Source organism: Pseudomonas sp. TE21435 (genome assembly GCF_056279265.1).
The window spans coordinates 959,806-1,072,007 of record NZ_JBWBQZ010000001.1 but is presented as its reverse complement, the minus strand read 5'-3'; the positions used below and the strand labels follow the sequence as shown (position 1 = coordinate 1,072,007).

The window sequence follows — 112,202 nt, the reverse complement described above, 5'->3', positions numbered from 1 at the left end:
ATACTTTTCCACTTTCAGTGATGAATGGATAGTCAGCCCAATCAGGTTGATCGGTGGGAAACGGCAACTGTCGACAGCCCGAACGCTGGCCTTCGGCCCACCACCTGCTAGCGTTGTCCTGGCCCCTTCCCTCATGGACCTCGTCATCATGAAGCACCTGCCTCGCACCACCCTGCTGTGCGCTGCTCTGCTGGCCCTGGTTGCCTGCTCCAGCAACCGTGTCGACCCCAAGGACTATTCCGGGTTTCTCAAGGACTACAGCCGCCTGAAGCCGGCCGAAAGCGTCTCCGGCGCGCCAGTGATGCGCTGGATCGACCCGGACGTGAAGGCCAGCCAGTACACCAAGGTGTTCATCGAACCGAGCCAGTTCTACCCCAAGCCGCAACCGACCAACGTGATCTCGGCGCAGACCCTGCAAGAGATCACCCGCTACTTCAACGAAGCGATGCGCCGCGAACTCGGCAGTGTGCTCACCCTGGTCAAGGAGCCCGGGCCGAATACCATCGTGGTGCGCCCGGCGATCACCGCGGTCTCCACCAGCACCGAAGGCCTCAAACCCTATGAAGTGATCCCCATCGCCCTGGTCGCCGCGGCGGTCAACACCGCCGCCGGTGGCCGCGACCAGGCCGTGGACATCGCCGTGGAGGCGGCCTTCCTCGATGGCGCCAGCCAGAACGTGCTGGCCCAGGTGGTGCGCAAGGGCAGTGGCAAGGACCTGGAGAACGACACCACGCAGCTGACCCTGAACGACGTCAAGCCGGTGCTCGACGGCTGGGCCAGCGACATGCGCCGCAGCTTCGTGGCCCTGCAGCAGAAAGCGAAGTAAGTGACCATTCGGTCAATGCGCGACCACTCGTCGGACGTACTGTAAAAAGGCCATCACTGCCTGGCCGGCCTGCTTAACTCAAGCGGGCTGCCAGGCAGGCGGCACCGCGTACCAGGGATGGCTGCACAAGCCGGCTGCCAACAGCCGCTCGCACCGGGCAAGCCTGTTCTCCCCGCCCGGTCTCCCACCTCCTCCGCCTCTTCGCCCGCCTGCGCCAGTCGTGGTTATCGGTATGTCATTCATCGAATGCAATGGAGGCAATCATGTCTGAATCGCTGCTCGCACCGTCGGAAGGTCTTTTCCCGGTGTCCTACCTCATTGGTACCAACGCGCCAGGTGCCCCGCGCCTGCAAGTCGACCTGCTGGTCTACACGCCAGACCGCAGCGTCAACGGCCACGCGCTGATCACCCAGACCACCAACCCACCGCTGGAGCTGGCGCTGGATGTCTGGGGCACCTACAGCTACCTCACCGTGCAGCCGCCAAGTGAAGGCAAGATCCTGCTGACGGTACGTGGCAACCATGGCGGACCACACGCCAACTCGCCGGAGCAGTTCGAACTGCGTGCGCTGCTCGACCAGGACTGGCAGAAAGGTACGGCCAGCTACCGCTACTACAACGGCCAGCGCTGGATCGAGGTGGACAACGTACCCGTCGTGCTGGAGCTCAAGCGCATCCAGACACTGGCGAACGTCGACCTGACGACCGAACTGCACAACGCCACCCTGGAGGCAGTGATCGCCACCGGTGATGTCGCGCAACTCAAGCATCTGGCCAGCGGTGCCGTGGGCAAAGCCCTGGACCAAGCTCTTGCCTCGACCAAAAGCCCGGCCGCCAAGGCCGCCAAGAAAGCCTGAGCAGACAAGGAGAATCAGCATGTCCTTCGGACTTTTTCATACCCGCCTGAACGTCAGCAACGGGCTGCTCGGCGCACCGATCCTGACCCTCGACCTGCTGGTGAATACCGTGCAGAAGAAGGTCACCGGCAGGGCTTCCATCATCCAGACCACGCATCCGGTTCAGGTGTTCCACGCCAAGGTGTGGGGCGGCTACAGCGAGCTGCCGTTCGCGCCCGCGGGTAGCCCGTCGATCGTCCTGCATCTGGATGGCAGCCCTAGCGGCCCGCTCAGTCAGATTGCCCAGACCTTCCACCTGCAGGGTCTGCTCGACCAGGGCTGGAATGTCGGCACTGCCAGCTACCGCTACTTCATCAACGGCCATTGGGTCGACCAGCATGGCCGCGTGCGCAAGGCGCCGGACATCACCCACCAGGATCAACCGCGACCAGCGGAGCGCCTGAAGGCCGCGATCAGGCACCTGGAAAGCGTCTGACCTGAGCGGTCCGCGGGGCAAGTCCTCCCCCCACGCATTCACGTGGGAGCGGGCTTGCCCCGCGTTCATTGGTCAGGCCATGAAGCTGTAGGCGATCGCCGACAGCGTGATCAAGCCGATCAGCACCACGAACACATTCGACAGCTTGCCCGAGTACTGGCGCAACGCCGGCACCTTCTGTACCGCGTACATCGGCATCAGGAACAACAGGCAGGCGATCACCGGCCCACCAAGGCTCTCGATCAGCCCGAGGATGCTTGGGTTGAGGGTGGCCACCGCCCAGCAGGTCACCAGCATGAACAACGCGGTGGCGCGCTCCAGGCGCTTGGCCGGCCATGTCTTGCCGCGCCCGCGCAGGCTCTTGACGATCATGCCCTGGAAGCCTTCGCTGGCTCCGATGTAGTGGCCGAGGAAAGACTTGGTGATAGCCACCAGCGCGATCAGTGGCGCGACGAAGGCGATCACCGGGGTCTGGAAGTGGTTGGCCAGGTACGACAGGATCGAGATGTTCTGCGCCTTGGCCGCGGCCAGGTCCGCCGGGCTCAGGGCCAGCACGCAGCTGAAGCAGAAGAACATCACCGTCAGCACCATCATCACATGGGCCGTGGCCAGGGTCCGGCCACTCTTGCGGTCGGCATCATTGCCATAGCGGTGCTTCTGGTCGACGGCGAAGGCCGAGATGATCGGCGAATGGTTGAACGAGAACACCATCACCGGGATCGCCAGCCACAAGGTCAGCAACAGCTTCGAGGCGCTGATGCCCTCGTTGGCCTGGGCGAAGAAGGCGCCGTTCCAGTTGGGGATCAGGCTCAGCGCCAGCAGCAGCAACGAGGCGACGAAGGGATACACCAGCACGCTCATGGCCTTGACGATGATCTGCTGGCCGCAGCGCACCACGATCATCAACCCGCAGATCAGCAGCAACGCCAACAGCGCTCGGGGCGGCGCACCGATGTGCAGTTGGTGCTCGAAGAAGCTGGTCAGGGTATTGGTCAATGCCACGCTGTAGACCAGCAGGATCGGGAAGATAGCGAAGAAGTACAGCAAGGTGATGAGCTTGCCGGCGCCCACGCCGAAATGCTCCTCCACCACTTCGGTGATGTCCTCGTTGCCGCCTTTGCGCCCGGACAGCACGAAGCGCGTCAGGGCGCGGTGGGCAAAGAAGGTCATGGGGAAGGCCAGCAATGCCAGGATCAGCAACGGCCAGAAGCCCCCGACCCCGGCGTTGATCGGCAGGAACAGGGTGCCGGCGCCGATCGCCGTGCCATACAGGCCCAGGGCCCAGGTGGTGTCGTGGCGGTTCCAGGTGGTCGAGCCACTGGCCGAAGCCGGGGCAGCCGAATCCGCACGAACGCTCGTGGTGCTTTGTACATCAGTCATGGGTATCGCCTTGTAGTTGTTTTTGTCGCAGGTACAGCGGGTGTTGCAGGTTCAATCAGGTTTGCGGGGCACTTCGCGGGAGCCTGTTTCTCAGCACTCGACGAACGCGACGGCCAGGCCGCCGCGGGAGGTTTCCTTGTAGTTGGCGTGCATGTCCGCGCCGGTATCGCGCATGGTGCGGATCACCCGGTCGAGGGAGATGAAATGCTCGCCGTCGCCACGCAAGGCCATCTGCACGGCGTTGATGGCCTTCACCGCGGCAATCGCATTGCGCTCGATGCACGGGATCTGCACCAGGCCACCCACGGGGTCGCAGGTCAGCCCGAGGTTGTGCTCCAGCGCGATCTCGGCGGCGTTTTCCAGCTGCGGTGGGGTCGCGCCAAGCACCTCGGCGAGCCCTGCGGCAGCCATCGAGCAGGCCGAGCCCACCTCACCCTGGCAACCGACTTCGGCGCCGGAAATCGAAGCGTTCTTCTTGCACAGAATGCCCACTGCGGCCGCCGCCAGGAGAAACGCCACCACATCGTCGTCACAGGCGCCGGGGTTGAACTTCATGTAGTAGTGCAGCACCGCCGGGATGATGCCGGCGGCGCCGTTGGTGGGCGCGGTGACCATGCGCCCGCCGGCGGCGTTCTCTTCGTTCACCGCCAAGGCGAACAGGTTGACCCACTCCATGGCGCTGAGGGTCGAGCCGATCACGTTCGGCTTGCCGACCTCCTGCAGGCTGCGGTGCAGGCGCGCCGCCCGGCGCTTGACCTTGAGCCCACCCGGCAGGATGCCTTCGTTGCGCAGGCCGTTGTCGACGCATTCGCCCATCGCCGCCCAGATCTTCAACAGGCCTTCGCGGACCTCGCTTTCCGGACGCCAGGCGCACTCGTTGGCCAGCATCAGCTGGCTGACGCTGAGATTGTGGGCCTTGCACAGGGCCAGCAGTTCGGCACCGCTGGAAAATTCGTAAGGCAGCTCGACCAGGCCTTCGTCGCTCGAAGGCGCATCGATTTCAGCTTGTTCGACGATGAAGCCTCCGCCCACCGAATAGTAGGTCTGGCTGAACTGGCTGCCCTGCCCGTCGAAGCTTTCCAGGGTCATTGCATTAGGGTGGTAGGCCAGGCTCTCGTCCAGCAGGCGCATGTCGCGGCTGTACTGGAAGTCGATTGGATGACTGCCGTCGAGCATCAGGCAGTGCTCCTGCATCAGCTGGTCGATGCGTGGCTCGATGCTGTGCGGGTCGATCCGGTCCGGCCACTGGCCCATCAGCCCCAACAGGCAGGCACGGTCGGTGGCGTGCCCGACCCCCGTGGCCGACAGCGAGCCATAAAGGCGTACCTCGACCCGGCGAACCTGGGCCAGCAAGCCGCGCTCGCGCAGGGCCTGGGCAAAGGTCGCCGCGGCGCGCATGGGGCCGACGGTGTGGGAACTGGACGGGCCGATGCCAATCTTGAAAAGGTCGAAAACACTGATAGCCATGCTAATGCCTGACCGTGACGGCGATCTGCGACACGCCACGGCTCTCCGGAAAATTTGAGCGGTATTGCCAAGTTGCGCGATACTGCCGCGCTCAGGCCAGCTTGACCAACGAAACTTCCTACACAAGCCTTTAGCAGGACTAAACAATGAAAGGTCCACTCAATGGCCAGGTGTTCGTCTGGCTGCACGTGTTTTCCTGTGCGGCGCGACACCTGTCGTTCACCCGCTGCGCCGAAGAGCTGCACATCACTCCCGGAGCGGTCAGCCAGCAGATGCGCCAGCTCGAGGAACGCCTGGGCTTTCGCCTGTTCCTGCGCCGTGCTCGCGGCGTCGAGTTGTCCGCCGAAGGCCAGCGCCTGGCGCAGACCGTGGCCGAAGCCTACGGCAGCATCGAGGCCGAGCTGCTGCGCCTGGACGCCGGCGAGATCCGCGGTACCTTGCGCCTGCGCTCGATCCCCTCGTTCCTGGCCAAGTGGCTGACCCCGCGCCTGCCGCGTTTCCAGCAACGCTATCCGGACATTGAGCTGCGCCTGGTGGCCGAGGACAGTAACCAGGCGCTGCATCCGGAAGACTTCGACCTGGCCATCGATCTCAACGATGGCAGCTATCCGGGCATGCTCTCCACGCCTCTGCTCGACGAGCAGATCTTCCCAGTGTGCTCGCCTGCCCTGCTGCGCGGCCGGCCGCCCCTGCACGGCCCGGCCGGGCTGGCCCACTACCCGCTGCTGCATGACATCACCGCCTGGCGCGGCAGCTCGGAATACGCCGAGTGGGAGTTCTACCTCGACGGCATCGGTGCCGGCGGGCTGGACGTACGCCGCGGACATACCTTCAACCGCAACCACCTGACCATCGAGGCCGCCATCGCCGGGGTCGGCGTGGCCATCGCCCGGCGCACCCTGCTCAACGACGAACTGGAACGCGGCGCGCTGATCGTGCCGTTCGGGGTGCCGATTGCCAACCACAAGCGTTATGTGCTGCTGTATCCACCGGGCGGATTGAGCCAACCTGGGGCGCGGGCGGTACATGACTGGTTGGTGGAGGAGGCGCAGAGCTTTCGCACGCTGCATCCACTCCAGCTTTCAGTCGAATAACAGCTCGCGACGGACCCCCTCCATCCGCACTATCGGCGACTCGGACTTTTCCGGAGTTTCGAGCAGCAGCGGCCCTACGAATGGAGAGAAGACAGCATCGTCTTCAACCCAACGCTTGTAATAGAAGCTGCCCAGACCATAGGCCGTTACCGCCAGAGCGATGCCAGAGCTAAAATCTGCCAACCCTCGCCCCACATCGACAGTAACATGGGGCATTTGCAGTAATTCCCCGGCGATCATCCCCCACTTGGCGGCACGCTTGATCATTTTTGCTGGACCTTTGCCGGTCAGGGCATCCTTGCCAGTCGATGCGATCAGGAAAACCATCTTGGCGGCTTTCTTGAGACTGGCCTCACCACTTGGGTCCAGGCGGTTGACCGGATCACCCAAGCAATAGGCATAAGTATTGATCCCCCCCTTGCCAAAAGGGCTCTGCTGATCCGGACTGGTGAAGCGCATGAGGTTCGGATCGTAGGCTCGCCGACCATTCCCCAGCAAGTAGAAGTCTGTACTGCGGTCCCATAGTTGCCCGGTGAACGCCAACAACGGCCCATCGATCCACTGGCTGGCCCCAAACGGAGTAAACGCCCTGGTTTGCTCGACGCCAGACGTCGAGTTGTTCGAATCACACTTCACCAGTTCGTTGGTCATCTCTCGACTTCCCGGATAATCGTCGCAAGCGCCTTGGCCAAGTCGATAGCGGGCTCCTCGGAGGCGAGCCGAATTTTCTAGAGGCTAGCTACATCTCGATGCACATGCACCTAACAGTCTTAACAGTGACAAATTTTATTGAATATCATTTGCATTGAGGTTTTTCCCTTCTGATTCGGAATCCTAGTGAATGCCTTCACTCACTTGCGAATCGAAAGGACTCCAGCATGTCGCAACAACGTGTCAGCCCGGCGCAGCAGTCGGCTGTGCCTCACTTCGACTTCAATCGCACTTTCGTCGCTGTGCATATGACCTTGCTACTCGGCTTGGGCGGTACCGCCATGGGCGTAACTGCGGCGCAGACTGAGGAAGTGGAAAAGCCCCGCCACGGCCAGCCCACCGGCAGCCTGGAGCTGTCCGAAACCATGGTCGAAGGCAGCCGCGACGCCCCCAGTGCATCGCCGCCAGTCTACGCCGGTGGCCAGGTGGCCTCGGGTGGCCGGGTCGGGCTGCTGGGCAACAAGGACTTCATGGAGACGCCGTTCAGCACCATCAGCTACACCGAGAAATACATCGAGGACACCCAGGCCCAAACCATCACCGATGTGATCGCCGCCACCGACCCGTCGGTGTTCAGCAACGGGCTCAAGGGCACCTACAGCGAGAACTATTCCATCCGCGGCCTCAACTCCAACATCAGCGACGTGAGCATTGGCGGCCTGTATGGCATGGCGCCCTACTACCGGATCTCGCCGGAGATGTACGAGCGCGTCGAGGTGCTCAAGGGCCCGTCCGCCCTGCTCAACGGCATGCCGCCAGGCGGTTCGGTGGCCGGCAGCATCAACCTGGTGCCCAAACGCGCGGGCGCCGAACCGCTGACGCGGATCACCGGCACCTACATGTCGGACGCGCAGTTCGGCGGGCACCTCGACGTCGGCCGTCGCTTCGGCGAGGAACAACAGTTCGGCGTGCGCTTCAACAGCGTCTACCGCGACGGCGACACCGCCACCGACCACCAGCGCATGAAGGCCGAGCTCAATGCCCTGGGCCTGGACTGGCGTGGCGAGCGCGCGCGGCTGTCGGCCGACCTGTACGAAAGCGAGGACCGGGTCAGGGGCCAGAACCGCGGCATCGGCCTGGCCGCAGGTGTGCCGGTGCCCAGGCCGCCGAAGTCCGAGACCTTGCTCAACCCGGACTGGGGTTTCGTACAGACCCGCGACAAGGGCGTGATCGTGCGCGGCGAATATGACCTCAACGACAACCTCATGGCCTATGCCTCAGCCGGCACCAGCAAGACCGACTACAAGTACAGCGGCACCATGCTCGCAGAAGTGCTCAACACCGCTGGCGACTTCGAGACGCGCATGGGCCAGTTGAAGATCGACCTGGAGAAGACCTCGGGCGAAGCCGGCCTGCGTGGCCATTTCGACACCTTCGGCGTCGGCCACCAGTGGTCGCTCAATGCCACGCACTACTCGGACAAGCAGCGCGACTATGGCCGGCGCAACGTTCCGGGTGCCGAGTGGATCACCAACATCTACCACCCGGTCTGGGGCCCTGAGGCCGCCAGGAGCTACCCCGCCATCGCCCACACTGAATCACGCCTGAGCAGCTACGGCCTGGCCGACACCCTGTCGTTCTTCGACGAGCGTGTGCAGCTCACCCTAGGCGTGCGCCGCCAGCAGGTGCTGACCGACAGCTTCAACGTCGACACCGGCGCGCAAACCAGTCGCTACAACGAAAGCGCCACCACCCCGGCCGCAGCGGTGCTGATCAAGGTAACCGACGAAGTGTCGCTGTACGCCAACTACATCGAAGGCCTGAGCAAAGGCGCCGTCGCCCCGCTTACCGCACCCAACGCCGGCCAGGTGTTCGCCCCGTACAAGTCCAAGCAGAAGGAGGTCGGTATCAAGCTCGACCTCGGCGACTTCGCCCACACCCTCAGCCTGTACCAGATAGAGCGCCCCAGCAGCTTCACCAACCCGGTAACCAAAGTGTTCTCCTTCGGTGGCGAGCAACGTAACCGCGGGCTCGAGTGGAGCTTCTTCGGCACACCGGTGGCCGATGTGCGCCTGATGGGCGGCGTGGCCCGTCTCGATCCCAAGGTGACCAAGGCCGAGAACCCCGCCGAGCAAGGCAAGACCGCCACCGGTCAGCCAAAACTGCAGGGCAAGCTGGGCGTGGAATGGGATACCCCGGTGCTCGAAGGCCTGACCCTGACCGCCAACGCCACGGCCGTCTCGAAGCAGTACATCAGCGACGACAACAGCCAGTCGATTCCCGGCTACACCCTCTACGACGTCGGTGCCCGCTACCGGCTGCAGGTGGCCGACCACCCGGTGACCTTGCGCGGCACGGTGGAGAACGTGACCAACAAGGCCTACTGGGGCATGCCGCTGCTTACCAGCCTGGGGCTGGGCGCGCCGCGTACCGTGCAGCTTTCCGCCAGCATCGACTTCTGACGTCAGTCCGCCTTGCCTACCGGCATCGGTTGCCCCGCCAGGACACTGGCGGGGGTGACCACCTGGCCCAGGTCGATGTGACGGAAATCCGGCTTGGCCCCCAGCCGCGCATTGAAACGCACGTTGAAGGTGAACGGGTCGTCGGTCGGCATGTCCAGCGACTGCCCGTAGAGCGCGCTGACCGCCTTGTCGTCGTAGCCCATCAGCTTGAGCATTGTGGGGAACAGGTTGTAGTGGCTGGAGGCGTTACGGTTCACCGCCAGGTTGCCTTCCCAATCCAGTGTTCTGAGGCCCTGCCCCTGGATCACTACCAGCGGCACCAGGCCCTCCTCCGGCACCGGGTCGCTGTCGCAATGGGTGTTCAGCCCCGGGTTGCCACGCTCATGCAGGTCCTGGCCATGGTCGGAGGTGTACAACACCACGGCCTGGCTGAGGTCGGCCTCGACGAACAGGCGGCGGAAGAACTCGCCGACGCTCCACAGCACGGTGTTCTGGTAGGCATTGCGGTACAGCACCCAGTCCTGCGGGCGGCCATCGAAACCGTCGCGGGTGCCAGTGTCGGCAATATCGACGTAGTGGCCCCGGGGCAACGCGGGCTGGTATTTGAGGAAGTCGTCTGGGTATTTGTCGTGCACCGGGAAGTGGGCGCCGACCTTGTTCACCACGATCAGGTGCGGCTTGCCATCCTTGAGCAGCGCCACCAGCCGCTCCAGCGCCGCCATGTCGCGCTGCACCACGGGGGTGTCGTCGAACTGGATGAACTGGTCGATATCGCGCTTCTCGGTTTCGGTCATCAGGTTCTGCAAATTGCCGCCAGTGCGCTGCCCGTCGATGTAGACCGTCTCCAGGCCCGCGCGCTTGGCGTACTGCCAGATCGACGGCTGGGTCGAGTTGATGCGCAGGTAGTCGGCACGGGTGCCGCCATAGCGCAGGGTGACATTGGTGTCGGCGCTGCAGTTGGCAATCGACGCGGCGTAACCGAAATTGACGATCTGCACGCCGGGTTGGGCCTGGGCCAGATGGCTGGTGACCCCGGCCGGGGTGTTCAGGTCCAGGTAGTTGCCCGAGATGCTCTCGTCGATCAGCAGCACGATGTCCCGCACCATCGCCGGGCCTGATTGGGCAAGGGTTACGGGCTGACGTGGTCCGACATGGTCGTGCAGGGTCTCGTAGGTGAACAGGCTCAAGTAGGCCAGCGGCGTGTACATCACCGGCAGCCCGCGGGCGCCCTCGCCGGCCCGCACGAACAGGATGGCGACCAGCGCCAGCAACCCCAGCAGCGGTGCCAACGGTGGCAACAGGCGCGGCAACTTCGGCATCGGCCCCGGACGCAGGCCAATGCCCAGCAGCAACAGCAGCGCCCGTGCCGCAGCGAGGGTTATGGCGTAGTGATATTGCTGCAGCGCCTCCTGGACGAAACCGCCGGCGTAGACCATGGACACGAAGGCGCTATAGGTCAGGTACGAATCGGTGATGCGGTTATAAGCGTCGAGAAAGATCGCGCTGACGGTGAACATCAGGGCCAGCGCCCAGCGCAGCCACCCCGCACGCGTGAACGCCGCCAGCACAAGCGCCACCGCCAAAACCGCAAACATACCCAGGTAAAGGACCAGCGGCACGCCAATACCCAAGGCTTCTATGCGCTCACGGTAATAGCCATGAAAGCTGGCCAGGTAAACCAGCAGCAGCAAAAGCTTGACCCATCCACGCATGTTTCGGCCACTCCGGTCATGGAATTCTTCTCAAACCGTAGCACCTGTGAAACAAACCACAACGCAAAAAAGTCAAATTTCCGACGACATACCGACACCGGAATCTGGCACAGGCCGCAAGCTGTTGTTGATTATCTCTATCGTCCGCAGCCCGCTTATTTCGGTGCATTGCACCGTTCATCGGCTCGCCGAACGGCCAATTGCCACTAGCTATGTTCGCTAACACACGGATTGGAAACGGGTTGGTGGCAGAAGGCCCGTTGCGTTGGACTCTGTAAATGCGACGAAACATGCCATTGCTTTGACGCAATTCCACCGGGCTGAGCTATACCCAATTCACATCACTGTTTCATCTCCCTTACTCATCCATTCGAGGCACCGCGCATGGACGTGAGCGTTTTTGGCACCGGTTATGTCGGACTGGTACAGGCAGCAGCACTGGCGGACGTAGGTCACCGGGTACTGTGCGTGGATGTCGATACCCACAAGATCAACCAGTTACGCCAGGGTGTGCCGCCGATCAGCGAGCCGGGCCTGTCGGACTTGCTCGAGGACAACATCAAGGAAGGTCGCCTGCTGTTCAGCACCCAGGCCAGCGACGCCGTCAGCCACGCCGAGCTGATCTTCATCGCCGTGGGCACCCCGCCCGACGAGGACGGTTCGGCCGACCTGACCCATGTGCTCAACGTCACCCGGCAGATCGCCGGGCTGATGGAGACCGACCATACCCTGATCATCAAGTCCACCGTGCCGGTGGGCACCGCCGACCAGGTCATGGCGCTTGCCCGCGACGAGTTGCAGCGCCTGGGCAAGGGCCAGTTGCACGTCCGCGTGGTGTCCAACCCCGAGTTTCTCAAGGAAGGCAGCGCCCTGGCCGACTGCATGCGCCCGGACCGCATCATCGTCGGCACCCTCGACGAGGTCGCCCATGACCAGCTGGCCGAACTGTACGCGCCGTTCTGCCGCAACCACGAAAAACTGATGTTCATGGACAACCGCAGCGCCGAACTGACCAAGTACGCCGCCAACGCCATGCTCGCCACCCGCATCAGCTTCATGAACGAGCTGGCCAACCTCAGCGAACACCTGGGCGCCGATATCGAGGCGGTACGCCGCGGCATCGGTTCCGACCCGCGCATCGGCTACCACTTCATCTACCCCGGTTGCGGCTTCGGCGGCTCATGCTTCCCCAAGGACATCAAGGCCCTGCTGCACACCGCCGCGCACAGTGGCATGCCGCTGCGCCTGCTGCAAAGTGTCAGCGAGGTCAACGACCAACAGCGGCGCATCCTCTTCGCCAAGCTCAAGCAACGCCTCGGCGGCCTGGCGGGCAAATCCATCGCCCTGTGGGGCCTGGCCTTCAAGCCCAACACCGACGACATGCGCGAGGCGCCCAGCCGCTACCTGATGGAAGCGCTGTGGGCCGAGGGCGCCACGGTGCGCGCCTATGACCCCGAAGCCATGGACGAATGCCGGCGCCTGTACGGTTACCGCGACGACCTGCAGCTGTGCGCCACCCGCGACGACACCCTGCAGGACGCCGACGCCCTGGTGATCTGCACCGAGTGGAAGAATTTCCGCGTGGTGGACTTCTCGATGCTGGCCAGCAAGCTGCGCGCGCGGGTGATCGTCGATGGCCGCAACCTGTACAACCCTGAACAGGTGGCGGCCCACGGCCTGCACTACAGCGGCATCGGCCTGCGCCAGGTCAGCCCGCAGGCGGATGCGCCATGAAAGTGCTGGTCACCGGCGCGGCCGGTTTCATCGGCGCCCATACCTGCCGCCAGCTGTTGCTCGAGGGGCATCAGGTGGTGGGGCTGGACAACTTCAACGACTACTACGAGCCGTCGCTCAAGCATGCGCGCGTGCACTGGGTACGCCAGACAGCGGGGGATTTCCCGCTGCACTGCCTGGACCTGGGCGACCGCGACGGCATGGCCCGGCTGTTCGCCAGCGAACGCCCGGACGTGGTCGTGCACCTGGCCGCCCAGGCCGGTGTGCGCTACTCGCTGCAGAACCCGCAGGCTTACCTGGACAGCAACCTGGCCGGTTTCCTCAACGTGCTCGAAGGCTGCCGCCGGCACCCGGTCCAGCACCTGCTGTACGCCTCGTCCAGTTCGGTGTACGGCGCCAATCAGCAAACGCCGTATCGGGTCGAAGACGCCGTGGACCACCCGCTGTCGCTGTATGCCGCCACCAAGAAGGCCAACGAGGCCATGGCCCACAGCTACAGCCACTTGTACGGCATTCCCTGCAGCGGCCTGCGCTTCTTTACCGTGTACGGCCCCTGGGGCCGCCCGGACATGTCGCCGATGCAGTTCGCCCGGGCGATCAGCGAAGGCAGGCCGATCCAGCTGTTCAACCATGGCCGCCACCAGCGCGATTTCACCTATATCGACGACATCGTCGAGAGCCTGGTGCGGCTGATCCCCCTGCCCCCGGTCGCCGACCCGCAGTGGAATGCGCTAACCCCGGATCCGGCCAGCAGCCACGCGCCGTGGCGGCTGTACAACATCGGCGGGCAGCGTCCGGTGGAGCTGCTCGACTACCTGGCGCTCCTGGAGAAACACCTGCAGCGCAACGCGGTGATCGAACTGCTGCCGCTGCAACCAGGCGATGTCCTGGCCACCTGCGCCGATGCCAGCGCCCTGGCCAGGGTCACCGGATTCACCCCACAGATAGGCCTCGATGAGGGGCTCAGGCGCTTCGTCGCCTGGTTCAAGAGCTACTACTCGCTCGCCGCCAGCGAAGCGGCGCCCACGGGTGAGCAGCCAGATCAACGGAGGGCGGTATGACAGGACAACCCAAGAGCGCGCAACTGCAGGCGCTGTACCAGGACAAACGCATGGACCCGGCGCACCGACAGCGCATTGATGCCGCCATCCACATGCAGGGCCGCGGCTGGATCACCGGCCGCGTCGGTGGTCGCCCCTGGACCCTTTCGCGCACCAACCGCGTGCTGTCGTGCCTGGCCGCGCTGACCCTGCTGCTGCTGCTGTCGCCGCTGTTCCTGGTGCTGGCGCTGCTGATCAAGCAGTCCAGTCCAGGCCCGGTGTTCTTCGTGCAGAAGCGCACCGGCTACCGCGGCCGAGCCTTCGGCATGTTCAAGTTCCGCACGATGGTGGCGAACGCCGAGGCGTTGAAGGATTCGGTGCGCCACCTGAACAAGCATGGCGCCGATGCCATCGACTTCAAGATCGACAAGGATCCGCGCATCACCTCGGTCGGCGGCTGGTTGCGCAGAAGCAGCCTGGACGAGCTGCCCAACCTGATCAACGTGGTCACCGGCGATATGCGCCTGGTCGGCCCGCGCCCCACTTCATTCAACGCCTACCGCTACCACGACAACCACCTGGCGCGGCTGTCGATCTACCCGGGCATGACCGGCCTGTGGCAGATCTCCGGGCGCAGCAACATCGACTTCGACCAACGGGTGGAGCTGGACCTGAGTTACATCAACGAACAGAGCCTGATGCTGGACCTGAAGATCCTGCTCAAGACCCCGTTCAAAGTCTTCACTGGCCACGGAGCAAGCTGAGATGGACGGTTCATCCTCAAGAAGCCTGACGATCGCTACCCCAAGCGAGACCAACCTGACCGCCACCGTGCTCGACCTCGACCAGCGCACCCTGCTGCTGACCGCGGCCAACACCGGCAGCGGCACCAGCACCAGCGCCCTGGCCTTCGCCAGCCAGCTGGCCCTCATGAGTGCCGGCAACGTGCTGCTGATCGATGCCAGCCTCAGCCCCGGCGGCCTCAGCCAACAGCTCGGCCTGGCCAAGCTGCGCGGCTACAGCGACCTGCTGTTCAACCAGGACACCCCGCCGCTGGCCCAGGACTGCATCGTGCGCCTGTCCGACCAGCCGTTCGACGTGCTCCCGGTGGGCACCTGGAAGCGCGGCCGCGACCGCCTCGACCACGAGCAATTGCGCGCACTGTTGAACCAGTTGAGCAACCAGTACCGCTTCGTGGTGATCGACGGCGAAGCCATCTACGCCAGCGCCGACAGCCTGGTGATCGGTACCTTGGTCGACGGCGTGATCCTGGTCGTGTGCGCCGAGGAAACCCGCTGGGAAGTCGCCCAGGCCGCCAGCCAGCGCCTGACCCAGGCCGGCGCGCGATTGATCGGCAGCGTGTTCAACAAGCGCAAGTACTACATGCCCAAGTGGCTGTACGAAAATCTCTGAGAGGCCGCACAGGATGAACGCCATGAGATATCCCTCGATTGCCCTGTGCGTACTGGCCCTGGCCGGCTGCGCCAGCCAGGAAAACCGCGAGATGCCGGTGCAGATCCTCACCGCGCCTCCCGCCGAAAGCCAGGCCACTGAAGTCGCCCGCCGCGAACAGGTACTACGCCCGCAGGACGTGCTGGAAGTGATTTTCCATGTCAGCAACCGCTCGGCCGGGGCCTACCGGATCCAGTCCGGCGACACCCTGGACCTGAACTTCATGGCCGCCAGCGGCCTGAACGGCAACCAGCTGGTGCAGCCCGACGGCACCATCACCCTGCCCAGCACCAACGCCGCGGTGCGCGTCGAGGGCATGACCCCCGGCGAAGCCGAGAGCGCCATCCGCCAGGCCTACCAGGACAAGCGGGTGTTCAAGCCCAACCGTGACCAGGTCACCGTGCGGGTGGTGAGCCCGATGACCGACGAGGTCAACCTGAAGAACGCCCTCAGCCACCCCGGCACCGGCATGAGCCGCGACATCACCGTGGGCAACGACGGCCGCGCCACCTTCCCGGAAATCGGCTCGGTACCGCTGCAGGGCATGACCGTCAACCAGCTGCGCGACTACCTCAACGAGCGCTACGCCACGTTGCCAGGGCGCATGAGCGTGGATGTGCTGCTCAAGTCCACCGCCGCCAACGAGATCTACGTGCTCGGCGAAGTCGGCCAGCCCGGCGCCTTCCAGATCCGCCGTCCGATCTCCGTGCTCGAGGCGCTGACCCTGGCCCGCGGCCCGACCCTCAAGGCCAAGCTCGGTTCGGTGGTGATCATGCGTCGCGAGGGCAACACCGTGCATGCGGTCAACTACGACGTCGACCAGGCGCTCTCCGGCGGCAGCCAGAAACTCGCCTACCTGCAGCCCGAAGACATGCTCTACGTGCCCAAGACCAAGCTGGCCAGCGCCGCCGAGCTGTCCCGGCAGCTGGCCGACGTGGTGCTGTTCCAGGGCTTCGGCTTCAGCTTCAGCTACCGCGTCGACAATAAAGAAAGCGACGACTGACCGGGGGACGGACCATGACCACGCAACCGAAAGAAAACTACGTACATGAGTTCTTCCGCATCTTCTTCGCCAACCGCCAGTTGGTGAAACGGGTGTTCCTGGTGTTCGCGGTGATCGCCGTGCTGTTGCCGCTGGTGCTCAAGCAGAGCTACGACATCACCGCCGAAGTCATCGTGCAGTCCAAGAAACTCTCGCAGAGCGACACCACCTCGGCGCTCAGCCAGCAGGCCGACCAGTTCATCCCGCCGTCGCTGGCCGACATGGAGACCGAGAGCAACATCCTGCGCTCGCCAACCCTGATCCGCCAGACCATCGGCGAGCTGCGCAAGGAAGGCCACTATCCGGACGAGCCCGGCCTGCTGCGGCGCACCGTGCTGGACACGCTGCGTCACGCGGTGATCGAGCCCCTGCACCGGCTGTTCGGCAATGCCGTGGCGGACGATCGCGACACCCAGCTCGACACCCTCACCGACCAGGCCGTCAAGGACCTCAAGGTCGAGACCCTGCCCGGCTCCAACGTGATTTCCATCACCTACAGCGCCAATGACGCGAAGCTGGGCACGCTGTTCGTCAGCCGCCTGCTGGAGAACTTCCTGGCCAACCGCCAGGACCTGCAGTCCAATGAACTGCCCGAAGCCTTCTACGAGCAGAAGAAGCTGCACTACCAGGCCCGCCTGGGCGACCTGGAAAGCCAGCGCCTGGGCCTGCTGACCGCCATCGGCTCGTCGGATCCGAAGGAGGAGATCACCTTCCGCCTCAACGCCATCAACACCGAAGAGCAGGCGCTCAACCTGCAACGTGACCGCCAGCTGCAGAACCAGAAGTGGCTGGACTACCTGCAAAGCAGCCTGGCCGCGGCCAACAAGGCGAAGATGGCCGACTACGCTTTCCCCTACACCTTCACCACCACGGTCGACAACGTCGCCTTCGAAGACCGCGAGATCAAGCAGCTCGGCGAGCAGCTGACCACCCAGCTGGCCCGCTACAACGGTGACGCCACGGTGTTCCAGCCAGGCTCCGACCAGATGGTCATGGCCCGCCAGCAGATTGCCCAGTTGCGCGCGCAGTTCCTCAAGATCGTCGAGAACCGCATCCGTGAACGCCAGCAGGACCTGGCCGTGACCCAGCAGGTGATCGAGCAGAAGACCCAGCGCATCGCCGACTACAGCAAGCGCATCCTCCAGTTGCGCGAGACCCAGAGCAAGACCCGGCAGCTGGACACCGAGATCGATGCCCTGCACAAGGCCTTTTCCACCTACGCCCAGCGCTACGAGGAAAGCCGTGGCCAGGGCCTGCTCGATGGTAGCCAGTCCAACGCGCGCATTCTCAGCGCCCCGTACGAACCCACCGCGGCGAGCTTCCCGAAACCTGGCCTGATCATTCCGTTCGGCCTGGTCACCGGCCTGCTGCTGGCAATTGCCGTGGTCTACGTCAGGGAGTTCTTCGACCACCGCTTCAAGCATCCGGCGCAGATCAGCCACGAGCTGGGCCTGCCGGTACTGCTGGTGATCAACGACCAGTCCCCGGCGCTGCCCAACCCGCACAAGAGTTGGTCGCTGCCACGCCTGTGGCACTGGGTGCGCAATTGAACGCCGCGCTGCACGCCGGCCGGCCGATCCTGCACCTGCTGAGCAGCGGCGGGTTCTACGGCGCCGAGCGCATGCTCCTGGACCACTGCCAGGCCACCCCCGGCCAGCATCGGGTGCTGTTCCTCGATGCCCCGGCGGACCTGGTGACGCGCTTTCGCGAGGCGGGTGTCGAGTGCGACACCTGCCACGGCCTGGGAGCGGTGCTCAAGGTGCTCGGCGCGCAGCGCGGCGAACGTCCGCTGGTCAACAGTCATAACTTCAAGGGCCAGCTGTTCGGCTGGATCGGCGCCACGCTGTGGCGCCTGCCAATGGTCAGCACCCAGCATGGCTTTACCCCGCGCAGCCGCAAACAGCGTTTCTACACCTGGCTGAGCCTGCAGTTGTGCCGCACGCCGACAGTGGACACGGTGGTGTGCGTGGCCGAGAGCATTGCCCGTATCCATCGCGATGCCAGGGTGCCAGCGGCCAAGTTGCAGGTGATTCCAAATGGGCTGCCCGAGATTTGTGAAACGCAGGCAAAGGATGGCCCGGGGGCGGCACAGCCAGGCGGCGCCCCCTGGCTAGCCGCCTACGTTGGCCGGCTGTCCAGCGAAAAAGGCCCCGACCTGTTCCTCGACACGTTGATCCCGGTGTGTCAACGCCAACCGCGGGTCCACGCCGTGATGCTTGGCGAAGGCCCTGAACGCGATGCCTTGCAACAGCGCATCGACGCTGCCGGTCTGGGCGAGCGCATCACCCTGCCGGGCTTCCAGCGCGACATGCGCGGCTGGATGAAACGGCTGGATGCCCTGGTCATCAGCTCGCGCACCGAAGGCACGCCGATGATCCTGCTGGAAGCCATGCAGGATGGCGTGCCGGTGGTGGCCTTCGGTGTGGGCGGCATCCCCGACGTCATCGAGCACGGCCACAACGGCCTGCTCGCCCGTCCCTTGGCCACGACCGAACTGGGCGAGCATCTCGAAGCGCTGCTGCAAGACCCCGAGCAGGCCGACGAACTGGTTGCCCGGGCTCGCCAGACTCAACGTCAACGCTACCACCTGCCAACCCTGGCACAACGTTGGGCCCAGGTGTATCGAGGCACGGCCGAGGAGGTTGTCGCATGATCATTCCCCTGTCGCTGGTGGCCCTGGTGGCCTTGCTGAGCCTGGGTCTCTTGGCCAGCCCCTACCCGTTCCTGGCGCCCGGCGGCGTGATCGGCCTGGCCGGCGTGCTGGTGCTGTACCGCAAACCGGCCTGGGGCCTGCTGGCGATCGCCACCCTGGTGCCGCTGGAGGGGCTGCTCAAGGACGGCCTGGTGTCCGGCGCCAAGCTGGTGGGCATCGGCCTGGTGCTGATCCTCAGCCTGCAACTGGCAGTGCGCCAACTTCCCGGCGAGCGCCTGCGCAGCAATCAATGGCGCCTGTTGCTGCCGTTCATGGCCCTGTACCTGCTGAGCCTGTGGGCCAGCGACGACGTGGCCCTGTCGGGCGGGCACCTGCGTGAGCTGCTGGTGGGCCTGGTGATGTTCGTCATTACCTTGCTGGTCGGTCGCGACCTCAATCTGCCGCTGTTGGCGCGGCTGATCACCGTCAGCGTATGCGTTACCTGTCTGTTCGCGATCTTCTCCACCAAATACCAAGAGCAGGGCCGCGCCTCGGCCATGCTCGACCCCAACGCCTTCGCCTTGCTGATCACCATCGCCATGCCCCTGGGGCTGTGGCTGGCGATCAAGGCGCGGCAGATCCCGGTCAAACTGTTCTGGGCCGGCTGCTGCCTGTTGCTGCTGGTGGGCATGACCAAGACCGAGTCGCGCTCGGGGCTGGTGGTGCTGCTGATCAGCCTGGGCATCGTGCTGCACAACTACCGCGAACAGCTGACGCGCATCCGCCCGCGCCACCTGGGCTTCGCCATGCTCGGCCTGGCCATCGTCCTGCCCCTGGGCATCGCCTTGATGCCCGCCGGCTACGCCGACCGCATTCAGTCGCTGATGCTGCTCAAGTCCGGGGTCAACGCGCACCAGGACGAGTCGCTGGGGCGGCGCGCTTCCTACCTGGTGGTGGGCAAGGAGATGATCAGTCACAGCCCGCTGCTCGGCACCGGGCCTGGCACCTTCCCCCTGCACTACGCCGACACCGGCTTCTCCAAGGCTTTCGCCCCGGTCAACAGCAAGACCACCGACCTCTACCGCCGCGCCCACAACACCTACCTGGAGCTGTTCAGCGAAGTCGGCCTGCCGGCGGGGCTGCTGTTCGTCGGCATGATCGTGCTGGCCCTGAGCAATTTCTGGCAGGCCCGCGCCGCCTTCCGCGCAGCCGGCGACCCGGACCGCGCCGACCTGATGACCCACCTGACCATGAGCATGCTCGCCATCGGCCTGTTCCTGATGTTCCTCAGCGCCCCGAGCCACAAGTACCTGTGGCTGATGCTGGCGCTGTCCAGCGTGCTGCTTGGCCAGGCGCGTGAGCAGCAGCCCGTGGAGGTGGCCCGATGAGCCGGGTGAGTATCGTCATCCCGATGTTCAACGAAGCCCGCCATATCGGCCGCACCCTCGATGCCGCCCGGCGCTCGGCCAGCGCAGCCGGGCTGGCCTGCGAGCTGATCGTGGTGGACAACGGCTCCAGTGACGACGGCCCGGCGATCGCCCGCGCCCACGGTGCCCAGGTGCTGAGCCTGCCGGGCGTGGCCATCGGCGCCCTGCGCAATGCCGGCGTGAACGCCAGTCAAGGCGACTGGCTGGCCTTCCTCGATGCCGACATCGAGGTCCCGGAACACTGGCTGGACCTGCTGCTGGACCTGCAACGCCGAGGCGAAGGCGATGTCTTCGCCCTGGACTGCGACACCCCGCGCCACGCGCCCTGGTTCGCCCAGGCCTGGCAACGGCGCACCCTGCGCACCGGGCAGACAGTGCAGGACTGTACCTGGCTGCCCACCCCCAACTTGTTGATGCGGCGCCACTGGTTCGAGCAGGTCGGCGGTTTCGATGAGCGCCTGCGCACCGGCGAGGACAAGGACTTCACCCTGCGCCTGCATGAAGCCGGCGCGCGCCTTCGCGTGCTGCGCGAACCTGCGGTGCTGCACTGGGGTTATGAAGCCAACTGGCGCGAGTGGCTGGGCAAGGAGATGTGGCGCCAGGGCAGCCACCTGCAATTGCTGCGCAGCCATGGCGTGAGCCTGCGCCTGCTGCGTTTTCCGATGCTCTCGGTGGGCGCCTGGGTGCTGGATGCCGTTGCCCTGTCGGCGCTGCTCGACGGCTTCCCTCATGTCGCGCTGTTCTTCCTGCTGGTCAGCGCCCTGCCCGCACTGTTCCTCAGCCTGCGCCAGAGCCGCAGGCACCGCGACCCGCTGCTCACGCTGCAACTCTGGGGCCTGCACTGGCTGCGCCTGCACCTGGCCGGCGCGGCCTTCATCCTCAGCCTGCTCAACCGCACCGCAAGGAGGCCCGCCCGTGGCTGAGTTCATTTTCTGGCTATGCCTGCTGCTGCCGTTGTACGCCTGGGTCGGCTACCCGCTGCTGCTGACCCTGGCTGCGCCGTTCTTCGCCCGTCGCACCGCCATGCCGTTGCCCGCGCAACGGGTCAGTGTGGTGATCGCCGCGCACAACGAAGAGCGGCATATCGAAGCCAAGCTTGCCAGCGTGCTCGGCCAGGACTACGCAGCCGCCGAGCTGCAGGTGGTGGTGGCCAGCGACGGCTCCAGCGACCGCACCGTGGCCTTGGCCCGTGGCCTGGGCGACCTCCGGGTGCAGGTGCTGGACCTGCCACGCCTGGGCAAGGCCGGTGCGTTGAACAGTGCCGTGCAGGTGTGCACGGGCGACCTGCTGGTGTTCACCGACGCCGATAACCAGTGGTCGACCGACACCCTCGGCCTGCTGCTCGCCCCCTTCGCCGACGCGCAGGTCGGCGGCACTGCAGGGCATATGATCATTCCCGACCCGGGCAAGGGCCTGAGCATCGGCGACAGCCTGTACCGCCACTACGAAGCCTGGGTGCGCAAGGTGGAGAACCGCACCGGCTGCATGGTCTCGGCCGACGGCGCCCTGCTGGCCCTGCGCCGGGGGCTGTACCAGCCAATCCCGAAACAGGTCAACGACGACTTCTTCATCAGCACCTGCGCACCGGCCGCAGGCCTGCGCATCGTCTATGTGCCCGAGGCGGTGGTGCTCGATCAGGGCGTCGACGAGGCCGACAAGCAGTTCCGCCGCCGCCAGCGCGTCACCGTCGGTGGCCTGCTGAGCCTGGCCGCCCGCCGCGAGCTGCTCAATCCGGCGCGCCACGGCCTGTACGCCATCGCCCTGATCAGCCACAAGCTGATCCGCCGCCTGGCCCCGGTACTGCTGCTGCCGCTGTTGCTGGCCAACCTGTGGCTGGCCGCCGAGCCCGGTTTCTACCGCCTGACCCTGGCCCTGCAACTGCTCGGCTACGCCGCCGCCATCGCCGGCCTGCTCGACGCCCGCCGGCGCTTGCCCCGCCCGTTCCGCCTGGCCGCCTTCGTGCTGGTCACCCTCGCCGGCATGAGCGTGGGCCTGTGGCAGTTCCTGCGCGGGCACAGCTACAGCCAATGGAACCCCGACCAGAATCGATGAGCGACGGACATGCCGATCAAGACCCACATCAAGCAGGCCAGCGGCTGGTTCTATTTCAACTCGCCACGCGGACGCGCCGAGCTGCGTGGCGCCGGGGTGATCCTCATGCTGCACCGGGTGCTGGCCGATGACGCCAGCGCCGCGCTGCCCCACCGCAACGAGCTGTGCGTCGGCCCGCGGGCCTTCGAGGGCTTGCTGCGCTGGCTGCCCCGGCATTTCGACTGCGTCAGCCTCATGGACCTGCTGCAGAGCCACGAGGAACCCCGCGCCGACTGCCGCCCCAAGGTAGCCCTGACCTTCGACGACGGCTGGCGCGACAACGCCGTCAACGCCTTCCCGCTGCTGCAGCGTCACCAGGTGCCGGCAAGCATCTTCCTGTCCACCGACTACATCGGCAGCCGCCAGCGTTTCTGGTGGGAAAGCGTCGGCGAGACACTGTGGGGCAGCCATGGCGAAGAGGCCCGGCGGCAACTGATCGAACGCCTGCGCAAACTCGGCCGACCGTTGCCGGCGGCCTACTTCATGCACGACCACAGCAAGGCCCGCAGCCTGGTGCTGGCGCGCTACCTGCAGACCCTCAAGAGCCTGAGCCCCCAGGCCCTGCACGTGCTGACCGACGCCTGCCCGACAGAGTCGCTGCCCCAGGCCATGGACTGGCAGCAGGTGCGCGCCCTGGAGGACTCAGGCCTGGTGCGTTTCGGCCCGCATGGCGCCAGCCATGCCCTGCTGCCCTACCTGGACGACCATCGCCTCAACGAAGAACTGACCCGCAGCCATGCGGCACTCAACCAAGGCTGCCGCGCACCGCTGCCAGTGTACTGCTACCCCAACGGCGACCACGACGAGCGCGTGCGGGCCCAGGTCGCCGCGCATCGCTACCCCTACGCCCTGAGCACTCGCCCGGGCATCTGCCAGGGTCATGACGATCCGCTGGCCCTGCCGCGCATCGGCGTCAGCCAGCGCAATGCCAGCCGGCCCTCGCTGCTGGCCTGGCGCATCAGTCGTGGAGAACGCTGATGAACCGCAACAGCTACCTGCGCCACCTGGCGCTGAGCATGGGCACCAAGCTTGCGATGATCGCCCTGCGCCTGCTGCGCAACGTGCTGTTGGCGCGCATCCTCGGGCCCAGCGAGCGCGGCCTGTTCGCCCTGCTCAGTACCCTGCCCGACCTGATCAGCGCCGCCACCAGCGGCGGCCTGAACAGCGCGGTCGGCTACCAGGCGGCCAAGCAGCGCGACATGGGCCTGCTGCTGACCCAGGTGCTGGTCTACGGTTGCCTGCTGGCCGGCGTGCTGACCCTGGCCTGCGTATTCCTGGTGCGCGAGTTCGGCGCCGACCTGGAAGTCACCGTGCAACTGGGCCTGCTGGCCTGGCTGTTGCTGCTGGCGGTGCCGATGACCGTGCTCAAGAGCGGCCTGCTGACCCTGCACAACGCCAGCGGCGGCGTCGGCGCCTTCAACGCCCTGCGCCTGACCGAGTCGCTGGCGCCGCTGCTGCTGTTCCTCGGGCTGTTCTGGATGTGGCGAGACGAGGCGCTGGAAGCGGCGCTGATCAGCTGGCTGTGCGGCATCGCCCTGGTCCTGGCGCTGGGCCTGTGGTGGCTGCGCCGCCAGTACCCGCTGGCGCTGCGCTGGGACCGCAGTGGCCAGCGTGAGTTGCTCAGCTACAGCGCCAAGAGCCACCCCGACCTGTTGTTCCAGCAGTTGATCCTGCGCTCGGACTACCTGTTCATCGGCGCGCTGCTCGGCAGCACCGCCCTGGGCCACTACGCCATGGCCAGCGCCGCCGCCGAACTGCTGCTGATCGTCCCCGAGGCGGTGACCACACCGCTGATGAAGCGCCTGCTGCAGCAGGATGCCGGCATGGAGCGCATCACTCCCCTGGCCCTGCGCCTGACCGCCACGGTGATGCTCGGCGCCTGCCTGGGCATGGCGCTGATCGGCCACTGGCTGATCGTCACCTTGTTCGGCGCCGACTACGGCCCGGCCTACCCGGCCCTGCTGGCGTTGCTGCCGGGCCTGCTGGGACTGTGCTATGCCAGCATCCTGCGCCTGGACCTGCTAGGCAAGAACCGTCCCGGCACGGTGTCGTTGATGATGGGCGCTGGTGCCGCGCTGAACCTGGTGCTCAACATCGTCCTCATTCCGGTCTGGGGTATCGTCGGCGCGGCCGCGGCTTCGTCCATCGCCTACCTGGCGGTCACCGTGGCGATGCTGGTGCTGTACTGCCGCCTCAGCGGCGTGCCGCTGGGCCAGACCCTGATCATCCTGCCCGCCGACCTGGCGCCGCTGCGCCAGATGCTGCAGCGGAGGGCGGCATGAAGGCCGCCTTGCTGTGTGGCGCGCTCTTGGCGCAGGGCGTGTTCGCCGCGCCGGTGCAGTGGGCGGACATCCGCGACGGCAGCCTGTACCTGCTCCCCGACCGCGCCGACGAACTGCGTATCCAGTGGCAGCCCGCCTGGCAGGCCGATGCCAACGCCGAGCGTCTGTACCTGCTGGACGGCCAGGGCCGCCTGGCCGGCAACCGGCGGATCGAAGCCGCGCAGGTGCGCGGCGAGCAACGCTGGCCGTTGGCGGCGGGCGGCGGCGCTTATCGCCTGGAGGTGCCCGGCTACAGCTTCCGTGACTATCGCATCCAGCATGACAACAGCACCCGCGCGCTGTTCGCCCCGGCAAAGGTGCACTTCAGCGCTGAAGTCGGACCAGGCGTTACCCTGTATTTCCGGGTCAAGGCCGGCGAGCAGGCGGTATTGGCCGGCAAGCACCACGGCGGCGTGCATGGCCTGTTCGCCGAACGCCTGAGCGATGGCCGGCGCATCCAGCTACCACTCAAGCCCTACCGTGCCTACTGGCGCTTCGATCAACAGGCGCTGCCCGCCAGCGGCCGTGACGAGATCTGGCGACTGGGCCTGCAGGGCAGCGGCAAGGCGGCGTTCTGGCTCGACGGCAGCGCCAACCTGTTCGCCCAGCGCGCCGCCGACCTGGGCGAGCTGCCACAACTGCCGGGCCAGGTAACCCTTGCCTTGGGTGACAAGGTCCTCGGCCCCACCCCACGGCTGGGCGTCGCCCTGCCCTACGTGCTGCCACCAGCCTCGAGCTTCGCCGCGCTGGATGCCCTGCGCCCCCAGGCCGCCGGCTTCTACAGTTTCGTCGACGTACTGCAACGCCAGCCGGACTTCGAAAACGCCTGGCGCAAGCTCTATCAGCAGCGCTTCGGCATTCTCCAGGACATCACCCTGCTGGCCGGCAGCGCCCGGGTCGCCGACCTGCGCAGCGACCGTACCAGCACGGACGGGCTGGACGCATGGCTCGAGGCGACCAAAGCCCTGGGCGGCAAGGGCACTCACTACCTGGCCTTCGCCGACGAGCCGAATCTCAACTACCGCGACTACGCCAGCTACCGCGATTTCTTCCAGGCCCTGGCCAAACGCGTGCGCGAGTATCCCGGTGCCCACGAGGCCGGCGTGCGCATCGCCATGCCGGCCTCCTCGCGCCTGCTCGGCGGGCCTTTCACCGACGACGGCAAGCAGCGCCGCGGCATCGACTGGGCGCGGCGCCTGCTGGCCGAGCAAGGCGCGCAGATCGACGCCCTGGCCTGGCACGAATGGATGGTCCGCGACCTGCTCGCCACCCGCAGCTACCGCGACAGCGTGCGCCAGGCTGCCGCGCTGGTGGGCCTGGATGGCCAAGGGCGGCCGCGCAAGGCGCTGCTGCTGGACCAGACCAACCTGTCCAGCGGCTCGAGCCTGAGCCCCTACGAGCAGAACACCCACTACGCCGGCTTGTGGTGGGCCTCGGTGGTGATCAACGCCGCCAGTGACGGCCTGCTCGACATGCTCAACTGGTTCCATGTCGCCGACGAGCCCGAATGGCCCAAGGGCATGCTGCGCGATGCCGGCGGCCAGCGCTACGAACTCAAGCCGGTAGGCCTGGCCCAGCAGTTCATCCAGCGCCACTGGCTGGACCAGGTGCTGGCCCTGGACAACGACGCCTTCGAGGTCGATGCCCTGGCCATGGCCCGCCAGCACCAGCGCAGCCTGCTGGGGGTGAACAAGGCCGAGCGCCTGCAGCAGGTGACGCTGACCCTCGGCGGCTGCCCCAGCGGCCAGCTCGAACTGTTCGGCCCCGACAACCAGAGCCGCCGCGCCAGCTTCAGCTGCACCGATGGCCAGATCCATTTTCAACTGCCAGGGCAGACCGTATTCGCCCTGACCTGGAGCGCGTCATGAGACGCACCTCGATCAGCCATGCCCAGGAGGCACGATGACCGCATTCACCAAGATCCAGGACCGCATCAAGCGCAAGGGACTGCGAGCCACCTGCCGTAGCGCCTTCCGGCATTACGTCTTCTATCATTGGGAACTGTTGTGGATGGAGCGCGACCTGGTCAGCCCGGTGCCGCCGCACCGGCTCAAGCCCTACGGCACCTTGCGGGTCGAGCACATCACCGTGCATAACGTGCGCGCCTTCGCCCGCCACTTCGGCGACCGCGTCGAGACCATGCGCGAGCTGGCCGCCGAAGGCCATACCGGGTTGATGTTCCTCGACGACGACAACGACGCCGTGGCATTCATCTGGGGCAGCAGCCGCCATTACCACGACCGTCACTACTACGGTTGCTGGTTCCCGGTCGGGCCGGGGGAGTTCTTCGAGTTCGGCGGCGAGCTGATCCGCAAATACTGGGGTACCGAGCTGTCGGTGGACCTGCAGCTGGAACTGTGGAAGGCCATGGCCGCCCAGGGCTGCACCAAGGTGGTGGACGTGTGCGAGCAGCACAATATTCCGGCGCTCAAGCTGCACCTGCGCATGGGTTATCAGGAACAAGGACGGATCATGAACGTGTACTGCCTGTTTGGCCGCTGGAAGTTCTTCCGCGAAAGCCGCTACACCGCCTCGCGACTCGAGCCGTTGCGCAAGCCGGAGGCTCCGGCCTCCTCGGCCACGGCGGGCTGACCCCCATGGGCCTGCAACTGAAATGGTGCGCCTCGCTGCGCGCCGGCGACTTTCCCGCCGCCGACTACGAGGCGCTGCGCAGGCGCCTGCCCGACAGCACGCCGTTCAACCACCTCGGCTGGCTGCGCGCCGCCGAGTCAGCCCTGCTGCCGGGCCAGCGGCTGCAGGTCCTGCTCGGCTACCAGGACGAACGCCTGTGCCTGTGCCTGCCGCTGATCCGTGCCCGCGAACCGTTCGGCCCGCTGTTCGCCCCGGTGGTGCGCCACCTGGGATACCCGCTGAGCGACCGCATCGCCCTGCTCATCGACCTGCCGGCGCTGTATGCCGACCAGGTCCTGCAGGCCATACGCAAGCGGCTACCGCATGCCTTGCTGCAGTTGAGTGAAGTACCGGACAGCGCCGAGCACGATGGCTGGCTGCGCCAGTGGGCCGGCGCCAGCTCCACCTGGCAGCAGCGCCTGACCTGCCGGGTGCCGGTGCACCGCATCAACGAACAGGACCGCCAGGAAGTCAGCGGCGACCCACGCTACAAGCTGCGCCGCGCGCGCAAACGCATCAAGGCCTGCGGTGCCAGCGTGCGCCGGGTCGTGGCCACTCCCGAGAACATGGGTGAACTGCTCGACGCCATCAGCGCCGTCGAAGCGACCAGCTGGAAAGGCGACGACGAGGTCGGCATCTTCTCCGGCCCCCAGCGTCGCCCATGGATGTACCAGGCCTTCACCGCCCTGGCCGGCGAAGGCCTGGTGTGCCTGGTGCTGCTGGAACTGGACGGGCGCTGCATCAGTTACCGCCTGGGCCTGCTGGAGCGCGGCCGGGTGTACGACTACAACCTGGCCTTCGTTCCTGAGTACCGCGACCTGGGCAGTGGCCGCGTGCTGCTGGAGGAATGGATTCACTGGGGCCTGGACGAAGACTGGAAGTGGGTCGACGCTTCGCGGGTCAGCCTGGACAACTCCAGCCACCAGTTGCACGAGCGCATGACCGGCCAGGTCGAACAGTGGCGCCTGAGCAGCTACAGCTGGCGCCCCGACGGCGTGCTGCTGGGTCTGGCGCTACGCTGCTGGCACTGGTTCAAGCCACGCCTGCGCAGACGCTCGCCGCGCCAGGAAGCCGATGTTGTCGCCCCCACCCCGCCACAGGAGCGCCCGGATGCCATCCCAGGTCATAGTCAACGCTGACGATTTCGGCCTCAGCGCCCACACCAACGCAGTCATCCTGCATGCCTTCCAGGCCGGGCTGATCAGCTCGGCCACGGCCATGGCCAACATGCCGGCCTTCGCCACCGCCTGCATGCTGGCCCAGCAGCCGGCGCTCAAGGGACGGGTGGGGTTGCACTTCAACCTCACCTACGGCCGCCCGCTGAGCCAGGCGATCCTCGCCGAGCCGCGCTTCTGCACGCCCCATGGCGAGTTCGACCTGCGCCTGAAGCAACGCACCCTGCACCTGTCGCGCCGCGAGCGGGCCGCCGTGGAAGCGGAACTGGAGGCCCAGTGGAAACACTGCCTGGATCATGGCCTGATGCCAAGCCACCTGGACTCGCACCAGCACGTGCACAACATCTGGCCAGTGGGCGTCATCGTCGCCCGCTTCGCCCGCGTCCAAGGGGTGCCGATCCGCCTGGCACGCAATGTGGGGCACAACATCGGGCCGGCCAAGCGCATGTTCAAGAGCCTGCTCAACCGGCGCCTGCGCCAGCTCGCCGGAAGCACCGCCGACTTCGTCTGCACCCCGGCCGACCTCAAGGCCGGGTTGGCCCCCGCACACGGCGTGCTGGAGGTAGTCGCCCATCCCAGCGCGCTGGGCGGGCACGATTTCGGCGATGCCTACCTGGCCAGCGGCGAATCGCTGCTGGCGTTGGTCGAGCAGCGCCTGGGGCAGGTGCCACGGGTGGGGTATGCGAGCCTGGGCATCCAGGAGATGGGTTGAAAGCCCACCCGCTAGCGCCCCGGCGGCCGATGCCGGCGCTCGTGGTTGTCGGCCAGCCAGCCGCGCAGTGCCTCGGCCGGCATCGGCCGCCCGAGCAAAAAGCCCTGCCCCTGGTCGCAACCGGCGTGGCGCAGGAAATCGTACTGCTCCTGAGTCTCGATGCCTTCGGCGGTGATGCGAAACCCCAGGGCATGCCCGAGATCGATGATCGCCCTGGCGATGGCCACCGCGTCGTCGTCTGCGGGCAGGTCCTTGATGAAGGCCCGGTCAATCTTCAGGTGGTCGATCGGCAGCGCGCGCAGATAGGCCAGTGACGAATAACCGGTACCGAAGTCGTCCACCGCCGTGGCCACGCCCATGGCCTGCAATTGCGCCAGCACCGCGCAGGCTTGCTGCTGGCTTTCCATCAGCAGGCTCTCGGTGATCTCCACCTCCAGCAGGTTGGCCGGCAGGCCGTGGCGCTCCAGCGCCGAGGCGAGGCTGGTCACATAGTCGCTGCGCTCAATCTGCAGGGCCGCTACGTTGATCGCCAGCGGCCCGGGCAGGCCATCACTGGCGCGCCATTCGGCCAACTGGGCGCAGGCAAGTTCCAGCACCCGCTCGCCGAGCGGGATGATCAACCCGGTGCGCTCGGCCAGGGGGATGAACTCACCGGGCGAGATCAGGCCATGCTCCGGGTCGCGCCAGCGCAACAGCGCCTCGACGCCCTCCAGCTGCCCGCTGAACAGGTCAACCTTGGGCTGGTACCACAGCTCGAACTCGTTGTGCTCCAGCGCCCGGCGCAGATTGCGCTCCAGCTCCAGGCGCTGCTGCAGGCGCTCGGTCATGTCCGGGTGATAAGGCCGCCAGGCATCGCGGCCGGCCTCCTTGGCGGCGTACATGGCGGTGTCGGCATGGCGCAACAGGCTGTCGGCGTCCTCGCCATGCTGCGGGCACCAGGCCAGGCCAATGCTGCCAGTAACCAGGGCGGCGTTGCCATTAAGGTCGAATGGCCGCTGCAGGCAACGCAGCAAGGCGCGGACCTGCTGGCTCACCTGCCCCTGGGCGCCTTGCAGCATGAACACGAACTCGTCGCCGCCCAGGCGGCAGAGCCGGTCCTGACTGTCGAGCTCCTGCAGGAAGCGTGCGGTCGCCTGCTGCAGCAGCAGATCGCCCATCGGGTGCCCCAGGCTGTCATTGACCTGCTTGAAACCGTCGATGTCGAGCATCAGCACCGCCAGGCCATGGCCCTGTAAAATGGCAGTGCTCAGTTGCTGCTGGAACAGGATGCGGTTGGGCAACCCGGTGATGGTGTCGTAGTGGGCCAGGCGTTCGAGCTGGGCCTGGTAGCGCTGCAGCTCGCGATTGCGTTGCTCGAGCAGACGCTGCTTGCGATTGAGCTGCGCGACAAACAGGCTGAACACACCCGTGCAGCTCAAGGCGAACAGGAACAGCGGCGAGCCGAACAAGTCCAGCCCCGACCAGCCACCCCGTGGCGCGGCGACCAATTGCCAGAGGCCGCCCGGCACCTCCACGGTCATCTTCACCTGCGGCTCGTCGAACAGCCGTGGGTCGCCCCAGATCAGCGCGCCTTCGGCGCCCTTGCCATCGCCCCCGCGCACGGCCAGCTCGAACTCGGTGTCCGGGCGCAGCCCCGCCGTGTGCAGCAATCGGTCGATATCGGCAACGATCGAGACATTGCCCCAGTAAAAACGCACGCCGCGGTTGCCAGTGACGAACACCGGCCGCCGGTAGATCAACGCCCGCCCGCCCTGATACAGCTGCAGCGGGCCGGCCAGCACCGGCTGGGCATGCTCGCGGGCCGAGCGCAGCAAGGGAAACTGCTCCGGCAACTGGCGGTAATCCAGCCCGATCAGCCGCTCGTTGCCGGACAACGGGTAGACATCGCTGATCACATCATCCGGCGCCAGCGCGATATGGCGCATGTACGGCACCGACTGCAAGGCATCGCGGGCCATGCCATGGAAATGCGCGGGGCTGATGCCGCCGTCGGCACTGATCAGCTGGGCGATGCCTTCGGCCTCGCCGAACGCCGCGCCCAGCTGCGCCTCCAGCGCACCCCGCATCCCCGCCAGGTGGGCTGCCAGGTTGCCCAGTTGCTCACTGCGCTCGCGCTGCGCGTCGAGGTGACCCAGGGCGACCGAAAGGCCGATGCCCACCAGGGCAAGACCGACCGGCAACAGGCGGTTGAGCGTGTGCCGCACGGTGCCGGATGGCAGATGCGTAGGTTCAGGAGAATGCTGGGGAATGGTCATAGGCAGGCGATGGCAGTCGATTTAGCAGTTATCGGCGTTGCGCGGCCAATATTGAGGCCTGTTTTCCCAACCCGCGGGCCGGGATGCATCTGCACCACCGTCGGTGCCATCACGACTGCTCTGATGCGAGCTTTGCGAGGAACCAAACAGGACATCGGATACCTCCAACCCGCACCAATCTATTCTTGAGCGATGCCTGCCGGCCTGGGCGCGGGAAGCCACGCCCGAACACTGGCAGCGGCTGCCCAACCCCGCGCCGGGTCGCTGGCGACCTTGGCCCGGCGCCAGAGGTGTCGATGTACTGCGCCAACGAATGCAGCGGATCTGCCAGACTACGATCAAACCCGGCTGTGGCAATGGCGGCGCACCTGTGCAGATCCGCGAGCCATGGATTATGGCCTGGCGATCGGCGCAATGAGGCTGCTGGAGGCCAAGGCGCTCCCGCCGCCATTCGAGGAGTGATCGGCAACGACGGCGCCGGACTGGTAATTTTCCGGAGGTCGGCGCATGCTCGCAAGCTGAAGCGTTTCATCATCCGGATTTGAGAGGTGCAGTACCCATGGACCGTCTGCTCGACTCGCTGTTTCCCGCCCTCGAGGACATCCCCGAAGCCTGGCGCCTCGCCGCCCCCCTGGAGCAACGCGACTATCTGGTCAACGGTGAACTGCGGCACTGGGCCGGCCCCCTGGCTACCGTGCGCAGCCCGGTCTGGCTCAAGGAAGGCGACAGTGAGCGCCAGGTCATCCTCGGCAGTGCCCCCCTGCTCGACGCCGACACGGCGCTCACCGCGCTCGACGCGGCCGTGGCCGCCTACGACAAGGGCCGCGGCGCCTGGCCGAACATGCGCGTGGCCGAGCGTATCGGGCATGTCGAAACTTTCCTGGCGCGCATGCGCGAGCAGCGCACGGCGGTGGTCAAGCTGCTGATGTGGGAGATCGGCAAGAACCTCAAGGATTCGGAGAAGGAGTTCGACCGCACCTGCGACTACATCGTCGACACCATCGAGGCGCTCAAGGACCTCGACCGTCGCTCCAGCCGCTTCGAGCTCGAGCAGGGCACCCTTGGCCAGATCCGCCGCGCACCGCTGGGCGTTGCGCTGTGCATGGGCCCGTACAACTACCCGCTCAACGAAACCTTCACCACGCTGATCCCGGCGCTGATCATGGGCAACACCGTGGTGTTCAAGCCCGCCAAATTCGGCGTGCTGCTGATCCGCCCATTGCTCGAAGCCTTCCGCGACAGCTTCCCGCCTGGGGTGATCAACGTCATCTACGGGCGCGGCCGCGAGACCGTCAGCGCACTGATGGCCAGCGGCAAGGTCGACGTGTTCGCCTTCATCGGCACCCACAAGGCCGCCAGCGACCTGAAGAAGCTCCACCCACGCCCGCACCGCCTGCGCGCGGCGCTGGGCCTGGACGCCAAGAACCCCGGCATCGTCCTGCCCCAGGTCGACCTCGACAACGCCGTCGAAGAGGCCGTCACCGGCGCCCTGTCGTTCAACGGCCAGCGTTGCACCGCGTTGAAGATCCTGTTCGTGCACGAGGACGTGGTCGAGGCATTCCTCGACAAATTCCAGCGCAAGCTCGCCGCGCTCAAGCCCGGGATGCCCTGGGAGCCCGGCGTGGCGCTGACGCCGCTGCCGGAACCCGGCAAGCTCGACTACCTCGACGCACTGGTGGCCGACGCCACCGCCAAGGGCGCCCGGGTGCTCAACGAAGGTGGTGGGCAAAGCCGCGGCTCGTTCTTCTACCCTGCGCTGCTCTACCCGGTCAGCCAGGACATGCGCGTCTATCACGAGGAACAGTTCGGCCCGCTGGTGCCCGTGGTGCCCTACCGCGACCTGCAGAGCGTGATCGACTACGTGCTCGATTCCGACTACGGCCAGCAGCTGAGCCTGTTCGGCAACGACCCGCAGACCATTGGCGCGCTGGTCGATACCTTCGCCAACCAGGTCGGCCGGATCAACCTCAACGCCCAATGCCAGCGCGGCCCGGATACCTATCCGTTCAACGGCCGCAAGAACAGTGCCGAAGGGACCTTGTCGGTGCATGACGCATTGCGCGTGTTCTCCATCCGCACCTTGGTGGCGACCAAGTTCCAGGAAGCCAACAAAGAACTGATCAGCGAGATCATCCGCAACCGGCAGTCGAGTTTCCTGACCACCGACTACATATTCTGACGCTGCCGAGCAAATCGGGCCGCATCGCGGCCCATTCGCTTTTTTAGAGACAAACGATATAAGGCGACAGTCGATTTTCCTCCCGCGTAGACGACTCTAATCACCAAGGCGTTGCAACCCACCCCACGTGAAAGGAGATTACGCAAATGGCAGCCAAGCCCATCCCCGAAGGCCAGCACAGCCTGACCCCATACCTCGGCATCAAGGACGCCGCCAAGGCCATCGAATTCTACAAGAGCGCCTTCGGCGCCATGGAAATGTTCCGCCTCGAAGGCCCTGACGGCAGCATCGGCCATGCCGAACTGAAAATCGGCGACTCCTCGCTGATGCTCGGCTCGCCCTGCGACATGGAGGGCGGCCTCAAGCCCAGCGAGACCATCGAGACGCCGGCGGTCGGCCTGCACCTGTATGTCGAGGATTGCGACAAAGTCTATGCCCAGGCCCTGCGCGCCGGCGCTACAGCAGTACGCGAGGTGCAGGACCAGTTCTACGGCGACCGCAGCGGCACCCTGAAGGATCCGTTCAACAACCTGTGGTTCGTCTCCACCCACAAGGAAGACCTCAGCCCCGAGGAAATCCGCGCCCGCGCCGCCAAAATGTTCGGCGGCCAGTGAGCGGCGGGCCCCAGGCTGCAAGCTTCGAGTTGAAAGCCGCCGCGCTTTGCCTGAAGCTTGGGGCTTGTAGCTTGGAGCTGCCCCTCAATGCGAATCATCGAAAAATCCGGCGCCCTGGTGCGCAGCCTGACCCCGGCAGAGGACGAATTGCTGGTGGGCTTCGCCTACGGCACCCTCACCGGCCCCCGCCTGCTGCAGGCCAACCAATGGCTGATGAAAATACGCAGCGCCAACCAATGGCTGGCCTGCGACTGCCGCAAGGATGCCCTGCCGGTGCTCAACGTCTCGTTGAACGGCAGCACCGGCACCCTGTTCCTGCGCAACAACCCCGAAACTCCCGAGCACACCCCAGGCTGCCCGTTCAGCAAGGATGAGCGTGAGGCCGGCGAACGTGCCGAGGAAAGCGCCGCGCCAGCGGCCTGGCTGGCGCCGGATGCGCCACTGCGCCTGCTCTGCGACTATCGCCGCGCCAGTGACGGCGAAACACCCGCAACGTCCCGCGAGCCCGGCGAGCGCCGCGAGCAGCAGCGCCTGCTGTCGCTGCTGCTGACCTGGATCGAGGCCAGTGGCCTGAACGTCTACGCCAGCCACCTGAAAAAGGACCTCACCGCGCAGTTCGCCGACCTGCGCACTGTCGCCAGCCGCTACCCGCTGCTGGAGCGGGTACCTGCCAGCAACTACCTGGAAACCCGCCTGGACATGAAGCACATGATGATGCTCAAGGCACGCCTGCGCGAGGCCACGGTGTTCGGCAACCACCGCCGGCATGGCCTGCTGCTCGACTGCGTGGACCAGGTCAAGGGGCGCAAGCTGTTCAACAACCGCAGCGAGGACGGATTCGACTTCCAGGGCCACCACCAGTACTGGGGCGGCAACCGCGCCAGCGGCCCACTGCTAGCCCTGGCGCTGTACTCGCCGGCCACCGCCGGCAGCCATTTCTACGAACTGATCCACGTCGCCAGCGTGCCGGTGCTGTCGCGCGGGCACCTGTTCCCGGTGTACCGCGACGAAGAACGCGAACCGCTCAAGGCGCTGGTGTCGCTGATCGACTGGATGGCCGGCAAGGGCGTCAAGGTGCTGATGCGCCGTCCGGTGATTGGCGGCCAAGTGATGGATGAACTGGTGCTGACCTCGGACCAGGACCGGGTGCTGTCGGTATCGCTGCTGGAGCAACCGATCGGGCCGGAGCCGGATACCGAGAACTTCAAGCGCTACGCCGACTTCAAGAGCCTGGACACCTTCCGCAAATATGTGGCCGGGTTCTTCATGCGCGAACGCTGATTTATAGATTCTCAGGAGCTTTGCGGTGTTCAGCTGTAGGTATGGGGTGTCTGTTAGACCGAGCGCCGCCCGCGCGGCGCATCGCGGATGAATCCGCTCCTACATCTGTTGCAACGTGGCCATGCCTGATAGGCCATGGTTGTAAGCCTCGTCCGCTCGACGCGATGTTTCGGTGGGCATTGCCGCCGCCCCCACCTATCTCAAGCCCTGCGCCAAGGCTGGCAACCATGGCCTGACAGGTTCGGCACGTTGCAGCAAATGTAGGAGCGGATTCATCCGCGATGCGCCGCGCGGGCGGCGCTCGGTTCCACAGACGCACATCCCTTATCGGTGATCACCTAAAGGCTAGAACGCCGCCTTGAAGATCGCCTCGATCTCCACCTGGCTGGCCACCCGTGGATTGGTCAACCCGCAGGCATCCTTCAACGCATTGACCGCCAGCACCGGCACATCCTCGACCTTGGCCCCCAGTTCCGCCAGCCCGGCCGGGATGCCAATGGCCGCCGCCAGGTGCTCGATGGCCGAAATCGCAGCGCCGGCCCCCTGCTCGGCGTCCAGCGCGCAGACCTTCACCCCCATGGCCTTGGCCACATCACGCAGGCGCGCGGCGCTGACCTTGGCATTGAAGCGCTGCACATGGGGCAGCAGCACCGCGTTGCACACACCATGGGGCAAGTCGTAGAAGCCACCCAACTGGTGAGCCATGGCATGCACATAGCCCAGCGAGGCATTGTTGAACGCCATGCCCGCGAGGAATTGGGCGTAGGCCATGTTCTCCCGCGCTACCAGGTCACCGCCGTCGGCGACCGCCTGGCGCAGGTTGGCACTGACCAGACTGATGGCCTTGAGCGCGCAGGCATCGGTGATCGGTGTGGCCGCGGTGGACACATAGGCCTCGATGGCATGAGTCAACGCATCCATGCCCGTGGCCGCGGTGAGCCCCTTGGGCATGCCGACCATCAGCGCCGGATCGTTGACCGACAGGATCGGCGTGACGTTGCGGTCGACGATGGCCATTTTCACGTGGCGCGCCTCGTCGGTGATGATGCAGAAGCGGGTCATTTCGCTGGCGGTGCCCGCCGTGGTGTTGATCGCGATCAGCGGCAGCTGCGGCTTGCTCGAGCGGTCGACGCCCTCGTAGTCGCTGATATGCCCGCCGTTGGTGGCGCACAGCGCGATGCCCTTGGCGCAGTCGTGGGGCGAGCCACCGCCCAGGGAGATCACGCAGTCACAGCCCTCGCGGCGCAGCATCGCCAGGCCCGCTTCGACGTTGGCGATGCTCGGGTTGGGCTTGGCGCCGTCGAACACCCGCGAATCGATGTCGCGCATGGCCAGCATGCCGGCGATGCGCTCGGCCACACCGGCCTTGGCCAGTCCGACGTCGGTGACGATCAGCGCCTTGCGCAGGCCATAGCCGGCAATCGCCGCCATCGCCTCTTCAAGGCAGTCGATACCCATGATGTTTACGGCGGGGATGAAGAACGTGCTGCTCATGGCCGGGGTCCTCTCAAGCTGACGGTAGGTTTTCAGCATCCGCCGGAATGGGCAGGTGGGCATTGATCCAGCGCAACCCGGCCTACCCCATGAACAACCGATAGGCCGGATTCTCCGTCTCGTCCCAGTACTGGTAGCCCATCTCGTCCAGTGCCCGTGGCAACCCGGCCAACTCGTCCTCGGGCACCTCCAGCCCGGCGAACACCCGTGCCTGTGCCGCGCCATGGTTGCGGTAGTGGAACAGGCTGATGTTCCAGCGCTTGCCCAGGCGCTCGAGGAAGCCCAGCAATGCCCCCGGGCGCTCGGGGAATTCGAAGCGCAGCACGCGCTCACCGGCGCCGGGTGCCGCGTGACCGCCGACGGTATGGCGCACGTGCAGCTTGGCCAGTTCGTTGTCGGTCAGGTCGAGCACCTGGTAGCCCTGTTCGCCCAGGCTGGCCAGCAACTGTTGCCGCGGGTCCTGCTGCGGGTGAGTCTGCACGCCAACGAACAGGCGTGCCTCCTTGCCTGGGTAGTAGCGGTAGTTGAACTCGGTGATCTGGCGCTTGCCCAGGGCCAGGCAGAACGCGCGGAAACTGCCGGGGCGCTCGGGGATGGTCACGGCGATGATCGCCTCGCGCTGCTCGCCCAACTCGGCGCGCTCGGCCACGTGGCGCAGGCGGTCGAAGTTGACGTTGGCGCCGGAGTCGATGGCGACCATGGTCTGCCCTTGCAGCCCTTCACGGGCCACGTAGCGCTTGATGCCGGCCACCGCCAGGGCGCCGGAAGGCTCGGTGATCGAGCGGGTGTCATCGTAGATGTCCTTGATCGCGGCGCACAGTTCGTCGCTGCCGACCGTCACCACCTCGTCGACGAAGTGGCGGCACAGCTCGAAGCAGTGCGCCCCCACCTGCGCCACCGCCACACCGTCGGCGAAGGTACCGACCTGCGGCAGGATCACCCGCTCACCTGCGGCCAGGGCGGCCTGCAGGCAGTTGGAGTCCTGCGGTTCGACGCCGATCACCTTGACCTCCGGGCGCAGGTACTTGACATAGGCGGCGATCCCTGCGATCAGGCCACCGCCGCCGACGGGGACGAAGATCGCATGCAACGGGCCCGGGTGCTGGCGCAGGATCTCCATGGCCACGGTCCCCTGCCCGGCGATGACATCGGGGTCGTCGAACGGCGGTACGAAGGTGGCGCCGTCGCGATCGGCCAGTTGCAGGGCGTGGGCCAATGCGTGCGGAAAGCTCTCGCCGTGCAGCACCACATGGCCGCCCCGTGAGCGCACGCCTTCGACCTTGAGCGAGGGTGTGGTGGTCGGCATGACGATGGTGGCCTTGATGCCCAGGTGCGACGCGGCCAGGGCCACACCCTGGGCATGGTTGCCGGCCGAAGCGGTGATCACGCCGCGGGCGCGCTGTGCGGGTGTCAGGCGTGACAGACGGGTGTAGGCGCCGCGGATCTTGAAGGAGAACGTCGGTTGCAGGTCTTCGCGCTTGAGCAGGACCTGGTTGCCCAGGCTGGCCGACAGGGCCGGCGCCGCTTGCAAGGGGGTTTCGATGGCCAGGTCGTACACCGGCGCCGAGAGAATCCGACGCACTTGCTCGGACAGCAGTTGTTGGGGGGTTGCCGGGGTACGAGGGGTGGCGCTGAGGCTGGTCATCGATGACTCCTGGTTTTTTTGTCGTGCCCAGGAGTCAGAGAGAAGAAACCCGCCTCCAGGGCGGGTTCAGTGCATGTGTGCGCTAGCCCGCCAATCTGATAATGGCGGTAATAATGCTGAGGGCGCTGTACTGCGGGAATAGGTTCATGGGCTGGGAAACTAGCGTGTGGCGCAAGAAAAAGTCAAGGCTTGGCGCTACCGCCCTGGTCGACGCCCACGAAGTCCCCTGCCCTGTCGCAGATGAAACCCAACCGCAGATACGACGAAAAACTGCACAATTGATAGTCATTCGCCATTAACTCGTTCTCGGAACCCCCCGCCCGGGGGTAGAATGCCGCAAAACCGGGAGCCGCGATGAATCAGGACCGCCACATTCCAAGCGAAGACGATGCAATCACCGATGCCGCCGCGCATTGGTGCATGCGCCTGCACGCCGACGATTGCACGGCGGCCGAGCGTGAGGCGTTCGGCCAATGGTTGGCTGCCGACCCGCGGCATGCCGAGGAATACCAGGCGATGCTGGAAATCTGGGACACCGCCGATCTGCTGCCGCGCACCGCCCAGGTGATCCCGCTGCCCGTGCCGCGCCCGGCGGCGACGCGCCACTGGCGCCCGTTCGCCTCCGCCGCGGCCATCGCCCTGCTCGCCCTGCCGCTGGCAGGCTGGCTCGGCTGGGAACAGGGCTGGCTGCCCAATGGCTACCAGCATTTCGAAGCCAGCGACCACCTGCGGCAGGTACGCCTGGGCGACGGCAGCAGCGTCGAGCTGAACCTCAACAGCGAGCTGCGCTTCCTGAACTTCAAGGATGAGCGCCGGGTCACCCTGATCAAGGGCGAGGCATTCTTCAAGGTCACCCACGACAGCAGCCACCCGTTCATCGTCCACGCTGCCGACGGCCAGACCCGGGTCACCGGCACCCAGTTCAACGTGTGGAAGTACCAGGACCAGGTCAAGGTGACGCTGGTGGAAGGTTCGGTGCTGGTCAGCAGCGGCGGCGGCTCCGGCGGCTATCGCCTTGGCCCGGGCATGCAGGCCAGCTACCACAAGGGCGATTTCGAACCCGAACTGAACCAGAGCGACGACTACGCCAACAGTCTGGCCTGGCGCAGCGGCAGGCTGGTGCTGGACAACCTCAGCCTCGGCCAGGCGCTGCCGGTGATCAACCGTTACCTGGACAAACCGCTCATCCTGGCCGACGACAGCACCGCCAACATTCGCATCAGTGGCATCTACAGCACCCGCGAGGTGGAACGCCTGGTCGACACGCTGCCCAAGGTGCTGCCGGTATACCTGACCCGCAGCAAGGACGGCAGCACCGTCCTCAACCGTATCGTGCCGGCGCCGACCCGCGGCTGATCAGAGGCGGCCTGTGCTCTCCTGGGGCGCGTGGGAGCGATGCGTCATATGGCACCGGCTGCGCCGGTGATCGCGGGGCTAGCCCGCTCCCACGCTGGCCCCTCGGAATCAGAGCGTCATCGCCGCCAACCAGCCAAACGCCAGCAGCGGCAGGTTGTAGTGGAGGAACGTCGGCACCACGGTGTCCCAGATATGGTGGTGCTGGCCATCCACGTTCAGCCCGGAGGTCGGCCCCAGGGTCGAGTCCGAAGCCGGCGAACCGGCATCGCCTAGTGCACCGGCAGTACCGACGATGCACACGGTGGCCAGCGGATCGAAGCCCAACTGCACGCAAAGCGGCACGAAGATCGCCGCCAGGATCGGCACGGTGGAAAACGACGAACCGATGCCCATGGTCACCAGCAGCCCCACCAGCAGCATCAGCAACGCACCAATGCCCTTGCTGTGGTCGATCCATTGCGCCGAGGTCTCCACCAGGCTCTTCACCTCGCCGGTGGCCTTCATCACTTCGGCGAAGCCGGAGGCAGCAATCATTATGAAGCCGATCATCGCCATCATCTTCATGCCTTCGGTGAACAGGTCGTCGGTGTCCTTCCAGCGCACGATCCCCGACAGCGAGAAGATCAGGAAGCCGACCATCGCGCCGATGATCATCGAGTCCAGCCACAGCTGGATGATGAACGCCGCGGCGATCGCCACCCCGGCCACCAGCAGGGTCACCGGGTTGTACTGCACGCTGACCTGCTCGACCTGCTCGATCCGCGCCAGGTCGTAATCACGTTTCTTGCGGTAGCTGAAGCACACCGCCAGCAACAGGCCGGCGAGCATGCCCGCGGCGGGAATGGCCATGGCGTGGGTGACATTGACCCCGCTCACGTCGACGCCGGCGCGGGCGACGTTGGCCAGCAGGATCTCGTTTAGAAAGATGTTGCCGAAACCGACCGGCAGGAACATGTACGGGGTGATCAGGCCGAAGGTGATCACGCAGGCAATCAGCCGGCGGTCGATGCGCAGGCGGGTCAGCACGTACAGCAGCGGCGGCACCAGCAACGGGATGAAGGCGATGTGGATCGGCAGGATGTTCTGCGACGACACCGCCACCACCAGCATCAAGCCGATCAGCAGCCACTTGATCTTGCCACCGTCGGCATGGCCCTGGCGATCGATCATCGCCAGGGCCCGATCGGCCAGGGCATGGGCCAGGCCGGACTTGGCAATGGCCACCGCGAAGGCGCCGAGCAGCGCGTACGACAACGCCACCGTGGCACCGCCACCCAGGCCACCATTGAAGGCCTTGAGGGTGCCCTCGATACCCAGCCCACCGACCAGGCCTCCGGCCAGGGCGCCGATGATCAGGGCGATGACCACATGCACACGGGACAGGCTCAGGATCAGCATGAGCCCGACCGCGGCAATCACTGCATTCATGGTGTGCAAACCTCGTTACGACAGACAAAAAGCGGGCATTCCGGCGACAGACTGCGCGCAGGCAGTGGCCGGACCAGGGGATGTTGTTATGAAGGGCGCACACTCTGAAGCACAGACCGGCAGAAGTCAAAAGCGTCTGCGCCGCGGCCCTTTGTAGGGAATAGACGAAAGTCGCAGGGTTTAATTGAACGTTTGAATAAAGAAAAATCCGAGCAAGCCGACACAGTCGGCAGCATCAAACCTATTACAAGGGATTTTCCCCATGCCTTTGCTGCGACAACTCTCCATCCAATGGAAGATCACCCTGCTGGCGGGCCTGTGCCTGGCGGCAATCGTCACCCTGCTCGTCGGCCTTTCGCTGTACCGCATGGACCACAGTTCGGACCTGGTGAAAGCCAGCAGCATGCGCATGCTCTCCGACTCGGCCCAGTCGCGCATCGAGTCCCAGGGCGAGGTCCAGGCCCTGAACATCCGTCGTCAGTTCATGGACGCCTACCAGTACGGCGCCGGTTTCGCCCGCCAGGTGCTGTTCCTGCGTGAGCAGGCGGAAAAGCGCTTCCTCGACGCCTACGATCTGCGCCAGGACATGACTGCCCAGGTGCGTGCCGCGCTGCAGGCCAACCCCGACCTGCTCGGCCTGTCGCTGGTGTTCGAACCGGGCGCGCTGGATGGCAAGGACAAGCTGTTCGCCGGCCAGGGCGAGTTGGGCAGCAACGAGACCGGGCGCTTCGCCCTGTACTGGTCGCAGCCGCGGGTCGGCCAGCTGACCTCGATGGCGCTGCCCGAGCACGACATGGCCAACACCGAGATCGGCCCCAGCGGCCAGCCGGCCAACACCTGGTGGGTGTGCCCGCGCAGCACCGGCACAGTGTGCGTGGTCGAGCCGTACTTCTATGACATCGACGGCCAGCGGGTGCTGATGACCAGCATCGTCTTCCCGCTCAAGGCTGGCGACAAGGTCATCGCCACCCTGTCCATCGACATCAACCTCAACAGTTTGCAGGCTTTGAGCCAGACCGCCAGCCGCAGCCTTTACGAGGGCCAGACCACCGTCGGCATCCTCAGCCCCGTGGGCCTGCTGGCCGGTTACAGCGCCGATGCCGGCAAGCTGGCCCAGCGCTTCGACCAGGTCGACCGGACCCAGGGCGCGGAACTGGTGCGCAAGCTCGCCGAAGGCAAGCTGCAGATCCTCCATGACCAGCAGCGCCTGAAAGTACTGGCCGCCTTCGAGCCGATCCCCGGCGGCAAGCCCTGGGGCGTGCTGCTGGACGTACCGGAAAGCGCCCTGACCGGGCCGGCCGAGGCGCTCAAGGTAGAACTCGACGCCCTCAACACCAGCGGCACCCTGCTCGAACTGGGCCTGGGCCTGGCCGCCGCCATCGCCGGCCTGCTGCTGGTGTGGCTGATGGCCCGCGGCGTGACCCGGCCGATCCTTGGCGTGGCCGCCATGCTCAAGGACATCGCCAGCGGCGAAGGCGACCTGACCCGCCGCCTGCAATACGACAAGCAGGACGAACTGGGCGAACTGGCCGGTTGGTTCAATCGCTTCCTCGACAAGCTGCAGCCGACCATCGCCGAGGTCAAGCGCTCGGTCCAGGCCGCCCGCGGCACCGCCGACCAGTCCGCGGCCATCGCCGCCGAGACCAGCGCCGGCATGGAACAGCAGTACCGCCAGGTCGACCAGGTGGCCACCGCCTCCCACGAAATGAGCGCCACTGCCCAGGATGTCGCCCGCAGCGCGGCCCAGGCCGCCCAGGCCGCGCGTGAAGCCGACCAGGCCACCCGCGAAGGCCTGGCGGTGATCGACCGCACCACCACCAGCATCGATACCCTGGCCGCCGACATGAGCGGCGCCATGGCCCAGGTCGAGGGCCTGGCGCGCAACAGCGAGAAGATCGGTTCGGTGCTCGAGGTCATTCGCTCGATCGCCGAGCAGACCAACCTGCTGGCGCTCAACGCCGCGATTGAGGCGGCCCGTGCCGGCGAGGCTGGCCGCGGCTTCGCCGTGGTCGCCGACGAAGTGCGCAACCTGGCGCGCCGTACCCAGGAGTCGGTGGAGGAAACCCGCCAGGTGATCGAGGCCCTGCAGGCCGGCACCCAGGAAGTGGTCGGCGCCATGGACAGCAGCCATCGCCAGGCCCAGGGTGGCGTGGAACAGGTCGGCCAGGCCGTTACCGCGCTGCAGCGCATCGGCCAGGCGGTGACCGTGATCACCGACATGAACCTGCAGATCGCCAGCGCCGCCGAGGAACAGAGCGCGGTGGCCGAGGAGATCAACAGCAACGTCGCCACCATCCGTGACGTGACCGAGTCGCTGAGCGGCCAGGCCAACGAATCGGCACGGGTCAGCCAGTCGCTCAACAGCCTGGCCAACCAGCAGCAGGGGTTGATGGATCAGTTCCGCGTTTAACTGCCAAACGCCGGGGCCGCTCGCAGGTGGTCTCGGCTGCAAAGCCTCGTCGTCTACACTTTTGCCGGAACCCACGGACCGGCACCGACGAGGCCCCGATGAAGAAAGTTCCTACCCTGCTGGCCAGCCTGCTCCTTGCCTTCGGCCTGGCCAGCACCGACTCCGCCGCTGCGGCCGAGCAACCCATCCACTTCGGCGCCATCGGCTGGGAAAGCGGCGCACTGACCACCGAGATCCTGCGCCTGATCGTCGAACGTGGCTACGACTACCCCACCGACACCCTGCCCGGCAGCACCGTGAGCATGGAAGTGGCCCTGGCGCGCAACGACCTGCAAGTGATCGCCGAGGAATGGGCCGGGCGCAGCCCCGCCTGGGTCAAGGCCGAGCAGGCCGGCCAGGTGTTCGCCCTGGGCGACACGGTGAAGAACGCGGAGGAAGGCTGGTGGGTACCGGCCTACATCATAAAGGGCGACCCGGCACGCAACCTCGAACCCCTTGCGCCGGACCTGCGCAGCGTCGACGACCTCAAACGCTACCCCCAGGTATTCGACGACCCCGAGGCGCCCGGCAAGGGCCGCTTCCTCAACAGCCCCAGCGGCTGGACTTCCGAGACCGTCAACAGCCAGAAGCTCAAGGCCTATGGCCTGGACGGGCTGTACAACAACTTCCGCAGCGGCACCGGCGCGGCCCTCGACGCCGAGATCACCGCCAAGATCAAGCTCGGCAAGCCCGTGCTGTTCTACTACTGGAGCCCTACTCCGCTGATGGGCCGCTACGACCTGGTACGCCTCGAAGAGCCCCCGTTCGATGCAGCCGCCTGGGCCACCCTCACAGATCCCGCCAATCCCGCTCCCAAAGGCAGCCGTTCGCTGCCGGCCAAGCTCTCGATCGGGGTGTCGAAGGCGTTTCGTGACGCCCACCCGGAACTGGTCGCCGTATTCGAGAAAGTCGACCTGCCCATCGACACCCTGAACAAGGCCCTGGCGCGCATGAGCGAAACCCGGCAGAAACCCCGCGACGCGGCGATCGCCTTCCTGCGTGCAAACCCCGCGGTGTGGAAGGCCTGGCTGCCCGCCGAAAACGCCGCCAAGGTCGAGGCCGGCCTGTGAGCGGTGGTTTTCCCGAAGCCCTGCAATTTTCTTTCGCCGCTTGGGTCAACCGCCTTGTCGACTGGCTGGTCCTGCACTATGGCGACCATCTGCGCACCGTCTCCGACCAGTTGCTGCAACTGCTGCTAGGCCTGGAAAACCTGCTCCGCCTGCTGCCCTGGTGGCTGCTGCTGGTGCTGGTCGGCCTGCTGGCCTGGCATGCCAGCCGCAGCCTGGTCCGGGCGTTGATGCTGCCACTACTGCTGGCACTGATTGGCATGCTCGGGCTGTGGGACAAGCTGCTGCAGACCCTCGCCCTGGTGCTGGTCAGCACCGGCCTGTGCGTGCTGATCGGGGTGCCGCTGGGCATCCTGCTGGCCACCCGGCCCCTGGCCCGGCGCCTGATCCTGCCGGTGCTCGACGTGATGCAGACCCTGCCGGCCTTCGTCTACCTGATCCCGGTGCTGATGCTGTTCGGCCTGGGCAAGGTGCCGGCAGTGTTCGCCACGCTGATCTACGCCCTGCCGCCACTGGTGCGCCTGACCGAGCTGGGCCTTTCGCAGATCGACCCGTCGCTGCTGCAGGCCGCCCACGGCCTGGGTGCCAGCCGCTGGCAACGGCTGCGACGCATCGCCTTGCCGCTGGCCCTGCCAAGCATCATGGCCGGGCTCAACCAGTCGGTGATGATGGCCCTGTCGATGGTGGTGGTAGCCTCGATGATCGGCGCCCGCGGGCTGGGCGAGGACGTGCTGGCCGGTATCCAGACCCTCAACGTCGGCCAAGGCGTCGAGGCGGGCCTGGCGATCGTCGCGCTGGCGATGGTGATCGACCGCATCAGCCAGGCATACGGACGCCCCGGGCGTTGAGGCTCGCATTCGCGTATCGTACCTATTGCCCTCGACAGGGTGAGCCCGCCACGTCACGAACCGGAGCCCCGCGTGTCCCTCAAAGCCCTGCGCACCCTGGTCACCATCGCCCGCCATGGCACCTTCGCCCGCGCCGCCGACCTGCTGAGCCTGACCCCTTCGGCGGTGAGCCTGCACATCAAGACCCTGGAAGACGAGCTGCAGGTTGCCCTGTTCGACCGCAGCCGCCGCCAGGTGATGCTGACCGAGGCCGGCCAACTGGCGGTGGCCCGCGCCGAAGGCATCCTGGCTGCCTACGACGAACTGGCCGACACCCTGGCCAGTGGCACCAGCCTGCGCGGTCGCCTGCGCATCGGCGCGATCCACACCGTGCTCGCCCGGCGCCTGCCCAGGGCACTGGTGTGGATCAAGGCGCACCACCCCGAGCTGCATGTCAGCGTGGTGTCGGGCATGTCTGCGGAACTCGCCCGACGGGTGGAAGATGGCGAGCTGGACGCGGCGATCACTACCGAACCGGTCAGCCCCTACCCGCAAAGCCTGCAGTACACGCCGCTGTTCGAGGACCGCTTCTGGGCCATCGCCAGCCCGGATCTGTCGGGCCAGAGCTTGTCTGCGCTGCTCGCCAGCCAGCCGTTCCTGCGCTTCGACAAACGCGCATGGGCCGGCCGCCAGATCGAACAGGAACTGCGCCGCCAGCGCCTGCAAGTCAACGAACAGATGGAGCTGGACAGCCAGGAGGCCCTGGCGCGCATGGCGGCCATGGGGCTCGGGGTGGCGGTCATCCCCATGAGCGACGACGACCTCGACCGGCTGCCCGCCGCCACCGTGCTGCCCTTCGGTGAACCGCAGCTGATCCGGCGCATGGTGCTGCTGGAACATGAAAAGAGCCAGCGGCGGCACCTGAGCGCGGTGTTGAAGACCGCGCTCGAGGCTTGAATACTGGCGAAAGCGCTACGCAGCGGTGTAGACAGTGCATTTTTTCTCAACGGTCACTCAAGAAAACACCGTTTTTTCTGCTCACTCAACTCCGCTAGTCTGTGCCTGTACCCGGCCACGGACCACCCGCCATGCTCCACCTGCTGCTCACTACTCTCGTCCCGATCATCCTGCTCATCGCCCTGGGCACCTGGCTGCGGGTCCGTGGCTTTCTCGCCGAAACCTTCTGGCCCGGCGCCGAACGCCTGAGCTATTACGTGCTGCTGCCGTCGTTGTTCCTGCACGGCCTGGCCACCGCCAACCTTGAAGGCGTGCCGGTACTGGGCATGGTCGGCGTGCTGATGCTCTCGACCCTGCTCGGCGCCCTGCTGCTGGTGCTCTACCAGGGCGTCGCCAGCCATGACGGCGGCGACTTCACCTCGGTGTTCCAGGGTGGCGTGCGCTTCAACAACTACATTGGCGCCACCCTGGCCGCCGGCCTCTACGGCACTGCCGGCATCGCCCTGGCGGCGGTGGCCAACGCCGCCATCGTGCCGCTGGTCAACCTGCTCTGTGTGCTGGTATTCGCCCGCTTCAGCGCACGCCACAGCTCACCGACCACAGTGCTCAAGGCGATCTTCGCCAACCCGTTGATCATCGGCTGCGCGGCTGGCCTGTTGCTACGGGTAACCGGCCTCGGCCTGCCGGCCGGCCTGGAGCCCACGGTCAAGGCCCTGGGCCAGGCGGCGCTGCCGCTTGGCTTGCTGTGCGTCGGCGCGGCGCTCGGCGGGGCGCGACTGGGCCAGCAGGTCAGGCCGGTGCTGGCGGCGTCGCTATTCAAGTTCCTGGTCATGCCGGTGACTACCTGGGGCCTGTGCCGGTTGCTCGGGCTGGGTGGCCAGGCAGCGGTGGTGGCGGTGCTGTTCCAGGCACTGCCCACCGCTTCCTCGTCCTATGTGATGGCCCGGCAGATGGGCGGCAATGCACCGTTGATGGCCACCATCATCGCCCTGCAGACCATCACCGCCGCCGCGACCCTGCCCCTGGTGCTGAGCCTGACACTGAATTGAAGCCGAACGGCTAGACTGTGAGCAGCCCTCTCGCGGAGTCTCGATCATGCGCCTTGCGTGGATGCTGTTCGGTGTGTCCCTGACCCTGCTCGCAGGCCCCCTCCCCGCCGCTGACAGCCAGCAGGCCGCCGTTGCCGAAGACAAGGCGCAGGTGCTCGAGGAGAAGGTGGTCGAGGACGCCCCGCCGCCGAAAAAACAGGAAACCCTGACTCCCGGCGAAGTCCAGGCCGTCGACCCGGCGGGCCAGGCGCCGATGGACGACAGCATCACCTGCCTGGCCCGCACCATCTACTGGGAAGCCAAGGGCGCCGACGCCGAGGACATGAGCGCGGTGGCCAGCGTGGTGCTCAATCGCCTCGGCCACGAAGGCTTCCCCGACAGTATCTGCGCGGTGGTCAAGCAGGGAGTCGAGAGCAAGAGCTGCCAGTTCTCCTGGTGGTGCGACGGGCGCCCCGATCAGGTGGAAGAAGCGCAGCGCTACGCCGTGGCCAAGGAAATCGCCCGCAAGGCACTCAACCAGCAGCTCAAGGACCCCACCGGCGGCGCCCTGTATTTCCATGACCGTAGCGTCCGCCCCGACTGGGCCAAGGCCTATCGCAAGACGGCCCAGACGACGCACTTCCTGTTCTACAAGCCGAACCAGGCCTTGGCCCGCTAGGCATCAGAAACCGACCGTTGCCGATACCCGCCAGGTCAGGCCAGTAGGCGATGTCGAGCACATTTTGCACGCTGGCGCACAGGCGTGGGCAAGGGGCGAATCAGAGAGTTCAGGGACATCCGCAATGCACCTGTTGGAGGGTGATGCGCTGAGTGCGCGCGTTCACAGCGCCACCAACAGGCAATGCTCGCACGCCCTGACCATGTAGCGCTTGACCGTGCGCTCACTGACCCGCAGGCGGGCGGTGATATTGGCGTAGTCCAGGCGTCGCTGGAGCCAGTCGCGATGTGCTTGATAGAGAGCGCTTAGCGGAGGGACGGTTGCCGCGGTGGACTCGGTCATCAAGAGCACGCTGATGCGGGTGTAGATGAGACGGTTCTTTTTGACTTCAATGCATTGGCCAATCGCTGCGGCCCTGAGGGGAATGCAGTTATGTTCGCCATTTCCCTGAGCTGCCCACCCCGAGTTATATCAGTCGAACTCAATAGGAGGCTGACAGTCGCCGGCTGAACTTCGAGCCGTCCCGGCCGGGCATACGCTTGATCCAACGTCACCGATGAACGTGGCGGCAACCTGCAGCGTCTTCTGCGCAATGCTGCTTTGGAAAAACGGTGAAGCGCCCTTGGGAGAGCTCGCCGGCTCATTGCCATAGGCTATCTGGGTCAAGCTTGCAGATACCAGCAACGCGGCCGATACAACCTTTTTCATACAGTGTCCTTTCAGTAATTTCTGGTTTCATTAGCGCAGACGAAGCATTTTCTCCTGCAGCCCGACAGACTCTATCTGTCATTCATCCCAGGCAGCGTTAGGAAAAGACCACTTCGCCGCTTTAAAGCACTCCGCTAGCTTGTGGGAAATAGTACTGGAGGACATGTCGGCGCCAAGGTACCGGGCCAGCCGCCGTGAGGCCGCGCGGGCTGCGCTCGGCCTCACGGCTGCTGCCCTCTACCGCCCAACCCCCAGCATCCCGCGCTCGACGATGAAATCGATCACTGCCTGCAGCCCCTCGCCCTTCTTCAGGTTGCTGAACGTCCACGGCCGCTCCGGGCGCATGCGTCGGGTGTCGCGCTCCATCACCTCCAGCGACGCCCCCACATAGGGCGCCAGGTCGGTCTTGTTGATCACCAGGAAGTCCGACTTGGTGATGCCCGGCCCGCCCTTGCGCGGGATCTTCTCGCCCTCGGCGACATCGATCACATAGATGGTCAGGTCGGCCAGTTCCGGGCTGAAGGTGGCGCTGAGGTTGTCCCCGCCACTCTCGACGAAGATCACCTCGAGGTTGCCGAACTGGCGCGCCAGCGCCTCGACGGCGGCCAGGTTCATCGAGGCGTCCTCGCGGATCGCCGTGTGCGGGCAGCCGCCGGTCTCGACGCCAACGATACGCTCAGGCTCCAAGGCCCCGGCTTCGGTGAGGATGCGCTGGTCTTCCTTGGTGTAGATGTCATTGGTCACCACGGCGATCTGGTAGTGATCACGCATGGCCTTGCACAGGGCTTCGAGCAGCGCGGTCTTGCCGGAGCCGACCGGGCCGCCGACGCCGACACGCAGGGGTTGCTGGTAGTTTTGCATCGTGGCAGTCCTCAGGAACGGAACAAACGGGTGTATTGGGTTTCATGGCGCGACGAAGCGATGGCCAGCAGTGGCAGGCCACCGCCTAGCTGTTCGTCGTCCAGGGTCAGGGCATGATCGAGCACGGCAGGCAGTTCCTCGCCCAAGTCGCGCAGCAGGGTCTGGGCGGCCTGCTGGCCGAACGGCACCAGCTTCACCCCCGCCATCACCGCGCCTTCGAGCCAAGCGAAGCCATGGCCCAGGGCGAGCTGGCGCAGCGGGATCGACCAGTACGCCCCGAGCCAGGCCATGCCGCCCAGCTGGCTGAGCTCAAGGCTGGCGCGCCAGGCAGGCTCCTGCCCCAGTTGCCAGCCATCGAGCAGACGCGCCAGGGCGCTGCCGCGCTGCCGTTCCTCAAGGCGCAGTTCGGCGGTCTCGCGGTTGGCCAAAAGAAACTGGCTCCAGTGCGCGAAGGCGTCGGCATCGTCCGCCTGGCAGGCCTTGTACAGGCGCGCCAGCAACGGCCAGTCGAGGTAGCCGAGGGTGTCGTGCAACTGCTCGCGCTGCCAGGCGGCGAAGCCTTTGGCGTCCTTCACCCAACCGGCTTCCACGGCCCATTCCAGGCCTTGCGAGTAGGTGAAGCCGCCCACCGGCAAGCCGGGGCTGGCCAACTGCAGCAAGCGCAGCAGCGCCAGGTCGCTGTGCATCAGCCGGCCAGCACCAGCGCAGCGCCCGCCAACAGACCGCCGCCGAAGGCCTTCTGCAGGCCGGCATGGCGCCGCAGCAGGCAACCGACGCCAAAGCCCGCCGCCAGCAGCAGGCCGCTGACCGTGACGAAACCGGCACTGAACTGCCAGAACGCGCTGGGGGTGGCTTCCACGCCATGGGCCCAACCGTGGAACAGGGCGAATACCGGCATGATCAGCGACAGCAGCAGCTGACGGCTCGGCAACAGCATGGCGGCGGCGGCCACCAGCAGCGAGCCGAGGATCATCTGCTCCATGCCGACCACATCGCCGAACAGATGGCCACACACCGCGCCGCCGAACATCGCGGCCAGGGTCGCCAATGGCAAGGTCAGGTTGCGTCGAGTGAGGGCGGCGAGTACGCCGGTGCCAAGCAGCATCAGCAAGTGATCGAGGCCGGTCAGCGGGTGCAGCAGGCCATCCTGCAACGGGTTGCTGTCGTGGCCAGGATGGGCGAAGGCCGGCAAGGCCACCATCAGCAGTACCAGGGCGAACGTCTTTTTCATTGTGGGCTCCAGGGTGAGGTCAGGAATGGGCTGGCAGGCGCACGAACGGGTGGTCATGGCCGTGGGAATGGCTGTGAGGTGCGCTCTGGTAGGCGCCGGCCTCGGGCTCGAACGGTGCCTGTTCGGCCACCACCTCCAGCCCCAGGCCACGCAGCATGTCGTCGAGCACATGGTCGTGCTGGAAGCGCAACAGGCCCGGCTCGATCTGCAGCGGTACGTGGCGGTTGCCCAGGTGGTAGGCGGCGCGGGCCAGCAGGAGCGGATCGGCGCAGCGCACAGTCGAGACCGTCTCGGGAGCAGCGAGCACGCGAATGACCTGCTGGCCTTCAGCATCGGCCAGCAGTTCACCGCCTCGCAGCAGATGGCCGCGCTCGAGCATCAGCCCAGCCTCGCGACCATCGTCCAGGGTGACGCGCAGGCGGCTCTTGATGCGGCTGTCGACATCCAGGGTGACGGTGCCGGTGATGGCTTCGGACTCAGTGATCCGACGGGTGAGGACAATCATGTTCGCTCCTTCAGAACAGGAAATAACGCTGCGCCAGCGGCAACTCGTGCGCCGGCTCGCACACCAGCAGCTCGCCATCGGCGCGAACCTGGTAGGTCTGCGCGTCGACTTCGATCAGCGGTTGCAGGGTGTTGTGGACCATGTCGGCCTTGCGTACCCGCCGGCAACCGTGGGCCACACCGATCAGGCTCTGCAGCTTCAGTTGCTCGGGCAGGCCACGATCCAGTGCGGCCTGGGGCAGGAAGGTCATGCGCGTGGCATGCCGGGCCGCGCCCAGGGCGCCGAACATCGGCCGGTAGTGCACCGGTTGCGGGGTCGGGATCGAGCCGTTGATATCGCCCATCGGCGCCGTGGCAATCATCCCGCCCTTGAGCACCAGCGCTGGCTTGACCGCGAAGAACGCCGGCGCCCACAGCACCAGGTCGGCCAGCTTGCCCACCTCCACCGAGCCGACCTCGTGGGCGATGCCGTGGGTCAGCGCCGGGTTGAGGGTGTACTTGGCGATGTAGCGCTTGACCCGGAAGTTGTCGCTGTAGCTGCTGTCCGGGGCCAACGGGCCGCGGCGCAGCTTCATCTGGTGCGCTACCTGCCAGGTGCGCAGCACCACCTCGCCGACCCGCCCCATGGCCTGGGAGTCGGACGAGGTCATGGCGAAGGCGCCCAAGTCGTGGAGGATGTCCTCGGCGGCGATGGTCTCGCGGCGGATGCGCGATTCGGCGAAGGCGACGTCCTCGGCGATGCTCGGGTCCAGGTGGTGGCAGACCATGAGCATGTCCAGGTGCTCGTCCACCGTGTTCACGGTGTAGGGCAGTGTCGGATTGGTCGAGGAAGGCAGCACGTTGGCCTGGCCCGCTGCGCGGATGATGTCCGGCGCGTGGCCGCCGCCCGCCCCTTCGGTGTGGAAGGTATGGATGGTGCGATCGCCGATGGCGGCGAGGGTGTCCTCGATGCAGCCCGACTCGTTGAGGGTGTCGGTATGGATCGCCACCTGGATGTCCATTTCCTCGGCCACGCCCAGGCAACAGTCGATGGCGGCAGGCGTCGAGCCCCAATCCTCGTGCAGCTTGAGGCCCACGGCGCCAGCGGCGATCTGCTCGCGCAGGGCTTCGGGCCGCGAGGCATTACCCTTGCCCAGCAGGCCGATGTTGATCGGCAGGCAGTCGGCGGCCTGGAGCATGCGCGCCAGGTACCAGGGCCCCGGGGTGCAGGTGGTGGCGTTGGTGCCGGTGGCCGGCCCGGTGCCGCCGCCGATGAAAGTGGTCACGCCGCTGGTCAGCGCCTCCTCCACCTGCTGCGGGCAGATGAAGTGGATATGCGAGTCGATGCCGCCGGCGGTGACGATCTTGCCTTCGGCGGCAATCACCTCGGTGCCCGGCCCTACCGGTACCGTGACGCCGGGCTGAACATCAGGATTGCCGGCCTTGCCGATGGCGGCGATACGGCCATGCTTGACGCCGATATCAGCCTTGACGATGCCCCAGTGGTCGATGATCAGCGCATTGGTCAGCACCAGGTCCATGGCCTCGGCCGCGAGCATCTGGCCCTGGCCCATGCCGTCGCGGATCACCTTGCCGCCGCCGAACTTGACCTCCTCGCCGTAGATCGTGAAGTCCTTCTCCACCTCCACCCACAACGCGGTGTCGGCCAGGCGCACGCGGTCACCGACGGTAGGCCCGAACATGTCGGCGTAGGCCTGGCGGGAAATGCGGCTCATGCCCTGCCCTCCAACACGCCCATCACCTTGCCCTGAAAGCCATACACCTCGCGCTTGCCGGCGTAGGCCACCAGTTGCACGGTGCGCGCCTGCCCCGGTTCGAAGCGCACCGCGGTGCCGGCCGGGATGTCCAGGCGAAAGCCCCGGGTCGGCTCGCGCTCGAACACCAGGGCGTCGTTGACTTCGTAGAAGTGGTAGTGCGAGCCCACCTGCACCGGGCGGTCGCCATGGTTGGCCACGCTGACGCTGACGCTCTGGCGGCCGACATTGAGCTCGATGTCGCCTGCGGCGACCTGGACTTCTCCGGGAATCATGCCGGCCTCCTCAAACGATGGGTTCATGCACGGTCACCAGCTTGGTGCCGTCGGGGAAGGTCGCTTCGACCTGGACGTCGTGCAGCATTTCCGGCACGCCGGCCATCACCTGCTCGCGCACCAGCACCTCGCGGCCCAGGCTCATCAGATCGGCGACCGTGCGGCCATCGCGGGCGCCTTCGAGCACCGCGGCGCTGATCAACGCCACCGCCTCCGGGTAGTTCAGTTTCAGGCCACGGGCCAAGCGCCGCTCGGCCAGCAAGGCGGCGGTGAACAGCAGCAGTTTGTCTTTCTCTCGCGGGGTCAGCTCCATGGCGGCTCTCTCAGGTGGCCCAGATGCGCGGCGGGCACGGCGCCAGGCCAAGCACGGCCGGGCGCAGCAGGTGCCAGAGGCGCTGCAGGTTGCGTTGCAGGTGTTGGTTGTCGTGGTCGAGCAGGCGGATCACCAGCAGTGAGCCGAGCAGCGTCGCGCCAGCTGGGGTGTCGAGTTCGTCGAGAACCTGACGCACCCGCTCCAGCATCGCTGAGTCGGCGGGCGCTGCGCAGAAGGTGGCGAGCAACGGGTGCCCGGCCACCTTGCCCAGCTGCCCGCCCTCGATGCGCAGGCGCTCGTGCAGGCCGGGGTCGCCGGGCAGTTCGATGCGCAGGCGGCTGTCCAGCGCGCCCTCTTCGAAGCGCTCGTTCATCACCGGGCGACCCAGGCACAGCGTCTCCCAGGCCAGCAGGCGCGCACCGGGCTCTAGGCTGAAACAGTTGTCGAGGCAGGCGCGGGCGCCATTGAAAAAGATACTGTCCTGCGGCAGCCATTCCAGAGTGCTGCCGGCGGCGAGGTGAAAGCGCTGGGCGAGCCGTGCGGTGGGGCCGATGCTGCGGTAGAACTTGCTCGCGCCGGGCATCGTCAGCAAGGCATGGCTGCCGGGCTCGAGGTGGACATCAAGTTCGAGGCGGTCGCCGGCGACGATGCCCCCTGGCGGGTGCAGCACATAGACATGGCATGGCGCACCCTCCGGATAGAACGGCCGCTGCACCAAAAGAGGTCCGACATGACGCCGCGCACCAAGGCGGGTCACGTCATCGCGCTGGATGAAGCGCAACTGCAGGTGGGCGCTCCAGCCCGGGTCTGCCTGCGGTGGATCGATCTGCTGCGCCAACGACATCCTCAAACCCCTGAAATCCATGGCCTGACGGCCGGATGAGGGCCCTGCTCGGGGCGCTTGCGGGCGCGCCGGGCTGACCACTCGATCAATATTCGCTGGAGGGATATAGCAGGGAGCGGGCCAACTGCGCAGATGAACGATGATGAAACTTTCGAACCGTCAGTCATGCCGCAAGGCTGCGGGCCAGAGCGGCTGCGCCCGGACGCGCAATTCAAGTGCCTGCCGGCGTGGCGAAGTAGGCTAAAGTGACCACCCTGCCCTTTTTCGAGCCAAGGATGCCCCCATGCAATTCGCCCCCGCCATTCCGATTCTGCGGATCTTCTCGGTCGACAAGGCCCGGGAGTTCTACCTTGATTTCCTGGGTTTCCAGCTCGATTGGGAACACCGCTTCGCCCCGGACCTGCCGCTGTACATGCAGATCCACCGCGACGGGTTGATCCTGCACCTGTCCGAGCACCACGGCGACGCCACGCCCGGCTCGGCGGTGTTTGCCCGGGTCGAGGACCTCAAGGCGCTGGAGCGCGAACTGCTGGCCAAGCGCTACGGCTACGCCCGCCCGCAGGCCGAGGCGGTCGACTGGGGCCTGGAAATGCAGGTTGCCGACCCGTTCGGCAACCGCCTGCGCTTCTGCCAGCAGATCGACAACGTCTGATGGCCAGCGGCAAGCGTGCCCTGGCGCGCCTGGAGCGGGAGATGGTCGCCTGCCTGACCGAAGCCTGCGCCACTGCTCAGGGCGAGATCGTCGGTTTCGCCTGGCTCACCCACCAGGTGGACCTCAACGACTTCCCCGCCAGCCTGCGCATCACCTGGGTATTCACCGACGACACCGACAAGGCTCGCGCGCTGGCCGGCACGGACAAGGCACGGATGATCGCGCTGACTGGCCAGGCGCTGAGCGACGCGGGGATCGCGCTGGACCATGTGGCCTGGCATGTGCGTTTCGACAGCGAAGAAGCCTGCTGGCGCGATCATGGCGGGGACTGGAACCGGCGCTTGCGCTGAACCATGTGGCCCGCCCCTACAGATCTCCTACAGTTCCCGATCCGCGCCGGATGTATTAAGGTGGCGGGGTGCGCATATAAAAGCAGCCCGCCGTGTTCGGGCAAGAGCAATGAGGGTGTCATGAGTAACGAAAGCATTAACTGGGACAAGCTGGGTTTCGACTACATCAAGACTGACAAACGTTACCTGTCCGTATGGCGTAACGGCGAGTGGGACAAGGGCACCCTGACCGAAGACAATGTGCTGCACATCAGTGAAGGCTCCACCGCCCTGCACTATGGCCAGCAGTGCTTCGAAGGCCTGAAGGCCTACCGTTGCAAGGACGGCTCGATCAACCTGTTCCGCCCTGACCAGAATGCCGCGCGCATGCAGCGCAGCTGCGACCGCCTGCTGATGCCACGCGTCTCGACCGAACAGTTCATCGAAGCCTGCAAGCAGGTGGTCAAGGCCAACGAAAAATTCGTTCCACCGCACGGCAAAGGCGCCCTGTACCTGCGTCCGTTCGTGATCGGCACCGGTGACAACATCGGCGTGCGCACCGCCCCCGAGTTCATCTTCTCGGTCTTCGCCATCCCGGTCGGTTCGTACTTCAAGGGCGGCATGACCCCGCACAAATTCCTCATCTCCGACTTCGACCGTGCCGCCCCGCAAGGCACCGGCGCGGCCAAGGTCGGCGGCAACTATGCGGCCAGCCTGCAGCCAGGCTATGAAGCCAAGAAAGCCGGCTTCGCCGACTGTATCTACCTCGACCCGCTGACCCACAAGAAAATCGAGGAAGTCGGTTCGGCCAACTTCTTCGGCATCACCGCCAACAACGAATTCGTCACGCCGAAGTCGGTCTCGGTGCTGCCGGGCATCACCCGCCTGTCGCTGATGGAACTGGCCGAATCGCGCCTGGGCCTTAAGGTCATCGAGGGCGACGTGGAAATCGACAAGCTCGACCGTTTCGTCGAAGCCGGTGCCTGCGGTACCGCCGCGGTGATCACGCCGATCGGTGGCATCCAGTACAACGGCAAGCTCCACGTATTCCACAGCGAAACCGAAGTCGGCCCTGTGACGCAGAAGCTGTACGCCGAGCTGACCGGTATCCAGAGCGGTGACGTCGAGGCGCCAGCGGGCTGGATCGTCAAGGTCGTTTAAGCCTGTGCCGTCATGAGAAAGGGGCGTGCCAGCAATGGCACGCCCCTTTTCCTTTACTGCTGCGCCATCGCCCGGTCAGCCACGGCAGTATTGCGTAGATGAATTTTTCTTAAATCGCCGGTTGTCTATTCTTTGGCACAATCAGGTCTCCACTCGCCGCCCAGGAACCAGCATGCCACGCGTACTGACCATCGAAGACGACGCTGTCACCGCCCAGGAAATCGTCGCCGAACTGTCCAGCCACGGTCTGGAAGTCGACTGGGCCGACAATGGCCGTGAAGGCCTGGCCAAGGCCATCGCCGGCGGCTACGACCTGATCACCCTGGACCGCATGCTGCCCGAGGTCGACGGCCTGACCATCGTCACCACCCTGCGCAACCTGAAGATCGCCACGCCGATCCTGATGATCAGCGCACTGTCGGACGTCGACGAGCGTGTGCGCGGCCTGCGCGCCGGCGGTGACGACTACCTGACCAAACCGTTCGCCTCCGACGAGATGGCCGCCCGGGTCGAGGTGCTGCTGCGCCGCAATAGCGTGCCGATGACCCAGACCCGCCTGCAGGTCGCCGACCTCGAGCTGGACCTGATCAGCCACGAAGCCCGCCGCGGCGAACAGGCGCTGAACCTGCTGCCCACCGAATACAAGCTGCTCGAGTACCTGATGCGCCACTCCGGCCAGGTGATCACCCGGATGATGATCTTCGAGGAAGTCTGGGGCTATCACTTCGACCCTGGCACCAACCTGATCGACGTGCACATCGGCCGCCTGCGCAAGAAGATCGACTCGCCCGGCCAGAACCCGCTGATTCGCACCGTGCGGGGCTCCGGCTATGCCATTGCCGAACCCGTCTAAGGGCTGGAGCTCCTCCACCAGCCGCCTGCTGGCGCTGTACAGTTTCCTGTTCGTGGCCTGGAGCAGCATCCTCATGGGGGTGCTGTACTTCGAGGTCAGCAGCTACCTGAACAAGCTCACCCGCCACTCGATGCTGCAACGCCAGCACCTGTTCGCCCACATGAGCGGCAAACAGCTGGATGACGCGCTGGTGGCAAGCCAGGCCTTCGAGGAACGCAGCTTCGACGCCTATGGTTTGTTCGACGCTCAGCTCAACCCGATCGGCGGGCGCATCCGCACCCTACCCCCGGAGCTGGGCCTGGACGGCAAGGTCCATGAACTCAAGCGTTGCCTGGACGCCGACGACCCCCACCTGCCCCGCGACAGCTGCGACGCCGTGGCGATCAAGGTGCAGGACGGTCGCTGGCTGGTGCTGGTGCGCGACAACGGCTCGCTGTTCGTAGTGACGAGGATCATCCTCGACGCCCTGCTCTGGGGTATCTCGCTGACCTTGATTCCGGGCTTCGCCGGCTGGTACCTGCTGCGGCGCAGGCCGCTCAAACGCATCCGCGCAATCCAGGCCCAGGCCGAGCTGATCGTCGCCGGCGACCTCACCCACCGCCTGCCCCTGTCGGCCCGGCGCGACGAATTGGACATGCTTGCCGCCATCGTCAACGCCATGCTCGACCGCATCGAGCGGCTGATGCACGAGGTCAAGGGCGTCTGTGACAACATCGCCCACGACCTGCGCACGCCACTGACACGCCTGCGCGCCCAGCTCTACCGCATCCGCCAGCAAAGCAGCAGCGACTCCGCTGAAGGCGCGGCGCTGGATCAGGCGATTGGCGAGACCGACACGCTGATGGCACGCTTTCGCGGCCTGCTGCGCATCAGCGAACTGGAAGACCGCCAGCGCCGCGCCGGCTTCGTCCGGCTCGACCCGCAGGGGCTGCTGGTGGAGCTTCATGACTTCTACCTGCCGCTGGCCGAGGATGGCGGTATTCGCCTGCACCTGGAGCAGCCTGCGCAGTTGGCGGCGCTGCATGGCGACCGGGAGTTGTTGTTCGAAGCCCTGGCCAACCTGGTGGGCAATGCCATCAAGTTCACCCCCGAAGGCGGACAGGTGCGTATCGTCGCCAGCGAGGACGAGGCCGGCGTGCATATTGCAGTCGAGGACAGTGGGCCGGGGATCCCGGCGGATGAGCGCGAGGCGGTGTTGAAGCGCTTCTACCGCAGCGAGGAAGGCCATCGCCACGCGGGGTTCGGGCTGGGGCTGTCGATCGTCGCGGCGATTGTCGACTTGCATGGGTTCGGGCTGGAGGTGGCCAGCAGTGCACTGGGTGGGGCAAAACTGGTGCTGCATTGCCCGTTGGCGGGGCCGGCAAAGTAGCAGCCTGAAAAGCATCGCGGGGCAAGCCCGCTTCCACATTGACACCCAATTGCAGGTGCGTCGACGTGGGAGCGGGTTTGCCCCGCGACTGGGCCGCACAGCGGCCCCGGTTGCAGTATCAGTCCGCCAGGCGCCAGGTAGTGGTGCCCTTGCTGTCTTCCAGCACCACGCCCATGGCGGCCAGGTGGTCGCGGATGCGGTCGGATTCGGCCCAGTTCTTGTCGGTGCGCGCCTGCAGACGCGCCTGGATCAGCGCCTCCACTTCGGCGGCATCGACCTTGCCCTCTGCACCGGCGCGCAGGAAGTCATCGGCTTCCAGTTGCAATACACCCAGCACATCCCCCAGCTCGCGCAGACGACCGGCCAGGCCGGCGGCGGCCTCGGGGTCGCTGTCACGCAGGCGGTTGATCTCGCGCACCAGGTCGAACAGCACCGCGCAGGCCTCAGGCGTGCCGAAGTCGTCGTTCATCGCCACGGTGAAACGCTCGACGAACGCCTCGCCACCCTGGGCAGCCACGCGCGGCAGGCCACGCAGCGCATGGTAGAAACGCTCGAGCGCGCCCTTGGCGTCGCGCAGGCTGTCCTCGGAGTAGTTGATCGCGCTGCGATAGTGGCTGGCCACCAGCAGGTAACGCACCACTTCCGGGTGGTACTTGTCGAGCACGTCGCGGATGGTGAAGAAGTTGTTCAAGGACTTGGACATCTTCTCGCCATTGATGCGGATCATGCCGCAGTGCATCCAGGCGTTGGCGTATTGCTTGCCGGTGGCCGCCTCGCTCTGGGCGATCTCGTTCTCGTGGTGCGGGAACTCCAGGTCGCTGCCGCCACCGTGGATGTCGAAGCTCTCGCCCAGGCAGCAGGTGGACATCACCGAGCACTCGATGTGCCAGCCCGGACGGCCCGGGCCCCACGGTGAATCCCAGTACGGCTCGCCGGGCTTGACGCCCTTCCACAGCACGAAGTCCAGCGGGTCCTGCTTGGCCTCGTCGACTTCGATGCGCGCGCCGATGCGCAGGTCTTCGATCTTCTTGCGTGACAGTTTGCCGTAGCCGACGAACTTGCCGACCCGGTAGTACACGTCGCCATTGCCCGGCGCGTAGGCGTAACCCTTGTCGATCAGGGTCTGGATCATCGCGTGCATGCCGGGGATATGGTCGGTGGCACGCGGCTCCAGGTCCGGCTTGAGGATGCTCAGGCGGCGCTCGTCCTCGTGCATCGCGTCGATCATTCGGGCGGTCAGCGCGTCGAACGACTCGCCGTTCTCGTTGGCCCGGTTGATGATCTTGTCGTCGATGTCGGTGATGTTGCGCACATAGGTCAGTTCATAGCCGCTCTTGCGCAGCCAGCGGGTGACCAGGTCGAAGGCCACCATGCTGCGGCCGTGGCCCAGGTGGCAATAGTCGTACACGGTCATGCCGCACACGTACATGCGCACCTTGTTGCCGTCCAGCGGCTTGAAAACTTCCTTGGTCTTGCTCAGCGTGTTGTAGATGGTAAGCACGAAGGTTCCTCAGCTGCCCCACGAGTCGCGCAGGGTCACGGTGCGGTTGAACACCGGGCGACCCGGCTGGGAGTCTTTCAGGTCGGCGCAGAAGTAGCCTTCGCGCTCGAACTGGAAGCGGTCTTCCGGTTGGGCCTGGCCCAGGGAAGGTTCCGCGCGACAACCGCTGAGCACCTGCAGCGAATCGGGATTGATGTTGTCGAGGAACGTGCCGCCGTCTTCGGTCTTCTCTGGGTTGGCCGAGCGGAACAGACGGTCGTACAGACGTACTTCGCACTCGATGCTGCCTTCAGCCGGCACCCAGTGGATCACGCCCTTGACCTTGCGGCCTTCGGGGTTCTTGCCCAGGGTGTCCGGGTCGTACGAGCAGCGCAGCTCGACGATGTTGCCTTCGGCGTCCTTGATCGCCTCGTCGGCGCGGATCACGTAGCTGCCGCGCAGGCGCACTTCACCGGCCGGCTCCAGGCGCTTGTAGCCCTTGGGCGGCTCTTCCATGAAGTCGTCGCGGTCGATGTACAGCTCGCGGGCGAACGGCAGCACGCGCACGCCCATGTCTTCCTTCGGATGGCGCGGCAGTTCGAGCTGCTCGACCTGTCCCTCGGGGTAGTTGGTGATGACCACCTTCAGCGGGCGCAGCACGCACATGGCGCGCGGCGCGGTGCGGTCGAGGTCGTCACGGATGCTGAACTCGAGCATCGCCATGTCGACCACGCCGTCGGAACGGTTGGTGCCGATCATCTCGCAGAAGTTGCGGATCGAGGCCGGGGTGTAGCCGCGGCGGCGGTAACCCGACAGGGTCGACATGCGCGGATCGTCCCAGGCCTCGACGTGGCCTTCGTCCACCAGTTGCTTGAGCTTGCGCTTGGAGGTGATGGTGTAGTTCAGGTTCAGGCGGCTGAACTCGTACTGGCGGGGGTGCGCCGGCACCGGCAGCTTGTCGAGGAACCAGTCGTACAGTGGACGGTGGCTTTCGAACTCCAGGGTGCAGATCGAGTGGGTGATGCCTTCGATGGCGTCCGACTGACCATGGGTGAAGTCGTAGTTGGGGTAGATGCACCACTTGTCACCGGTTTGGTGGTGGTGGGCATGGCGGATACGGTACAGGATCGGGTCGCGCAGGTTCATGTTCGGCGAGGCCATGTCGATCTTGGCGCGCAGCACGCGCTCGCCGTCCTTGAACTCGCCGGCCTTCATGCGGGCGAACAGGTCCAGGTTGTCCTCGACGCTGCGCTCGCGGAACGGGCTGTTCTTGCCTGGCTCGGTCAGGCTGCCGCGGTATTCCTTGGCCTGCTCGGGGGTCAGGTCGCAGACGTAGGCGTTGCCCGACTTGATCAGCTCCACGGCCCAGGCGTGCAACTGGTCAAAGTAGTCGGATGCATAGCGCACCGGGCCTGCCCATTCGAAGCCCAGCCACTTGACGTCACGCTGGATGGAGTCGATGTACTCCTGGTCTTCCTTGGCCGGGTTGGTGTCGTCGAAACGCAGGTGGCAGGCGCCGCCGAATTCCTTGGCCAGGCCGAAGTTGACGCAGATCGACTTGGCGTGGCCGATGTGCAGGTAGCCGTTGGGCTCCGGCGGGAAACGGGTGACGATGCTCTGGTGCTTGCCCGCGTCCAGGTCGGCCTGGACGATCGGCCGCAGGAAGTTCACAGGGACGGCGGGGGCGCCTTTGGCAGCGGCGTTTGGCGCGTTGTCGGCAGTGGGCTTGCTCATAGTGTCCTTGAATGCAGGTAGCCGGCCGGGTAGGCCGATTGAATCAAAGGGCCTATCATAGCCGAAGCAGTCAAGCTGCTGACAGCCGGAGCACCGACAAAGTGGCGCGTTTTGTCGCCGCAGCGGTCTACAATCCGGCACAATGGCGCCCCAGTGGCGTGTGCCGCGGCTGCCTGATCCTGCGTCAGGTTATCCGAGCGCAGCGCGCACCCTATTTCCCGAATGCCTTGAAAGAGCGAATTTTCAGCATGTCCAAAGTCAAACTGAGCACCAACCACGGCGATATCGTCCTGCAACTGAACGCCGAGAAAGCCCCGCTGACCACCGAGAACTTCGTTCAGTACGTCAAGGACGGCCACTACGATGGCACCGTGTTCCACCGCGTGATCAAGGGCTTCATGATCCAGGGCGGCGGTTTCGAGGCTGGCATGAGCCAGAAGAAAACCCGCGCCAGCATCCAGAACGAAGCCGACAACGGCCTGAAGAACACCAAGTACAGCATCGCCATGGCCCGTACCATGGAGCCGCACTCGGCCTCCGCGCAGTTCTTCATCAACGCCTCCGACAACGACTTCCTCAACCACAGCGGCAAGAACGTCCAGGGCTGGGGCTACGCGGTGTTCGGTGAAGTGATCGAAGGCAAGGAAATCGTCGACGCCATCGAAAAGGTCGCCACTGGTTCCAAGGCCGGCCACCAGGACGTGCCGAAGGACGACGTGATCATCGAGAAAGCCGAGATCATTGAGTGATACTGCTGATCTCCGATCTGCACCTGCAAGAAGAACGCCCGGACATTACCCGGGCGTTTCTTGATCTGCTCGACGGCCGCGCCCGCCACGCCAAGGCGCTGTACATCCTCGGCGATTTCTTCGAGGCGTGGATCGGCGACGATGCGATGACGCCCTTCCAGCAGTCGATCTGCCAGGCCCTGCGCCGGCTGAGCGACAGCGGCACGGCGATCTACCTGATGCACGGCAACCGCGACTTCCTTATCGGCCAGGCGTTCTGCGACGCCGCCGGCTGCACCCTGCTGGCCGACCCCAGCGTGGTCGAGCTCGGTGGCGAGGCGGTGCTGCTGATGCATGGCGACACCCTGTGCACCCGTGACGTGGCCTACATGAAGCTGCGCCGCTACCTGCGCAACCCGCTGACCCTGTGGATCCTGCGGCACCTGCCGCTGGGCACGCGGCACAAGCTGGCGCGCAAGCTGCGCAGCGAAAGCAGCGCGCAGACACGCATGAAGAGCACCGAGATCGTCGATGTCACCCCCGAGGAAGTGCCCAAGGTGATGGCCGCCCACGGCGTGCGCACCCTGGTCCACGGCCACACCCATCGACCGGCGCTGCACAAGCTGGTGGTCGATGGCCAGCCGGCACGGCGTATCGTGCTGGGCGACTGGGACCGGCGTGGCTGGGCGTTGCAGGTGGATGAACAGGGTTTCCAGCTGGCCCCGTTCGACTTCTCCTGAAACATCGCGGGTCTCCCCCGCGATGTCGTCACCGGCACTATTGGGCGCTGACCACCCGCCCCTTGTCCCGCTCGCTGATCACATATTGCCGATACTGCGGATCAGCCTTGATCTGCGCTTCGCTGAACGGAATCGGCGCCAGTTGCTTGGCCGCGAAGGCTCGTGTCTGGTCGGCGGCATGCGCCGACGCCCGCTCGCTCGACAGCGAGAACGCCAGCAACCCTTGGGCCTGCGGCCCCTGCTCGGTGAAGCTGACCACTTGCAGATAGCTCGAACCACTGACCACCAGGCGCTTGCCCGGCCCTACCGGCACACTGACCATCGCGTTGTAGACGCCCAACGCCTGCGGCCCGCCGGGCACCGGCGTGCCATCGGCGGCCTGCTGGATCTGCCCCCAACGCTGGTCGGCGGCGATACCGGCCTCCTTCACCTGCGCCAGCGAGTCCAGCGCCGCTTCGTGCAGCAGCTTGCGCACCGCGGCCTGCTCCACCGCCAGGCCACGAGGCGTGTGCAACGGGTCGGCCGGGTCGAACGGCACGCGCCAGCTTTGCGGATGCTCGGTCAACGCGCCGGCGATATTGATGAAATGAACCAGGCCGATACCGCTGTCCTGGTCGGCCTTGCCGGTCCACGCCTGCAGGCTGGCGCACACCGACTGAATGTCCGCCTCCACGCCCTTGCACCATTGCAACAAGTCCGGCATCAGCAGGCTGGCCTGGTACACCTCGTCATCGAACACCATGTGCTGCAGCTCGGCGCTGCCCAGCTTGCCCTTGCCTTGCAGGCGCTGCAGGGCAAAGCGGCTACGCAGGCCCAGGGGCTGGTCGGCACGGCTGACCAAGGGCGAGAAGCCGGTCAACGGCTGGGCCGGGTTGGCCATCCACGCCGAATCGTTGGCGTGCTGTACATAATCGCGCCGCTCCAGGCTCGGCAGCAGGTTGGCCGGGAAGATCCCTGGCTGGGCCGCCTGCGCATCCACCTTCCATTGACAGGCACTGCGCGAGCCGTCGAGCACCACCAGCGGGCCCGACGCGCCCGGGTTGCTGCACTGCTCCAGCATCCCCTGGTCGACATAGGGCACCACCGACTGATTGAGGTACAAGGCCTGGCCAGCAGCGTCCACTGCCAAGGTGTTGACCCAGGGGATGCCCTGCAGCTCGCCCACCGACGCCTTCAGCGCCTGCAGGCTGTCGGCACGGTTGATCCGGTACCACTGCTGCAATACCCGGGTGTTGTCGAGGTTGGCGTCACGCAGGCTGTAGGCGGCGTGATTGTCCCAATCCAGACGGCCGGGCCATTGCACCACAGGGCCAAACTTCGACAGGTGAATCGTGCGTTCGACCTGGCTGAGCGTACCGTCCTCACCCTTCACCGTGACCGTTAGCAGCTTGCGCTCCAGCGGCAGCGACTGGCCGTCATACAGGTAGCGGGTGGCGTCCTTGGGGTCCAGTTGCAGGCGGTAGAGGGTGAAGTGCTTGGAGGTGTCGACCGTGTGGGTCCAGGCCAGGTGCCGGTTGAAACCGATATTGACCACCGGCAGGCCCGGCAAGGCCGCGCCCAGCACATCCAGTTGCCCGGGGATGGTCAACTGCATCTGGTAGAAACGCAGCCCACCGACCCACGGGAAGTGCGGGTTGGCCAGCAGCAACCCACGGCCATTGGCCGAACGTTCGGCGCCCACGGCCACGGCATTGCTGCCACGCTCGGCGGCGAACTGCGCCTGTCGCGCCAAGGCCACGCTGTAGTCGACCGCCGGGCGCTGCGCCGCCAGCTTGGGTGGCGTCGCGGCGACCACGGCCTCGACGAATTGCCCCACGCCGCCCTCGGCCAGCAAGCGCCGGGTCAGCTTGACCAGATCGCGACTGGTGATCGGTCGTAGCCACTCCCCTGCCCCGCACTCGGCCGGCAGCCCCTCGGCCCGTCGTTCACCCAAGGCACGGTTGTAGCCGTTGGCATAACCATCAAGCAGGTCGCGCACCGCCACCGGCTGCGCCTTGAGGAAACTGTCTACCGCCGCAGGCTCGTTGAGCCAGGTAAAGAACAGGTCGCTGGAGAGATTGTCACGCTGCTCGACCGTCTTGCCGTCGGCACCGAAATAGCGGGAGCGCTCGCCATTGACGGTCAGTACTTCGCCACCCAGCAGGCACAGGTTGTCCTGGGCATAGGCGTAGCCGATGCCGTAGCCCAGGCCGCGCTCGTCCTTGGCCAGGATGTGCGGCACGCCGAAACTGGTGCGCCGGATCTGCGCGGAGGCCTCGCCATCGACCTCGCGCGCCTGCAGGGTCAGGCTGGAAGCGACCAGGGCGGCGGCAAGGCCCAGGCGAAACAGGGGAAGAGGGATCACAGGCACTCCTCGTGCTTATCGGGGTCATCCCGAACAGACGAATGGCCAGATGAAAATTTTACGTTCGACGCGGTGCTGCAACGTTCTCAACAGAACGTGTCAGATTTTTTTCACCGAGGGTTGCAGTTTTGTCGAGCTCAAACGTCTTTAGATGTGAGGCACCCATGATTTCGGGACAGTCCACGAAAAGGAGCATTCACATGTACAACCCGCAACAATCGCTAGCGGCGCAGCCTGCACCCAGCCAGGCCGCCGCCTCCCAGGAGGAACGCGTGGGCAACGAACAGATCCGCGAGCTGCTGCGCGCCTACGGCCTGCGCACCAGCCTGATCCGCCTGAAGGTCATCGACGCCCTGCACACCGCCGGCCGCAATGGCCGCAGCATTGGTGTGCGTGGCGTGCATGCGCAACTCGAGCAGCTGGATATCCCGCTGTCGTTCCTGAGCGTGCGCGAGGTGCTCAAGCGCCTGTGCAGCGAAGGCGTGATCAACCTGGGCAGCGACAAATGCTACAGCCTGAACCCTCAGGCCCGGGCCGTGCTGGAGCAACCCGCCTCGCGCTGAGCGCATGGCCGGCAAGGATATGCCGGCCCGCCTGCTTCAGGGTTTCACCTTGCGCCGCAGGATCCCGTTGATCACCACCACGACCACCGCAATGGCGATGGCGACGTACTGGAATGTCTGCTCGCTGATAGTGCCCTGCTTCTGCAGGTAACTTAGGCCAAGCATGATCCCCAGGACCACCAGGATGATCAGGATCGAATATTTCAGGCGCTGCACGTGTGTCATCGGAGGTTCCTTGCGACATCGGGGACATGAGGCTCCAGCGGAGCCAACGCCATGATACCTCGGCCGCTTTCCCCTCGCTGCAGTTCCTGCCGGCTCCCAACGCAGCCATCCCCTCTTTCCTGCCCCTGCCCCACGGTAGCGTCGAGATGCGCCCGTAAGTGCATGTCTAGGTAAGCTACCCACTAAGCCATCATGGAACCCTTTCTCTAGATGGTTTGGGGCCTGTAGCGCAAGGGTGAAGGCATTTCCTACTTCAAGGAGCCCAGTTGCCCGCAAACAACAGACAAGGACGACTACAAACCCCGGTCCGCTTCGCGCCTAGCGACCCTTTCCGTCGCTGTTCGAAAATCTGGCCACGCCACGCGGACCTCCCCGTGGCAACCCACGCCGCAGCCCATCGGGACCTCGGCGCCGGCCAAACCCAATGACGGAAGGAACCATTTCGTGGAAATGCCAGACCTGAGCAACATCGACCTCACCCAACTGCCTCAGTCGCTGCAGGCACTGATCGAATGCATCGGTTTGGACAACGCCTACCGGCTGACCCATGCCTTTGGCGGACGCCCCAAGTACATCCCCAAGCATCGCCAACGCACCAAACTGGCCGATGTGCTGCCGTCCGAGGCGCTCGATGCGCTGATCCAGCGCTTCGCCGGCCTTGCCCTGGAGATCCCCAAGTCCGACCACTTCCAGCGCCAGCTGCGCAACCAGCAGATCCAGCGGGAGAGCGCCAGCGGGCTGTCACGCAGCCTGCTCGCCGACAAGTATGGGTTGAGCCTGCGACAGATCGGCAACATCCGTAGACAGGCGTAGCCACGGCAACCTCAAACTACTTTTCGCCGTCCTCGAGCGGTGTGCTCCACAGCACCAGCTCGAGCGCCGCGGCAATCTGGATACGGTGGTCGGCAAAGGGAATGGGCAGCATGTCCTGGGCGCGCTCCAGGCGCCGGAGCAAGGTATTGCGATGCGTACCCAATACTTCGGCGGTCTGGATCAGAAATCGCGCTTGTAGAAGATATCCAGCGAGCTGGCCAGGCCGCTGGCGGCTTCCAGGTAGACCTTCTTGCTGAGCTTGTAGCGCAAGGCAATGGTATTGGCCGGCTCGAACACGCCCACGCCATAGCGCAGGCTCAGGCGCTCGGTGAGGTTGCCGCTGGCCACCACGCTGGTCTTGTTGCCCGTGCCCTGGGTGTCGAGCTGGAAGTCGTCGATGCCCAGGTTCGAGGCCAGGCCGCCAGTCAGACCGGCGCTGCCCATCAACCCCAGCCCCAGCGCCGCCTCGGCGAGCATGTTGCTGTCTTCGCCGGAGCTGTTCAGCGGGCGACCCAATACCAGGTAGGACAACGCCTGCTCCTGGCTCATCGCCGGCTCCGAGAACACCTTGGTGGTCGGCTGCTCGGCGCTGCCGCTCAGGCGAATGCCGGCGATCACGTCGTCGACCTTTCGGATCGCCTCGATGTCCAGGTATGGCTGGTCGATGGGCCCGGCGAACAGCAGCCGCGCGCGGCGAATGGTCAGGCTCTGCCCATACTGCCGATAGCGTCCGTCGGCCAGGCTCAGCTCGCCACGGGTGTCGAGGTTGTCGCCGATATGCACGTGGCCCAGCAGGTTGGCGGTCAGGCCAAAGCCCTTGAACGACAGTTTTTCGCTGCCGACATCGACATCGATGTCCATCGCCACCGCCATCGGCGGCTTGCCCTGTTCGGTCTGGTGGCCCACGATCACCGTGTCGTCCGAGACCTTGACCGTCGACGGCGGCAGCTCGCGCACGGTGATCTTGCCCTTGGGCACCTGCACCTTGCCGGTCACCGCCAGTTTGTCGTCCACCAGGCGAACGTTCAGGTCGGGCGCCACTTCCAGCGCCGCGTAGGGCTCGACGCTGACCGGCAGTTGCTGGCCTTGCAGGCGCAGGTCCATGCCCAGCGCCTGGCCCCAGGTCATATGCCCGGTCAGTTGCCCACGCCCTGCCGCGCCACTGCGCCAGTTGCCGTTCAGTTGCACCTGTTCACCGGCGATCAGCGCCTGCAGCGACAGGTCCTCCAGGCTCACCGGCAACTCCGCGCCGCTGACCTCGCCACCACTCAAGGCCAGGCTGCCATTGACCTGGGGCGCAATCAGGCTGCCGGACAGACGCCCGCTGCCGTTGAGCTGGCCGGCCAGGCGCTCGACCATCGGCAGGAACGGCCGGATGACCGACAGCTCAAGCCCGGCCAGGCGGAAATCACCGGACAACGGCTTGTTGCGGCCCAGCGGATCAAGGCGGGTGTTCACATTCAGCTCACCCAGGCGCTCGCCCCGGAAGTCCAGGCGGGTGTCGACCCGGCGTGGCGCCAGGGTGCTGTCCAGGCGCAGCACCTGATAGGGGAAGTCGACCCAGCGGTCCTTGTCACGTACCCGCAAGGTACCGCCACCGGCATCGACGCGGATGCTGCCCTTGGGGCCGCTGGCCGGGATGTCGAGGTTGATGTCGGCGTTGAGCAGGCCCTGCCAGGCGAAGTCCTTGGGCAGCCACTGCGCCAGGCTGTCCAGCGGGAACTGCTTGAGGTGGTAGCGCAGGCGCGGCTCCGGCGCCAGGCGCTGGTCCTCGCCGCACAGGCTGGCTTGGCCGGAACGCCAGCAATGGGCGCCGAAATCGAGCTGACCGCTGGCCAGGCGCTGCAGGCGCGCCGGGGCCTGCAACTGCCAGTCTTGGCCGCCGGCCTGGATCCGCCCGCTGGCCAGGCGACCGCGCCAGTCACCCTTGGCCAAGGCGCCATCCAGCGCCAGGTCGAGCTTGAGTTGCGGGCCGTCGAGGGCCAGGGTGGCAGCCTGCTGGCGAAGATCGCCCTTGCCTTGCACATCAAGACTGCCCAGGGCGGTATCACCCACCCGGATACCGCCGGCCTTGAGCGTCACCTGGCCACGCTGGGCATTGTCCAGCCGGGCATCCAGGTCCAGTCGCTGCACACGGTTGTCGGCCTGGCCCAGCTGTTGCCCCTGCAGGGTCAGGGTGCCTTGCGGCGCGGCCAGAGTGCCGGCCAGGTCCAGGCGCCCCTTGGCCTGCCCTTGCAGCTGCGGCCAAAGCTGGCCCAGGCGCGGCAGGTCGAGGTCGACACGCCCGGCCAGGCGCTGCTGCACGCTGGCGCTGCCATTGATGCGGTTGTCGCCCAGCTGCACCGCCAGGCTGCCCAGGGTCCAACGCTCGCCTGCGCCTTCGGCGTCGACCTTGACCAGCGCCGGCTGGCCGCGCAGGCGCCCTTTGAGGTCCAACTGAGCCTTGAGCGTCAGTTGCTCGTGCTTCAATTCGCCCTGGCTGCGCAGCGGGCCGGCCAGGGTGCCGGGCAGCTCCGCCAGCCAGTAGGCCGGGTCCAGGGCCGACAGTTGCAGGTCGACATCCCAGGCCAGGGTGTCGGCGAAACGCACGCCGACACTGCCGGCGGCCTTGCCCTGCCCGGCGTTGAGCACCAGCTGTGGCAGGCGTACCTGGCCCAGGTCGCCGTCGAACGGGCTGGCCAGGCTGAAGGCGCCGGCCGGGCCATCCAGGTCGCCGTTGAACACCCCCTTGTAGCTGCCGTCGCGGTACTGCACCTGGGCGTTGAAGCGCTTGAGCGTGACCTGGGGCGCCGTCTCCAGCGGGTACAGGCGCAACCAGGGGAAGTCCAGCCAGTCGAGGCTGACATCGGCGCTCAGGCCCTGCTGCCAGTCGGCGCTGGCCTGCAGCTTGAGGCGCTGCTGGTCACTGGCGTTCAGGTCCAAGGCGTCGAGCCGGGCACCCTTGGCATCGACCTTGCCGGCCAGCACCAGGCCGATCGGCCCTTGCTCGGCGGGCAGCGTGGCCGAGCCGGACAGCTGATAACCCTTGAGCAAGTCACCCTGGGCATCGAGCCGCAGCTGGTCGAGTTGCAGGGTGTCGGGCAGCTCGGCGGCGGGTTTGAAGCTGTCCGCGCGAATGCTCAGGTGGGCCGGCAGGTGCTCGGCCAGGGCCTGGAGCTCACCGCTCAGCCGTGCGTCCAGGTAGCCACTGCTGGTGGCATCGACGGCAAGGGACTTCTGCAACTCGCCCTTGGCGCTCAACGCCAGTTGCCAAGGCTTGCCATCGACCGCGGGCAGTTGCAGCGTACCTTGCAACTGCAGCGGCCAGTCGCCTTGGGGCGTAAGGTCGCCCTGCACGTCCAGGCGCAGGTCGTCGCGGCGCAGTTGCAGGCTGTCCACGCGCAGGCCGCTCGCAGTCCAGTGCGCGGCCAGGCTGAGGTCACCCAGCAGATCGCTGCCATCCAGGCGCAGCTGGCCTACCTTGACCTCGCCCAGCTCGATGGCCAACGGCAGATTCAGCATCGGCAGTTGCAGCGGGCCGCTATCGGGCTTGTCCTCGCCCGGGGCGAAGGCCATGTCGATAAGCTCGGCCTGCAGACGCTCGACGCACAAGGTGGCGCGCAGCAGGCAGGCTGGCGACCAGTCCAGTTGCGGGGCCTGCACCTCGACTCGGTCTTCGCCCGCCGTCCAGCGCAGTTGGCTGGCCTGCCAACTGCCGCCGAGGCGTCCGGAAAAATCGCTGACTTGCAGCCCCGGCACCAGGCCCAGCACCCAGCGGCTGCCGCCCTGGGTACCCAGCACCAGGCCCAGCGCCAGGACGATCAGCAACAACAGGCCCAGCAGTGCCAGCAGGATGGGTTTGACTACACGCGTCACAGCTCAGGTCCCATGGAGAAGTGCAAACGAAAACCACCGTCGTCATCCAGGGCGCGGGCCAGGTCCAGGCGCAGCGGCCCCACCGGCGACACCCAGCGCACGCCGATGCCGACGCCGGTCTTGAGGCTGGGCAGTTCCAGCGAATTGAACGAATTGCCCTGATCGATGAAGGTCGCCAGGCGCCATTTCTCGGCAATCGAGTACTGGTACTCGGCGCTGCCGGCCACCAGGTAGCGCCCACCGATGCGGTCGCCCTGGTTGTTCTTCGGCGACAGCGACTGGTAGTCGTAACCGCGCACGCTCTGGTCGCCACCGGCGAAGAAGCGCAGGGACGGCGGGATGTTCTGCTGGTAGCCATTGGTGGCACTGCCGCCGAACTGCACGCGACCAAGGAAGCGATGGTTCTGGCCCAGGGTGGTCAGGCCCTTGAGCAGCACGTTGCCGTGGATCAGGTTGGTGTCCGAACCCAGGCCCTCCTTGGCCGCCTGCAGGTCGAACTGCAGGCGGTAGCCATTGTGCGGATCGATGCGGTTGTCGCTGCGCAGGTAGGAGAAGCTGACACCCGGCATCAGCAGGTTGCTCAGCCCCGAGTCATCGCCCAGGCGATACTCCTCGCGCTGGTACTTGAGCGAAATCACCCGCTGCCAGCCGCTGGGCAGCTTGCTGTGCCACTCCGGGCCGACGGTGAGCAGCTTGCTCAAGGTATCGGTGCCGGAAATCTCCTCGTTCTGGTAGCCGCCGGCGAAGCGCAGCTTGTCGGTGAGCGGCGGGTCCAGCGGAACGTCGTACCACAAGCCGACGTTCTGCCGGGGCGCCGACAGCTCGGTTTCCCAGCCGTAGCTGTGCCCTTGCGGGTTGACCCAGTGGCGGGTCCAGTTGGCCTTGCCGCGCGGGCCGACGTCGGTTGAGAAACCCAGGCCCAGGCCTAGGGTGCGTGGCTTGCGGGTGTCGAGGTGGACGTCCACCGGGATGTCCTCGCCGACTGCGGCGGTGGGCGCGGCGTCCACGCGCACGCTGTCGAAGTAGCCGCTGGACTGCAGGTCGTTGTTGAGTTCGGCGATCAGTTCCGAGTCGTACGGGGTGCCGGGCTTGAACCCCACCATGCGCTGCAGCAGGTCGTTGTCCAGCGGCGCATCGCCACCGAAGCTCACCGCGCCAAGGCGGTAGCGCGGGCCGCTCTGGTAGACCAGTTCGATGTCGGCCACACCGGCCTGCGGATCGACCGCCAGGCGCTGGCGCTCGAAGCGCCCGGCGAAGAAGCCGTAGCGCGAGGCCTGGTTCTGGATCAGCCGCTTGGCGTCCTCGTAGGTGCCATGGTTGAGCTGCTCGCCCGGACGCAGCGCCTTGCTGTCGGGAATGCGGAACACCCTGAGCTCGCTGGCCGGCCCTTCGATACGCACGGTCACGTTGCGCAGGCGAATCGGTTCGCCGGGCTCGACCTGGATGATCAGTTGCGGTGGCTTGTCTTTTTCGGCCGGCGCCTTGACCTCGGTCTCGACCCGCGCCTGGTAATAGCCCAAGGCCTGGGCCGCCTTGCGCGCCTGCTCCTCGGCGCCCCGGCTGAAGCGCAGCAAGGCCTCTTCGTCGCGGTCACCCAGGCTGCCGATATACCCTTCGATATTGGACTTGAGCGCCTTGTTGGCGGGTTTGACCCGCACCAGCAATTCGCTCTGCGCCCATGCCATGGAGCTGGCGGCCAGCAACAGCAGGCCCCAGCCAAGTCTTCCTGAATACGTCATGCGCGGCATGCTACCAGAGCGCAACGGCCAAGGGGCTTTCAGAAAACGCCTGTCACAGGTTCGCTACCCTCGACGAGCGCGGGTTGGGGTGGAAGAACACCCGCTCACGGATCGGCCCCACGGCGATCTCGCCGATCTCTTCATAACCCTGGCGCTGGTAGAACGCCAGGTAGTGCGCATTGCCGGTGTCCAGCACCACGCCCTCGGTACCGGCGTCCTCGGCGCACCAGTCATGCACGGCCTGCAGCAGTTGCTCGCCGTAGTGCTGGCCCTGGAACTGCGGGTGCACGCCCAACAGCGGCAGCACATGCACCTTGTCCCCCGGCAGGCACCCGGCCAGCGCGGCCTGGTAATCCAGGTAGCGGCGGGTGCAGCGCAGGCCGGTGCCGAGGATCATGCGCAGGCGCCAGGCCCAACTGTCGGCCACGCCGAGCCGGCGTTGCGGCGGCACGATCAGCGCCAGACCGATCAGGCGATCCTCCAGCAACAGGCCGATCGCCGGCAATTGCAGATAAAAGTGCTGGCGCACCCACTCGCGCACCATCACCCGCAGGCGGCGCTCGTACCCGGGGCGCTGGGCCTCGAACAGCCAGGCGAAGGTCGGTTCGTGGCGGTAGGCATGGTAGAGCAGCGAACGCGCCTCGCGGGCGTAGCCGGCGTCGAGCAGGCAGATCCGGGCCGGGGCGGCGATGTCGTCGGGCATTGCGGGCAGTCCTCCTGGAATGGGCGTACAGGGCCTTGGAGCCAGATTCCGGCGCTGGGTTCACCTCCTCCAGCACGTTAGCAGCGCCCGCAGCGCGGCGCCATGCTGGCCGTGGCCGGCGATGTCGGCTAGCATCCGTGGCTTTTACCAGGATCGTCTTTCCATGAAGATCGTCTCGTTCAACATCAACGGCCTGCGCGCCCGCCCGCACCAGCTGGCGGCGCTGATCGACAAACACCAGCCGGACGTGATCGGCCTGCAGGAAACCAAGGTCAGCGACGATCAGTTCCCGTTGGCCGACGTCGAGGCACTCGGCTACCACGTGCACTACCACGGCCAGAAGGGCCACTATGGCGTCGCCCTGCTCTCGCGGGAAAAACCGCTGTCACTGTCCAAGGGCTTCGCCAGTGACGAGGAGGACGCCCAGCGCCGCTTCATCTGGGGCACCTTCGCCGATGCCGACGGCACGCCGATCACCATCATGAACGGCTACTTCCCCCAAGGTGAAAGCCGCGACCACCCCACCAAGTTCCCGGCCAAGCAGCGCTTCTACAGCGACCTGCAGGCCCTGCTCGAAGGGCAGTTCAAGAATGACCAGCCTGTGGTGGTGATGGGCGACCTGAACATTTCGCCCCAGGACTGCGATATCGGCATCGGCCCGGACAACGCCAAGCGCTGGCTTAAGACCGGCAAGTGCAGCTTCCTGCCCGAAGAGCGCGAGTGGATGGAGCGTCTCAAGGGCTGGGGCCTGGTCGACAGCTTCCGCCACCTGTACCCGGACGTGGCCGACCGCTTCAGCTGGTTCGACTACCGCAGCCGCGGTTTCGAGGACGAGCCCAAGCGCGGCCTGCGCATCGACCTGATCATGGCCTCCCATGGGCTGCTGCCGCGAGTCAGGGCCGCCGGGGTCGACTATGAGCTGCGGGGGATGGAAAAGCCTTCGGACCATGCGCCGATCTGGCTTGAGTTGGGCTGATTGCGTACGGGCTGCGCGCTCACAGGCGCAGCCCTACCACACCTGGATACAAATCCCCCTTAAACATCGCCTCGTTCAGTTCGTCCAACAGCACGAACTCCCGCTGTCTGCCCAGCAACCCTGAACAAGGCTTCCCCATGACCGCACCCCTGAACCGCCTCACCCTGGCCGCCCTGCTGGTCGCCTGCAGCCTGCCGGCCCTGGCCGCGGCGCCCGCGCACAAACCCGGCAGCGTGTTCCGCGACTGCGCCAAGACCTGCCCGGAAATGGTGGTGCTGCCCGCCGGCAGCTTCATGATGGGTACCCCGGATGACGAAAAAGGCCGCCAGGACGACGAAGGCCCGCTGCACGAGGTAACGTTCAAGAAGGCCTTTGCTGTCAGCCAGTACCAGATCACCAACGGGGAGTGGAAGGCCTACCTCAAGGCCACCGGCTACAAGGTCCCCAACGGCGATACCCGCCCGGGCCGCGAGTGCATTGCCGGCGTGCCGCGCTACCAGCAAGGCGACCGCCAGCCCGCCGTGTGCCTGAACTTCCACGAAGCCGAGGCCTATGCCAGCTGGCTGTCGAAAAAGACCGGCAAGGTCTACAAGGTGCTCAGCGAATCCCAGCGCGAGTACGCCGTGCGCGGCGGCAGCACCGGGCCGTTCCCCTTCCCGCTCGATGACAACGACGAGCAGAAGTACCAGATCTCCAAGCACGCCAATACCTACGGCCCTACCGACGGTTTCTCCTTCACCTCGCCGGTCGGCAGCTTCCCGCCCAACGCCTTCGGCGTCTACGACGGCCACGGCAACGTCTACGAATGGACCCGCGACTGCTACGTCGACAGCTACGCCAGCGCCCCCACCGACGGCAGCCCGCAGACCAACAGCAGCGAATGCGAGGATCGCCGGGTGATTCGCGGCAACGATTACACCGAGGCGCCGATCTTCTCGCGCTCGGGCAACCGCAACGAGCGCAGCTCGACCTTGCGCGGCGACTGGATCGGTTTCCGCGTCGCCCGCGAGCTGTAAGCCCTGCCCCGCCCTCGGCGCCGGGCGACTAAATCCGCGCAAAACCCTCTCGTCTACCAAGATCAGGACCTGCTCCTGCCCGGCGCCAACGAATACTCACGAGATGCCCCCATGACGCTCAAGACACCCAGCCTCGCCCAGGAAACCCTGCGCATACTCAAGCCGTTCTGGATGCTGGTCGCGCTTTCGGCGGCCCTTGGCGTGGTCAGCGGCCTGAGCGTCACCGCCCTGCTGGCCACCATCAACAGCGCGATGAATGCCGCCGGCGGGCCGGACACCCATACCGCCCTGCTGTTCGGCGGCCTGTGCGTGCTGACCCTGGCCTGCTCCACCGGCTCGAACCTGCTGACCAACTACGTGGGCCAGAAGGTGGTGGCGCGGCTGCGCCGCGAATTGTCCGCCAAGGTGCTGGTGGCGCCGATTGCGCAACTGGAGCGCTACCGTGCCCACCGCCTGATCCCGGTGCTGCTCAACGATGTCAGCACCATCAGCGCCTTCGCCCTGTCCGTGGCACCCATGGTCATCGCCTTTACCGTCACCTTGGGCTGCCTCGCCTACCTGGCGCTGCTGTCCTGGCAGATCCTGCTGATCACCGCCCTGACCGTGGTGATCGGCACTGGCGCGCAGTTCCTCGCCCACCGCTTCGGCATGAAGAACATCCTCACCGCCCGCAACGGCGAGGACGAGCTGCAGAAGCACTACCAGGCCCTCTCCGGCGGCGCCAAGGAACTGCGTATCCAGCGCAAGCGCCGTCAGCACATGCATGACCAGCTGATCCACGGCGCCACCGAGCGCATCTGCAAGGCCAACATCCGCGCGGCGAACATCTTCGTCAGCGCCGAGACCTTCGGTTCGATGCTGTTCTTCGCCGTCATCGGCGTCGCCATCGCCTTCCAGGCGCTGTGGCCGAGCACCGATCGCACCGTGCTCGGCGGCTTCGTACTGGTGATGCTGTACATGAAGGGGCCGCTGGAGCAATTGATCACCAACCTGCCGAGCATCAGCCGCGCGCAGATCGCCCTGCGCCGCATCGCCGAGCTGTCGGCGCGCTTCTCGTCGCCGGAGCCGCACCTGCTGGTGAGCGACCGCGCCCCGGCCGTGTCCAGCGTCGAGTCGATCGAGCTGCGCCAACTGCGCTACGACTACCCGCAGGTCGAGGGCAGCCAGCCGTTCCACCTGGGGCCGGTGAACCTGAGCATCCGCCAGGGCGACATCGTCTTCATCGTCGGCGAGAACGGCTGCGGCAAGACCACCCTGATCAAGCTGCTGCTGGGCCTGTACAGCCCGCAACAGGGCGAAGTGCGCCTCAATGGCGAAACGGTCACCCCGCAGCGCCTGGACGACTACCGCCAGCTGTTCACCACTATCTTCGCCGACTACTACCTGTTCGACGAGCCGCTGCCCGGCCAGGCCGAGCTGCCGCCCGAGGCCGGCAGGTACCTCGAGCGCCTGGATATCGCCCACAAGGTGAGCATCCGCGACGGCAGCTTCACCACCACCGACCTGTCCACCGGCCAGCGCAAGCGCCTGGCGCTGATCAATGCCTGGCTCGACCAGCGCCCGGTGCTGGTGTTCGATGAATGGGCCGCCGACCAGGACCCGGCCTTCCGCCGCGTGTTCTACACCGAGCTGTTGCCGGAACTGAAACAGCAGGGCAAGACCATCATCGTCATCTCCCACGACGACCGCTACTTCCCGGTGGCCGACCAACTGGTGCGCATGCACGGCGGCCAGATCGTCGTCGAGCGCAACCAGGAACCCGCCCTGCCCGCCTGACCCCGCCTTACGGGCGGTGGTCCTCGCCACCGCCCGCACGTTGTAAATTCCCCGCCGCTCCGCTCGTTCCCCTATAGCCGCACGCTGAATCACCCCTGCCTACAGGGAAGTCGCAGGTCAGGCCCCTGCCAACCGAAAATATTTTTCCGGTTTTGGCATGCGCATGCGTCCTACTCGCAACGGAATAATTTTCATTTACTTTGCGTACCTTGAGCCAGAGCATAAAAATGCCACTACCAGCCAACACACTGACCCCCTTGAGCAAGGCGCTGATGCTGCGCCGGATGCTGCGTTCCTCGCCGGCCATGGCCACCCTCGGCCTCGCCCTGTCCCTGCCGCTCGCCGCCCAGGTGCAAGCCCAGGAGCAGGACTTCGACATCCCTGCACAATCGCTGAGCAGCGCGCTGCAAGAGCTGGGCCGCCAGGGCAATCTGCAGGTGCTGTTCAGCCCGGAGACCGTGCAGGGCCTGCGCAGCAGCCCGGTCAAGGGTCGTTTCTCGCCAACCCAGGCAGTTGGGGAGCTGCTGAAGAACAGCGGGATTCGCTACAGCGTGCAGGACAACACCCTGATCATCAGCGGCGCGGCTGAATCCGGTTCGGCCATGACCCTGGACGCCACCACCATCAATGGCCAGGTGCTGGGTGCCACCACCGAGGGCAGCAACTCTTACACCACCGGCGCGGTGACCATCGGCAAGACCGCGCAATCGCTGCGTGAGACCCCACAGTCGGTCACCGTTGTCACGCGCAAGCTGATGGACGACAAGAACCTGGTCTCGCTGGACCAGGTGATGGCCCAGACCACCGGTATCACCCGCGCCAACCGCGGCTATGGCAACCATCACTTCAGCTCCCGTGGCTTCGACCTCACCGACGAAAGCTACATGGTCGACGGCGTGCCCGGCCAGGCCTACGCCTACACCGGCTGGATGACCCCGGACATGGCGATCTTCGACCGCGTTGAAGTGCTGCGCGGCGCCTCCGGCCTGCTGGTGGGCGCGGGCAACCCGGGCGGCGCGGTGAACCTGGTGCGCAAGCGCCCGACCGCCGACCCGCGTTTCTCCGTCATCACCCGCGCCGGCTCCTGGGACAACTACCGCCTGGACCTGGATGCCAGCGGCCGCCTCAACCCCCAGGGCACCCTGCGCGGACGCATGGTTGCCTCCTATGAAGACCGTGGCTACTTCACCGATGTCACCAAGTCCAAGCGGCCGCTGCTGTACGGCATCGTCGAGGCCGACCTCAACGATGCCACCACCGTTGCTGTCGGCCTGCGCCGCCAGACCTCGCGCATCGACGGCTACAGCGTGCTGGGTATCCCCAACAACCCCGACGGCAGCAACCCGCACCTGAAGCGCTCGACCTACCTCGGACAGGACTGGACCAAGCTGCAGACCAACATGGACGAGGTGTTCGCCGACCTCACCCACCGATTCAACGACAACTGGACCGGCAAGCTGGCGCTGTCTCACTCCGAAGGCGGTTACAACCGCAGCGCCATCGAGTGGGGCGTGAATGACACGCTGGAGTACGGCGCCCCAGGTGGTCCAGTGGTCAAGGACGTCAGCTATCACAAGTTCGATGTCACCTCCAACGCCGTCGACGGCCACTTGGATGGCACCTTCGAAGCGTTTGGCCTGACTCACCAGCTCACCCTGGGTGCCAACTGGTCCAAGCGCAAGATGAACGACAAGGACGCTACGGAGTTCTTGCCCACCCCTATTCCTCTCGATGTGTTTGATCCCAGCCACAGCAATATTCCTGAGCTGGCGCGCCAGGGATGGGACTCCAAGAACGACACCATCGACACCCGCTACGGCACCTACCTGAGCGCCCGCCTGCACGCCACCGAAGACCTGAGCTTCGTCCTCGGTGGTCGCCTGAGCTGGTACAAGAACGAAGCCTGGAACGGCCCGAAGGTAACCACCAGCCGGCAGGACGAGGAATTCACACCCTTCGTCGGTGCGATCTACGACCTGAACGACCAGTGGTCCTGGTACGCCAGCTACGCTGACATCTTCCTGCCGCAGTCCAACTACCGCACCGTCAGCGGCAGCGTGCTCGACCCGTCGATCGGTTCGAACTACGAGACCGGGATCAAGGGCGAGCTGTTCGACAAACGCCTGAACGTGTCCTTCGCAGTCTTCTACATCGAGCAGGAAGACGTGGCCCAACAGGACGCCGCCAACCGTGACAAGTGCCCGACCGATCCGGCCGGCCGCTGCTGGGTCAACGGCGACGGCATCAACCGCAGCAAGGGCTTCGAAGCCGAGGCCACCGGCGAACTGCTGCCGGGCCTGCAAGTGGCGGCTGGCTACACCTACAACACCACCAGCTCGTCCGAAGGTGGCCCAATCTCGGCGCAGACCCCGAAACACATGGTGCGCGTGAACACCAACTACACCTTCCCGGGCGAGTGGAACCGCCTGAGCGTCGGTGGTGGCGTTTCGGCGCAGAACTCCTACGTCGATGCCTACAACGAGGCGTACAACAGCGGCCGGGCGATCTTCGACGCGCGTGCCGCCTACAAGCTCGACGAGCACTGGACCGTGGGCGTGGACGTCGAGAACCTGTTCGACCGCAAGTACTTCGACTCGATGGGCTACTGGACCCGCGGCACCACCTACGGTACTCCGCGTAGCTACATGTTCACCCTGCGCGGCGACTTCTAAACCCCGCGCGCCAAAGACCGGCGCCCCCTCCCAAGGGGGCGCTGTGTTTTCAGCGGCATCCAACGCCCTGTTGTCTTTCCCCCCGCCCCACCGCACACTCGACCCCGCCAGCCAGGAAGCGGAGTCCGCAGTGCCCACGCCACGCCAATTCAGCAAGAAGACCAGCACCAGCAACATGCTGCGGCTCAAGTCCGGAGACGCCGGCAACCAGCGCCCCTATCGCGTCGACTTCGTCCTGCTCGAACACTTCTCCATGGCCAGCTTCACCGTGGCGATGGACGTGCTGGTCACCGCCAACCTGCTGCGCGCCGACAGTTTCACCTCCACCCCGCTGTCACTGGGCGGCGATCGCGTGCTCAGCGACCTGGGCCTGGAACTGATCGCCAGCCCGCTCGATCCCCGCAGCCTGCACGACCTCGACCTGTTGGTGGTGTGCGGCGGCCTGCGCACGCCATTGAAGTACCCCGACCTCGACCGCCTGCTGGGCGACTGCGCCAGCCACGGCATGACCCTCGGCGGGCTGTGGAACGGCGCCTGGTTCCTCGGCCGCGCCGGGGTGCTCGACGACTACGGCTGCAGCGTGCACCCCGAGCAGCGCGCCAGCCTGGCCGAGATCAGTCCGCAGACGCGCATTACCCCGGCCAGCTTCACCCTGGACCGCGATCGCCTGAGCGCCGCCAGCCCCAATGGCGCCATGGAGCTGATGCTCGGCCTGGTACGGCGCCTGTACGGCGATGCCCTGGCCGAAGGCGTGGAAGAGATCCTGTCGTTCTCCGGCGCACGCTATCGCCAGGTCGGGCCCGGGGCGAAGAAGTCCATGAGCCTGCACCTGCGCACCATCGTCGAACTGATGGAGAACAACCTCGAGGAAACCCTGAGCCTCGACCAGCTGGCCGCCTACTCCGGTCGCTCGCGGCGGCAGATCGACCGTTTGTTCCAGGCCCAGCTGGGTACCTCGCCCAGGCGCTACTACATGGAACTGCGCATCACCAAGAGCCGGCGGCTATTGCAGTATTCGGACCTGTCGGTGATGGAGGTGGCGGTGGCCTGCGGCTTTGTTTCGGTATCGCATTTCAGCAAGTGCTATGCGGCGTACTTCGGCTATCCGCCGTCGCGGGAGCAGCGGCTCGGCGAATGATGCTGCCTGGGCTTGCCCCGCGATAGGGCCGGAACGGACAACGGATCAGCCCTGCTCATCGAGCAATGCCTGGATCACCCGCTCCTGCCCCGCATAATCGCCTTCGCCAAAGTGCACATGGCGCACCTGCCCCTTGCGGTCGACGAAGTAGTGCGCCGGCCAGAACTGGTTGCCCCAGGCGTTCCAGATCCGGTAGCCGTTATCCACCGCCACCGGATAGGCGATGCCCAGTTGCTGCACCTGCGCCCGAACACTGTCGATGTCATGCTCGTAGTCGTACTCCGGCGTGTGCACCCCGACCACCACCAGCCCCTGCGCGCTGTAGCGCCGCGCCCAGTCGTTGACATGCGGCAGGCTGCGTCGGCAGTTGATGCAGTCATAGGTCCAGAAATCCACCAGCACCACCTTGCCCTTGAGGGCCGGGCCGTCCAGCGGCGGCGAGTTGAGCCACTGCTCGGCCCCGGCCAGCGAAGGCATGGTGCCATAGCTGTCGCGGGCCAGCAGGTGGCCGGCCAGGCCCAGCCCGAGCAGGGCCAGGGCCACGCCGCCGGCCTTGAGCAGGCGGCGCTTGCCGCGCGCCTCAGTTGTCATGGCAGCCACTGGTGGCGTAGGAGCGGTACTCGACGCTTTGCGGCTTGCCCTGGGAGTCGAGGTAGTCCATGCGCGTGTTGACCACGCCGCAGGTGTTGCTGCGATCATCCTTCACCGACAGCACCTTCTTCACATCCAGCTTGTCGCCGTAGCGGTACTGCATCACGCTGGCCTCGTTGAGCGAGGTGCTGCTGGCCTGGGCGGTGATGGCGCCAAGGCCGAGGGCGGCGAACAGGGCGGCGCTGGCGAGGGTCTTGATAGTCATGGTGGTTCTCCTGATGCGAGGTCTTGGCATTGGGGAGGCGTCGCTCCCCGGTAGAGCCATTTCACTCCCGCCAGGTATCCCGCTTGTGTCCGCCCAGGCTGTGAAGTGCCTGCTCCTGTATCCACGGCAGTGCCAGATACACTGCAATACAAAGCGTGGCAGGCAAGCCCGGATTCGCTCGGTACACTGCGCCCAACCCTCACCTACAAGGACACCCCGATGGAGCATGTCGATCACATCCTGGTCGTCGACGACGACCGCGAAATCCGCGAGCTGGTCGGCAACTACCTGAAGAAGAACGGCCTGCGCACCAGCATCGTCGCCGATGGCCGACAGATGCGCGCCTTCCTGGAAAACAATACGGTCGACCTGATCGTCCTCGACATCATGATGCCCGGCGACGACGGCCTGCTGCTGTGCCGCGAACTGCGCGCCGGCAAGCACCGCAACACGCCGGTGCTGATGCTGACCGCGCGCAACGACGAGACCGACCGCATCATCGGCCTGGAAATGGGCGCCGACGACTACCTGACCAAGCCGTTCTCCGCCCGCGAGCTGCTGGCGCGGATCAACGCCGTGCTGCGCCGCACACGCATGCTGCCGCCCAACCTGACCATCAGCGAAAGCGGTCGCCTGATCGCCTTCGGCCCCTGGCGCCTGGACACCACCGCCCGCCACCTGCTCGACAGCGAAGGCACCCTGGTGGCGCTGTCCGGCGCCGAGTACCGCCTGCTGCGGGTATTCCTCGACCACCCGCAGCGGGTGCTCAGCCGTGAACAGCTGCTCAACCTGACCCAGGGCCGCGAGGCGGACATCTTCGACCGCTCCATCGACCTGCTGGTCAGCCGCCTGCGCCAACGCCTGGGCGACGACGCCCGCGAGCCCACCTGCATCAAGACCGTGCGCAGCGAAGGCTATGTGTTTTCGCTGCCGGTGCAGCTGCTGGAGTCACCGGCATGAAGTGGCCACGCACCCTGGCCTCGCGCCTGGCGCTGATCTTCTTCACAGGATTGGTGCTGGCCTATGGCCTGTCATTCAGCCTGCAGGCATACGAGCGCTATGTCAGCAGCCGCTCGATGATGCTCAGCAACCTGGAGCTGGACGTGTCGACCTCGGTCGCCATCCTCGACCGCCTGCCCGCCGCCGAGCGCCCGGCCTGGCTGTCGCGCCTGGAACGGCGCACCTACCGCTACCGGCTGGACGAGGGGCTGTCCGGCGAGGCCATGCCGAGCGAGAACCCGCCGATGGCCGCCGACTCGATCGTCAAGGCCATCGGCGACCGCTACCGCCTGACCTTCCAGGAAATCCCCGGCCCCAATGCGCACTTCCAGGCCCACCTGCGCCTGGCCGACGGCGCGCCGCTGACCATCGACGTCACCCCGGCACCGGTACCGGTGGCCACCTGGCTGCCGGTGGTGCTGCTGATCCAGCTGGCGGTGCTGCTGGCCTGCACCTGGCTCGCCGTGCGCCTGGCCATCGGCCCGCTGACCCGGCTGGTCCAGGCCGTGGACGACCTTGACCCGAACAGCCCCGGCCCGCTGCTCGACGAAAGCGGCCCGCGCGAGGTGCGCTACGCCGCCGTGGCCTTCAATGCGCTGCAGGCGCGCATCGCCGCCTACCTCAAGGAGCGCATGCAATTGCTGGCCGCCATCTCCCACGACCTGCAGACGCCGATCACGCGCATGAAGCTGCGGGTCGAACAGATGGACGACGGGCTGGAAAAGGACAAGCTGTGGCACGACCTCGACGCCATGGAGCACCTGGTGCGCGAGGGCGTGGCCTATGCCCGCAGCATGGACAGCGGCACCGAGGCGCCGTGCCGGGTCAACCTCGACGCCTTTCTCGACAGCCTGGTGTTCGACTACCAGGACAGCGGCGCGCAGGTGAATCGCAGCGGCAGCGCCCAGGCCACCCTGGAAACCCGTCCCCACGCCTTGCGCCGGGTGCTGGTGAACCTGGTTGACAACGCGCTGAAGTTTTCCGGCGCCGCGCAGCTGGAAGTCGGCTGCGAGAACGGCGTGACGCTGATCCGCGTGCTCGACGATGGCCCCGGTATCCCCGAAGCGGAACTCGATGACGTGCTCAAGCCGTTCTACCGGGTCGAAAGTTCGCGCAACCGCAGCACCGGCGGCACCGGGCTGGGGCTGGCGATCGCCCAGCAACTGACCCAGGCCATGGGCGGCAGCCTGACCTTGCGCAACCGCGCCGAAGGCGGACTGTGCGCGCAGGTCGAGTTGCGTTGAAGTAAAGGGCAAGCCCGCTGCTCAAGCCTGTGGCAGCGGGCTTGCCCTTTGACGCGGCCAGCAAAGGCGACAACAAAGCAAGATCGTTCAAGCCACCTCCGGCCCCCTCTGGCATGCTTGTCTGCCCTGTCGATTCGTTGCCGCTTCCATGCCCAGCCCACCCCTCGCCCGCCAAGCGTTCCTCCACGGCGCCATCGCCATCCTGCCGCTGTCCGTGGCCGTTGCCCCCTGGGGCCTGCTCGCAGGCAGCATGGCCATCGAAGCCAACCTCAGCGCCTGGCAAGGCCAGGGCCTGTCGGCCATCGTCTTCGCCGGTGCCGCGCAACTGGTGGCCATCGGCATGCTCAAGGGTGGAGCCAACCTGTTCTCGATCCTGCTCACCACCCTGCTGCTGACCTCCCAGCACCTGCTCTACGGGCTGTCGATGCGCCCGGTGCTGTCGGGGCTGCCGACCCGCTGGCGGTTGGGCCTGGGCTTCCTGCTCACCGATGAGTTCTTCGCCCTCACCAGCCACCACGACCAGCAGCAGTTCAACCGCTGGTACGCCTTGGGCGTGGGCCTGACCTTCTACGTGGCGTGGAACCTGTTCACCCTGGCCGGCATTGTCCTCGGCCAGAACATCCCGCACCTGGATCAGTTGGGCCTGGACTTCTCCATCGTCGCCACCTTCGTCGCACTGATTGCGCCGCTGGTGCGCAACCTGCCGACCGTGGTGTGCGTGGCGGTGTCGCTGTTCTGCTCGGTGCTGTTCAGTTACTGGCACTGGGAGACCGCCCTGGTCGCCGCCGGCCTGCTGGGCATGACCGCCGGTTTCGTCTGCCAGAAGTTCTCCGGAGGCCGCCCATGATCTGGCTGCTGATCTTCGCCATGGGCGCGGTGGTGTTCCTCAACCGCTACGCCTTCCTCGAACCGCGCCTACCCCTGCGCCTGAGCTCCAACGCGCGGCAGTTCCTCGGTTTTGCCGTGCCCGGCATGCTCACCGCGATCTGCGGGCCGATCATCTTCCTGCCCGGGCACCAGCTCGACCTGAGCCCGCTGAACCCCTATCTGCTCGGTTCACTGGTGGCCATCGCCCTGGTGCTGTTGACCCGCAGCGTATTGCTGAGCATGCTGGCGAGCATGCTGATCTTCTTCCTCCTACGCAGCTGGCTGGCATGACCACGCCCCTGCGTGAACAGGCCCACCTGTGGCAGGCGCCCGCCCTGGGCGATGTCGAGATGCTGCACGCCCGCTATATCCAGCAGCGCTTCGCTCCGCACGTACACGAAGGCTATGTGTTCACCGTGATCGAGTCCGGCGCCCAGCGCTTCTGGCACCGAGGCAGCGAGCACCTGGCGCCGGTGGGCAGCATGGTGCTGATCAACCCCGACGAGCTGCACACCGGCGCCACCGCCCACGAGGCCGGCTGGCGCTACCGTGGCTTCTACCCCGAGCACGAACGGGTCACCGGCGTGCTCGACGAGCTGGAGCTGGGCCGCCATGGCCTGCCCCGGTTCAAGGACAGCGTGATCCAGGACCCGGCCCTGGCCGCCACGTTCAGCCACCTGCACCGGCTTTCGGAGTCCTGTGCCAGCGCCCTTGAGCAACAGACCGCCTGGCGCCAGGCCGTGCTGGCACTGGTGCAGCGCCATGGCCATTGCGCCGAACCCGTCGCCCCCGGCAACGAACCGCTGGCCGTGGCCCGCGCCCGCGAGCTGCTGGAGAGCCAGCTGGCCGATCCGCCGTCGCTGGAGGCCTTGGCGGCCGCGGTGAACCTATCGCCGTTCCACTTCGCCCGGGTATTCCGCCAGGCCACCGGCCTGCCGCCGCATGCCTGGCTCAAGCAGCGCCGCCTGGCCCGCGCCCGGGAACTGCTCAAACGCGGTCAATCCGTCCTCGAAGTCGCCTTTACCCTGGGTTTTGCCGACCAGAGCCATCTGAGCCGGCAGTTCAAGCAGGCCTATGGCGTGCCGCCGGGCGCCTATCGCCAGGCCTGTCTCAACCTGGCGTAGCGGCACGACTCCAGGCGCCCGGCGTCAGCCCGGTCATGCCGCGGAAGAACGCGATGAAGGCGCTGTCGCTGGCGAAGCCCAGCTCATCGGCGATCTCCCCCAGCGGCACGTTCAGCGCCAGGCGCTCGACCGCCCGCAGCAACCGCCACTGCTGGCGCCATTGCTGGTAACTCATCCCGGTGTCGCGACGCAGCAGGCGGCCGATGGTCTTTTCACTGGCCCCGGCTTGCCGTGCCAGTTCGCCCAGCGCCGGCGGCAAGCGGTCGAGTCCGTCCACCAGGCGCGCCAGGCGTCGGTCGCGCGGCAGCGGCAGCAGCATTGGCTGGCGCTGCGCGCTCTGCAGTTCGGCACGACACAAGCCCAGCAAATGATGATTGGCCCCATGCCGCCAGTCGCTGTCGAAGGGTGCCTCGGCAATCCGCTCGAGCAACTCGCGCAACAATGGGTTGACGTCGAGGATCGTCACCTGCTCCGGCAGCCCCGCCGCCGCCGTCGCATCCAGGTACACCGAGCGGTAATCCACCGTTTCGCGCATCCGCGCGCGGTGTGCCAGACCGCCCGGTATCCACGCCGCGCGGCTCGGCGGCAACAGGCACAGCAGCCCCGGCGAATCGATGCGCACGCAGCCCTGGCGGGTGAACAGCACCTGACCTCGGACATGCCAGTGGTTGCCGGAATCATGGTCGCCCAGGGCCGAGCAGATGCCGATCACCGGTGCGCAGTGGGCGTCCGGGTCAAAAGCGCTATCGGGTGCGAGCCATGCCATTGCAGCTTGTCCTGTTTCATTGATTTTATGGCCTGATCACGATAATGGATCACAGCTTGCCAACCCTACCATGGGCCTCCGATAAACTGCAGAGGACAAGCCCATGCAAAATCGTTGGTGGCTGGCTTTCACCACTGCCATGCTCATGTTCCCGCAAATAGCCGAAACCCTTTACAGCCCGGCACTCGTATCGCTGGCCGAAGGCTTCGCGGTTTCCGCTGCGGATGCCTCGTTGACCCTGTCGTTGTACTTCGTCGCCTTCGCGGTCGGCGTGCTGTTCTGGGGTCGGTTGTGCGATATCAAGGGCCGGCGGCCGACCATGCTCGCGGGCCTTGCGCTGTACGCCCTGGCGGCGCTGGCGGCACTGCTGGCCAGCGATTTCAGCCAGTTGCTGGCAGCGCGGATGGTCGCCGCTTTCGCCGTCGCGGTCGGTTCGGTGGTGACCCAGACCGCATTGCGCGACCGCTACGACGGCGCGGAACTGGCCCGGGTGTTCTCCCTGATCGGCGCGTGCCTGGCCATCAGCCCCGCACTGGGCATGCTCGGTGGCGGCTGGTTGGATCAGGCGTTCGGCTATCGCGGCGTGCTGGCCGCACAGCTGAGCCTGGCATCGGCATTGCTGGCCTGGGGCTGGCAGGCGATGCCCGAGACCCAGGCCGCCGCGCCCGCACTGACACCGTTGCGCCAGGTGCTGATGCGCCTGCTGGCGGACCGCCGGGTGCTGCTGGCCAGTGCGCTGGTGGCCTTGTTCAATATCGCCGTGTTCGCCTGGTACAGCTTGGCGCCGTTCGTCTTCGAACGCCTGGGGCAGGCACAGTGGATGGGCTATTCGGGCGTGGCCCTGGCCCTCGGCTCGCTGGCTGGCGCCAGGCTCAATGCCCTGCTGCTGGGGCGCGCAGTCGCGGCCGCCACCCTGATGAAGGGTGCCGCGCTGCTGCTCGTGCTCGGCGCGCTGGGCATGACGGCGATCGGTGAATCACCGTGGATCGTCGCGCCAATGGCCCTGGTGATGGTCGCGTTCGCCATGGCCATCCCCTTGCTGCTCGGCTCGGCACTGGTGGCCTACGCCGATTGCCGGGGTACGGCGGCAGCTTTGTTCGGCCTGCTGTATTACCTGCAGATCGGCGCGGGGCTGCTGCTGGTCGGCATGCTGCAGATACTGGCGCCTGGGTTGCTGCTGATCGCGCTCGCCATCTGCGCGCTGAGCCTGGGCTATTTGCGCTATCTGCGCGGCTGACACCGTCGGGTGCAGCCGCTGCTACACTCACAAGGCTGAACGGAGGAACCCGCCATGTCCGAACGAGAAATCACCACGCTCCTGTCGCTGATGAGCCAGCGTCAGGCCTGCCTGAGCAGCGCCTGCAAGGAGATCGCCGACTGGATCGACCGCCAGGGCGACGTGCCCGCCGCCGGCAAGATCCGCGCCAGCCTCAAGGCACTCGAGGCCGAAGACGCCCAGGTGCGCAAGACGCTGACCTCGCTGAACATCGAACGGCCGCTGCCACGTTTTCGTAGCTGACCGCTGACAACCATCGCGGGGGAGCAGGCTCGTCGGAGCGCCGCATCGCCCGCGATGGGTGCTGCATCAGTGGTTCATGTGCATATGGTCGTGGCCAGCGCCGGCCTCGGCGTTGAGCGCACGCACCGGAGCCTGCACCTGCAGGGTTTCCTTCGCGCCCTTGGCATCCTCGATGGTCAGGGTCAGCGGCACCTGCTCACCCTCCTTCACCTGCTGGTTCAGGCCCATCAACATCACGTGGAAGCCGTTCGGGTCCAGCTTCACCGCCTTGCCGGCCGGCAACTCCACCGCCTTCACTTCACGCATGCCCATCACGTCGCCGTTCATGGTCATCTCGTGCACCTGCACGGTCTTGGCCACGGGCGAGGCGACGCTGACCAGCTTGCTGTCGCTGCTGGCGGTCAGGGTCATGAAGGCCCCGGTGGCATGCTGGTGCGGCACGCTGGCGCGTACCCAGGCGTCGCTTACGGTGGTCTGGGCCAGGGCCGGCAGAGCCAGGCTCATCAGTGCCAGGGCGGCCAGGCCGCGCTTGATCGGTTGCATCGACATTCAGCAGATCTCCATCAGGGTGACCAGGTCTTCGGCGCATTCCTGGGCGTTCAGGGAATGGCCCAGGCTCAGGCGCAGGGTTCCACGGGTATCGTAGACGTAGCTGGTGGACGAGTGAGAGATGGTGTAGGTATCGCCGGCCGGGACCTTCTCGTAGAACACCTTGAATTCACGGGCCACCGCGTCGATTTCCTCGGGGGTGCCGGTCAGGGCGACGATCGACGGGTCGAAGGCCTTGACGTAGGCATCGAGCACCTCGGGGGTGTCGCGCTCCGGGTCCAGGGTGATGAACACTGGCTGGAACAGGTCGCGGTCGCGGCCACGCAGGATCTTGCGGATCTGCGCCACACGCGCCATGGCGGTCGGGCAGACGGCCGGGCACTGGGTGAAGCCGAAGAAGATCATCGGCATCGAGCCGTAGAAGCTCGACAAGGTGCGCTCGTTGCCTTGTGGGTCCTTGAGCTTGAACTTGCGCCCGAGGATCTCGTTGCTCATGTTCTTGCCGTACTTGAAGTCCAGGCCCCTGGCCGGGCTGCAGCCCGCCAACAGGCCAAGCCCCAGTACGCCCATCCCGGCGACAACCGCGCGCCGGGTCAACAGATCATTCATGGAACCATCCTTTACAGGGAAGGTGCCGACCCCTGGGATGGGCCGGCCAGAAAACCGGGGCATTCTGTCACGCCACCCCCGCACCATCCACCCGACATCCGGCTGATCGGGCTGCAGCCCTTTGTTTACGGGGCGCGACCGGTTGTCGCAGGGGTTGAATCCGTAACACTTTGTTGCTAAGGATCAATGCACAAAGCCTGAAAAACATCGCGGGGCAAGCCCGCTCCCACGCCTGGATGCAGCTGCTGCCAGGCGTGGGAGCGGGCTTGCCCCGCGATGGCGTCACCACTGGCGATCAGTAGTACGCGTTTTCCTTCTGGCTATGGTCAGTCACGTCACGCACGCCCTTGAGCTCGGGAATACGCTCGAGCAGGGTGCGCTCGATGCCTTCCTTCAGCGTCACGTCGGCCTGGCCGCAGCCCTGGCAACCACCGCCGAACTGCAGCACGGCGATGCCGTCGTCGACCACGTCCACCAGGCTCACGGCGCCGCCGTGGCTAGCCAGGCCCGGGTTGATCTCGGTCTGCAGGTAGTAGTTGATGCGCTCGTTGATCGGGCTGTCCTCGTTGACCATCGGCACCTTGGCGTTCGGCGCCTTGATGGTCAGCTGGCCGCCCATGCGGTCGGTGGCGTAGTCGACCAGCGCGTCCTCCAGGAACGGCACGCTGACCGCATCGAGGTAGGCGGTGAAGCTCTTCAGGCCCACCGGCTGGTCGTCGGGCTTCTCCTCGCCCGGCTTGCAGTAGGCAATGCAGGTCTCGGCGTAGGTAGTGCCCGGCTGGGTGATGAAAATACGGATGCCGATGCCAGGCGTGTTCTGCTTGGAGAGCAGATCGGCCAGGTAATCATGGGCGGCGTCGGTAATGGTTATAGCGCTCATGGAAGTTCCTCACAGACTTGCCGGCAGTGTACGCCAACCCGGCCGGGTAACAAAGTCCTAGCATTTGACTCGGGATAGCGCCAATGCCGGTTCCCGCGCCGCACCGGCGGCCAACCAGCCCTTGAGCCGCCAATACAGGCCACGTTCCAGCCATTGGTAGCTGAGCCACGACATTAGTCCGATTGACGGCACGCACAAGGCGAACACCAGGTAAGGGTTCAGGCGCAACCACTCGCTGATGAACAGGCCGCCGTACAGCACCAGCACATGCACCAGGTACACCGAATAGGAACAGTCGCCGAGCGCCTTGAGCACCTGGTTACCCTTGAAGTACGGCTCCAGGGCAATGAACGACAGCACCACCAGGGCGCTCGGCAGGCCCCAATGCAACAGGCGCTGCGAAGCGTCGAGATGATAGAGCGCGAACCCTGCAAGGCCGAGCAGGCCCAGCGGCAACCACAGGCCTTCGCGGATCAGCCCGCGGCGGTACAGCACGCCCAGGCCGATGCCCAGCAGGAACTCGTAGACGATGTCGTTGTTGTAGAAACGGCTGAGCACACCCAGGCGCCCCAGCACTTCGCTTACCAGCAGCAATGCCGCCGTCACCAGCAACAGGTGATGACGCTGGCGCACCAGGAAGGCCAGGCCGAACAGCAGGTAGAAAAACATCTCGAAGTTCAGCGTCCAGCCGACATTGAGCGTCGGATACAACCCGTAGCCACCGGGGTTTTCCGCCGGAATGAACAGCAGCGACAGCAGCAGGTGCTGCCATTCGAACACCTGGTGCGGCATCCAGCGGCTGGCCGCCAGCATCAGCGCGGCCATCAGCAGGGTGTAGAACCAGTAGGCGGGCACGATGCGCAAGGCACGGTTGAGCAGGAACTGCCCGGGGGCGATGGCCTTGTCGCGGGTTGACAGGTAGATCACCAGGCCACTGATGACGAAGAAGATGTCCACCCCTGCCGCGCCGCGGTCGGCGAGCAGTTGGCCGACGGGGCCCGTGGCGTGGAAGTCGAAGAAGATCTGCATGAAGTGGTGGCAGACCACCACCCAGGCGGCGAATGCCCGGAGTGCCTGAAGCGAATACAGCATGAAATATCCTGTGATCGGCGGTGCATTGAGGCCCGGCGAGCGGGCTCCCACAGGGTTCGCGCACTTCTGTGGGAGCCGGCTTGCCGACGATGGGCTGCAGAGCAGCCCAGGGCCTACCTACCGATTCCGACCGCAGGATGCCGGGAAAGTCCCGGCCAACCGATCAGAGGTTCTCGTAGCGGTTCATGTCCAGCACCCCTGCCTCCACCGGCTGGGTCTGCTTGATGTAGCTGTTCAGGTCATGGAAGTAGTGCCAGAACTCAGGATGGCTGCGGCGCACGCCCCAGCGCATGACGATGCGTTCGAACTTGTCGGTGTCGTCACGCGCCGCCTCCATGTCTTCGACGAACTCCGGCACATCGGCCGCCGGGATGTTGAAGATGAAGTTGGGGTAGCTGCTTAGCACGCCCGGATACAGGGTCAGGGTGTCCAGCCCCGGCTGGTAGCGGTAGGCCTCGCCAAGCAGGAACGCCACGTTGCTGTGCGCGCGGTTGCGCAGCAGGCTGTAGACCTGGCGCTGGCCGCCCTGCCCTTCGATGCGCAGCATGCTCGCCTCGGGCAGTTGGCCGATCACCTTGAGCCCCGCCGCCGGGCGCGACACCAGGCGGCTCAGCGACTGCTCGGCGTCACGGAACTCCGCGGACAGGCCGGGCCGCGAGCAATAGGCGCCCTGGCAGCGGTTGATCGGGTCCGGGGCGGCGTTCAGGCTGCCCGTGCGTTGCAGCAGCTTGAGGCCGAAGTCACGCTTGGGATCGTGCTTGTCCAGTTTCAGCGCGCTCGGAGTGCTGGTGTCGATGTCCTCGTAGTCCATCCACATCTTCACCTTGCCGCTGTTCTGGTACCAGTCGCCGAGGATCTCGCCGCGCTTGCCCGCAGGCATCAGGCGCAGGAAGTTGACCTCGGCGCCGTTGCGGATCAGGTCGAAGTACAGCCGCGTCTGCAACTGGTGCGAGACGTTGCCGAACACGTCGAAGTTGACCGCCAGCTGATAGTAGGTGCGCTCGAACAGCGGGTAGTCGAACAGCCACATGGTCAGCGGCACGTCACCGATCAGGCCCTTGGTCACCGAGGCGCTGTCGAAGTGGCGGAAGATGCTCAGCAACGCGTTGTCGTTGCCCGCCCACAGCGTCGACCAGCTTGGCGCCGGCTGTTCGGCATAGGCTTCACGGCGCAGGGCTTCGTATTCGTTGCGCTTGTCGCGGTAGGCGTGCCACAGGCTCAGCACGCTGCCCACGTCGTCGATCTGCCCTGGCATGGCCAGCAGCGGCGTAGCTTCGCCACGGTACTGGGCGTCGGTGATGTACAGGTCGTGGGCCGGCTCCTGGAACAGCGCCCAGAAATTGTCGCGGATCACGTCGGTGGCGATCTGCCCGCGGCACACCGGGCCACGGATGAAGGTACGGACGAAGTACTCGGCGTTGTCCAGCATGAACTGGTAGCGGGCCACCGCCGGGATCGCCTCGAAGGTCTCGAACGGGTTGGACCGGTGCCGCGGCCCATAGCCCGGCAGTGCGCTGGCGTGCCAGTCGCCGCTGTAGAACAGCTGCTTGACCCGCTTGAGCTTCTGCGGCCCCATCGGGTAGGTGATGTGGGTCTTGTGCACGATAACGCCCTGCACCGGGATCAACCGATAGTAGAAATCGGTGCCCGGCGGGTCGTTGGGGCGGCGGGTGGCGATCAGGTCCACCGGCTGGCCACTCGGCGTGCGCGAGCGCACCCACTGGAAGAAATGGCCCTGCTCGCCGCCGACGAAATGGATGTGCGCGAGGAACAGGTGCTCGTACAGCCAACGGCCGACCAGCGCCTCGGTCGAGCCGGGACGATTGAGCAATTCTTCCCAGTCGGCGATCTGCTTCACCTCTGCCGCGCTGGGCTGGATCGGCGTCTTCTCCACTGGCGCGCCAGCGGCCAGCCAGCGCTGCAGGGTCTGGTACTCCTGGTCGGTCAGGCCGGTGACCGCCAGGGGCATGCCCTCCTTGGGATGGGCGCCGGCATAGGCGTCGAATTCATGCGGCAACGGGCACATGTTGTTGCGATTAAGCCCCAGCACGATCTCTTCGGGCAGCTTGGCGTTGGGCGTGAGCGGAGTCTTGTGGCCCAGTTCGAGCATGCGCGCCATCAGCGCCGCCTGGCTGCCCTGCTTGTCCAGCACCGAGTAGAAGCCCTGCTTGCGCCAGCCCGCTTCGTCGCGGGCATCGTAGAACAGCCGCGTGGTGGGTACCGCCTGGCTGCGCTCGCCCTGGTAGACCGGCACCTTCGAGGCGCCGCGCTCGGCGCCCTCGGCGCTGCCCAGGTTGAGCTGGCAGGCAGCATCGTTGCAGGCGTGGCAGGCCACGCACTTCTCGGTGAAGATCGGTTGGATATCCCGGGTGTATGAAATCGTAGGGCTCGATTGAGGGGCCTGCCCGAACGCCGCGCCACTGATGAGCAAGGCGAAGGCGCTGGCAAGTATGCGATGCAGCATGTGCCGAATGTCCTGGTTACTTGAAGCCATCACGATGTGCCTGGCGGGTCCTGAGGTGTTGGGGGCGTCGCGCTAACATGAGGGAAATTCATGCGAATGGGCGATACGCCTAAAATCCGTGCAGCTTTGTTATTATTCGGCACCTTCTGTTATTTGCCCGACCAGGTAGTCCTATGTCCGACCGCAGCGCTCGTTTACAAGCACTCCAGAACGCACTCAAAGAGCGCATCCTGATCCTCGACGGCGGCATGGGTACTATGATCCAGAGTTACCGCCTCGAGGAACACGACTATCGTGGCACGCGCTTTGCCGATTGGCCAAGCGATGTCAAAGGCAACAACGATCTTTTGCTGCTCAGCCGCCCCGATGTGATCGCCGCGATCGAGAAAGCCTACCTGGACGCCGGCGCCGATATTCTCGAGACCAACACCTTCAACGCCACGCAGATTTCCCAGGCCGACTACGGCATGGAGGCACTGGTCTACGAGCTCAACGTCGAAGGCGCGCGCATCGCTCGCCAGGTGGCCGACGCCAAGACCCTGGAGACCCCGGACAAGCCGCGCTTCGTCGCCGGCGTGCTCGGCCCGACCAGCCGCACCTGCTCGATCTCCCCCGACGTCAACGATCCCGGCTACCGCAACGTCACCTTCGACGAACTGGTGGAGAACTACATCGAGGCCACCCGTGGCCTGATCGAGGGCGGCGCCGACCTGATCCTGATCGAGACCATCTTCGACACCCTCAACGCCAAGGCGGCGATCTTCGCCGTGCAGCAGGTGTTCGAGGACGACGGCATCGAACTGCCGATCATGATCTCCGGCACCATCACCGACGCCTCCGGCCGCACCCTGTCGGGCCAGACCACCGAGGCGTTCTGGAACTCGGTACGCCACGCCAACCCGATTTCCGTGGGCCTGAACTGCGCCCTCGGCGCCAAGGACCTGCGCCCGTACCTCGAAGAGCTGTCGACCAAGGCCGGCACCCACGTCTCCGCCCACCCCAACGCCGGCCTGCCCAACGCCTTCGGCGAGTACGACGAGACCCCGGCCGAGATGGCCGCGGTGGTCGAGGAGTTCGCCGCCAGCGGGTTCCTCAACATCATCGGTGGCTGCTGCGGCACCACCCCGCCGCACATCCAGGCCATCGCCGAGGCCGTGGCCAAGTACAAACCACGGGCGATCCCGGACATCCCCAAAGCCTGCCGCCTGTCGGGCCTCGAGCCGTTCACCATCGATCGCCAGTCGCTGTTCGTCAACGTCGGCGAGCGCACCAACATCACCGGCTCCGCCAAGTTCGCCCGGCTGATCCGCGAGGAAAACTACACCGAGGCACTGGAAGTCGCCCTGCAGCAGGTCGAGGCCGGCGCCCAGGTGATCGACATCAACATGGACGAAGGGATGCTCGACTCCCAGGCCGCCATGGTCCGCTTCCTCAACCTGATCGCCGGCGAGCCGGACATCTCCCGGGTGCCGATCATGATCGACTCCTCCAAGTGGGAGGTGATCGAGGCGGGCCTGAAGTGCATCCAGGGCAAGGGCATCGTCAACTCCATCTCCATGAAGGAAGGCGTCGAGCAGTTCAAGCACCACGCACGCCTGTGCAAGCGCTACGGCGCCGCCGTGGTGGTGATGGCCTTCGACGAGGTCGGCCAGGCCGACACCGCCGCGCGCAAGCGCGAGATCTGCCAGCGCAGCTACGACATCCTGGTCAACGAAGTCGGCTTCCCGCCGGAAGACATCATCTTCGACCCGAACATCTTCGCCGTCGCCACCGGCATCGAGGAGCACAACAACTACGCCGTCGACTTCATCGAGGCCTGCGCCTACATCCGCGACCACCTGCCGTATGCCCTGAGCTCGGGCGGCGTGTCCAACGTGTCGTTCTCGTTCCGTGGCAACAACCCGGTGCGCGAGGCGATCCACTCGGTGTTCCTCTACCACGCGATCAAGAACGGCCTGACCATGGGTATCGTCAACGCCGGCCAGCTGGAGATCTACGACGAGATCCCCGCCGACCTGCGCGAAAAGGTCGAGGACGTGGTGCTCAACCGCACCGCGCATGGCACCGACGCCCTGCTGGCCATCGCCGATGACTACAAGGGCGGCGGCGCCACCAAGGAAGTCGAGAACGAAGAATGGCGCTCGATGCCGGTCGACAAGCGCCTCGAGCATGCGCTGGTCAAGGGCATCACCGCCTACATCGTCGAAGATACCGAAGAGTGCCGCCAGCAGTCGGCGCGCCCCATCGAGGTCATCGAAGGCCCACTGATGAGCGGCATGAACGTGGTCGGCGACCTGTTCGGCGCCGGCAAGATGTTCCTGCCCCAGGTGGTGAAGTCCGCCCGCGTGATGAAACAGGCCGTGGCCCACCTGATCCCGTTCATCGAAGCCGAGAAAGGCGACAAGCCCGAAGCCAAGGGCAAGATCCTCATGGCCACGGTCAAGGGTGACGTGCACGACATCGGCAAGAACATCGTCGGCGTGGTGCTCGGTTGCAACGGCTACGACATCGTCGACATGGGCGTGATGGTCCCGGCCGAGAAGATCCTGCAGACCGCCCGCGAGCAGAAGTGCGACATCATCGGCCTGTCCGGGCTGATCACCCCGTCGCTGGACGAGATGGTCCATGTCGCCCGCGAGATGCAGCGCCAGGACTTCCACCTGCCGCTGATGATCGGCGGCGCGACCACCTCCAAGGCGCACACGGCGGTGAAGATCGAACCCAAGTACTCCAACGATGCGGTGATCTACGTCACCGACGCCTCGCGCGCGGTGGGCGTGGCCACCCAACTGCTGTCCAAGGAACTCAAGAGCGGTTTCGTTGAGAAGACCCGCCAGGAATACGTCGAGGTGCGTGAGCGCACCGCCAACCGCAGCGCCCGCACCGAGCGCCTGAGCTACGCCCAGGCCATCGCCGCCAAGCCGCAGTACGACTGGGCCGCCTACCAGGCCGCGGTGCCCGCCTTCACCGGCGTCAAGGTGCTGGAGAACATCGACCTGCGCACCCTGGCCGAGTACATCGACTGGACGCCGTTCTTCATCTCCTGGGACCTGGCGGGCAAGTTCCCGCGCATCCTCACCGACGAAGTGGTCGGCGAAGCCGCCACGGCGCTGTACAAGGACGCCCGCGAGATGCTCGACAAGCTGATCGACGAGCAACTGATCAGCGCCCGCGCGGTGTTCGGCTTCTGGCCGGCCAACCAGGTGGCCGATGACGATATCGAGGTGTACGGTGACGCCGGCGAGACCCTGGCCACCCTTCACCACCTGCGCCAGCAGACCATCAAGCCCGACGGCAAGCCGAACTGGTCGCTGGCCGACTTCGTCGCGCCCAAGGCCAGCGGCGTGACCGACTATGTCGGCGGCTTCATCACCACCGCCGGCATCGGCGCCGAGGAAGTGGCCAAGGCCTATCAGGACAAGGGCGACGACTACAGCTCGATCATGGTCAAGGCCCTGGCCGACCGCCTGGCCGAGGCCTGCGCCGAGTGGCTGCACGAACAGGTGCGCAAGGAGCACTGGGGCTATGCCAAGGACGAGCACCTGGACAACGAGGCGCTGATCAAGGAGCAGTACAGCGGCATCCGCCCGGCGCCTGGCTACCCGGCCTGTCCGGACCACACCGAGAAGGAAACCCTGTTCCGCCTGCTCGACGGCACCGCGATCGGCGAGACCGGCCCCAGCGGCGTGTTCCTCACCGAGCACTTCGCCATGTTCCCGGCGGCGGCGGTCAGCGGCTGGTACTTCGCCCACCCGCAGGCGCAATACTTCGCCGTGGGCAAGGTCGACAAGGACCAGATCGAGCAGTACAGCGCACGTAAGGGCCAGGACATTGCCGTGAGCGAGCGCTGGCTGGCGCCGAACCTCGGCTACGACGCCTGACCACACCGGGGCCGCCCTGCGGCCCCGCGTTCCCCCGACACATGCACAAGGACCCCAGCATGTCTCCCCGAATCCTGGTGATCGGCGCCTACGGCAACTTCGGCCGTATCATCTGCCGCCACCTGAACCAGATGCCCGCCGTGCAACTGGTGATCGCCGGCCGCAATGCCGACAGTCTCTCGCAACTGGCCGCACGGTTGAACGGCAGCGAAAGCTGGTGCGGCGATGCGATGGCCCCCGGCTTCGCCGATGCCCTGCGCGCGCTGCGCATCGACTGGGTGATCCACACCGGCGGCCCCTTCCAGGGCCAGCCCTACCGCGTGGCCGAGGCCTGCATCGAAGCCGGCGCGCACTACTGCGACCTGTCCGACTGCCGGCTGTTCGTCAATGGCATCGCCCAACTGGACGAACGTGCCCGCCGGGCCCAGGTCACCCTGCTCAGTGGCTGCAGTTCGGTGCCGAGCCTGTCGTCGGCGATTCTCGACGAGCAGCGCCATCACTTCAGCCGTATCGACCGCATCGAGCACGGCATTTCTTCCTCGGCGAAGATGCCCGGCCTGTCCACCATCGAAGGTGTGCTGGCCTATGCCGGCAGGCCGATCCGCCAGTGGCGCGACGGCCGTCCGTACAGCGTGGACGGCTGGCTCGGCCTGCAGCTGCGCCATCTGCCCGGGCTCGGCTGGCGCCTGCTGAACAACGTCGACGTGCCGGACATGGACATCTTCGCCGCACGCTACGGCGCCCGTGACCTGGCGTTCAAGGCCGGCTCCGGGCTGATGCTTGGCGGCCTGGTCAATGCGGCACTGGCGCGGCTGGTCAAGATGGGCCTGGTGCGCGACCCGCTGCCCTGGGCGCGGCGCCTGCATCGGCTGGGCAGCCGTTTCGAACGCTGGGGCGATGGCAAGAGCGCGATGTACCTCGACGTTCGCGGCCTGGACCTGCAAGGCCAGCCACTGCGCCTGCAGGCTCAGGTCAGCGCCAGCGACGACAAGGGCCCGGAGATCCCCAGCTGCGCGGCAGTGGCGCTGATGGCCAGGGTCGTCGAAGGCTACCAGCCTGAACCGGGCGCCCGCCCCTGCGTCGGCGAGATCAGCGTTGAACAGTACCTGGCGGCCATCGGCGAGCCGGACAAGGTGCGCTACAGCGTCGGCTTGCAGCACAGGCGCGCCTGAGATGAGCTACCTGCTGCTCAAATACCTGCATATCGTCGCCGCCGTGTTTCTCTTCGGCTTTGGCATGGGCTCTTACCTGTACCTGATCGCCGCCAATCGCAGCGGCGATCCGCGGGTGATCGCCGCTGTGGCGCGGATGGTGGTGCGCTTCGACGCCTGGATCACCACGCCGGCGGGCGTACTGCAACTGCTGACCGGCTACGCCATGGTCAGCATGGGCGGCATGCCGTGGTCCGCCGACTGGCTACGCGCCGCGCTGCTGATCTTCTTCGCGGTCGGCGCCTTGTGGCTGCCGGTGTTGCTGTTGCAAAAACGCCTGCACACCCTTGCCGTCCAGGCGGTCGACAGCGGCGCGGCCCTGGGCCAGGCCTACCAGCGGCTGTATCGCCCATGGCTGTGGATGGGGGTGGTAGGGTTTGCCGGGATGTTCTTGATCGTGCTGGTGATGGTTACCAAACAGGCGCCATGGCAGTGGCTTTGATACGCCAAGAAAATATTTCTACATCCAAGCAAATAGCGAGTAGAAGTTTTTCCTGAAAGCCCCACAAGCTGGAAAAATTGGAAAACATTCATATCACCATTTCCCTAGCATGAGTCCATGGATGCCGACAGGCGGCGTCCACGCACGGACCCGCCCTTGATCATGCCCAGCACCCCGCTCTACTTCGATTACGCCGCCACCACGCCGGTCGATGACCAAGTCATCGCCGCCATGCTCACCTGCCTGGGCCGTGAGTCGAACTTCGGCAACCCCGCCTCCAGCGGCCATTCCCACGGCCAGGCGGCCCGCGAAGCCGTCGAGCATTCCCGCTATCAGGTGGCCGTGCAGGTCGGCGCGCAGCCCGACGAGCTGGTCTGGACCTCCGGCGCCACCGAATCGAACAACCTCGCGCTCAAGGGCATCGCCCAGGGCTTCGCGCAGCCGGGGCATGTGATCACCAGCCAGCTTGAGCACAAGGCCATCCTAGACACCGCCGCCGAACTGGAGCGCCTGGGCTGGGCGGTGACCCGCCTGGCCCCGGATGCCCGAGGGTTGATCCAGCCCCAAGCGGTCCAGGCCGCGCTGCGCCCGGACACCCGCCTGGTATCGCTGATGGCGGTGAACAACGAACTGGGCACGGTGACCGACTTTGCCGCTATCGGGGCAATCGTCCGCGAACACGGTGCGCTTTTGCACGTGGACGCGGCGCAGGCAGTGGGCAAGGTTCGGATCGACCTGGCGCAGCAGGCGGTCGACCTGATGTCGTTCTCGGCACACAAGGTCTATGGTCCCAAGGGCATCGGTGCCCTCTACGTCGGCCCTCGCGCCCGCCCGGCGATGCGTGCGCAGATGCACGGCGGCGGCCATGAGCGCGGCCTGCGCTCTGGCACCCTGGCCACCCACCAGATCGTCGGCATGGGCAGCGCCTTCGCCCTGGCCGGCCAGCCCGGCGCGGCGGAGTACCAGCGCCTGGAGCAACTCGCCCGGCACTTGCGCGACAGCCTGCTGGCAATGCCCGGGGTCACGCTCAACGGCTGTGCGGTGCAGCGCATTCCCCACACCCTCAACCTGTGCATCGACGCCAAGGGGTTCAACAGCCTGGCCCTGGCGGGCGAGCTGGCGCTGTCGAGCACTTCGGCGTGCAACTCGGCGAGCAATGCGGCGTCCCACGTGCTGCTGGCCCTCGGCCTCGACGAGCGCCAGGCGCGTAACAGCGTGCGCCTGAGCGTCGGGCGCTACACCAGCGAAGCGGACGTGGACACGGCGCTGGCGGTGTTTGGCCGGGTGATCGGCGCGGCGGCAGTAGCGCTCTGGTAAGGCACGCCGCCGGCACAGGCTTCAAAAATCCAGGGTCCCCGAGAACTTCACCAGTCTCGGGTCGCCTTGGGTCAAATACCCCCCATTGGCCGACGCCCAGTAGTTCTTGTCCGTCAGGTTCTCCACGTTGACCCGCAGGGTCACCGCCTTTTCCTGCACCTTGAAGCGATAGCGTGCGCCAACGTCGAAACGGTTCCAGGTCGGCAGGCTCAGGGTGTTGGCCGGGTTGGCGTACTGCCCGCCGGTGCGCAGCATACGCGCATTGAGCGCCACGCCCTCCAGCCCCGGCACATCCCAATCGACACTGGCATTGAGCTGGAAGGTCGGCACACCTATCGCGTGGTTGCCATCGGCCGTGCCGCCCTGGGTGTTTTTCAGCTCGGTGTCCATGCGCGTGCCACCGGCCATCAACCGCAGCCCCGGCAGCGGCTCGCCGAACACACTGAGCTCAAGCCCCTTGTTGACCTGCTCGCCATCCTGGACGAACACATTGCCGTCGACGAAGCCATCGGTGGGCCGCTCGATGCGAAACACCGCCAGGTTGGCGCCGAAGGTCTGGTAATCGAGCTTGACCCCCGCCTCCACCTGCTTGGTCTTGGCCGGCGGGAACACCTCGCCGACATTGATCACCTGCCCTGATGCCGTGGCGCCCTGGGCCAGGCCCTCGATACGGTTGGCATACAGCGAGACCGATGGGTTGAGCTTGTAGACGATGCCGTACACCGGCGTGGTGACCGCCTCGTCATAGAAGGCGTTGCGTCCCAGGTCCGGGCCCGGCCCGTCGTAGGCGTAGCCCTCCACCCGCAGTTGCTGGCGCCGCACGCCCACGGTGAGCAGCAGGGTGTCATCGAACAGGCCCACGGTGTCGGACAGCGCGATGCTGCGGTTGCGGGTCTTGCCGGTCACGCCGGGGTCGTCCAGCTTGCCGCCGACGAAGGTCGGCGTGGTCGGTTTTGGCAACGGGTCGGTGCGGTAGATATTGGTGGCCTGCGAGTTGTAGAAGACGAAGGCGTTCTCCTGCTGGGTCCAGATGCTCGCCGCGCCGATGTTCAGCTGATGGCTGAGCGGCCCTGTCTGGAAGCGGCCATTGATGCCGCCCATGAAGGTGGTGTTGTCCTCGTTGTGGGGGATCTTCGAGCCGCCGATGGTGGCGTCGCCGCTGGCCGCGTCGGTGAGGATCGGCGTGCCGTAGAAGCCGTTCTCGTGGGTGTGCTTGACGCCCCCCGCCAGGTAGCCGCTCCAGTTGTCGTTGAAGTCGTAGTCGCCGCGGAGCATGCCGAAGGTGTCCTCGGTCTCGGTCCAGGCCCAGTCCTGGCCGTAGTTGTGATCGGCGTCCGGCGCATGGGGGATATCGGTCAGGCCGGCGCCCAGGCGCACTGAGTTGCGCATATGGTTGACCCGCTGCTTCTGGTAGCCGAAATCGCCCGACACCCGGAAGTTGTCGCCACGGTAGTCGAGCCCGGCGACGAACAGCTTGCTGCGCTGGTCCTGGTCGTCGACCGCCGTCTCGCCCTCGCGCTGCGAGAGGTTCAGGCGCACGCCGAAGCGATTGTCCGCGCCGAAGCGCTGGCCAATGTCCAGGTGCTCGCCGATGCGCCCGTCACTGCTGATGTCCTGTGTATAGCGGCGGGTCGGCGTGTCGCCGGCGCGCTTGGGTTGCAGGTTGACGTTGCCGCCCAGGCCGGTGCCGGTCGGGCTGGCGCCGTTGAGAAAGGCATTGGGCCCCTTGAACACCTCGACCCGCTCCACCGCATCGGTGGAAATCATTTGCCGCGGCAACACGCCGTACAGGCCGTTGAACGCCACGTCGTCGCCATTGAGCGGCAGGCCACGGATGACGAAGACCTGGGACTGGTTGCCAAAACCGAACGACTGGCGCACCGAGGGGTCGTTGAGCAGCACGTCGCCGATGTCCTCGGCCTGCTGCTCCTCGATCAGCTGCGCGGTGTAGCTGGTCATGGTGAACGGCACGTCCATCATGTCCTGGTTGCCCAGCACGCCCATCTGTCCGCCACGGGCCACCTGGCCGCCGGCATAGGGTTCGGGCAGTTCGCCGGCAGGCGCCTTGAGCGCCTCGGCGTTGACGGCGGTGGCATCCAGCTCGATGGCGCCCTCTGCGCCATGGGCGCTGACGGCAACGGAACAGCACAGCGCAAGGAGGGTCGATTGATACGGGCAGGCACGTGTCATGGAGGGCTCCCGGGAAGGGTCAGGGCCGTCCTGGCGGATGAGAAACTTGAAGTGACTGAGTAGTGTTTCTAGCCGATAGTGCGAATTATTACCAAACAACCGCACTTTTTTGCCGACCAGTGGTCTACCCCCTCTTTTGCCGACTGCAATCGATTGCAAGGCTTGGTTTTCATACCGCACAGGGCCGGGCCAAAAGCCTTGCGCTTGTGTAGGATGGGCAGCGCAGATCCAGACGCTGCCAGTTACAGGGAGATCCACATGCGCGTCCCATCCGTTGCCTGCCTCGGCCTGACGCTGGGCCTGCTTGCCGCCACCGGCAGCCAGGCGTATGCCGGCGAAGAAGCGCAACTGATCGATACGATCAACGTCTACCGCAGCCAGGCCCAGCGCTGTGGCGGCGAGGCTTCGCTGGAGCTGCCGCCGCTCAACAGCGACACCCGCCTGGCGCTGTCGCCGGAGGGCACCCGCGACCTGCAGCAGGCCATGACCCGCGCCGCCTACCCGATGGTCAACGTGCAGGCCATCAGCCTGTCCGGCCCACGGGATGCCAAGGCGGCGATGAAAGCCATCGAGGAGAGCTTCTGCCAGGTGGTGCTCGACCCGCAGTTCGTCGATATCGGGGTCAGCCAGGAGGGTCGCGACTGGCGCATCGTCCTGGCCCGCCCGCTGCTCAGCGGGCGCCTGGGCGACTGGCAGGCCGAAGGGCAGAAGCTGTTGCAGGAAATCAACGCCGCGCGCAACCTGCCGCGCCAGTGCGGCGGCCAGCCCTACCCCGCCGCCCCGGCGCTGGCCTGGAGCGCGACCCTGGCCGGCGTCGCCGCCAACCACACCCGGGCCATGGCCAACCAGAACTTCTTCGACCATATCGACCGCGATGGCCGCACGCCGGGCGACCGCGCGGAACTGGCCGGCTACCTGTATCGGCAGATCGGCGAGAACATCGCCGCCGGGCGCGATACCGCGCGCAAGGTGGTCGATGGCTGGCTGGCCAGCCCTGGGCACTGCGCCACGCTGATGAACGCGGACTTCCGTGAACTGGGGGCGGCGTATGCGGTGGACCCGAAGAGCGATGCGGGGATCTACTGGACGGGGTTGTTCGGTACGCCGCAGTAAACCCACATCCCGAAGCCCACTCCCACGCCCCTGCAAGCTGCGAGTCAGACCGTGGGAGCGGGCTTGCCCCGCGATGAGTCCGGCTCGGACTTGCGCAGCGCCAGCGCCGTACAACCGAAACGCCGCCGCACCCACTTGCCCAGGTAACTGGCATCGCCCATGCCCACTTCATCGGCGATCTGCGCCAGGCTGTGGCTGGAGTTGAGCAACCGCCAGCGCGCCTGCTGCAGGCGCAGCTCCTGCCACCAGGCCTTGGCGCTCATGCCATGGCAGGCCTGGAACTGGCGGTCGAGCTGGCGCCGGCTGATCCCCAGCTCCGCCGCCAGCGCCTCCACCGGCAGCCGCGCCGCCAGGTGATGGCGCATCAGCGCCGTGGCCCGTTGCACCTGGCGCCCCTCCCCGGCGCCGGCCTCCAGCGAGCGCAAGGCGTGGCGGCTGTCGCGGCTTTCATCCACCAGCATGTCGGCCAGGCCCTTGAGCGCTCGGGCGCGGCCGCTGGCGCGGGCGATCAGCTCCACCGCCAGGTCGATGGCCGCCGTGCCGCCGGCGCAGGTGATACGGCTGCCGTCGAAGCAATACAACTGCCCGGTCAGCAGCCGCACACGGGGAAACGCCACGCGGAACTCGGCCTCATGACGCCAGTGCACCACCACCTGATGACCGTCCAGCAGGCCACAGGCCGCCAGCAGGAAGGCCGCGTTGTCGACGCAGACCAGCCTCACCCCCGCCTTGGCCGCCTGTTTCAGCAAGGCCCGGTAGCGTGGCGCCAATGCCGCCGTGGCGCTGGCATTGCGCCCGCCGAACAGCACCAGATGGTCGTAGGCGCTCCAGTCGACCTGCGCGGACGTCGCCTCCACCTGCACCATGGCCCCACTGCTGGACGGCACAGGCGCCAGGTCCAGGCCGATCACGGTCCAGCGGCAGTAGCGCTGGCGGCTGTAGTCCTCGTCGTCGGCGGAAAAGCGCAGCTTGTCGAGGAAGGCGCCGAAGGGCAGCAAGGCGAATTCCGGCAGCGGCAGGATCAGCAGACGCAGGTCGGGTGTCATGGCAATGTCCGGATATGACCATCAGTTGTCCGAATACTACCCTGCATTGCTACCACCCTGCCCTACACTGGCGCCCTCACCACCGACAAGGCACACCCATGGCACTCGACACCTGGCTCATCTACCTGCTCGCCAGCATTGGCCTGTCCCTTACTCCAGGCCCCAACAGCCTGCTGGCCCTGACCCATGGCGCGCTGTACGGCGCCCGGCGCACGCTGTTCACCATCGGCGGCGGAGTGTTCGGTTTCAGCGCCCTGATCGCCCTGACCATGTTCGGCCTGAGTGCCCTGCTGCAGGCCTCGGCCTCGGTGCTGACGGTGCTCAAGTGGGTGGGCGGGGCCTACCTGGTCTGGCTGGGGATCCAGCTGTGGCGCACCCCGGCGCTGCATCTCGAGTTGCCCCGCGGCAGTACCGCGCTGAGCAATGCCGGGCTGTTCCGCCAGGGCTGCCTGTCGGCGCTGGCCAACCCCAAGGTGCTGTTGTTCTATGGCGCGTTCCTGCCGCAATTCATCGACCCGCAGCGCGGCCTGCTGCTGCAGTTCGTGGTGATGGCGGCGACCTTCGCCAGTGTCGAGTGCCTGGTGGAGTACCTGCTGGCGCGCCTGGCATTTCGCATCCGGCCATGGCTGGCCAAGGGTGGCCGGGGGTTCAACCGTGCCTGTGGCGGCCTGTTTGCGCTGATCGGCGTGGCCCTGCCGCTGGGACGATAAACACCCGGGATCAGCGCCAGGAAAAGATCAGGAACACCACCAGCGCCACCGCCGGCAATCCCGCCCCCAACAGTGCCACCCCATGCCAGCCGAACTGCGCATACACCCCGCTGGCCAGCGCCGAGCCCACGGCGCCGCCGAGGAAGATGCTGGTCATGTACAGGGCATTCAAGCGGCCACGGCTGGCCGGATCCAGCGCGTACAGCTCGCGCTGGCCGATGACCAGGTTCATCTGCACGGCAAAATCCAGCAGCACCCCGGTCAGCCCCAGGCCGATCACGCTCATGCCCGCGGTACTCAGGCCGCCGAGCAACGCCAGCGGCGCCAGGCTCATCGCCAGCAACGAAGCGCGCTGTCCATGCCCGGCATCGGCCAACCGCCCGGCCAACGGCGCCGCCACCGCGCCCACCGCCCCGACCAGGGCGAACAGCGCGATCTGGCTCTGCGACAGGCCATGTTCAGCGGCCAGCGCCAGCGGCACCGCCGTCCAGTACAGGCTGAACGCCGCGAACATCAGCGCCTGGTACAACGCCCGCTGGCGCAACACCGGATAACGGCGCAACAGCACCCGCAACGAGGCCATCAGCCCGGCATAGCTCGCCTTGTGCTCGGGGACTCGGCGCGGCAGGGTCGACGCCAGCAGCAGGATGATCGCCAGCATCAACCCGGCGGCACCGACGAACACCGCACGCCAGCCGAAATGATCCGCCACCAGGCTTGCCAGTGGACGCGCCAGGAGGATCCCCAGCAGCAACCCACCCATGATGTTGCCGACCACCCTGCCACGCTCGCGCTCCGGCGCCAGATGCGCCGCCAGCGGTATCAGCATCTGCACCGCCACCGAACTGAAGCCGATCAGCAACGCGTACAGCAGGAACACCTCGCCCTGCCCATGGCCGCTGGTGCCAGCCAGCAACAGGCTGCCGGCGGCCAGCACCGCCGTGGCGACCATCAGCCGGCGGTTCTCCAGCAGGTCGGCCAGCGGCACCAGAAACAACAGGCCCAGGGCGTAGCCGATCTGGGTCAGGGACACAATCAGGCCGGCCTGCTCGGTGGACAGGCCAACGTCCGGGGCGATCAGGCCGACGATGGGTTGGGCATAGTAGATGTTGGCGACGATGGCGCCGCAGCAGAACGCCAGCAGCATCACCAGGGCGCGACTCAGGCCTGGGGCCGCTGGCTGGGCGACGGCGAGGGAGGGATTCATTCGAGGGTACCTCGGCTTGCGAAAGGATGTGCGCGAAGGGTGACGGACATTCGCCCCGGGGAGAATCCATCGCCTGCGCAACAGGCCTTTGCGCGACACGCAACGCCTCAGCCTGCCAGCAGCCCCTCACAGAAGGCGACGAACGCCATCACCCGTCGCGAACCACGGTGATTGGGCAGGTACAGGGCGTTGATGCTGGCGCTGGCATTGCCCGGATTCACCGTCCAGTCGGCGAACAGCCGTTGCAGGCGCCCGGCCTCGACATCCTCGCGCACCAGCCAGTCGGCCAGCAACGCCACCCCACTGCCAGCAATCGCCGCCTCGCGCAACAGGTCGGCATTGGCGCTGCGCAGCGGGCCGCTGATATCCAGTTCCAGGCATTGCTCGCCCTGGCTCAGGCGCCAGGGCCGCGCCGACTGGCCGTAACGAAAACGCAGGCAGGCGTGATCGGCCAGTTGTCGCGGTTCGCCGAGCGGCGGGTGCTGACGCAGGTACGCGGGACTTGCCACCAGCCAACGCTCGAAGCGGCCCAGCGGCCGGCACACCAGTTCATCGCCGGGCGCCGGTTGGCCCAGGCGGATGGCCAAGTCGTAGCGCCCGTCGAGCAGGTCGTCGAAACGGTCGCTGAGGTCGATGTCCAGCTCCAGGGCCGGGTGACGGGCGAGAAACGCCCCCAGGTGCGGGGCAATCACCCGCCGGCCGAACTCCACCGGCAGACACAGGCGCAGCACCCCCACCGGCTCCTCGCCACGGTCGGCGACGCTGGCGTCGGCTTCAGCCAGCGCCTCGAGGATCTCGCGGGCGCGCTGGTAGTAGCTGATGCCGGCCTCGGTCAGGCTGACCTGGCGGGTGGAGCGGTTGAGCAGGCTGGCCCCGAGCGCTTGTTCGAGGGCATCGACCTGGCGGGTCACCGAAGACGTCGCCACCCCTAGCCTGCGCGCGGCGGCGGAAAAACCCCCGGTCTCGGCGGTGGCCATGAACACCTTGATCGCCAGCAGCTTGTCCATCGTGGTTTTCCGTGGGGCAAAAGCCGAAACCTTCCTACAATTGCCCCTCTGCAATCAACCACCCGCGAGCCGTCCCATGCCAGACAACCTGTTCACCGCCCTGCCACCGCTGGCCCCCGAGGCCGATGAGCAATTCACCGAACTGCTGCGGCGGCCGGGCTTGCGCATCGAACGCATCGTCTCCAGCGGCCAGGCCAGCCCTGAGGGGTTCTGGTACGACCAGGCCGAGGGCGAATGGGTGGTCGTGCTCAGCGGCAGCGCCGGGCTGCGCCTGGAGCACGAGACGCACACCCGCGTGCTGCGCGCAGGCGACCACCTGGACATCCCGCCCCGCTGCCGCCACCGCGTGGAGTGGACCGAGCCCGGCGTGGCCACGGTGTGGCTGGCGGTTTTCTATCAGGGCTGAACCAGCGCCGCGGTGAGCGGCCTTGCCTGCAGCCGATAGAAACGCCACGGCAGCAGCACCGCCGACACCGCCAGGCCACAGGCGAAGCCCACCCACACACCCACCGGGCCCAGCGCGGAATGGAAGGCCAGCCAGTAGCTCATCGGCAGCGCCAGCAACCAGTAGCTGACCAAGGTCACCCCCACCGGCCAGCGGTAGTCCTGCAGGCCACGCAAGGCGCCCAGCGCGGTGGATTGCAGGCCGTCGGCCACCTGCATCGCCGCGACCACCACGAACATCGGCACGGCGATGGCGATGACCTGCGGGTCGTCGCTCATGGCTTCGGCGATGCGCCGCCCGAACAGCGCCAGCAGCACGGTGGCCACCAGCATCCAGGCGGTGACGCTGGCGAAGGTGGCGCTGCCGATGGCGCGGATGCGCGCCGTCTCGCCGCGGCCCTGGGCCTGGCTGATGCGAATGCTCACCGCCGCGGCCATGCCCAGCGGCAGCATGTACAGCAGCGCGCCGATCGACTGCACCACCTGGTTGGCGGCCAGCGCGGCATTGCCCAGCCAGCCAAGCATCCATGCCGCGATCACCACCGCGCCGGCCTCGGCCAGGTAGCCCAGCCCCAGTGGCCAGCCCTCGCCAAGCAGCGTGCGCCAGGACAAGTGCCGCCCCTGTGGCGCCTGGCGATAGCGCGCCAACGACGGCGCCATCCGCCAATAGGCCAGGGCCAGCACCACCGCCAGCGACTCGGCGATCACCCCGGCGATGCCCGCACCCAGCAACCCCAGCGCCGGCAAGCCGAAATGCCCATGGATCAGGCCATAGCTCAGCGGCAGGTTGAACAGCACCGCGCTCATCACCAGCAGCACGGCCACCCAAGGCCGGCCGATGGCCTCCAGCACGTCCTTGAACAGCACCGCCAGGCAGTACGGAATCAGGAACACGGCCATGGCCTGCCAGTATGGCGTCAGCAGGGCCACGTCCGGCAGCGGCACGCCCAGCCATTGCACCAGCGGCAGCGTGGCCAGCATGGCCAGGCAGCCGAGGATGCCGACCAGCAACCCATAGCCGAGGCCGCCACGCAGCGTGCGCGCCACCTCGCCCGGATCATCGGCGCCGAAGGCGTGGCCGACGCGCACACTGAGGGTGGCGAGCATGCCGTACAGCCCGGCATGGAAAATCAGCCCGGCACTGCTGGTCAGCGCGACACAGGCCAGCACCAATGTGCCCAGCGAAGCCAGCAGCACGGTGTCGGTCAGGCTGATCAGCTCGGCCGCCGACAGGCCCAGCACCAGCGGCAGTGCCAGGCGCAGCAGGCCCGGCAGCTCGCCCAGCCAGGCAGTGGGTTTACGCGAAACGAGGGCAGACACGGTGACAACCTCCAATTGACATACGCCGCGTATGCTAATGCCATTTATTGACATACGCAACGTATGCTAATTTTCATCCATCGTTTTTTTTCATCGGAGCCTCAATGCCCACCCCACGCCGCAGCCGCGCCGCCATGAGCGCCGACACCACCGAACGGCTGATCGCCGTTGCCCGTCGCCAGTTCGCCGAAAAAGGCTTTGCCGCCGTGGTGATGGACGAACTGTGCGCTGAAGCCGACCTCACCCGCGGCGCCCTGCACCACCACTTCGGCGGCAAGGCCGGGCTGTTCACCGCCGTGGTGCAACACCTGCTCGACGAGATCAACCAGGCCATCGATGCCCGCTACGCCACCCACGCCGATCCGTGGGAGGGCTATATCGACACCTGCCTGTACTACTACGACCTGCTGCATGAACCAGCACTGCGGCGCATCCTGTTGCAGGATGCCCCCGGCGTGCTCGGCCCGCGCCTGCGCGAGATGGAAGAGGCCAGCTACATCGGTCCCATGGCCCAGGGCCTGGTCGAGTTGCAGCAGGCCGGCAGGCTGCGCGCGTTCGATGCCGTGGCCATGGCCCACCTGCTCAACGGCGCCATGGGCGACAGCGGTATCTGGGTGATTGCCCAGGACGATCCGCAGGCGGCCGCCGAACGCGTGAAAGGGGCGTTGCGCTGCGTGCTGGAGGGGTTGCAGGCCTGACGCCATTGGCATGTTGCAGCGCAGGGGCTCCAGCAGGTCTGCACGCCCCTGCGACAATCGGTCCCGATTTAAAATGTACTAACTTGTTAATTAGCTTGCTAAGGGATTAAACTGCCGGCATTCCACCTGCGAGATCCCTGGCATGAAAGACTCCCCCCGCGCCCGTGGCGCCTCAACCTTCATCCTGGTCGGCCTGGGCGTTGTCATCGCCCTGCTCGGCCTGCTCCTGGCCGCCGGCGGCCTCAAGCTGGCCGGCCTGGGCGGCTCCTGGTACTTCCTGACCGGCGGCCTGGCCATGGCCCTCGCCGGCCTGCTCATCGCCCGAGGCAAACCCGCCGGCGCCTGGCTGTACGCCCTGTTCCTCGCCGGCACCGCGATCTGGGCCGTGGCCGACAGCGGCCTGGTGTTCTGGCCGCTGTTCTCGCGCCTGTTCATGTTCGCCGCCATCGGCCTCGTAGTGGCGCTGGTTTACCCGCTACTGGTGCGCCGCGAGGCGCGCGGTGCCTATGGCATCGCCGGCTTGCTGACCGTGGCCCTGGCCATCGCCGTCGGCAACATGTTCGTCGCCCACCCCAGCATCGCCCCCACCGGCAACGGCCCGGGCCTGACGCCAGTGGAGCCCGGCCAGCAACAGAAGGACTGGGCCCACTACGGCAACACCGAAGGCGGCAGCCGTTTCGCCGCCCTGGACCAGATCAACCGCAGCAACGTCGACAAGCTCAAGGTCGCCTGGACCTACCACACCGACGACGTCGCCCTCAGCGACGGCAATGGCGCCGAAGACCAGCTCACCCCGCTGCAGGTCGGCGACAAGGTGTTCATCTGCACCCCGCACAACAACCTGATCGCGC

Annotated in this window: 99 protein-coding genes and 2 pseudogenes (1 of these 101 running past the window's edge); 62 read left to right on the top strand and 39 right to left on the bottom strand. The window is 66.1% G+C overall.

The window, feature by feature from the left end; genetic code table 11:
• Positions 1-148 precede the first annotated feature (148 nt).
• The 3 genes from ACZ9C1_RS04830 (at position 149) to ACZ9C1_RS04820 (ending at position 2,158) form a co-directional block, all read left to right on the top strand.
• Positions 149-826, top strand: a complete 678-nt coding sequence (locus ACZ9C1_RS04830) for a DUF3313 domain-containing protein (RefSeq protein WP_046857799.1) — start codon at positions 149-151, stop codon at positions 824-826.
• A gap of 263 nt (positions 827-1,089) precedes the next feature.
• On the top strand, positions 1,090-1,683 hold the full coding sequence (locus ACZ9C1_RS04825; RefSeq protein ID WP_102682275.1) for a DUF1842 domain-containing protein: 594 nt from the start codon (positions 1,090-1,092) through the stop codon (positions 1,681-1,683).
• A 19-nt stretch (positions 1,684-1,702) separates the two neighbouring features.
• Entirely contained in the window at positions 1,703-2,158 is a 456-nt protein-coding gene (locus tag ACZ9C1_RS04820) for a DUF1842 domain-containing protein (protein WP_102682276.1), read from the top strand.
• A 72-nt stretch (positions 2,159-2,230) separates the two neighbouring features.
• On the opposite strand, the gene ACZ9C1_RS04815 is transcribed toward ACZ9C1_RS04820, so the two are convergent.
• Entirely contained in the window at positions 2,231-3,538 is a 1,308-nt protein-coding gene (locus tag ACZ9C1_RS04815) for a serine/threonine transporter (protein WP_046855776.1), read from the bottom strand.
• A gap of 90 nt (positions 3,539-3,628) precedes the next feature.
• On the bottom strand, positions 3,629-5,005 hold the full coding sequence (locus ACZ9C1_RS04810) for an L-serine ammonia-lyase (protein WP_102682278.1): 1,377 nt from the start codon (positions 5,003-5,005) through the stop codon (positions 3,629-3,631).
• A gap of 146 nt (positions 5,006-5,151) precedes the next feature.
• Between ACZ9C1_RS04810 and ACZ9C1_RS04805 the strand changes: the two genes are divergently transcribed.
• Positions 5,152-6,099 (top strand): LysR substrate-binding domain-containing protein, encoded by a 948-nt coding sequence (locus tag ACZ9C1_RS04805; RefSeq protein WP_110699313.1) that lies wholly within the window; start codon positions 5,152-5,154, stop codon positions 6,097-6,099.
• Here ACZ9C1_RS04805 and ACZ9C1_RS04800 read toward each other — a convergent pair.
• Complete coding sequence (locus tag ACZ9C1_RS04800) at positions 6,088-6,750, bottom strand: RHS repeat-associated core domain-containing protein (RefSeq protein ID WP_277503850.1); 663 nt, start codon at positions 6,748-6,750, stop codon at positions 6,088-6,090. The two genes, ACZ9C1_RS04805 and ACZ9C1_RS04800, sit on opposite strands and share 12 nt — an antisense overlap.
• A 227-nt stretch (positions 6,751-6,977) precedes the next feature.
• Between ACZ9C1_RS04800 and ACZ9C1_RS04795 the strand changes: the two genes are divergently transcribed.
• Positions 6,978-9,212, top strand: coding sequence for a TonB-dependent receptor (locus ACZ9C1_RS04795; protein WP_476253673.1), 2,235 nt, complete (start codon positions 6,978-6,980; stop codon positions 9,210-9,212).
• Between the two features lie 2 nt (positions 9,213-9,214).
• On the opposite strand, the gene ACZ9C1_RS04790 is transcribed toward ACZ9C1_RS04795, so the two are convergent.
• Entirely contained in the window at positions 9,215-10,924 is a 1,710-nt protein-coding gene (locus ACZ9C1_RS04790; RefSeq protein WP_277503847.1) for a sulfatase-like hydrolase/transferase, read from the bottom strand.
• A 384-nt stretch (positions 10,925-11,308) separates the two neighbouring features.
• Here ACZ9C1_RS04790 and ACZ9C1_RS04785 point away from each other — a divergent pair, with 384 nt between their 5' ends.
• The 16 genes from ACZ9C1_RS04785 to ACZ9C1_RS04710 are packed head-to-tail and all read left to right on the top strand — an operon-like array spanning position 11,309 to position 29,181.
• Complete coding sequence (locus tag ACZ9C1_RS04785; protein WP_476253672.1) at positions 11,309-12,658, top strand: UDP-glucose dehydrogenase family protein; 1,350 nt, start codon at positions 11,309-11,311, stop codon at positions 12,656-12,658.
• Positions 12,655-13,719, top strand: coding sequence for an NAD-dependent epimerase (locus ACZ9C1_RS04780; RefSeq protein WP_277503844.1), 1,065 nt, complete (start codon positions 12,655-12,657; stop codon positions 13,717-13,719). Before ACZ9C1_RS04785 ends, ACZ9C1_RS04780 begins: the two co-directional genes overlap by 4 nt.
• Positions 13,716-14,462: a sugar transferase gene (locus ACZ9C1_RS04775; RefSeq protein ID WP_046855782.1), complete on the top strand. Its 747-nt coding sequence runs from the start codon at positions 13,716-13,718 to the stop codon at positions 14,460-14,462. The genes ACZ9C1_RS04780 and ACZ9C1_RS04775 overlap by 4 nt, the downstream gene beginning before the upstream one ends.
• Position 14,463: 1 nt before the next feature.
• Positions 14,464-15,111 (top strand): CpsD/CapB family tyrosine-protein kinase, encoded by a 648-nt coding sequence (locus ACZ9C1_RS04770; RefSeq protein ID WP_277503843.1) that lies wholly within the window; start codon positions 14,464-14,466, stop codon positions 15,109-15,111.
• A 22-nt stretch (positions 15,112-15,133) separates the two neighbouring features.
• Positions 15,134-16,153 carry a polysaccharide biosynthesis/export family protein gene (locus ACZ9C1_RS04765; protein ID WP_102682285.1) on the top strand — a complete coding sequence of 340 codons (1,020 nt, stop codon included), beginning with the start codon at positions 15,134-15,136 and terminating at the stop codon, positions 16,151-16,153.
• A gap of 14 nt (positions 16,154-16,167) precedes the next feature.
• Positions 16,168-17,742: a GumC family protein gene (locus tag ACZ9C1_RS04760; RefSeq protein WP_476253671.1), complete on the top strand. Its 1,575-nt coding sequence runs from the start codon at positions 16,168-16,170 to the stop codon at positions 17,740-17,742.
• The gene (locus ACZ9C1_RS04755) at positions 17,739-18,845 is read left to right on the top strand and encodes a glycosyltransferase family 4 protein (RefSeq protein ID WP_277503840.1); all 1,107 of its coding nucleotides are present in this window, start codon (positions 17,739-17,741) and stop codon (positions 18,843-18,845) included. The genes ACZ9C1_RS04760 and ACZ9C1_RS04755 overlap by 4 nt, the downstream gene beginning before the upstream one ends.
• Positions 18,842-20,212 (top strand): O-antigen ligase family protein, encoded by a 1,371-nt coding sequence (locus ACZ9C1_RS04750; protein WP_476253670.1) that lies wholly within the window; start codon positions 18,842-18,844, stop codon positions 20,210-20,212. Before ACZ9C1_RS04755 ends, ACZ9C1_RS04750 begins: the two co-directional genes overlap by 4 nt.
• Positions 20,209-21,174, top strand: coding sequence for a glycosyltransferase family 2 protein (locus ACZ9C1_RS04745; protein ID WP_476253669.1), 966 nt, complete (start codon positions 20,209-20,211; stop codon positions 21,172-21,174). The genes ACZ9C1_RS04750 and ACZ9C1_RS04745 overlap by 4 nt, the downstream gene beginning before the upstream one ends.
• The gene (locus ACZ9C1_RS04740; protein ID WP_139670955.1) at positions 21,167-22,303 is read left to right on the top strand and encodes a glycosyltransferase; all 1,137 of its coding nucleotides are present in this window, start codon (positions 21,167-21,169) and stop codon (positions 22,301-22,303) included. The genes ACZ9C1_RS04745 and ACZ9C1_RS04740 overlap by 8 nt, the downstream gene beginning before the upstream one ends.
• Positions 22,304-22,312: 9 nt before the next feature.
• On the top strand, positions 22,313-23,320 hold the full coding sequence (locus tag ACZ9C1_RS04735) for a polysaccharide deacetylase family protein (RefSeq protein WP_111532370.1): 1,008 nt from the start codon (positions 22,313-22,315) through the stop codon (positions 23,318-23,320).
• Positions 23,320-24,624: an oligosaccharide flippase family protein gene (locus tag ACZ9C1_RS04730; RefSeq protein WP_476253668.1), complete on the top strand. Its 1,305-nt coding sequence runs from the start codon at positions 23,320-23,322 to the stop codon at positions 24,622-24,624. Before ACZ9C1_RS04735 ends, ACZ9C1_RS04730 begins: the two co-directional genes overlap by 1 nt.
• Entirely contained in the window at positions 24,621-26,531 is a 1,911-nt protein-coding gene (locus ACZ9C1_RS04725; protein ID WP_476253667.1) for a hypothetical protein, read from the top strand. Before ACZ9C1_RS04730 ends, ACZ9C1_RS04725 begins: the two co-directional genes overlap by 4 nt.
• A 34-nt stretch (positions 26,532-26,565) precedes the next feature.
• Positions 26,566-27,255, top strand: coding sequence for a GNAT family N-acetyltransferase (locus ACZ9C1_RS04720; RefSeq protein WP_102682292.1), 690 nt, complete (start codon positions 26,566-26,568; stop codon positions 27,253-27,255).
• Between the two features lie 5 nt (positions 27,256-27,260).
• Positions 27,261-28,433, top strand: coding sequence for a GNAT family N-acetyltransferase (locus ACZ9C1_RS04715; RefSeq protein ID WP_139670946.1), 1,173 nt, complete (start codon positions 27,261-27,263; stop codon positions 28,431-28,433).
• Positions 28,405-29,181 (top strand): ChbG/HpnK family deacetylase, encoded by a 777-nt coding sequence (locus tag ACZ9C1_RS04710; RefSeq protein WP_277503828.1) that lies wholly within the window; start codon positions 28,405-28,407, stop codon positions 29,179-29,181. The genes ACZ9C1_RS04715 and ACZ9C1_RS04710 overlap by 29 nt, the downstream gene beginning before the upstream one ends.
• Before the next feature lie 11 nt (positions 29,182-29,192).
• On the opposite strand, the gene ACZ9C1_RS04705 is transcribed toward ACZ9C1_RS04710, so the two are convergent.
• A complete protein-coding gene (locus ACZ9C1_RS04705) occupies positions 29,193-31,436 on the bottom strand; it encodes a putative bifunctional diguanylate cyclase/phosphodiesterase (RefSeq protein ID WP_277503826.1) in 2,244 nt (747 codons plus the stop codon).
• Positions 31,437-31,995: 559 nt separating this feature from the next.
• Between ACZ9C1_RS04705 and ACZ9C1_RS04700 the strand changes: the two genes are divergently transcribed.
• From ACZ9C1_RS04700 to ACZ9C1_RS04690, 3 genes are all read left to right on the top strand, one after another.
• Positions 31,996-33,615 (top strand): NADP-dependent glyceraldehyde-3-phosphate dehydrogenase, encoded by a 1,620-nt coding sequence (locus tag ACZ9C1_RS04700; protein ID WP_277503824.1) that lies wholly within the window; start codon positions 31,996-31,998, stop codon positions 33,613-33,615.
• 146 nt (positions 33,616-33,761) lie between these two features.
• Positions 33,762-34,229: a VOC family protein gene (locus ACZ9C1_RS04695; protein WP_102682297.1), complete on the top strand. Its 468-nt coding sequence runs from the start codon at positions 33,762-33,764 to the stop codon at positions 34,227-34,229.
• Positions 34,230-34,316: 87 nt separating this feature from the next.
• Positions 34,317-35,510: a hypothetical protein gene (locus tag ACZ9C1_RS04690; RefSeq protein ID WP_277503819.1), complete on the top strand. Its 1,194-nt coding sequence runs from the start codon at positions 34,317-34,319 to the stop codon at positions 35,508-35,510.
• A 345-nt stretch (positions 35,511-35,855) separates the two neighbouring features.
• Here the strand turns inward: ACZ9C1_RS04690 and yiaY are convergent, their stop codons facing one another.
• Entirely contained in the window at positions 35,856-37,004 is a 1,149-nt protein-coding gene (yiaY, locus tag ACZ9C1_RS04685; RefSeq protein WP_457378106.1) for an L-threonine dehydrogenase, read from the bottom strand.
• 82 nt (positions 37,005-37,086) lie between these two features.
• Positions 37,087-38,649 (bottom strand): threonine ammonia-lyase, biosynthetic, encoded by a 1,563-nt coding sequence (gene ilvA, locus ACZ9C1_RS04680; RefSeq protein ID WP_476253666.1) that lies wholly within the window; start codon positions 38,647-38,649, stop codon positions 37,087-37,089.
• A gap of 354 nt (positions 38,650-39,003) precedes the next feature.
• Between ilvA and ACZ9C1_RS04675 the strand changes: the two genes are divergently transcribed.
• Positions 39,004-40,005 (top strand): FecR family protein, encoded by a 1,002-nt coding sequence (locus ACZ9C1_RS04675; protein ID WP_457378104.1) that lies wholly within the window; start codon positions 39,004-39,006, stop codon positions 40,003-40,005.
• 108 nt (positions 40,006-40,113) lie between these two features.
• On the opposite strand, the gene ACZ9C1_RS04670 is transcribed toward ACZ9C1_RS04675, so the two are convergent.
• Entirely contained in the window at positions 40,114-41,433 is a 1,320-nt protein-coding gene (locus ACZ9C1_RS04670; protein ID WP_102682302.1) for a Na+/H+ antiporter family protein, read from the bottom strand.
• Positions 41,434-41,695: 262 nt separating this feature from the next.
• On the opposite strand from ACZ9C1_RS04670, the pseudogene ACZ9C1_RS04665 reads away from it, so the two are divergent.
• From ACZ9C1_RS04665 to ACZ9C1_RS04635, 7 genes and pseudogenes are all read left to right on the top strand, one after another.
• Positions 41,696-42,985 (top strand): annotated as a pseudogene (locus ACZ9C1_RS04665) (methyl-accepting chemotaxis protein); the annotation flags it as partial.
• 102 nt (positions 42,986-43,087) lie between these two features.
• On the top strand, positions 43,088-43,843 hold the full coding sequence (locus ACZ9C1_RS04660; protein ID WP_371041468.1) for a methyl-accepting chemotaxis protein: 756 nt from the start codon (positions 43,088-43,090) through the stop codon (positions 43,841-43,843).
• A gap of 98 nt (positions 43,844-43,941) precedes the next feature.
• Positions 43,942-44,952, top strand: coding sequence for an ABC transporter substrate-binding protein (locus ACZ9C1_RS04655; RefSeq protein WP_476253665.1), 1,011 nt, complete (start codon positions 43,942-43,944; stop codon positions 44,950-44,952).
• Positions 44,949-45,797 (top strand): ABC transporter permease, encoded by an 849-nt coding sequence (locus ACZ9C1_RS04650; RefSeq protein WP_102682305.1) that lies wholly within the window; start codon positions 44,949-44,951, stop codon positions 45,795-45,797. The genes ACZ9C1_RS04655 and ACZ9C1_RS04650 overlap by 4 nt, the downstream gene beginning before the upstream one ends.
• A 72-nt stretch (positions 45,798-45,869) precedes the next feature.
• Positions 45,870-46,733 (top strand): LysR family transcriptional regulator, encoded by an 864-nt coding sequence (locus ACZ9C1_RS04645; RefSeq protein ID WP_476253664.1) that lies wholly within the window; start codon positions 45,870-45,872, stop codon positions 46,731-46,733.
• A 131-nt stretch (positions 46,734-46,864) separates the two neighbouring features.
• The gene (locus ACZ9C1_RS04640; RefSeq protein WP_102682307.1) at positions 46,865-47,782 is read left to right on the top strand and encodes an AEC family transporter; all 918 of its coding nucleotides are present in this window, start codon (positions 46,865-46,867) and stop codon (positions 47,780-47,782) included.
• 46 nt (positions 47,783-47,828) lie between these two features.
• Positions 47,829-48,440, top strand: a complete 612-nt coding sequence (locus tag ACZ9C1_RS04635) for a cell wall hydrolase (RefSeq protein WP_198754561.1) — start codon at positions 47,829-47,831, stop codon at positions 48,438-48,440.
• Between the two features lie 162 nt (positions 48,441-48,602).
• Here the strand turns inward: ACZ9C1_RS04635 and ACZ9C1_RS04630 are convergent.
• The 10 genes and pseudogenes from ACZ9C1_RS04630 to ACZ9C1_RS04585 form a co-directional block, all read right to left on the bottom strand.
• Positions 48,603-48,689: pseudogene (locus ACZ9C1_RS04630) on the bottom strand (sigma-70 family RNA polymerase sigma factor); the annotation flags it as partial.
• Positions 48,690-48,911: 222 nt separating this feature from the next.
• The gene (locus ACZ9C1_RS04625; protein ID WP_277503811.1) at positions 48,912-49,148 is read right to left on the bottom strand and encodes a hypothetical protein; all 237 of its coding nucleotides are present in this window, start codon (positions 49,146-49,148) and stop codon (positions 48,912-48,914) included.
• Between the two features lie 237 nt (positions 49,149-49,385).
• Positions 49,386-50,009, bottom strand: coding sequence for an urease accessory protein UreG (gene ureG, locus ACZ9C1_RS04620; RefSeq protein ID WP_102682309.1), 624 nt, complete (start codon positions 50,007-50,009; stop codon positions 49,386-49,388).
• 11 nt (positions 50,010-50,020) lie between these two features.
• Complete coding sequence (locus ACZ9C1_RS04615; RefSeq protein WP_277503810.1) at positions 50,021-50,695, bottom strand: urease accessory protein UreF; 675 nt, start codon at positions 50,693-50,695, stop codon at positions 50,021-50,023.
• On the bottom strand, positions 50,695-51,240 hold the full coding sequence (locus tag ACZ9C1_RS04610) for a HupE/UreJ family protein (protein WP_110699368.1): 546 nt from the start codon (positions 51,238-51,240) through the stop codon (positions 50,695-50,697). The genes ACZ9C1_RS04615 and ACZ9C1_RS04610 overlap by 1 nt, the downstream gene beginning before the upstream one ends.
• A 19-nt stretch (positions 51,241-51,259) precedes the next feature.
• Positions 51,260-51,745 carry an urease accessory protein UreE gene (ureE, locus tag ACZ9C1_RS04605; protein WP_139670926.1) on the bottom strand — a complete coding sequence of 162 codons (486 nt, stop codon included), beginning with the start codon at positions 51,743-51,745 and terminating at the stop codon, positions 51,260-51,262.
• A 10-nt stretch (positions 51,746-51,755) separates the two neighbouring features.
• A complete protein-coding gene (ureC, locus tag ACZ9C1_RS04600) occupies positions 51,756-53,459 on the bottom strand; it encodes an urease subunit alpha (RefSeq protein WP_102682313.1) in 1,704 nt (567 codons plus the stop codon).
• Positions 53,456-53,773 carry an urease subunit beta gene (locus tag ACZ9C1_RS04595; RefSeq protein WP_110699374.1) on the bottom strand — a complete coding sequence of 106 codons (318 nt, stop codon included), beginning with the start codon at positions 53,771-53,773 and terminating at the stop codon, positions 53,456-53,458. The genes ureC and ACZ9C1_RS04595 overlap by 4 nt, the downstream gene beginning before the upstream one ends.
• Before the next feature lie 10 nt (positions 53,774-53,783).
• Positions 53,784-54,086, bottom strand: a complete 303-nt coding sequence (locus ACZ9C1_RS04590) for an urease subunit gamma (RefSeq protein WP_139670924.1) — start codon at positions 54,084-54,086, stop codon at positions 53,784-53,786.
• Positions 54,087-54,096: 10 nt separating this feature from the next.
• Complete coding sequence (locus ACZ9C1_RS04585) at positions 54,097-54,930, bottom strand: urease accessory protein UreD (RefSeq protein ID WP_457378100.1); 834 nt, start codon at positions 54,928-54,930, stop codon at positions 54,097-54,099.
• Between the two features lie 283 nt (positions 54,931-55,213).
• Between ACZ9C1_RS04585 and ACZ9C1_RS04580 the strand changes: the two genes are divergently transcribed.
• The 5 genes from ACZ9C1_RS04580 to ACZ9C1_RS04560 all read left to right on the top strand — a co-directional run bounded on the left by ACZ9C1_RS04580 (position 55,214) and on the right by ACZ9C1_RS04560 (position 59,294).
• On the top strand, positions 55,214-55,582 hold the full coding sequence (locus ACZ9C1_RS04580) for a glyoxalase superfamily protein (protein ID WP_046855821.1): 369 nt from the start codon (positions 55,214-55,216) through the stop codon (positions 55,580-55,582).
• Positions 55,579-55,932: a hypothetical protein gene (locus ACZ9C1_RS04575; RefSeq protein WP_110699731.1), complete on the top strand. Its 354-nt coding sequence runs from the start codon at positions 55,579-55,581 to the stop codon at positions 55,930-55,932. Before ACZ9C1_RS04580 ends, ACZ9C1_RS04575 begins: the two co-directional genes overlap by 4 nt.
• Positions 55,933-56,052: 120 nt before the next feature.
• Positions 56,053-57,072 (top strand): branched-chain amino acid aminotransferase, encoded by a 1,020-nt coding sequence (locus ACZ9C1_RS04570; protein WP_038706002.1) that lies wholly within the window; start codon positions 56,053-56,055, stop codon positions 57,070-57,072.
• 172 nt (positions 57,073-57,244) lie between these two features.
• Complete coding sequence (locus ACZ9C1_RS04565) at positions 57,245-57,925, top strand: response regulator transcription factor (protein ID WP_038706001.1); 681 nt, start codon at positions 57,245-57,247, stop codon at positions 57,923-57,925.
• Positions 57,903-59,294, top strand: coding sequence for a sensor histidine kinase (locus ACZ9C1_RS04560; protein ID WP_476253663.1), 1,392 nt, complete (start codon positions 57,903-57,905; stop codon positions 59,292-59,294). The genes ACZ9C1_RS04565 and ACZ9C1_RS04560 overlap by 23 nt, the downstream gene beginning before the upstream one ends.
• Before the next feature lie 118 nt (positions 59,295-59,412).
• On the opposite strand, the gene cysS is transcribed toward ACZ9C1_RS04560, so the two are convergent.
• Together cysS and ACZ9C1_RS04550 are read right to left on the bottom strand one after the other, a co-directional pair.
• Positions 59,413-60,795, bottom strand: a complete 1,383-nt coding sequence (gene cysS, locus ACZ9C1_RS04555; protein ID WP_430944135.1) for a cysteine--tRNA ligase — start codon at positions 60,793-60,795, stop codon at positions 59,413-59,415.
• Positions 60,796-60,804: 9 nt separating this feature from the next.
• Positions 60,805-62,508, bottom strand: a complete 1,704-nt coding sequence (locus tag ACZ9C1_RS04550; RefSeq protein WP_102682320.1) for a glutamine--tRNA ligase/YqeY domain fusion protein — start codon at positions 62,506-62,508, stop codon at positions 60,805-60,807.
• Between the two features lie 248 nt (positions 62,509-62,756).
• Here ACZ9C1_RS04550 and ACZ9C1_RS04545 point away from each other — a divergent pair, with 248 nt between their 5' ends.
• Both ACZ9C1_RS04545 and ACZ9C1_RS04540 read left to right on the top strand, forming a co-directional pair.
• On the top strand, positions 62,757-63,257 hold the full coding sequence (locus ACZ9C1_RS04545) for a peptidylprolyl isomerase (protein ID WP_102682321.1): 501 nt from the start codon (positions 62,757-62,759) through the stop codon (positions 63,255-63,257).
• Positions 63,254-63,976, top strand: coding sequence for a UDP-2,3-diacylglucosamine diphosphatase (locus ACZ9C1_RS04540; protein ID WP_046855827.1), 723 nt, complete (start codon positions 63,254-63,256; stop codon positions 63,974-63,976). The genes ACZ9C1_RS04545 and ACZ9C1_RS04540 overlap by 4 nt, the downstream gene beginning before the upstream one ends.
• 37 nt (positions 63,977-64,013) lie before the next feature.
• Here ACZ9C1_RS04540 and pvdQ read toward each other — a convergent pair whose 3' ends face one another.
• Complete coding sequence (pvdQ, locus tag ACZ9C1_RS04535; RefSeq protein WP_476253662.1) at positions 64,014-66,320, bottom strand: bifunctional acylase PvdQ; 2,307 nt, start codon at positions 66,318-66,320, stop codon at positions 64,014-64,016.
• Positions 66,321-66,520: 200 nt separating this feature from the next.
• On the opposite strand from pvdQ, the gene ACZ9C1_RS04530 reads away from it, so the two are divergent.
• Entirely contained in the window at positions 66,521-66,883 is a 363-nt protein-coding gene (locus tag ACZ9C1_RS04530; RefSeq protein ID WP_102682323.1) for a fe2+ zn2+ uptake regulation protein, read from the top strand.
• A gap of 36 nt (positions 66,884-66,919) precedes the next feature.
• On the opposite strand, the gene ACZ9C1_RS04525 is transcribed toward ACZ9C1_RS04530, so the two are convergent.
• Positions 66,920-67,108 (bottom strand): hypothetical protein, encoded by a 189-nt coding sequence (locus ACZ9C1_RS04525; RefSeq protein WP_023632313.1) that lies wholly within the window; start codon positions 67,106-67,108, stop codon positions 66,920-66,922.
• A 444-nt stretch (positions 67,109-67,552) separates the two neighbouring features.
• On the opposite strand from ACZ9C1_RS04525, the gene ACZ9C1_RS04520 reads away from it, so the two are divergent.
• On the top strand, positions 67,553-67,921 hold the full coding sequence (locus ACZ9C1_RS04520; RefSeq protein WP_139670908.1) for a Mor transcription activator family protein: 369 nt from the start codon (positions 67,553-67,555) through the stop codon (positions 67,919-67,921).
• Between the two features lie 16 nt (positions 67,922-67,937).
• On the opposite strand, the gene ACZ9C1_RS04515 is transcribed toward ACZ9C1_RS04520, so the two are convergent.
• Genes ACZ9C1_RS04515 through ACZ9C1_RS04500 form a run of 4 tightly spaced genes read right to left on the bottom strand, consistent with a single transcriptional unit; the run spans position 67,938 to position 74,218 of the window.
• On the bottom strand, positions 67,938-68,084 hold the full coding sequence (locus ACZ9C1_RS04515; protein WP_256659289.1) for a helix-turn-helix domain-containing protein: 147 nt from the start codon (positions 68,082-68,084) through the stop codon (positions 67,938-67,940).
• Between the two features lie 17 nt (positions 68,085-68,101).
• On the bottom strand, positions 68,102-71,776 hold the full coding sequence (locus ACZ9C1_RS04510; RefSeq protein ID WP_476253661.1) for a translocation/assembly module TamB domain-containing protein: 3,675 nt from the start codon (positions 71,774-71,776) through the stop codon (positions 68,102-68,104).
• On the bottom strand, positions 71,773-73,515 hold the full coding sequence (locus ACZ9C1_RS04505; protein ID WP_102682349.1) for an autotransporter assembly complex protein TamA: 1,743 nt from the start codon (positions 73,513-73,515) through the stop codon (positions 71,773-71,775). Before ACZ9C1_RS04505 ends, ACZ9C1_RS04510 begins: the two co-directional genes overlap by 4 nt.
• A 52-nt stretch (positions 73,516-73,567) precedes the next feature.
• On the bottom strand, positions 73,568-74,218 hold the full coding sequence (locus tag ACZ9C1_RS04500; RefSeq protein WP_102682350.1) for a GNAT family N-acetyltransferase: 651 nt from the start codon (positions 74,216-74,218) through the stop codon (positions 73,568-73,570).
• Between the two features lie 163 nt (positions 74,219-74,381).
• Here ACZ9C1_RS04500 and xthA point away from each other — a divergent pair, with 163 nt between their 5' ends.
• The 5 genes from xthA to ACZ9C1_RS04475 all read left to right on the top strand — a co-directional run bounded on the left by xthA (position 74,382) and on the right by ACZ9C1_RS04475 (position 81,796).
• Positions 74,382-75,194: an exodeoxyribonuclease III gene (gene xthA, locus ACZ9C1_RS04495; protein WP_102682351.1), complete on the top strand. Its 813-nt coding sequence runs from the start codon at positions 74,382-74,384 to the stop codon at positions 75,192-75,194.
• A gap of 137 nt (positions 75,195-75,331) precedes the next feature.
• Positions 75,332-76,210 (top strand): formylglycine-generating enzyme family protein, encoded by an 879-nt coding sequence (locus tag ACZ9C1_RS04490; RefSeq protein ID WP_476253660.1) that lies wholly within the window; start codon positions 75,332-75,334, stop codon positions 76,208-76,210.
• A gap of 111 nt (positions 76,211-76,321) precedes the next feature.
• Complete coding sequence (locus ACZ9C1_RS04485; RefSeq protein WP_476253659.1) at positions 76,322-77,986, top strand: cyclic peptide export ABC transporter; 1,665 nt, start codon at positions 76,322-76,324, stop codon at positions 77,984-77,986.
• 227 nt (positions 77,987-78,213) lie between these two features.
• Entirely contained in the window at positions 78,214-80,658 is a 2,445-nt protein-coding gene (locus tag ACZ9C1_RS04480) for a TonB-dependent siderophore receptor (protein WP_476253658.1), read from the top strand.
• A gap of 130 nt (positions 80,659-80,788) precedes the next feature.
• Positions 80,789-81,796 carry a GlxA family transcriptional regulator gene (locus ACZ9C1_RS04475; RefSeq protein ID WP_367856107.1) on the top strand — a complete coding sequence of 336 codons (1,008 nt, stop codon included), beginning with the start codon at positions 80,789-80,791 and terminating at the stop codon, positions 81,794-81,796.
• Between the two features lie 45 nt (positions 81,797-81,841).
• On the opposite strand, the gene ACZ9C1_RS04470 is transcribed toward ACZ9C1_RS04475, so the two are convergent.
• Both ACZ9C1_RS04470 and ACZ9C1_RS04465 read right to left on the bottom strand, forming a co-directional pair.
• The gene (locus ACZ9C1_RS04470; RefSeq protein WP_110699735.1) at positions 81,842-82,357 is read right to left on the bottom strand and encodes a thioredoxin family protein; all 516 of its coding nucleotides are present in this window, start codon (positions 82,355-82,357) and stop codon (positions 81,842-81,844) included.
• Between the two features lie 19 nt (positions 82,358-82,376).
• Complete coding sequence (locus ACZ9C1_RS04465) at positions 82,377-82,652, bottom strand: DUF2790 domain-containing protein (RefSeq protein ID WP_110699403.1); 276 nt, start codon at positions 82,650-82,652, stop codon at positions 82,377-82,379.
• Between the two features lie 219 nt (positions 82,653-82,871).
• Between ACZ9C1_RS04465 and ACZ9C1_RS04460 the strand changes: the two genes are divergently transcribed.
• From ACZ9C1_RS04460 to ACZ9C1_RS04440, 5 genes are all read left to right on the top strand, one after another.
• Positions 82,872-83,612, top strand: a complete 741-nt coding sequence (locus tag ACZ9C1_RS04460) for a response regulator (RefSeq protein ID WP_046855862.1) — start codon at positions 82,872-82,874, stop codon at positions 83,610-83,612.
• On the top strand, positions 83,609-84,895 hold the full coding sequence (locus ACZ9C1_RS04455) for a sensor histidine kinase (protein ID WP_046855863.1): 1,287 nt from the start codon (positions 83,609-83,611) through the stop codon (positions 84,893-84,895). The genes ACZ9C1_RS04460 and ACZ9C1_RS04455 overlap by 4 nt, the downstream gene beginning before the upstream one ends.
• A 148-nt stretch (positions 84,896-85,043) precedes the next feature.
• Entirely contained in the window at positions 85,044-85,742 is a 699-nt protein-coding gene (locus ACZ9C1_RS04450; protein WP_258598044.1) for an AzlC family ABC transporter permease, read from the top strand.
• On the top strand, positions 85,739-86,053 hold the full coding sequence (locus ACZ9C1_RS04445; protein ID WP_102685400.1) for an AzlD domain-containing protein: 315 nt from the start codon (positions 85,739-85,741) through the stop codon (positions 86,051-86,053). The genes ACZ9C1_RS04450 and ACZ9C1_RS04445 overlap by 4 nt, the downstream gene beginning before the upstream one ends.
• Positions 86,050-86,886 (top strand): AraC family transcriptional regulator, encoded by an 837-nt coding sequence (locus ACZ9C1_RS04440; protein WP_401105261.1) that lies wholly within the window; start codon positions 86,050-86,052, stop codon positions 86,884-86,886. Before ACZ9C1_RS04445 ends, ACZ9C1_RS04440 begins: the two co-directional genes overlap by 4 nt.
• Here the strand turns inward: ACZ9C1_RS04440 and ACZ9C1_RS04435 are convergent.
• On the bottom strand, positions 86,873-87,652 hold the full coding sequence (locus ACZ9C1_RS04435) for an AraC family transcriptional regulator (RefSeq protein ID WP_476253657.1): 780 nt from the start codon (positions 87,650-87,652) through the stop codon (positions 86,873-86,875). The two genes, ACZ9C1_RS04440 and ACZ9C1_RS04435, sit on opposite strands and share 14 nt — an antisense overlap.
• A 103-nt stretch (positions 87,653-87,755) precedes the next feature.
• Here ACZ9C1_RS04435 and ACZ9C1_RS04430 point away from each other — a divergent pair, with 103 nt between their 5' ends.
• The gene (locus ACZ9C1_RS04430) at positions 87,756-88,889 is read left to right on the top strand and encodes an MFS transporter (protein WP_139670892.1); all 1,134 of its coding nucleotides are present in this window, start codon (positions 87,756-87,758) and stop codon (positions 88,887-88,889) included.
• Between the two features lie 54 nt (positions 88,890-88,943).
• Positions 88,944-89,171 carry a hypothetical protein gene (locus ACZ9C1_RS04425; protein WP_023630605.1) on the top strand — a complete coding sequence of 76 codons (228 nt, stop codon included), beginning with the start codon at positions 88,944-88,946 and terminating at the stop codon, positions 89,169-89,171.
• Positions 89,172-89,237: 66 nt separating this feature from the next.
• Here ACZ9C1_RS04425 and ACZ9C1_RS04420 read toward each other — a convergent pair whose 3' ends face one another.
• From ACZ9C1_RS04420 to ACZ9C1_RS04400, 5 genes are all read right to left on the bottom strand, one after another.
• Positions 89,238-89,720: a copper chaperone PCu(A)C gene (locus ACZ9C1_RS04420; protein WP_038705971.1), complete on the bottom strand. Its 483-nt coding sequence runs from the start codon at positions 89,718-89,720 to the stop codon at positions 89,238-89,240.
• Positions 89,721-90,329 (bottom strand): SCO family protein, encoded by a 609-nt coding sequence (locus tag ACZ9C1_RS04415; RefSeq protein ID WP_031315095.1) that lies wholly within the window; start codon positions 90,327-90,329, stop codon positions 89,721-89,723.
• A 295-nt stretch (positions 90,330-90,624) separates the two neighbouring features.
• On the bottom strand, positions 90,625-91,209 hold the full coding sequence (gene nfuA / locus ACZ9C1_RS04410) for a Fe-S biogenesis protein NfuA (protein WP_023630602.1): 585 nt from the start codon (positions 91,207-91,209) through the stop codon (positions 90,625-90,627).
• A gap of 57 nt (positions 91,210-91,266) precedes the next feature.
• Positions 91,267-92,301 (bottom strand): acyltransferase family protein, encoded by a 1,035-nt coding sequence (locus tag ACZ9C1_RS04405; protein ID WP_476253656.1) that lies wholly within the window; start codon positions 92,299-92,301, stop codon positions 91,267-91,269.
• 163 nt (positions 92,302-92,464) lie between these two features.
• Positions 92,465-94,765, bottom strand: a complete 2,301-nt coding sequence (locus tag ACZ9C1_RS04400; protein WP_277503763.1) for a fatty acid cis/trans isomerase — start codon at positions 94,763-94,765, stop codon at positions 92,465-92,467.
• A 173-nt stretch (positions 94,766-94,938) separates the two neighbouring features.
• Here ACZ9C1_RS04400 and metH point away from each other — a divergent pair, with 173 nt between their 5' ends.
• The 4 genes from metH (at position 94,939) to ACZ9C1_RS04380 (ending at position 101,616) form a co-directional block, all read left to right on the top strand.
• On the top strand, positions 94,939-98,646 hold the full coding sequence (gene metH / locus ACZ9C1_RS04395; RefSeq protein WP_277503762.1) for a methionine synthase: 3,708 nt from the start codon (positions 94,939-94,941) through the stop codon (positions 98,644-98,646).
• A 59-nt stretch (positions 98,647-98,705) separates the two neighbouring features.
• Positions 98,706-99,818: a saccharopine dehydrogenase family protein gene (locus ACZ9C1_RS04390; protein WP_476253655.1), complete on the top strand. Its 1,113-nt coding sequence runs from the start codon at positions 98,706-98,708 to the stop codon at positions 99,816-99,818.
• 1 nt (position 99,819) lies between these two features.
• A complete protein-coding gene (locus ACZ9C1_RS04385; RefSeq protein WP_102684612.1) occupies positions 99,820-100,299 on the top strand; it encodes a DUF2269 family protein in 480 nt (159 codons plus the stop codon).
• 162 nt (positions 100,300-100,461) lie between these two features.
• Positions 100,462-101,616, top strand: a complete 1,155-nt coding sequence (locus ACZ9C1_RS04380; protein ID WP_476253654.1) for a cysteine desulfurase family protein — start codon at positions 100,462-100,464, stop codon at positions 101,614-101,616.
• Positions 101,617-101,637: 21 nt separating this feature from the next.
• Here the strand turns inward: ACZ9C1_RS04380 and ACZ9C1_RS04375 are convergent, their stop codons facing one another.
• Entirely contained in the window at positions 101,638-103,806 is a 2,169-nt protein-coding gene (locus ACZ9C1_RS04375; RefSeq protein ID WP_476253653.1) for a TonB-dependent receptor, read from the bottom strand.
• A 258-nt stretch (positions 103,807-104,064) separates the two neighbouring features.
• Between ACZ9C1_RS04375 and ACZ9C1_RS04370 the strand changes: the two genes are divergently transcribed.
• Positions 104,065-104,919, top strand: a complete 855-nt coding sequence (locus tag ACZ9C1_RS04370; protein WP_258700888.1) for a CAP domain-containing protein — start codon at positions 104,065-104,067, stop codon at positions 104,917-104,919.
• Between the two features lie 44 nt (positions 104,920-104,963).
• On the opposite strand, the gene ACZ9C1_RS04365 is transcribed toward ACZ9C1_RS04370, so the two are convergent.
• Complete coding sequence (locus ACZ9C1_RS04365) at positions 104,964-105,965, bottom strand: GlxA family transcriptional regulator (protein WP_476253652.1); 1,002 nt, start codon at positions 105,963-105,965, stop codon at positions 104,964-104,966.
• Between the two features lie 98 nt (positions 105,966-106,063).
• Between ACZ9C1_RS04365 and ACZ9C1_RS04360 the strand changes: the two genes are divergently transcribed.
• The gene (locus ACZ9C1_RS04360) at positions 106,064-106,675 is read left to right on the top strand and encodes a LysE family translocator (RefSeq protein WP_139670879.1); all 612 of its coding nucleotides are present in this window, start codon (positions 106,064-106,066) and stop codon (positions 106,673-106,675) included.
• 10 nt (positions 106,676-106,685) lie between these two features.
• Here the strand turns inward: ACZ9C1_RS04360 and ACZ9C1_RS04355 are convergent, their stop codons facing one another.
• Together ACZ9C1_RS04355 and ACZ9C1_RS04350 are read right to left on the bottom strand one after the other, a co-directional pair.
• Positions 106,686-107,882, bottom strand: a complete 1,197-nt coding sequence (locus ACZ9C1_RS04355) for an MFS transporter (protein WP_476253651.1) — start codon at positions 107,880-107,882, stop codon at positions 106,686-106,688.
• Positions 107,883-107,989: 107 nt separating this feature from the next.
• A complete protein-coding gene (locus tag ACZ9C1_RS04350) occupies positions 107,990-108,889 on the bottom strand; it encodes a LysR family transcriptional regulator (protein ID WP_457378091.1) in 900 nt (299 codons plus the stop codon).
• A 76-nt stretch (positions 108,890-108,965) separates the two neighbouring features.
• Here ACZ9C1_RS04350 and ACZ9C1_RS04345 point away from each other — a divergent pair, with 76 nt between their 5' ends.
• Positions 108,966-109,295 (top strand): cupin domain-containing protein, encoded by a 330-nt coding sequence (locus ACZ9C1_RS04345; protein ID WP_139670871.1) that lies wholly within the window; start codon positions 108,966-108,968, stop codon positions 109,293-109,295.
• Here the strand turns inward: ACZ9C1_RS04345 and ACZ9C1_RS04340 are convergent.
• On the bottom strand, positions 109,286-110,653 hold the full coding sequence (locus ACZ9C1_RS04340; RefSeq protein WP_476253650.1) for an MATE family efflux transporter: 1,368 nt from the start codon (positions 110,651-110,653) through the stop codon (positions 109,286-109,288). The two genes, ACZ9C1_RS04345 and ACZ9C1_RS04340, sit on opposite strands and share 10 nt — an antisense overlap.
• 104 nt (positions 110,654-110,757) lie before the next feature.
• Between ACZ9C1_RS04340 and ACZ9C1_RS04335 the strand changes: the two genes are divergently transcribed.
• Positions 110,758-111,351 carry a TetR/AcrR family transcriptional regulator gene (locus ACZ9C1_RS04335; protein ID WP_139670867.1) on the top strand — a complete coding sequence of 198 codons (594 nt, stop codon included), beginning with the start codon at positions 110,758-110,760 and terminating at the stop codon, positions 111,349-111,351.
• A gap of 142 nt (positions 111,352-111,493) precedes the next feature.
• Positions 111,494-112,202: the start of a glucose/quinate/shikimate family membrane-bound PQQ-dependent dehydrogenase gene (locus ACZ9C1_RS04330; protein ID WP_476253649.1), read on the top strand. The gene runs 1,697 nt beyond the window's last position; only the first 709 of its 2,406 coding nucleotides appear in the window; it begins with the start codon at positions 111,494-111,496; its stop codon lies off the right edge, out of view.

What these genes read in the sequence shown, in the direction of transcription:
- ACZ9C1_RS04815 (WP_046855776.1), bottom strand. Translation starts at nt 3,538, where the DNA reads ATGACTGATGTACAAAGCACCACGAGCGTTCGTGCGGATTCGGCTGCC.
- ACZ9C1_RS04775 (WP_046855782.1), top strand. Translation starts at nt 13,716, where the DNA reads ATGACAGGACAACCCAAGAGCGCGCAACTGCAGGCGCTGTACCAGGAC.
- ACZ9C1_RS04565 (WP_038706001.1), top strand. Translation starts at nt 57,245, where the DNA reads ATGCCACGCGTACTGACCATCGAAGACGACGCTGTCACCGCCCAGGAA.
- ACZ9C1_RS04795 (WP_476253673.1), top strand. Translation starts at nt 6,978, where the DNA reads ATGTCGCAACAACGTGTCAGCCCGGCGCAGCAGTCGGCTGTGCCTCAC.
- ACZ9C1_RS04545 (WP_102682321.1), top strand. Translation starts at nt 62,757, where the DNA reads ATGTCCAAAGTCAAACTGAGCACCAACCACGGCGATATCGTCCTGCAA.
- ACZ9C1_RS04430 (WP_139670892.1), top strand. Translation starts at nt 87,756, where the DNA reads ATGCAAAATCGTTGGTGGCTGGCTTTCACCACTGCCATGCTCATGTTC.
- ACZ9C1_RS04745 (WP_476253669.1), top strand. Translation starts at nt 20,209, where the DNA reads ATGAGCCGGGTGAGTATCGTCATCCCGATGTTCAACGAAGCCCGCCAT.
- ACZ9C1_RS04810 (WP_102682278.1), bottom strand. Translation starts at nt 5,005, where the DNA reads ATGGCTATCAGTGTTTTCGACCTTTTCAAGATTGGCATCGGCCCGTCC.
- ACZ9C1_RS04505 (WP_102682349.1), bottom strand. Translation starts at nt 73,515, where the DNA reads ATGACGTATTCAGGAAGACTTGGCTGGGGCCTGCTGTTGCTGGCCGCC.
- ACZ9C1_RS04675 (WP_457378104.1), top strand. Translation starts at nt 39,004, where the DNA reads ATGAATCAGGACCGCCACATTCCAAGCGAAGACGATGCAATCACCGAT.
- ACZ9C1_RS04450 (WP_258598044.1), top strand. Translation starts at nt 85,044, where the DNA reads ATGCCCAGCCCACCCCTCGCCCGCCAAGCGTTCCTCCACGGCGCCATC.
- ACZ9C1_RS04355 (WP_476253651.1), bottom strand. Translation starts at nt 107,882, where the DNA reads ATGAATCCCTCCCTCGCCGTCGCCCAGCCAGCGGCCCCAGGCCTGAGT.
- ACZ9C1_RS04560 (WP_476253663.1), top strand. Translation starts at nt 57,903, where the DNA reads ATGCCATTGCCGAACCCGTCTAAGGGCTGGAGCTCCTCCACCAGCCGC.
- ureG (WP_102682309.1), bottom strand. Translation starts at nt 50,009, where the DNA reads ATGCAAAACTACCAGCAACCCCTGCGTGTCGGCGTCGGCGGCCCGGTC.
- ureE (WP_139670926.1), bottom strand. Translation starts at nt 51,745, where the DNA reads ATGATTGTCCTCACCCGTCGGATCACTGAGTCCGAAGCCATCACCGGC.
- ACZ9C1_RS04550 (WP_102682320.1), bottom strand. Translation starts at nt 62,508, where the DNA reads ATGAGCAAGCCCACTGCCGACAACGCGCCAAACGCCGCTGCCAAAGGC.
- ACZ9C1_RS04425 (WP_023630605.1), top strand. Translation starts at nt 88,944, where the DNA reads ATGTCCGAACGAGAAATCACCACGCTCCTGTCGCTGATGAGCCAGCGT.
- nfuA (WP_023630602.1), bottom strand. Translation starts at nt 91,209, where the DNA reads ATGAGCGCTATAACCATTACCGACGCCGCCCATGATTACCTGGCCGAT.
- ACZ9C1_RS04625 (WP_277503811.1), bottom strand. Translation starts at nt 49,148, where the DNA reads ATGAAAAAGGTTGTATCGGCCGCGTTGCTGGTATCTGCAAGCTTGACC.
- ACZ9C1_RS04825 (WP_102682275.1), top strand. Translation starts at nt 1,090, where the DNA reads ATGTCTGAATCGCTGCTCGCACCGTCGGAAGGTCTTTTCCCGGTGTCC.
- ACZ9C1_RS04695 (WP_102682297.1), top strand. Translation starts at nt 33,762, where the DNA reads ATGGCAGCCAAGCCCATCCCCGAAGGCCAGCACAGCCTGACCCCATAC.
- ACZ9C1_RS04780 (WP_277503844.1), top strand. Translation starts at nt 12,655, where the DNA reads ATGAAAGTGCTGGTCACCGGCGCGGCCGGTTTCATCGGCGCCCATACC.
- ACZ9C1_RS04585 (WP_457378100.1), bottom strand. Translation starts at nt 54,930, where the DNA reads ATGTCGTTGGCGCAGCAGATCGATCCACCGCAGGCAGACCCGGGCTGG.
- ACZ9C1_RS04405 (WP_476253656.1), bottom strand. Translation starts at nt 92,301, where the DNA reads ATGCTGTATTCGCTTCAGGCACTCCGGGCATTCGCCGCCTGGGTGGTG.
- ACZ9C1_RS04440 (WP_401105261.1), top strand. Translation starts at nt 86,050, where the DNA reads ATGACCACGCCCCTGCGTGAACAGGCCCACCTGTGGCAGGCGCCCGCC.
- ACZ9C1_RS04730 (WP_476253668.1), top strand. Translation starts at nt 23,320, where the DNA reads ATGAACCGCAACAGCTACCTGCGCCACCTGGCGCTGAGCATGGGCACC.
- ACZ9C1_RS04660 (WP_371041468.1), top strand. Translation starts at nt 43,088, where the DNA reads ATGGAACAGCAGTACCGCCAGGTCGACCAGGTGGCCACCGCCTCCCAC.
- ACZ9C1_RS04735 (WP_111532370.1), top strand. Translation starts at nt 22,313, where the DNA reads ATGCCGATCAAGACCCACATCAAGCAGGCCAGCGGCTGGTTCTATTTC.
- ACZ9C1_RS04365 (WP_476253652.1), bottom strand. Translation starts at nt 105,965, where the DNA reads ATGACACCCGACCTGCGTCTGCTGATCCTGCCGCTGCCGGAATTCGCC.
- ACZ9C1_RS04705 (WP_277503826.1), bottom strand. Translation starts at nt 31,436, where the DNA reads ATGACCATTCCCCAGCATTCTCCTGAACCTACGCATCTGCCATCCGGC.
- ACZ9C1_RS04335 (WP_139670867.1), top strand. Translation starts at nt 110,758, where the DNA reads ATGCCCACCCCACGCCGCAGCCGCGCCGCCATGAGCGCCGACACCACC.
- ACZ9C1_RS04380 (WP_476253654.1), top strand. Translation starts at nt 100,462, where the DNA reads ATGCCCAGCACCCCGCTCTACTTCGATTACGCCGCCACCACGCCGGTC.
- ACZ9C1_RS04445 (WP_102685400.1), top strand. Translation starts at nt 85,739, where the DNA reads ATGATCTGGCTGCTGATCTTCGCCATGGGCGCGGTGGTGTTCCTCAAC.
- ACZ9C1_RS04830 (WP_046857799.1), top strand. Translation starts at nt 149, where the DNA reads ATGAAGCACCTGCCTCGCACCACCCTGCTGTGCGCTGCTCTGCTGGCC.
- ACZ9C1_RS04420 (WP_038705971.1), bottom strand. Translation starts at nt 89,720, where the DNA reads ATGTCGATGCAACCGATCAAGCGCGGCCTGGCCGCCCTGGCACTGATG.
- ACZ9C1_RS04460 (WP_046855862.1), top strand. Translation starts at nt 82,872, where the DNA reads ATGGAGCATGTCGATCACATCCTGGTCGTCGACGACGACCGCGAAATC.
- ACZ9C1_RS04720 (WP_102682292.1), top strand. Translation starts at nt 26,566, where the DNA reads ATGACCGCATTCACCAAGATCCAGGACCGCATCAAGCGCAAGGGACTG.
- yiaY (WP_457378106.1), bottom strand. Translation starts at nt 37,004, where the DNA reads ATGAGCAGCACGTTCTTCATCCCCGCCGTAAACATCATGGGTATCGAC.
- ACZ9C1_RS04750 (WP_476253670.1), top strand. Translation starts at nt 18,842, where the DNA reads ATGATCATTCCCCTGTCGCTGGTGGCCCTGGTGGCCTTGCTGAGCCTG.
- ACZ9C1_RS04640 (WP_102682307.1), top strand. Translation starts at nt 46,865, where the DNA reads ATGCTCCACCTGCTGCTCACTACTCTCGTCCCGATCATCCTGCTCATC.
- ACZ9C1_RS04760 (WP_476253671.1), top strand. Translation starts at nt 16,168, where the DNA reads ATGACCACGCAACCGAAAGAAAACTACGTACATGAGTTCTTCCGCATC.
- ACZ9C1_RS04700 (WP_277503824.1), top strand. Translation starts at nt 31,996, where the DNA reads ATGGACCGTCTGCTCGACTCGCTGTTTCCCGCCCTCGAGGACATCCCC.
- ureC (WP_102682313.1), bottom strand. Translation starts at nt 53,459, where the DNA reads ATGAGCCGCATTTCCCGCCAGGCCTACGCCGACATGTTCGGGCCTACC.
- ACZ9C1_RS04350 (WP_457378091.1), bottom strand. Translation starts at nt 108,889, where the DNA reads ATGGACAAGCTGCTGGCGATCAAGGTGTTCATGGCCACCGCCGAGACC.
- ilvA (WP_476253666.1), bottom strand. Translation starts at nt 38,649, where the DNA reads ATGACCAGCCTCAGCGCCACCCCTCGTACCCCGGCAACCCCCCAACAA.
- ACZ9C1_RS04725 (WP_476253667.1), top strand. Translation starts at nt 24,621, where the DNA reads ATGAAGGCCGCCTTGCTGTGTGGCGCGCTCTTGGCGCAGGGCGTGTTC.
- ACZ9C1_RS04770 (WP_277503843.1), top strand. Translation starts at nt 14,464, where the DNA reads ATGGACGGTTCATCCTCAAGAAGCCTGACGATCGCTACCCCAAGCGAG.
- ACZ9C1_RS04360 (WP_139670879.1), top strand. Translation starts at nt 106,064, where the DNA reads ATGGCACTCGACACCTGGCTCATCTACCTGCTCGCCAGCATTGGCCTG.
- ACZ9C1_RS04375 (WP_476253653.1), bottom strand. Translation starts at nt 103,806, where the DNA reads ATGACACGTGCCTGCCCGTATCAATCGACCCTCCTTGCGCTGTGCTGT.
- ACZ9C1_RS04455 (WP_046855863.1), top strand. Translation starts at nt 83,609, where the DNA reads ATGAAGTGGCCACGCACCCTGGCCTCGCGCCTGGCGCTGATCTTCTTC.
- ACZ9C1_RS04530 (WP_102682323.1), top strand. Translation starts at nt 66,521, where the DNA reads ATGTACAACCCGCAACAATCGCTAGCGGCGCAGCCTGCACCCAGCCAG.
- ACZ9C1_RS04670 (WP_102682302.1), bottom strand. Translation starts at nt 41,433, where the DNA reads ATGAATGCAGTGATTGCCGCGGTCGGGCTCATGCTGATCCTGAGCCTG.
- ACZ9C1_RS04390 (WP_476253655.1), top strand. Translation starts at nt 98,706, where the DNA reads ATGTCTCCCCGAATCCTGGTGATCGGCGCCTACGGCAACTTCGGCCGT.
- ACZ9C1_RS04590 (WP_139670924.1), bottom strand. Translation starts at nt 54,086, where the DNA reads ATGGAGCTGACCCCGCGAGAGAAAGACAAACTGCTGCTGTTCACCGCC.
- ACZ9C1_RS04485 (WP_476253659.1), top strand. Translation starts at nt 76,322, where the DNA reads ATGACGCTCAAGACACCCAGCCTCGCCCAGGAAACCCTGCGCATACTC.
- ACZ9C1_RS04800 (WP_277503850.1), bottom strand. Translation starts at nt 6,750, where the DNA reads ATGACCAACGAACTGGTGAAGTGTGATTCGAACAACTCGACGTCTGGC.
- ACZ9C1_RS04710 (WP_277503828.1), top strand. Translation starts at nt 28,405, where the DNA reads ATGCCATCCCAGGTCATAGTCAACGCTGACGATTTCGGCCTCAGCGCC.
- ACZ9C1_RS04595 (WP_110699374.1), bottom strand. Translation starts at nt 53,773, where the DNA reads ATGATTCCCGGAGAAGTCCAGGTCGCCGCAGGCGACATCGAGCTCAAT.
- ACZ9C1_RS04655 (WP_476253665.1), top strand. Translation starts at nt 43,942, where the DNA reads ATGAAGAAAGTTCCTACCCTGCTGGCCAGCCTGCTCCTTGCCTTCGGC.
- ACZ9C1_RS04690 (WP_277503819.1), top strand. Translation starts at nt 34,317, where the DNA reads ATGCGAATCATCGAAAAATCCGGCGCCCTGGTGCGCAGCCTGACCCCG.
- ACZ9C1_RS04635 (WP_198754561.1), top strand. Translation starts at nt 47,829, where the DNA reads ATGCGCCTTGCGTGGATGCTGTTCGGTGTGTCCCTGACCCTGCTCGCA.
- ACZ9C1_RS04785 (WP_476253672.1), top strand. Translation starts at nt 11,309, where the DNA reads ATGGACGTGAGCGTTTTTGGCACCGGTTATGTCGGACTGGTACAGGCA.
- ACZ9C1_RS04610 (WP_110699368.1), bottom strand. Translation starts at nt 51,240, where the DNA reads ATGAAAAAGACGTTCGCCCTGGTACTGCTGATGGTGGCCTTGCCGGCC.
- ACZ9C1_RS04580 (WP_046855821.1), top strand. Translation starts at nt 55,214, where the DNA reads ATGCAATTCGCCCCCGCCATTCCGATTCTGCGGATCTTCTCGGTCGAC.
- ACZ9C1_RS04490 (WP_476253660.1), top strand. Translation starts at nt 75,332, where the DNA reads ATGACCGCACCCCTGAACCGCCTCACCCTGGCCGCCCTGCTGGTCGCC.
- ACZ9C1_RS04765 (WP_102682285.1), top strand. Translation starts at nt 15,134, where the DNA reads ATGAGATATCCCTCGATTGCCCTGTGCGTACTGGCCCTGGCCGGCTGC.
- ACZ9C1_RS04500 (WP_102682350.1), bottom strand. Translation starts at nt 74,218, where the DNA reads ATGCCCGACGACATCGCCGCCCCGGCCCGGATCTGCCTGCTCGACGCC.
- ACZ9C1_RS04615 (WP_277503810.1), bottom strand. Translation starts at nt 50,695, where the DNA reads ATGCACAGCGACCTGGCGCTGCTGCGCTTGCTGCAGTTGGCCAGCCCC.
- ACZ9C1_RS04790 (WP_277503847.1), bottom strand. Translation starts at nt 10,924, where the DNA reads ATGCGTGGATGGGTCAAGCTTTTGCTGCTGCTGGTTTACCTGGCCAGC.
- ACZ9C1_RS04805 (WP_110699313.1), top strand. Translation starts at nt 5,152, where the DNA reads ATGAAAGGTCCACTCAATGGCCAGGTGTTCGTCTGGCTGCACGTGTTT.
- ACZ9C1_RS04480 (WP_476253658.1), top strand. Translation starts at nt 78,214, where the DNA reads ATGCCACTACCAGCCAACACACTGACCCCCTTGAGCAAGGCGCTGATG.
- ACZ9C1_RS04345 (WP_139670871.1), top strand. Translation starts at nt 108,966, where the DNA reads ATGCCAGACAACCTGTTCACCGCCCTGCCACCGCTGGCCCCCGAGGCC.
- ACZ9C1_RS04435 (WP_476253657.1), bottom strand. Translation starts at nt 87,652, where the DNA reads ATGGCATGGCTCGCACCCGATAGCGCTTTTGACCCGGACGCCCACTGC.
- ACZ9C1_RS04415 (WP_031315095.1), bottom strand. Translation starts at nt 90,329, where the DNA reads ATGAATGATCTGTTGACCCGGCGCGCGGTTGTCGCCGGGATGGGCGTA.
- ACZ9C1_RS04465 (WP_110699403.1), bottom strand. Translation starts at nt 82,652, where the DNA reads ATGACTATCAAGACCCTCGCCAGCGCCGCCCTGTTCGCCGCCCTCGGC.
- xthA (WP_102682351.1), top strand. Translation starts at nt 74,382, where the DNA reads ATGAAGATCGTCTCGTTCAACATCAACGGCCTGCGCGCCCGCCCGCAC.
- ACZ9C1_RS04370 (WP_258700888.1), top strand. Translation starts at nt 104,065, where the DNA reads ATGCGCGTCCCATCCGTTGCCTGCCTCGGCCTGACGCTGGGCCTGCTT.
- ACZ9C1_RS04385 (WP_102684612.1), top strand. Translation starts at nt 99,820, where the DNA reads ATGAGCTACCTGCTGCTCAAATACCTGCATATCGTCGCCGCCGTGTTT.
- ACZ9C1_RS04715 (WP_139670946.1), top strand. Translation starts at nt 27,261, where the DNA reads ATGGGCCTGCAACTGAAATGGTGCGCCTCGCTGCGCGCCGGCGACTTT.
- ACZ9C1_RS04570 (WP_038706002.1), top strand. Translation starts at nt 56,053, where the DNA reads ATGAGTAACGAAAGCATTAACTGGGACAAGCTGGGTTTCGACTACATC.
- ACZ9C1_RS04525 (WP_023632313.1), bottom strand. Translation starts at nt 67,108, where the DNA reads ATGACACACGTGCAGCGCCTGAAATATTCGATCCTGATCATCCTGGTG.
- ACZ9C1_RS04820 (WP_102682276.1), top strand. Translation starts at nt 1,703, where the DNA reads ATGTCCTTCGGACTTTTTCATACCCGCCTGAACGTCAGCAACGGGCTG.
- ACZ9C1_RS04400 (WP_277503763.1), bottom strand. Translation starts at nt 94,765, where the DNA reads ATGCTGCATCGCATACTTGCCAGCGCCTTCGCCTTGCTCATCAGTGGC.
- metH (WP_277503762.1), top strand. Translation starts at nt 94,939, where the DNA reads ATGTCCGACCGCAGCGCTCGTTTACAAGCACTCCAGAACGCACTCAAA.